The following is a 115343-nucleotide window of genomic DNA, read 5'->3' on the forward strand; positions in this document are numbered from 1 at the left end:
CCGAGCTATCCGAGCTATCCGAGCTATCCGAGCTATCCGAGCTATCCGAGCTATCCGAGCTATCCGAGCTATCCGAGCTATCCGAGCTATCCGAGTGCACTATAAAAGTGATACCTCACTTATTACTTTTTAAATTATTTATTTTGACGTAACGCCTAATGTTCATGAGATTCGCCTATTTGGATATTAGCATCTTCTAAAGTCAGTTCATCACGTTCACACGTTTGGTACATCCAATCGACAAATTTAACTTTAATACCATTAAAGGCGTACCAATCCTGATAATAAATAAGATTTGTTGCCATACACCAAGGGACATTTTCGGGTGGAATTCCTGATTTTTTATGAAGAGCTTGTGTTACAAATGCGATGCCTTCTTCACAACTATCAGAATGACAATAATTTTTATCTTTGGCAAAGATATAAAGTTCTCTTTTGCCTAAGTAATTGATGAATGGTGAAAAAGAAAAAATTGCAATTATAATGAGGGCAAGTATGATAAAAAGGCTGGTGATCCAATATTTTTTTTTCATGATTTTTTGGTTCTCTGCATCATAAAATGATGGTTGAAATGATAAAATTTTAGTTTTTTTTAAATATAACACGAAAAGTAACTTTAGGCATTTTGTTTATGCATGAATATTATTCCATTGGTGAGCTTACACGTGAATTTAATCTCACAGCGCGTACACTTCGTTACTATGAAGATCAAGGTCTTTTGGTTCCATTTCGGCGTGGGCGGACGCGTCTTTATACACATATGGATCGACGACGCTTGCAACAAATATTAAGAGCTAAAAGACTTAATTTTTCACTTCATGAAATTGCACAACTCCTGACATTATCAGACAAAGCACTTTATCAAGAGGATAAAGTTAAGACCATTCTCACTGAGATTAAACAAAAGCGTATGGATCTTATGCAAATGCGTCAAGATATTGATGAGTTATCCCATGATCTTGATCGCATCGAGGAAATTTGTTTTGAACGCTTGGCTGAGCTGGGTGTTAATCGATGAATAAATAAGATGCACGATGAAGCATAAGGTAAGGCTTGATCGGCATCATTTATTTCGATTGAGACGTCGGTATCATTTTATCCCAACATATATTCACGGTGTTGATTAAGCGCTTATCTGTTTGTTGAAGTTCTCCTTTAGCTAAAGGAAACAGCAGTTTATGCATTGTTAAACGATCAACAACACATGAGCAATATGATGCGCATAATTTTTTATCTGCTTGATGAGCACATTCTTGAACACATTGTTGATAAGTGATTTTACCAATAACATGCTGCGACGGAGGAAAAATGAGTGAAATCAAGAAAAGTATACCCATTAAAAAAGGCTGATGAACCAGATAGATAAAAAGTGTATGTTGCCCCAATTTTTCTAAAATATAACTTAACCAATTGGGTTTTATACCGCTTTGAAAGAAAGATAATATTTTGAATCGCGCACAAAGTTGAGCGATTGTAAGACCTGCAAGTCCTGCACAAAACCATGGAAAAAAAGGAACATAATCAAAGGAAGGGCGAGGATTTGTTGAAAGCCCCAACCAATAAAGACCAAACCAATTGAAAATATCAGATTTGGCATAAACAGCTATCAGGCAAACAGCTATTATGACTATTATATTAATAATAATAGGAAATCTCAGAAAAATAACACCAATTATGCTTGTGAGTACGATTTGGTGTAATATACCAAAATAGATAAAACCATTTGGCATGATGATATATGTCACAAAAGAGACTAAGACGGCAGCAAATAAAACGCGTAGCAACCGCTTTATAAATAATTTCCAGCGAATATAATTGCTATGTGCAAGATAAAGGCTAAAGCCTGTAATAAATAGAAACGAAAATGCCACAAGGCGTGCAAGATAATGAAACCCACCTTCGTTTGGTATTGTCTGCGCTATATAGGAAAAATAACTCAAATCCCAACTTAAATGATAAATCATCATTCCGATAAGCGCAATTCCTCGAAAAATATCGAGTTTTTTAAGTCTTTTTGTTATATTTTGTGACTGATCCATCGCGCATCCTTTTTTAGATGTTTACCATAGTTGTCATGATTTGCTATGAAGAGTTCGTGAAGCTTTTTATTTTTCTGTGGGTAGGGTTTATAAGTTGAAAAAAACTGAAACAATATTTGATGTTATTTCACAGCGTAAATCAATACGCGCATTTTTGCTCAAAGACGTTACACAAGAAACAATCAAAAAGATCTTTGAACAAGCATCAAGAGCACCGTCAGGTGCCAATATACAACCTTGGAATGTTATTATTTTACAAGGTCAAGCTTTAAAAGCAATAACAACAAAATTACATACATTGTCACTTACCGGCGTAAAACCAATGCGCGAATATCATTACTATCCTCAAAAATGGCGCGAACCATATATTTCAAGACGGCGAAAAGTGGGTTGGGATCTTTATAATAGTTTAGGAATCCAGAAAACAGATCGAGAAAAAATCAAATATCAGCAAGCTAAAAATTTTTTATTTTTTGGTGCGCCTATTGGGATCATCTTTACTATGGATAGAGATATGGAAATAGGCAGTTGGCTTGATCTTGGTATGTTTATACAGACAGTAGCATTAGCCGCGAAAGGTTTTGGCCTTGATACTTGTATTCAAGCTGCTTTTTCAGAATATCATGAACACATTTCTGTCGATTTAAAAATACCATCTCATCGCCAAATTATATGCGGTATGGCGCTTGGCTATGCAAAACAAAATGCTCCAGAAAATAATTTTTCAACGGAAAGGGTCACTATTGAAGAATTTGTAGAATTTATTGATTTTCTGCCGTGAAGAAACCGCAAACAATAGAAACCACAATTTTGGATCATGACACACTGAAGAAGCATTTATTATGAATATTGAAAGTGAACAGTTCTCTACGTTTAAATAGAATAAGTAGAATTTTTTTAAACGCGGTTATCAATAATAAAGAACAATGAATACAATCGTTAATCAAAGTAAATATAGTGAAAAATTATTTATTTTAAGGAGATTTTAGATCACAAAGAGTAGTTTTTAAACGAATAAAAACCTATATTAAAGCGCAGTTATATTTTTATTTTATACGGATAATTCATGTTTCTTTCAGTATTTGAACTCTTTAAAATTGGCATTGGACCTTCTAGCTCACACACCATGGGACCAATGACAGCTGCCAATATGTTTTTGGATGAAATTAACTCAGATAACTGGCCAAAGCCTGCAAATACGAAAGTGACAAAGATTAAAACTTACTTGCATGGTTCTTTAGCATATACAGGTGTGGGGCATGCAACGGATCGTGCTATCATTTTAGGACTTTTGGGACAAAAACCTGCAACAATAAATCCTGACGACATGGATCAAATGGTTGAACAAGTGAAATTACAAAAATTTGTGCAGCCAAAAGAGAATTTAAAATACTGGTTTGATCCTGAGAAAGATTTAATCTTTGAAAGAAGAAAAAAATTATCTGGTCATGCTAATGGTATGGCGTTTGAAGGATTGGATGATGATGATACTCTTCTATTAAGGCGCGTTTATTATTCGATCGGTGGAGGATTTGTTGTTACTGAAGATGAATTGAGAAGTGTTCATCATTCTCAAAAAAAAGAACCAATCGAAGTTCCATATCCTTTTAAAAGTGCAAAAGAAATGCTTGTAATGGCAAATAAGTCAGGCCAAACTATCGCGCAAATGAAACGGGCGAATGAAGAAATATATGTGTCACGACGTACGCTTGATGATGGTCTTGATGCTATCATCAACACAATGACACAATGTGTTGAGCGTGGTTTATCTTGTGACGGTGAATTGCCAGGAGGTCTCCATGTTAAACGTAGAGCAAAACGCCTTCATGATAAATTAGAAGAGGATTGGAAATCCAATCGAAACAATCCGCTTTTAGCCAATGATTGGCTTTCTGTTTTTGCAATGGCTGTTAATGAAGAAAATGCCGCTGGCGGAAGGGTCGTAACCGCGCCAACAAATGGTGCCGCAGGTGTCATACCTGCCGTTTTGCGCTATTATTTACGATTTAACGTTGGAGCAGACCAAACAGGACTTTATAATTTTTTATTAACGGCAGCTGCAATTGGGGGTGTTATTAAACATAATGCCTCAATTTCTGGTGCAGAAGTCGGTTGTCAAGGGGAGGTTGGATCCGCCTCATCTATGGCAGCTGCTGGATTAACAGCAGCTTTAGGTGGGACTTCAGAACAAATTGAAAATGCTGCTGAAATAGCATTAGAACATCATTTGGGTATGACCTGCGATCCTGTTGCGGGTCTTGTTCAAGTGCCTTGTATTGAACGAAATGCACTTGGTGCAGTGAAAGCCGTTACTGCTTCCTCTCTGGCTCTTCATGGGGATGGAACACATTTTGTTTCACTTGATGCGTGTATAGAAACAATGCGACAAACGGGACTGGATATGAGTGATAGATATAAAGAAACGAGTAAAGGTGGTTTAGCTGTTAATGTGACAGACTGCTAAAGATTATTATGGCATTAAATATTATAAAATTGTGTGTTGGCTGTTCCACTCTTGAAGAGTTGGAAAGCTTCATTGCTTTTCAACTGTCCCAGCAAAAAGATTCTTTAAAAGCTGAGCGCATTCATACAACAAGAATGGTTCCAAAGCGTATTGAAGAAATTCTTGATGGTGGATCGCTTTATTGGGTTATAAAAGGAAATATTCAATGCCGCCAAACATTTTTAGATATTCGTCCATTTACGGACCGGGACGGGATCCAAAGATGTGAGTTTGTTTTAGATCCAAAAGTAATACCAACTCATTGGCAATCTCGTCGAGCCTTTCAAGGATGGCGTTATTTAACTGTAAACGATGCACCAAAAGATGACGTTATGGGAGCAAACAAAAAATTGCCGCCACATCTTAGACGAGAACTTGCAGAATTAGGTTTGTTATAATAGATTTTTTATAGCTTAAAACTTTGTTGAACCAAAACGCAATTTAACAATTGAACTGCCTTGTCTAGTTGCCACTCTCAAATGGATGCGTACTGGATCCATTGCGATACGTTTGTTCCGTTGTGTTTGACATATAAACATTCCGACGAGGGCGCGGGTATTTAAGCCATTTGGTACATTTTTTAAATCGGCTAGTTTTGTTGCTGCATCTTGTAATGAACGTAGACTTAAAAGCGATTGTCTTTGTTCTAAGGATTTGTTTTTCAAATCAACATCTAACGCATACATTATAACAATTCCTCTTTTACGCAAAACTTATTTACAATTATTGTGATATCGCATAACAGTTAAATTTTGCTTTCTTTAACGCAGCACATGCATCATTGGCTGATTTTTTTGATTGAAACCCCGCAAAACGAGCGCGATAATAACGTTGCCCATCTTTATCGAAAATTTGCGTTTGGGGTTGAGCGCTTGAAAACGCTGTTTGCATCGTTGCTGTAGCATTGACGAGCATTGCATCTGCTTGTTCTTGATTAGGTAAAGATCCGATTTGTACAGCCCAACCTGAAAGGATAGCTGCTGCTTTTGCGGGAGTGGATGCTGTCACAATTGGATCTATATTTTCTTTCTTATTGGGTTGTTCTTGCACTGGTGTGGAAAGGACCTCGTTTTCAGGTTTTTGAATGATCGCTTGGTTGACGGCGTTAATTGCAGAACTCTCTTGGCGTTGTTGCCCTGCTAAAGCAGTTAAAATGACAGCATCATCATTATTTTGATTGTTGATGTTAGCTTTGGCAACAGGTATTGGTGCTTTGTGTCCTTCTGGTAAATTATAAAGTGTAGCAGCCAAAAGTGGGGCACGTGTTTTTGAACGGCTTGCCTTAGGCATATAAGTGCGTAATAATTCAGCCATATGTGCATCACGTAATGCAGAAGACCGCCCTCCCATTACGACCGCTACGATTGAACGCCCATTAAGCTGCATAGATGTTGCAAGGTTCGAACCTGACATACGCGTATAACCAGTTTTAATACCATCAACACCCTTCATGTTTTTAACCAGTCGATTGTGCCCATTTATAGTTTGCCCACGGAACTGAAAACTCGTTGTTTTGAATAATGTATAATGGTTTGGAAAATGTTCACGAAGTGCCATAGATAAAATGGCCATATCACGTGCGGTTGAATAATTCTGAACATCAGGCAAACCTGAGGCATTGGCAAAATTGGTATTCATCATTCCAAGGCGACGCGCTTTTGTTGTCATAATTTGCGCAAAACGCTGCTCTGAACCGCCAAGATATTCGCCAATAGCGGCAGCAACATCATTAGCCGATTTTGTTATAAGCGCTTTTGCAGCAGATTCTGCCGGTATTGTTTGACCTGGTTTAAATCCAATTTTTGTAGGTTGCCTGGCTGCTGCATAGGCAGAAACGGGTATGGGAGTGTTTGGATTAACGCGACCAGATTGCATTGCTTCAAACAACATATAAAGGGTCATCATTTTTGTCAGTGATGCTGGATAACGACGGGCGTTGGCATTGGCTTGGAAAAGAGTTTTACCTGTATTCGCATCAACAACAATTGCAGCATATTTATCAGCAAAAGTTCCATTAGGCGCTGCTTTTGCATAAGGAGCAAAAAAACTAAAAATTAAAATACTCATACATGTTAAAGTAAAAAATGATCGTGTATAATAAAATTTTGTACGCACTTTGAAACCCTTATATGCCAAGCAAAATAATACCGCCCAAGCCCTTTTGGATGCGGAATTTTGGTGAACTTAAAGAAATAGCGTTACCAATCCGTTTAAATTCAAATTTTTTTTCAAAAAAAATGATACGTATTTTATAAATTTATTGACCGCATTAATAATCATTTGAAAGCAAAAAAAAGGGTCTTAAAATTTTCATAAAAGGCATTACATTATAGCAAAGAGGAAATCGTAAAGTCATGAATGAAATGGCAAAATATAAAATAACTATGAATAAACAAAACGATCGATCGAATAAAGATGACGATCACAATGAATCTGGTGTTGCGACACGTTTGCGTCCAAAATTAAAAAAACCAGATCCATATCGTGTTCTTCTTTTAAATGATGATTATACGCCTATGGAATTTGTGATTTTTGTATTGGAGAAATTTTTTAAGAAAAATCGTGAAGACGCAACTCGCATCATGCTTAATGTTCATCAAAGCGGAGTCGGGGAATGCGGCATCTATTCTTATGAAGTTGCAGAAACAAAAGTGACGCAAGTTCTGGACTGCGCGCGACAAAACCAACATCCGCTTCAATGTGTGATGGAGAGAAAGTAGAATTAAATGCCATCATTTACACCAAGTCTTGAAATGAGCCTGCATAAAGCGTTAACAATTGCGAGTGAAGCTCATCATGAATATGCTACCTTGGAACATTTATTGCTGGCTTTGATAGATGATCCTGATGCTCATGCTGTTATGGTTGCATGTCACGTTGACATTAAAAAATTGCGTAGTCGACTAAATCAATATGTTCAATCTGAGCTTGATCAGCAAATTGGTGATGATGAAGATACAAAACCAACCACATCTTTTCAACGTGTGATTCAACGTGCAGTTATTCATGTCCAATCTGCTGGACGTGATGAAGTCTCTGGAGCAAATGTTTTAGTGGCAATCTTTGCTGAACGTGAAAGTTTCGCGGCTTATTTTCTTCAAGAACTCGGTATGACTCGCTATGATGCTGTGAGTTTCATCTCTCATGGTATGTCTTCAGACGTTTCGCAAGCCTCTCCTCTTGAGGATTTTGATGATAATTCAGATGACGGTCTTGTTTCATCGAGTAAAAATTTAAAAGCATTAGACACTTATTGTGTTAATTTGAATAAACGCGCGAGTGAGGGTAAAATTGATTTGTTGATTGGGCGTGACAAAGAAGTGTCGCGCACGATTCAAATATTATGCCGTAGAGCAAAAAATAATCCTTTACTTGTTGGTGATCCAGGTGTTGGTAAAACAGCTATTGCTGAAGGATTGGCAAAGCGCATCGTTGAACAAGATGTTCCTGAAGTTTTAAAAGGTGCCACAATATTTTCGTTGGATATGGGGGTTTTAATTGCAGGAACACGTTATCGTGGTGATTTTGAAGAACGCTTAAAAAAGGTTGTTGAAGAGCTGGAATCTTATTCTGGTGCAATTTTATTTATTGACGAAATACATACATTGATAGGTGCAGGAGCAACTTCAGGTGGCAGCATGGATGCGGCCAATCTTTTAAAGCCTGCATTATCTTCTGGCGCTATTCGTTGCATTGGCTCAACAACATATAAGGAATACCGTCAAATTTTTGAAAAAGATCGTGCTTTGGCACGACGCTTTCAAAAAATTGATGTCAATGAACCTTCATTGACAGATGCAATTGAGATTTTAAAAGGTTTGAAACCTTATTTTGAAGATTTTCATAAAATTAAATACACAGATGAGGCGATGAAAGTCGCAGCTGAATTATCATCAAGATACATGGCGGATCGCCGTTTGCCTGATAAGGCAATTGATGTTGTTGATGAAACGGGCGCCGCACAAATGTTGTTGCCAAAAGAAAAAAGAAAGAAAACAATTGGTGCGCGCGAAATTGAAGCAACGATTGCTATGATTGCTCGTATCCCTCCCAAAGTGGTTTCACGTGATGATCGTAAAACATTGGCTAATCTTGAAAAAGAATTACAGCGTGTAGTTTATGGACAAAATAAAGCCATTGAGGCATTAACCTCGTCGATTAAACTTGCGCGTGCTGGCTTAAGAGAACCAGATAAACCGATTGGAAGTTATCTATTTTCTGGACCGACAGGTGTTGGAAAAACTGAGGTTGCTAAGCAACTGGCATCATCACTTGGTGTTGAACTTTTGCGTTTTGATATGTCTGAATATATGGAAAGACATACGATATCGCGTTTAATCGGTGCGCCCCCTGGCTATGTTGGATTTGATCAAGGTGGATTGTTAACAGATGCTGTTGATCAAAATCCTCATGCTGTTGTTTTGCTTGATGAAATAGAAAAAGCACATCCTGATTTGTACAATATTCTTTTACAAGTTATGGATCATGGTAAATTGACAGACCATAATGGTAAGCAGATAGATTTTCGTAATGTCGTATTAATTATGACGACAAATGCGGGTGCTGCTGATATGGCTAAGGCAGCTATTGGATTTGGTAAGACAGAGCGTGAAGGTGATGATATTGATGCGATCAATCGTTTGTTCACACCAGAATTTCGAAATCGCCTTGATGCTATCATACCTTTTGGGGCTTTGCCTGAAACTGTAATTTATCAAGTTGTGCAAAAATTTATTTTGCAACTTGAAGCTCAATTGGCTGATCGTGAAATTACATTTGAGCTTTCTGATCCAGCAATTAAATTGCTTGCTGAAATGGGTTATGATGCGCGCTTGGGGGCTCGACCTCTTGGGCGTGTTATTCAAGAATATATTAAAAAACCGCTTGCAGAAGAAATATTATTTGGCAAATTGCGCAATGGTGGGACTGTTCGCGTCCTTCTTAATGCTAAAGATCATCTAAAACTTGCATTGGAAATTTTACCTGCAAATAGAGGTTCCAAATTAAGACACTCTAGAGAAAGTACAAAAAAAAAGACTAAAGGAAAAACATTGTCGGAGAGGTAAATAAGAATTAAAAAGATACTGATCCCAAAATTATAACTCTATTTATACAGCTATGGTGATCTATTTTAATAAAAGCATTAAGCCTATTTATGAATTTTTATAAATAGGCTTAAATATTAATAGGCGTTACAGATATTTGATTCTGAGATTTGACCATAATTTTAAAAACTATGATCGTAAAAATAACAATATTATAATGCCTCACGTATTTTTTGTGCAGCTTTTTCTAAATTTTCTGAAGTTTCCATTGTGTCATTATGGGCAAGCAATTTATCGCCTTCAAAGCGTGGCATAACATGAAAGTGCAGATGAAAGACTGTTTGACCTCCTGATTTTTCATTAAATTGTAAAATGGTGATTCCTTCAGCGTTAAAGGCTTTTTTGATGGCTTTTGCAATTTTTTGAACAATCTTAATTGTTGCTTCCAATATTTGTGGATCCGCATCAAGTATATTGCGTGAAGCCTTTTTAGGTACAACCAAAGTGTGACCTGTTGTCTGAGGCATAACATCCATAAAAGCGACAACATCATCATCTTCATAAACACGTATTGAAGGAATTTCATTACGCAGTAATTTGGCAAAAATATTATCTTGATCATAAGTTTGAGACATTGTTTTAGCCTGCTGTTGTTTATTAAAATCTTTTTTTACCATATTAACATAGTTAATCAAAAGGTGCTTTATAAACAAAAAAATATTTATTGTGACACGCAGGGTTGAAATCATAAAAAATCATCTGATCTGCAAATTCGTGTATGTCATCCCTTTGATCTTTAGCTGTTATTGGTGTAGCAAGAATTGAAAAATTAAGGTTTTATTTAGTAAACCGAACGAAGGATTGTTAATTTACGTTCTTTTATAAACAACAAATTCGATATTATGAGCAAGTATTGAAAAATGTTCCTCAATATCTTTTCTCATTGTTCTTATAGCATAAATTCCATGAGCAAGTGTTGAGTGCGGTACATGTATTTGTTGTAAAAGATGCATATCTTTTGACATGATCGCAGTGTTGTTTTTATAGAGTGCTAAAAGATTGTCATGGTTAAAATAATTGCAGAATCAAGTTCTTCATTGCCTTGAAGCCTAACCACAATAGGAACCTTTCCTGTTATAGTATCCAACAGTTGGTGCAAGGAGATTATCTGTTACTGGCCGTCTCCAAAACGTAGGGTCTGAATAGAATAAAAGAGCAAAACAATGATCCGATTTTGCTTCCATTAATCCACTCAAAGGAATTATTATAAAAAACAATGGGTATGTCATCGTGAGAGATTTGGACATCACATAAATGGGAAATCCATAAATCGCTGCAAGCTCAAATGCTTGCAACGTATTTCATAAATAGTTTTATTGTTATCATGTAGTCCACGATGCGATATGGGTTGATTAATCAACCAATCCATTCGCATGATTTAAACTTCTAAGATTGCTTCAATTTCAACAGGCACATCCATAGGAAGAGAGCAAACACCAACTGCAGAGCGTGCATGTTTTCCTGCATCACCTAAAATATTGACGAATAAATCCGATGCTCCATTCGCAACTTGTGGAATATCCGTAAAATTAGGATCCGTTGCAACAAATACGGTAATTTTTGTGACGCGTTTGATTTTATCAAGGCTACCCAAAGCGGATTTGGCTTGTGCGAGTATATTGATGGCGCATGCTTCTGCCGATTTTTTTGCTTTTTCAGCACTGACGGTTGACCCAACTTTACCAACAGCGACAGGTTTTCCTTTAGATAAAGGAATTTGTCCAGAAATAAAAAGCTGATTATTGCTGCGTATTACAGTTACATAATTAGCTACAGGCTGTGCAGCTTCAGGAATCGTAATTTGAAATTTTTCTAAACGGCTTTCAATTGTCTCAGACATTTTATCTCTCTTTTCGTTAAAAATACGTAATGATTAAGCGTGTTTATTGCGTCTTTTGTTACGAAAAAAAAGGACAAAAAGAAACATTCAAAAGAAAAATACTGGCATTATCCGCTTATATTGTGATAGTGCATGCAGAATTAAAAAAGGACAGTAAATATGAGCAGATTGATTTTAGCCCTGACATTTTGTGCTTTATCTCTCTGTTCTGTGCAGTCTAAAGACACGATCAAAATGGCGTCACATTTGGCAATTTATGATCTTCAATTGGATAGTGCCACAGAGCAATCAGGCATATCTGGTCTTACGGGGCGTATGGCTTATGCATTTCAAGATTCCGTTTGTGAAGGATATAAGACTCATTTTCGTTTTGTCACACGTATTGCTACGGATGATCTTCCTGATCGTTTAACAGATCAGGAAGTTGAAAATTATGAAGCCTTTAACGGTCAAGAGTTTCGTTTCCAAAGTAGGACCAAAATCGATCAAGAAATAACGAATGAAACAAATGGTGTTGCGACAATTAAACATGGTAAAATGATGGTAAAACTTACCAAGCCAGAGGAATCGGAACATTATTTGCAATCAGCAGATTTCCCAACAGTACAAACAAAAGAAGTTATTCGACGCGCAAAGGCAGGTGAGCATTTTTATCAAACCACTTTGTTTGATGGATCAGAAGAAGCTGACTCTTTAACTCAAGCAACTGTTTTTATAGGGCAAAAAAAAGAACCTGTGTCTGATCATGAAAGTGATGTTTTAGGGGAACTAGGTCAAGAAGAGTATTGGCCTGTAACAATTTCTTATTTTGATGATAAAGAACATCAAGATGGTTTACCCATTTATAGCACAAGTTTTAAACTTTATGAGAATGGTGTGACGCGTGATCTTGTGATGGATTATGGCACTTTTGTCGTAAGGGGAAAGTTGACGCGTTTTGAAATGATACGTGATAAAATACACCCCCCTCAAGATTTGCCAAAAAATAATTGTGTTAACGACTAATGTTTGAAGATCATATAGATTTAACCGTCCATTCTTACTGATATATGCTCATTTGAAATAAAAAAAAGTTTGTGAACAAAATGCTTGAGTTTGCGTCTATAATCTTTTAAACAGTAATTTATTCCACACACGGAAATTGGGTGGTTGCGGGAGAAATCCGTAACGATCCGCCGGTGGCAGTTACATCTGCCTCTTTTTCGTGGAGGTTCAACCGGAAAGGACAAAACAATGGCATTGCCAGATTTTTCTATGCGCCAACTTTTAGAAGCTGGTGTTCATTTTGGTCACCAAACACATCGTTGGAACCCAAAAATGGCGCCCTATATTTATGGGCAACGTAACAATATTCATATTATTGATCTTGCACAAACTGTACCACTTTTACACCAAGCGTTAAAAGTTGTGTCTGATACAGTTGCACGTGGCGGTCGCGTTTTATTTGTAGGTACCAAGCGTCAAGCTTCTGAAATTGTTGCAGATTCAGCCAATCGTTCAGCGCAATATTATGTCAATGCGCGTTGGTTGGGTGGTATGTTAACAAACTGGAAAACCATTTCTAACTCTATTCAACGTTTACGTAAAGTTGATGAAATTTTATCGGATGAAGCCGCCGGCTTCACCAAGAAGGAGCGGTTAAATCTTGATCGTGAGCGTGAAAAACTTGATCGTGCTCTTGGTGGTATTAAAGATATGGGATCTATTCCAGATTTAATTTTTGTGATTGATACCAATAAAGAAGCTATTGCTATCCAAGAAGCAAAGCGTCTTGGCATTCCAGTGGTTGCTGTCATTGATACCAATTGTGACCCTGATAATATTGATTATCCAATTCCAGGTAATGATGATGCATCACGTGCCATTTCTCTTTATTGTGATTTAATTGCACGTGCAGCTCTTGATGGTATTGCGCGTCAGCAAGGATCAATGGGTGTGGATTTGGGTGCGCAAGCTGAAGCTCCCGTAGAACCTGTTCTTGAAATGACTGCGGAATCCCATCCTGAAGCTGTAGCTTCAGTGCAAGAATAGAATGAAAAATGCAAAAATTAAGTTGATGCTGTTTTGAATGTGAAAGCGTCAACGAAAACGTGTAAAAGATGATTGGCGTGCCTAGGAATTTCCAGCACGCTTTCATCATTATTGAAATAAAGAGGCAAATTATGAGCATTACAGCAGCACAGGTTAAAGAATTACGTGAATTATCAGGCGCTGGCATGATGGATTGCAAGGCGGCATTGGCTGAGACAGATGGTGATATGGAGGCTGCTGTCGACTGGTTACGTAAAAAAGGTATGGCTAAGGCTGATAAAAAAGCAGGTCGTACCGCAGCTGAAGGTTTGATTGGTGTTGCTTCAAACGGAAATAAAGCCGTTTTGGTTGAGATAAATTCTGAAACAGATTTTGTCGCGCGTAATGATGCCTTTCAAGAAATTGTTAAAAATGTTGCTACTGCTGCTTTAAATACAGATGGATCTTTAGAAGCTGTAGCGGCTTCGCCATACCCAGGCAGTGCTAAAAATGTTGAAGAAACCATCAAAGATGCAATTGGCACAATTGGTGAAAATATGACTTTCCGTCGCTCTGCACAATTGTCGGTCGATAAAGGTGTTGTTGCAACTTATATTCACAATGGCGTAGCAGACGGTTTGGGTAAACTTGGTGTTATTGTAGGTATTGAAACCGACGGTGATAAAGATGCAGCTTCTGCTTTTGCGCGCCAAGTTGCTATGCATGTTGCAGCAACAAATCCATTAGCATTAACAGCTGAAGAGGTTGATTCTGATGCTGTTGAGCGTGAGAAAGCTATTTTTTCTGATCAAGCGCGCCAATCTGGAAAGCCTGAAAATATTATTGAAAAAATGGTTGAAGGTCGCATGCGCAAATTTTATGAAGAAGTTGTTTTGCTTTCCCAAGCATTTGTGATGAATCCTGACTTTACTGTTGAATCCGCATTAAAAGATGCTGAAAAATCTATAGGCGCGCCAGCGAAACTTATTGGCTTTGTTCGCTTTGCATTGGGCGAGGGGGTCGAAAAGGAAGAAACAGATTTTGCAGCTGAAGTTGCAGCGGCCGTAAAAGGCTAAAAATTATAAATTTATTCATTCATTATAGACCAGTTTTATCTTGCATATGTGGATGATTGAAAAAAAATCTTCTTTAAGAAGGGCATCGCGTGACAATGCGGTGCCCTTCGTGTATCGAATGCAAAAGTATTTTTGCTTTTGGAGATGATTGATGAATAAAACCCCACGATACAAACGTATTTTATTAAAAGCGTCTGGTGAAGCGCTTATGGGGGAGCAGAGTTTTGGTATTGACGTTTCAGTTGTAGATCGTATTGCAAGCGATATCGCTGAAGCTCGTGCCTTGGGTATTGAAGTTGGTGTTGTTATTGGTGGAGGAAATATTTTTCGCGGTGTTGCTGTGGCTTCTCACGGTGGTGATCGTGTAACAGGTGATCATATGGGCATGCTCGCGACAGCAATTAATTCTCTTGCTTTGCGTACGTCTCTTACCAAACTGGGTGTTGATGTGGTCGTACTATCCGCCATCGCAATGCCACAAATTAGTGAAAGTTTTTCACAACGTAAGGCGATTGGTTATATGAACCAAGGAAAAGTTGTTATTTTTGCAGGCGGTACTGGAAACCCTTTTTTTACAACTGATTCGGCAGCAGCATTGCGTGCGGCTGAAATTGATGCAGATGCGTTGTTTAAAGGAACGCAAGTTGATGGGATTTACTCTGCAGATCCCAAAAAGGATCCTGAGGCACAGCGCTTTGATCAATTGACACATGAAGAAGTTCTGCAACGCGGTCTTTCTGTTATGGATACAACTGCTGTTGCGTTAGCACGTGAAAATAATATTCCAATTATTGTTTATTCTATCCATGAAAAAGGTGGATTAATGAATGTCATAAAGGGCACGGGACGTTTCACAGTTGTCTCAGAATAAAATAAGTCATAATAAAGGTTTTAAGAGGAGTTTCCAGCATGAGTGAGGTTAAAAACATTGATGACCTTAAGCGTCGTATGGATGGTGCAATATCATCTTTTAAACATGAATTAACAGGTTTGCGGACGGGGAGGGCTTCTGCAAGTTTGTTGGAACCGCTGATAGTTGAGGCTTATGGCTCTGTCGTTCCAATCAACCAAGTTGCTAACATATCGGTTCCAGAAGCACGTATGTTGTCTGTGTCTGTTTGGGATAAATCGATGGTAGGTGCAGTTGAAAAAGCCATTCGTGAAGCTGGATTAGGATTAAATCCAATTACCGATGGGACGAATTTACGTGTTCCACTGCCAGAGCTTAATGAAGAGAGGCGTAAGGAACTGGTAAAAATCGCGCATCAATATGCTGAACAGGCGAAGGTCGCGGTACGCCATGTTCGTCGTGATGGAATGGACGTACTAAAAAAAGCTGAAAAAGAAAGTGAAATCAGTCAAGATGAAAGCCGCAGCATATCTGAAAAGATACAAAAGTTGACTGATGATACGATTGTTGAAATCGATAAAGTATTAGCAGTCAAAGAAACTGAAATTATGCAAGTTTAAATCGTAAAGTTAAGCGAGGTTTCATTTCATGTCTTGTCCACGCCATGTTGCTATAATTATGGATGGAAATGGACGTTGGGCGCGTGCGCGTGCTCTGCCTCGTTATGCAGGTCATAAAGCTGGTGTGAAAGCGCTTCATAAAATTGTTAGACATTCAGCCCATATTGGTTTGGAATGGCTTACGCTTTATGCTTTTTCTTCCGAAAATTGGTCTCGTCCAGTTGATGAAGTCAACTCTCTCATATCCTTGTTAAAATTATTTATTAAACAGGATTTGGCAGAGTTGCATTCCAATAACGTTCGCATTCATATTATTGGCAGTCGAGAAAATATGCCTCATGATATTATGTTATTGCTGCAAAAAGCTGAAACAATGACTGAGGATAATACCGGTCTTAAGCTTGTTATTGCCTTTAATTACGGTGGGCGTGATGAGTTGGTTCGTGCTGTAAAAAGGATTGCTACGTCTATTCAGTCTGGACAGATTGAAATTGATCAAATTTCTGAAAAAACAATTGCACAAAATCTTGATATTGTTCCTATGCCAGATCCTGATCTTATCATTCGAACAAGTGGCGAACAACGTTTGTCTAATTTTTTGTCGTGGCAGTCTGCTTATAGTGAATTATACTTTTCACCTTGCTTATGGCCAGATTTCAATGAAACAGCATTTGATTTAGCATTGTCTTGCTATGCTTCACGCGAGCGCAGATTTGGTGGATTATTAAATTCTGTTATTAAAAAAGAAGCTGTAAAATAATGTTTTTTAATCAAAGGAGCAACGATGTCTAATCTGGTTATGCGCAGCCTGACAGCAATCATTTTAGGAAGTATTGCTTTATGGTTGACATGGGTGGGTGGCGTCCCTTTTGCCTTTTTTTCATGGGTCATTGGTGGATTGGTTCTTTATGAATGGACGAATATAACATCAATAAAATGGAAAATATGGCAAAAACTATGTGTTCTATTATGCTATATTATAATCGGTATTTTTCTTTTTTTTGATTTTTCTGCACCTTTTGTTTTTGGGTTTATCATTCTTTGTGCCTTATTGCTTGGCATTACCTCAGTAAAAACGGCTGGATGGATCAGTGGCGGTTTTTTATATGCTTGTCTACCTGCTGTTTCTCTTGCGTATATAAGAGGAGATGAGCCTTTTGGATTTGGCGCAATCATTTTTCTCTTTGCAGTTGTCTGGGGAACAGATATTGCAGCTTATTTTAATGGACGAGCATTAGGTGGTCCAAAACTTGCACCGCGATTTTCACCAAATAAAACGTGGAGTGGGGCTGTAGGGGGTGCTTTGGTAGGTGTTGCAGGAGGAACTTTGGTTGCATATTTGGCGCTTGATACGAGTCCTGCAAATTTTTTTATCCCCTTACTCGCATTTATATTATCGATTATGTCGCAATGTGGTGATATTGCAGAATCTTGGGTTAAGAGATATTTTAGTGTTAAAGATTCGGGTACTTTTTTGCCTGGTCATGGTGGATTTATGGATCGCGTAGACGGATTGGTCTTTGCAGCAGTTATTCTTTATATTATTGGGGCAATCGTGTCTGATGTTAACGTTCCTTCCAATATGTTTAATATGATTTAATCACGGAGATTATTTTGGAAATTTCAAGTCTCATAAGTGATTTTGGGTGGCCTCTATATAGAGTTATAGCAATTATACTTGCCATTATGGCGATTATATTTGTTCATGAAATGGGACATTATTTGGTTGGTCGACTATGTGGTATTGGTGCATCAACATTTTCCTTAGGGTTTGGGCCTGAACTTTTTTCTTATACTGATAAAAGAGGTATGCGTTGGCGTTTGGCATTGGTGCCGCTTGGTGGATATGTAAAATTTATTGGTGATGAAGATGCAGCAAGTATGGAAACAAAAGCTGGTGCATCACATTTAAAAGGATCATTTGCTGCAGCCAATGCATGGAAACGAGCAGCAACAGTCTTTGCTGGTCCCTTTTTTAATGCACTTTTTACAGTGGCAATCCTTTCTTTCTTTTTCTTTTCTTATGGACGGATTGTCATTGAACCCGTGGTGGGTTCTCTTGTTGATGGCGCTCCTGCAAGTGCTTCTGGTTTAATGCCGGGAGACCGTTTTAAAGAAATTAACGGTAAACCCGTTGAGAGTTTTCAAGATCTTATTGCTTATGTTTCTTTTGAAGGTGACAAACCTGTTATATTTAAAATGGAGAGGAATGATCAATTTTTTAATGTTACAATACGTCCTGAGGTAACAATACGTGATGATGGTTTTGGTAATAAAGTTAGAGTTGGTATGATTGGTGTTGGAGCGCCAACGGATCCGAATAATCCAATGCGTATTGATCCTGCTTATCAAAAACAAATGCGTTATGGTTTTTTTACAGCAATTTCAGAAGCAACGGATCGTTCTGTATTTATTGTGACACAAACAGTAAAATTTATTGGCCGTCTTATCATAGGTCAGGAAGATCGTTGTCAATTAAGTGGACCCTCAAAAACTGCCAATATCGCATGGCAAGTTAGTGAAACAGGCTTTATGTCGCTTTTGAATTTTACTGCTTTTTTGTCGATTGGTATTGGCTTAATTAATCTTTTTCCAGTGCCACCATTAGATGGCGGACATCTTGTTTTTTATCTTATAGAAGGAATAATCGGTAGACCCGTGCCTAAACCAATACAGGAATTTATCTTTAAAATTGGTTTGCTTGCGGTACTCGCCTTTATGATATTTGCTATATCAAATGATTATTTATGTTGGTTTGGTGGATAAAGTTATGATAAACACCGCAATAATGATAAAAAAGCACATTTGATGGGGGATATTGTTAACCATATTTACGAAATGCCGTGACATAGATGCCACGATTGCTAAAGAAGTAAATAGTTTTTAACCGAAAGCCTTGCTTGTATAAAAAAACACGTTATTAGGGTAATATAAGCATTTTAGACATTATTTGTCTTGAGATAAAAGAAACAAGGGTAATAAAGCCAATGAAGGCCAATTCGAAATTTCTTAGCGCAGCATCCGCGCTAGCACTTACGGTGGCAATGAGTGTGCCTGCTGCGGTAGCAGTTTCAGTTGCAACAGTAAGTATTGCTAAAGCGGCTGTGGTGCGTTCTATTGATGTTCGCGGTATTCAGCGCGTTGACGCTCAGACGATTCGGGACAATATTGATATTCAGGTCGGAAAAAACTTTTCTAGTCGTGATATTGACGAATCTGTAAAACGTCTTTTTGCCATGGGTTTGTTTTCAGATGTGAAAATTAATCAATCTGGCAATCGACTCATTGTTTCTGTTAAAGAATATGAAGTCGTCAATCAAATTTTGTTTCAAGGAAATAAAAAAGTTAAAGATCCTGATCTTGAACGTGTGATCTCATTGAAGCCACGTGAAGCTTTTGATCCTGTAAAGCTTGCTTCAGATGAGCAAACAATTCGTGAAGCCTATCGTTACGTTGGGCGTAATGATACAGCTGTAACTGCTCAGACGATTGATTTAGGGCAAGGTCGCGTCAATGTTGTTTTCAAGATTGATGAGGGACAAAAAACAAAAATTGATGATATTACTTTTGAAGGTAATGAAGCTTTTGGAGATCGTCGTCTTCGTGATATTATTGCAACGAAACGTTCTGGCATATTGTCATGGTTGACTCGTGGTGATGTTTACAGTGAAGACCGATTGGCTGCTGATGAAGAAGCTCTTCGGCGTTTTTATTATAACCGTGGTTATGCCGACTTTCAGGTTGTTTCGGCAAATGCAGTTTTTGATGAAGCGAGCAATTCTTATAAAATCAACTTTGTTGTTGATGAGGGGCAACGTTATACATTAGGTGATGTTGAAGTTGATAGTACAGTAGAGGGTATCGATACTCAATCAATGCAAAACGCGCTTAAAACACATTCAGGTGATGTTTATAGTGCAAAGCGTATTGAAGATACTGTTTTGGCGCTTAATGATCGTGTGGCAGATTCGGGCTATGCGTTTGCTCGTGTTGAGCCGCGTGGTGATCGTGATTTTAACAATCATACAATTTCTATTGTTTATAATATTGATCAAGGTCCACGCGCTTATGTTGAACGTATTGAAATTCGTGGTAATGATAAAACGCGTGACTATGTTATTCGTCGCGAGATTGATCTAAATGAAGGTGATGCGTATAATCAAACGATGGTGCAACGCGCAAAACGTCGTTTGGAGGCTCTTGGTTTCTTTCAAACGGTCAATGTTTCTACTGCACCTGGTTTAGAACCTGATCAAGTTGTATTAATTGTTGATGTTGTAGAAAAATCTACGGGTGAGTTTTCAATTGGTGGTGGCTATACAACGGGTGGGGAATCGCCTGGTGCTTCTGTGGAAGCTTCGATAACAGAGCGCAATTTCCTTGGTCGTGGTCAATATTTCCGTATTGGGGTCGGTGCAGGTGAGGACGAAGCCCGTAATTATAACCTATCATTTACAGAACCATATTTTCTTGGATATCGCTTGTCGGCTGGATTTGATATTTTCCGACGTACATATCGTATGAATGGTGATTATGATGTGAAACAAACGGGTGGCTCGGTACGTTTTGGTGTTCCCATTACTGATCAATTAACAGGTAGTATCTCTTATAATTATATTCAGGAAGAATATGATCTTGATCATAGCGGGCGTTATAGACGTCTTGCTGAAGCCAATAATACGAAATATGAAGAAGAGCTTGCTAATCGTTATTCTGGTGCGATTATTGAGGCGGCGGACAAAAGCCCTTGGACGCGCTCATCCATTAGTTATGGTCTGACATACAATTCAATTGATGATATGCGCAATCCACATGAAGGTATTTTCATTCGTGGTATTCAAGAATATGCAGGTATTGGTGGTGATGCCAATTTTTTAAAAACATCAGGTAAAGCGATGTTGTACAAGACGGTTTCTGAACAATATGACATTGTTGGTCTTGTATCCATTGGTGGTGGTTATATTCATGAGATTGGAAATGACGGTGTTCGTATTTTTGATATGTTTAAAAACAATTCAGATATGATCCGTGGTTTTAAATATAATGGTATTGGTCCACAGCAAAAATCTAGTAATGGTGATCGTTACTTCCTTGGTGGGACAACGTACATGAATGCAACAGCTGAGCTGCAATTTCCAATGCCGGTTGTTCCTGAGAGTTTGGGTATGCGCGGTGCCGTATTTGCCGATACTGCAACGTTATATGGTAATACATATGATCCAATATATTCTTTTGAAAATCCTGTCACTGGTACAGGAAGTTCATGGCGCGCTTCAGCTGGTTTGAGTCTCATGTGGGCATCGCCTTTCGGTCCATTACGCTTTGATTATGCATGGCCGATTGCCAAAGAAGAGGGTGATCGTGTACAAAACTTTAATTTTGGTGTTTCTACCAAATTCTAATATTCATTTCTCCCGGTCGCATATGTGAGTCGGGAGAGAAAGTTGTTTTGATGGCGGAAGCAATATTTTTTACGCCGTCCCGGCAAATGACGGTCGGTGAAGCGGCTGAGTTAACAGGTGCCGCTATACGTACTCCTGAAATGGCTCATCATGTTATTCATAGTCTTGCATCATCTGATGATGCGCAAGCTGGGTCTCTTATATTTATAGAAAGTCGTAAATTTGCCAAAAGTCTTATTGGCAATTTGGCTGTCGCTGTATTGTGTCCGGAAGATGTTGTACCTAAGGTGCCAGAAGGTATGGCAATTTTAGTTACATCATCACCTCAACGTGATTTTTCTCTTGTTGGAAGAGTTCTTTTCCCAGCCTCTGCAAAGCCTGTTCCATGGACGGGTGAAGGTGGAATTTCAGAAAAAGCCTTCATTCATCCATCAGCAAGTATAGAAAATGGTGCTATTATTGAGGCAGGTGCTGTCATTGGCAAAAATGCAGAAATCGGATCGGGTAGTTTAATATCTGCAAACGCTGTTATTGGTGAAAATTGTCACATTGGTCGTGATAGTTATATCGCACCTTCTGTTTCTGTCCAATACAGTTTGCTTGGCAATCGAGTCTATCTTCATCCTGGTGTGCGCATTGGTCAGGATGGATTTGGTTTTGTTGGTGGACCAAATGGTGTCGAAAAAATTCCTCAGCTAGGACGTGTCATTATTCAAGATGATGTCGAAATTGGCGCGAATACAACAATTGATCGTGGGGCACTGAAAGATACAATTATTGGTGAGGGCACAAAAATTGATAATTTGGTACAAATTGCCCATAACGTTGTCATAGGTCGTTATAGTTTAATTGCCGCTCATTGTGGTATTGCAGGCAGCGCTTCTATTGGTGATTTTACTCAGCTTGGTGGTAACGTAGGACTTGCAGATCATGTTAAAGTTGGTTCTCGAGTGCAAATCGCGGCTGCCAGTGGCGTTATGAATGACGTTCCAGATGGAGAAAAATGGGGTGGGAGTCCAGCCCGTCCATTTAAACAGTGGTTTCGTGAAGTGGCTGCTTTACGGAGCATAAGCAAACCCAATAGGGGAAAATAATTTTATGACAAATTCCGTTGAACAAACAAATTTGAATGCTGTTGATATTGGTAAGCTACTCGCGCTTTTACCACATCGATATCCGTTTTTACTCATCGACCGTATTGTGGATATTGATAAAGATGAGTGTGCTACGGGAATCAAAAATGTGACATTTAATGAACCGCATTTTATGGGACATTTTCCAGAAAATCCTATTATGCCTGGTGTCTTAATTATTGAAGCAATGGCACAGACTGCGGGGGCAATATCTCTTTTGGCAGAAGGAGATGAAAAGCCAGGTGTTGTGTATCTCATGACAGTAGATGGAGCAAAATTTAGAAAACCAGTGATTCCTGGCGATCAATTGAAATTGCATGTTAAAAAAATAAAACAACGTGGTGGAATTAAAAGATTTTCCTGTATTGCTGAGGTCGATGGTCATCGTGTGGCTGAGGCGGAAGTTGCAGCGATGATTGCTGTTCCTGAAGAGTTATAAAATAGGGTTTGTATGTCTAACGTGAAAATTCACCCAACAGCTCTCGTTGAAGAAGGTGCTCAATTAGGACAAAATGTTGATATTGGTCCATTTTGTCATATTAGCGGTGCGGCAGTTATTGGTGATAATTGTCGCTTAATGAGCCATGTTGTTATAATGGGTGCAACCAGTCTCGGGGCTGATAGTATTGTCTATCCACATGCGATTCTTGGATGTGACCCACAAAATAATAAGCATAAAGGTGGACATACAACACTCGTTATCGGAAAAAATTGTATAATTCGTGAAGGAGTCACGATGCATCGTGGCTCTGACTCAAGTGCAAAAACAACTATTGTAGGTGATCATTGTGTGTTTTTAGCCTATGCTCACGTTGCACATGATTGTGTTTTGGGCAATCATGTTACATTTTCAAATAATGTTATGATCGGTGGTCATGTCACTATTGGTGATCATGTTATAATTGGTGGTGGTGGAGCCGTTCATCAATTTTGTCGCGTTGGGCATCATGCATTCGTTGGTGGGCTTGCTGCTTTAGTTGGAGATCTTATTCCTTATGGGAGTGCTATAGGCGTCCATGCTTATCTTGGTGGACTCAATATTATTGGTATGAAGCGGTCTGGCTTAAAACGTCAGGAAATACATGCTGTTCGACATGCAGTTAACATGCTTTTTGATCGAACAAAACCTGTTAGGGAGCGGGCAGTTGATGCACAAAATGCTTATTCTCAATCTGCTGCTGTTGCTGATATTATTTCTTTTATTCAAGAAGATCATAAACGTGCTTATTGTACTCCCAAACTGTTAGGTTTAGATGGATGAAATGACGAGCAATAAGACTGAATCATTTAATGCTCATAAAGTTTTATCACATCGTACTGCCATTATTGCTGGTAATGGGACTTTACCAATCGCTGTTGCTCAAGCTCTTTTTGAATCGGGTCACAATCCTTTTCTTATTCCTTTAAAAAACGAATCTGATCCTTGTCTTTATGCCTATGAACATTGTGAAATTTCAGTCGTTCAGCTTTCTAAACTTATTAAAACTTTAAAAAAAAAGAAAGTTAAAAATGTTGTTTTGGCGGGTGGTGTGAAAAGCCGTCCGAATTTTTACGAGTTGCGTCCTGATTGGATAACGCTGACTGCTTTGCCCGTATTAATGGGCGCTTTGGGTAGGGGGGATGATGCATTACTTAAAGCCTTTATAAATTTACTTGAAAAACACGGCTTTCATGTGGTCGGTGCTCATGAAATTGTTCCAGAAATTCTTGCACCATTTGGCTTTAATTTGACGGATAGGCGTGCCAGTAAAGAAGAATTTAAAGACATTCAACTGGCTCAAGACGCTGCTATTCTTTTGGGAAAACTTGATGTCGGACAAGGCGCTGTTGCTGTTCGTGGCCGTGTTGTGGCTCTAGAAGGTGCTGAAGGAACAGATCATATGCTACGACGCATTCAAGAAATGCGTTTGGAAAAACGGATCCCTTTAAAAGGGGGGGTTTTGGTTAAACTTGCCAAACCACAACAAGAAGAACGTGCAGATTTGCCAACAATAGGACCCAATACTATACAAAATGCTTTCAATTGTGGGTTATCCGGTGTTGCTGTTGAAGCAGAAAAAAGTTTTATTGTAGAATTGAAAGAAACAGTCAATAAAGCAAATGAATTCCATATGTTTATTGAGACTTTTGGAAAAAAAAGTGATGGCTGAGCGGGTATTGAAAATTGCTATTGTTGCCGGGGAAGAATCAGGAGACCTCTTGGCTGCTGATCTTATAGACAATCTTAAGAAAAAAACGAAATGTAAGATTGAGTTAATTGGTGTAGGGGGACATCATTTGCAAAAGTTAGGCTTAAAAAGTTTTTTTGATGCTGATGATATTGCGTTAATGGGATTGGGCTCCGTTTTAAAAAAAATACCACGTTTATTACGTCATATCTTTCAACTTTCTCATTATATTGCGCGTGAAAAACCTGATATTCTCATCATTGTTGATAGTCCTGATTTTACCCATCGAATTGCAAAAAAAGTACGAAAATTGGCACCTAATATTGCAATTGTAAAATATATTGCGCCTTCTGTCTGGGCTTGGCGTCCACACAGAGCAAAAAAGATGTGTGATTTTATCGATCATGTTCTTGTCATCTTGCCTTTTGAAGAACGCGTGATGAAAGAGTTGGATGGACCCCCTGCAACATATGTAGGACACCGCTTGTTAACACACCCTTTTTTAAAAAAAATCGAAAAGGAACGTCAAAATTTACAAAATGATCATAGTTTCAGTAAAACTGTTCTTGTGTTGCCGGGATCAAGACGGTCTGAAATACGCAACTTAATCCCTATTTTTGGGTCGTCTCTTGATATCTTAAAAACACGTCATCCGGATATTCATATCATTCTTCCTACACTGCCTCACCTTGAAAATGAAGTGAGAAACTTAACAAAAGATTGGTCATTTAATTTTAAAATTGTATTAGGAGATGAGGAAAAGTGGTGTGCTTTTTCAAAAGCACGCGTAGCGCTTGCTGCATCAGGTACTGTATCGCTAGAACTGGCACTTGCAAATATTCCGATGGTCTTAGGATATAAAGCGGATTTTTTTTCCAAAATATTTCTTATGCCAAAAATTAAAATTTGGAGTGCCGCACTTCCAAATATTATTTCAGATCAGCCGATTGTTCCTGAATATTTTAATGAGTTTTTGCGACCTGGCATGTTGGCTCGTCAAGTTGAACAACTTCTCAATGATGGTCCCTCACGCCAAGCTCAGCTTAATGGTTTTGAAAATATTTGTGCCATTATGAAGACACATGAATCTGCTGGTGAAATCGCTTCTCAAGCTGTCTTGCCTTATATTACAAATTTGAAATAAAGCATTTTATATCACTGTAAATGCATCTTTATTTTAAAATTTTAAATCAGTGAAGATCTTTTATTATACAAAATATGTCCCCTTGAATTTAGTTTCATTTAAGGAGACATATTTAATGTTTTCTTTAATCGATTGAATGATCTTGAAGATAACCACTTTTGCGTGCATCTGGCATAAGTAAGGCAGAAATAAAAGCAAGAACCATCACGGCTGTAACGTAATAATAAAACGTGCTTTCATAACCAATATCTTTTAGCCATAAGGCAATAGTTTCGGCTGAGCCGCCAAAGATTGCATTCGCAACGGCATAAGAAAGACCAACACCTAAAGCACGAACAGAAGCAGGAAACATTTCTGCTTTTACGATGCCACCAATTGAAGTGTACATGCAAGCAACACAAAGCATGGCGACAATACCAAAAAAAGCAACCCATATGCTTTGAGTGTTACCAATAAGAGTGAGCATTGGAATGGTGAGAAGAATAGATAAAACACTCCATATAAGAAGAGATGTTCTTGTTCCAATTTTATCAGCAAGTGAACCGAAAAGAGGTTGTAAGCACATAAAAATAAATAAAGCACCTGTCATCAATGTGGTCGCCGTGTGACTATTGAATCCTGTTGTAGTGATCAAAAATTTCTGCATATAAGTTGTATAAGTGTAAAAAGTCAAAGATCCACCAGCAGTAAAACCAACAACAAGCAAAAAGGCTTTTCCGTGGTTGCGTAAAAGGCTAAGAACACTACCAGCTTCTTTATTTTCTTTTGATGCAACAGATGCTGTTTCATGAAGAGAACTGCGTAAATATAGGGCTACAATTGCAGCAACGGCACCTATGGCAAAAGGAATACGCCAACCCCATGCGCGAAGTTGGTCTTCACTCAGCCATAAAGCGAGAAGAAATATAACCAGACTTGCAAGAAGTTGACCGCCAACCAGTGTGACATATTGAAATGAGCTGAAAAAACCACGACGCCCTTTTAATGCAACCTCACTCATATAAGTTGCAGTTGTTCCGTATTCTCCGCCGACAGATAAGCCTTGAAGCATGCGCACAATAAGTAATAATATACCGGCCATAATACCGATTGTCTCATATGTTGGTAAAATAGCGATAAGAAGTGAACCAAAACACATAAGCATGACTGAAATAAGCATTGAACGTTTGCGTCCATAGCGATCGGCAACCCGTCCAAAAATCCAGCCGCCAATTGGACGCATTAAAAAGCCAATAAAAAATACACCCGCAGCTTTTAAAAGCTCGGCGACCGTATCGCCATCAGAGGGGAAAAATTGTGATGCAAAATAGATTGATGTAAATGAATAGGCATAAAAGTCATACCATTCCACAAGATTGCCAGATGCACTTGAAACAATAGCTTTAACGCGTTTTCTTCTATCAAGTGCATCGTGAAGTGTATCGGTTCCCATATATTTTTCCTTTTTCAACTTACACGAATAAGTCCGTCTTACAAAAAGCTATCGATTGTGTCATCTGGTTTTAAAGTTATGCAATTAATTGTGTAATGTTTATTTATTGCTATTTTAACCTGAGACATTAGAGCATATCATTCAACTCATTAAATGAGTGACACTTATTCAGCAATCATTGCACATGTAAATTTTGGTATAACTATTTTATGAAAAATTATCTCGAGCTATTATCACATGTTTTAAAAAATGGTGTTGATCGTACTGATCGCACAGGTACGGGTACGCGTTCGATTTTTGGATATCAAATGCGATTTGATTTGTCTGAGGGATTTCCAGCCTTAACAACTAAAAAACTTCATTTAAGATCGATTATTTATGAGTTATTATGGTTTCTTCGCGGTGATACCAATATTGCATGGTTGAAAGAAAATGGCGTTTCTATTTGGGATGAATGGGCAGATGATAACGGGAATCTCGGTCCTGTTTATGGTTATCAATGGCGTTCTTGGCCCACACCTGATGGACGGCACATTGATCAAATATCTAAAGTAGTGGATATGATTGTTAAAACACCTAATTCGCGTCGTTTGATTGTATCTGCATGGAATCCTGCTCTTATAGATGATATGGCTTTGCCACCGTGTCACTGCTTATTTCAATTTTATGTGTGTGAAGGCACATTATCGTGCCAGCTTTATCAACGTTCAGGTGATATATTTTTAGGTGTCCCTTTTAATATCGCATCATATGCCTTGTTGACAATGATGGTTGCCCAAGTAACAGGTTTAAAAGCGGGTGAATTTGTTCATACATTTGGTGATGCTCATCTTTATTCCAATCATTTTGAACAAGCTAAAATCCAACTTTCGCGGCAGCCGACGACACTTCCTCAAATGAAGATTAACCCAGATGTGAAGGATTTATTTGCATTTAGGTTTGAAGATTTCGAGTTGCAAAATTATCACGCCGCTCCTCATATAAAAGCACCGGTTGCAGTATGAAGCCATCATTAGCTCTCATTGTTGCGGTTTCTAAAAATGGTGTTATCGGGCGTGATGGAACGATGCCGTGGAAACTTTCGACTGATCTTCAGCGATTTAAAAAAATAACTATGGCAAAACCAATTATTATGGGTAGAAAAACTTGGGATTCATTGGGTAGGCCTTTACCTGGACGTCTGAATATTGTTTTGTCCAAAGATCAAACATTTAAGCCTAATGGTGCAGTCGTTGTACACACATTGAATGAGGCTTATTCGTTGGGAAAAAAAGAAGCGTTAAGGGCAGGGCAATCTTCTGTTTTTGTTATTGGTGGCGGTGATATTTTTAAACAGTCACTTGAGATAGCCGATTACATCTATATGACAGAAATTTTAAGTGAAATTGAAGGCGACACTTTTTTCCCGTCATTTGATTCATCCAGATGGACAGAAATTCTAAGTGAAACAGTACCTAAAGGTGAAAAAGATAGCCATCCGACACGCTTTGTTATTTATCAACGGTAATAATTATAGAAATAATAAAAAAATGAGAGCTTTTCGTTGAAACTCATCGATTGCATGCCTATAACCATTTATGAGTAAAATTTGCGTGAATGATTTACATAGGACAAGAGGTGACTATGCCCTGGAGCAATCAAAATGGTAACGGCCCGTGGGGTGGCGACGGAAAAAACAATGGTGGCAGCCCATGGGGCGGCAATAGCAATAATAATCAAAATTCAAAAAATCCGTGGGGAAAAAAACCTTCTGGTTCTGGTGGTCAAGGTGGTAGTAGCGGTGGGAATGGTCCCGATTTTGATGATATTTTGCGCAAAAGCCAAGATAAATTAAAACAAGCTGGTGGAGGAGGTATTATTCTCGGTGTTATCCTTTTAGCTGTTTTATTCTGGTTGTTTCAGTCTTTTTATATTGTCCAGCAAAATGAAAGAGCAGTTGAATTGCGTTTTGGAGTTCCAAAAGAAGGCATTATCGGCGACGGGCTTCATTTTCGTTTATGGCCTATAGAAACCTATATGAAAGTACCAACCACAGAAAAAACTATTTCAATAGGCGGATTGCCAGGACAACCACAACAGGCTGACGGTTTGATGCTTTCTAGTGATCAAAATATTGTCTATGTTAATTTTTCTGTTTACTATCGAATTGAAAATCCAGGACAGTATCTTTTCAATGTTAATGATCAGGAAGGTACAATTCGCCAAGTTGCTGAAAGTGCAATGCGTGAGGTGATAGGCAGTCGTCCTGTTGATGATGTTTTGCGTGATAAAAAAGAAGAAGTGGCGAATGATGTGAAAAATATTATTCAATCAACCGTCAATAAGTATCAATTAGGCGTTGATTTAAGCCGTGTTTCTATTAGTGAAGCCGCACCGCCGACAAAAGTGGCCGCTGCTTTTAATTCCGTTCAACAGGCTGAACAAGAGCGTGGTCGGATGATTGAAGAGGGAAATCGTGTGCGTGCCACCAAACGTGGACAAGCTAATGGTGAAGCTTCCCGTACACGTGAAGTGGCAAAAGGTGAAAAAGCACAGATGGTTGAAGAAGCAACGGGTCGAGCTGAACGCTTCCAAGCAATTGCGCGAGAAGCCGCGATATCACCTGAAGCAACGCGTTATCGTATCTATATGGAAACTGTTGGTCACATTCTATCGTCACCGAATAAATTGGTATTAGAACAAAAAAATGGTGGTCCCGTTTCTTACTTGCCATTGAATGAATTAATACGTGGGCAGGGATCTCAACAAACAAAAAACAAGAGCACAACGATGTCAAGGGCTGGTCAACAGACTAGTTCAATCGTGACAGGAGGACAATAATTATGCAACACAATCGTTTATTTATTGTTCTTGGTATTATTGTTGTCTTGATTGTTGCTTTGTGGATGTCTTTATTTGTCGTTTATCCACGCCAACAGGTTGTCGTTAAGCGTTTCGGACAGATTGTTCGTGTTGAGCCAAGTCCAGGACTTTATTTTAAATTGCCCTTTATCGACCAAGCCATCGTGATTGATAATCGTTTATTGCGTTATGATGTTCCAACACAATCTGTTCAGGTGCGCGGTGGTCTTTATTATGAAGTGGACGCTTTTTTTATCTATCGTGTGACTGATCCAGAATTATTTTTGCAGCGTATTAGCTCAGGACGTCCGCAAATAGCCGCACAAGAAAACCTTGCACCTCGTTTTATTGATGCCTTACGTGCAGTTTATGGTAAGCGTGAATTTCAGGCAGCTTTATCTGATGAACGTGGTGCTATGATGGGCGAGGTTCAAAAACAGTTTTCTGTTGATGCGGGATCTTTGGGAATTACCATTCTTGATGTTCGCATTCGTAAAACGGACTTAACAGACGATTTATCTGAAGATGTCTATCGCCAAATGGCAGCTGAACGTGGTGCTGTTGCTGAAAACATAAGAGCACGTGGTCAACAAGAGCGCGATCGTATAATCGCGGAAGCCAATCGTGAATATGAAGAGATTGTTGCGATGGCGAAACGTGATGCTGAAATCACCAGAGGTGAAGGTCAGGCTGAAAGTATTCGTCTTCTTCTTGATGCACGAAAGGTTAATCCTTCGTTTTATGATTTTTGGTTAGCGATGGAAAATTATCATAATTTACAATCCACACCAATGATCGTGTCACCTGATGAAGATTTTTTCTATTATTTTCACAATCCTATGGCATTAAACCGACCTCATAATTCGATAGGTTCTCAAGAATAAGAAAGGTCGCCATAATCGTGTCTTATCTTTAAGATTGCGATTATGGCGGTTTTTTAAAACCAGTAAAAGAACGTCAACATGCTTAAGGCGTTTAAGCTGCAATTAAATTGCTGATACTATTTGAAATTTTTGTTTTGTTCATAGTAAGGACAATACTGTATTCATGATATATTGAACAAAAATAAGCATTTTTGTCATTGAAGTTACAGTGAAGTCTATAGACGCATTTAACTTTTTGACTCTTTCGTCATTGATTTTTGACATAAAATGATCTCATTAAATATTTATTGCTCTATTAACCGTTCGTTGATTGGATCAAATATGCTATTGAAACGCTTAATACTCTGTTTTGTCGCTGTAGTGTTTGTGCTTGGTCATTATGTTTCTGCTATCGCGCAAACGACTGACAAAAATTACAATAAAATAGGTCAAACTACGCCGCCTGTAGTTTCCGATTTAGCTTCTAAATTGCTTGATTCCGTGGTTAATATTTCAACATCACAGACAATCAACGGTACTGAACAAGGTGAAAATACCACACCACCAAATGTTCCAGATGGTTCAGCATTTGAAGAATATTTTAATGACTTTTTTAACAACGATAATGGCAATAACAATAATCAATATAGAAAAGTACAGTCTCTTGGCTCAGGTTTTGTTGTTGATGCAGAAAAAGGTCTTATTGTTACGAATAATCATGTGATTGTAGATGCAGATGATATTGAAGCAAATTTTACTGACGGTTCTAAATTATCAGCCAAACTTCTTGGTCGCGATACAAAAACAGATTTGGCCCTTTTACAAGTTGATGCCAAAGCTAAAAAATTAAAAGCTGTTGAATTTGGTGATTCTGAAAACGCACATATTGGTGATTGGGTTATGGCAATTGGCAATCCTTTTGGGTTAGGAGGGACTGTTACTGTTGGTATCATTTCGGCACGAAACCGTAATATTAGTGCGGGGCCTTATGATGATTTTATTCAAACAGATGCGGCAATCAACCGAGGGAATTCAGGTGGTCCGCTTTTTGACATGGAAGGCAAAGTTATTGGTATCAATACTGCGATTATTTCACCATCTGGCGGTTCAATTGGCATTGGATTTGCAATTCCTTCCGATATGGCAACAAATATTCTTAAACAATTGGAAGATTTTGGTGAAATTAAGCGCGGTTGGCTTGCTATACGTATTCAACCAGTGACGCAAGACATAGCGGATAGCTTGAATTTACCAAAAGCTGAAGGTGCCTTAGTTGCAGGCAAAATTGAAGACAAAAATGTGGATAATTCTCAATTAAAAGCAAAGGATGTCATTATTCGTTTTGCTGATCGCACTATTAAACAAGCACGTGATTTGCCAAGAATTGTTGCAGAAAGTCCTGTTGATAAAACTGTTCATGTCACCATCATACGCGATGGAAAAGAAAAAAAAATTCAAGTGAAACTTGGACAGTTGAAAGATGATGATATCACACATTTAGAAGACGATCCTTCTGATGAAAAAGATGAAAAACATGAAAAAACTTCTATCAGTTTTATGGGGATGACGATTGAAGCACTTAACGATGATATACGTAAAAGATTTGCAATTGAAAATGATGTTTCAGGTGCCGTTGTACTTTCTGTTCTACCAAATAGTGTTGCTGCTGAAAAACGCATCCAGCCAGGAAATGTCATTGTAGACATCAATCAAGAGGTTATCAAAACGCCAGAAGATGTTAAAAAACGTTTATCAGTATTGCGTGCTACAGGGCGCAAGAATGTTTTGTTGATGATTGCTGATAAGGATGCAAAGCTTCAGTTTGTCACAATGAGATTAGATTAAAAAGACGCTTTGTTTTGTGCAATTATGAAGACACTTTAAACACTGATCCCCCTAGATTTCAGTTGAATTGAACAACTTGATAAACGAATGTAAGATTTTAAAGTAAGTGATCGATCTTTGTCGACGAGTATCTATAAGAATAAAGCCATTAAAGATGTATTGAATTTGTTGCTTAATGCACAAAATCGCTTTTTCTATACCCTTGCAAATAAAGAAGTGCTGTCAAATCGCCATAATCAATACGGATAGAGGCTGCTTTTGCAACCATTGGTTTTGCATGTAGAGCCACACCTGATCCTGCTTTTTGCAACATGGCAAGATCATTTGCTCCATCGCCGACAGCCATAGTCTCTTTAACAGAGAGGCTGAGCTGTGCGCAAATTTTAAGCAATTGATCAAGTTTTGCTTGTTTTCCTAAGATTGGTTCGGCAACTTCACCTGTTAATTTTTCATGGTTTAAAATTAGCTTATTGGCGTGATGCTCATCAAATCCAAGTTGTTGAGCGATATGAGCTGTGAAAACTGTAAAACCTCCAGAGACAAGAGCTGTATATGCACCGTTTTTACGCATTGTTTTGAGGAGAGTATTTGCACCCGGCATCAGTGTAATACGATTATCAATAATATTTTTTATAACATTAAGGGATAAATCTTTTAAAAGTGATACACGATGTTTTAAAGCAACATCAAATGCAATATCACCATTCATAGCGCGTCGTGTTATCTCGGCAATTTCAGCACGCAATCCTACTTCTTCTGCCAGTTCATCAATGCATTCTTGTTGGATAATCGTTGAATCCATATCAGCGATAAGAAGTTTTTTACGTCTTGTATCTTGGATTTGTATCGCAATATCGACAGCTTCGTCTGAAAAAAAATGTCTTAATTTTTCATCAGTTTCCTGTGGGTTAATGCTATTATTTAAAGGGATGTCACAAGCAACACCATCACACAACCAATAAACATGGCTTGCATTTATCTGTTTGCAGGCTTTATCAACATAGTCTGATGTTAAAATAGGATTATCTGGATTGGTTATGAGTGTTGCAACAAGATTTTTACGATAAGGCATAAGGCGGTTCCAATGGTAGCAAAAGGTAATATCACTTTGATAGCGGGCCCAACAGCCAGCGGCAAGTCTGATTTTGCTTTGAAACTCGCTGAAAAGACAGATGCAATTATTATCAATGCAGATTCAATGCAAATATATGATGTGTTGCAAATTATCACAGCACGTCCTGCTTTAATCGATATGAAAAAAATACCACATTATCTTTATGGTTATATTCATCCATCTGTTGCTTATTCAACTGGTGAATGGATGCGTGATGTTAAAAACATTATGAAAAGCCAGTCGCATAGAGAAATAATTTTTGTTGGTGGCACAGGTCTTTATTTTAAAGCTTTACTTGAAGGAATTGCAGAAATTCCTCCCGTACCAGAAGATATTCGGCAAAAATGGCGTAAAATTGCGCAAGAAGAAAGCGAAGAGAGGCTTTTTGCGTTACTCTTAAGTCAAGATGCTCAAACCGCATCTCGCCTTAAACCACAAGATCGTCAACGTGTGACACGTGCTTTAGAAGTTTTTGAGGCAACAGGGCAATCCTTAAGTTATTGGCAAGATACAAAAACAATACCCATTATTGATAAGGATACGGCACAAAAATATCTTCTTTTTCCAGAACGCTCACTTGTTTATCAACGTATTGAACATAGATTTGATAAGATGGTCGCACGCGGTGCTCTAGAAGAAGTTCGCCAGCTTGCACAACTTAGCCTTAATCCTCAATTGCCAGCAATGAAAGCGATAGGAGTACCAGATCTTTTGGATGTGTTGCAAAATATGAAGCCCTTGGATGAGGCCATTAAAAATGCAAAAACACAAACACGTCGTTACGCCAAAAGGCAAATGACATGGTTTCGTCATCAATTTGATCAAAGTTGGAGTGTTCTTTAATATTTAGGATGATTCGATATTAATTCATGTTTTGTATTTATGCATCTGAACTATTAACACTTTTTATTATAGCAGATATCTATCAAGCAGATAATTTATGTGATTATATTATAGGTGATTTAACTCTTGAAATTTTTGCATTGACGAAAGCTAATCTGCGTAATAATATTTTAATTATGGAAAAAATGATTATTCTAGTGGTAGGCAGGCACATGGGGTGGATGGTTTAACCATCTGGCTTAGGTCTCCCATGTGCATGTAGGCTCCCTCGGGGGCCTTTTTTATTTTCGCTTTAATAAATTGAATGAGTTGTAAAAATGAAAGATCATCAAAAATCACAAGACAGTGCTGATGGAAAAACAATGTCAGGAGCTGAAATGGTTGTTCAGGCACTGATTGACCAAGGAGTTGAAAATATTTTTGGTTACCCAGGAGGTGCTGTCCTTCCAATTTTTGATGAAATTTATCAGCAAGAGTCTTTTCGCAATATCCTTGTGCGCCACGAGCAAGCAGCAGGTCATGCAGCAGAGGGCTATGCGCGATGTACTGGAAAAACAGGTGTGATGCTTGTGACTTCAGGTCCAGGTGCAACCAATGCGGTGACGCCCCTTCAAGATGCATTAATGGATTCTATTCCACTTGTGTGCATTTCAGGCCAAGTTCCAACAACTCTTATTGGAACAGACGGATTTCAAGAAGCCGATACAGTCGGTATTACACGTCCATGTACCAAGCATAATTGGTTGGTTAAAGACATCAATGATCTATCTCGCATTCTTCATGAGGCCTTTCATATTGCAAAAAGCGGTCGTCCAGGACCAGTTCTTGTTGATATTCCAAAAGATATACAATTTGCCAGTGGTGTTTATACTGCACCAAAGTCACTGCCTCGTACAAGTTATCAACCACAATTAGAAGGCAATAATCGCGCAATTGAATATGCAGTTTCATTGTTAGTGAAAGCGAAAAAGCCTGTTATTTATTCTGGTGGAGGCGTTATTTCATCAGGTGCAGATGCTGTTCGTTTGTTACGTGAATTGGTCGAAATTGGAAATTATCCGATTACCTCCACATTAATGGGGCTTGGTGCTTATCCTGCTTCTGGTAAAAATTGGCTTGGAATGCTTGGCATGCACGGTACTTACGAAGCTAATATGACAATGCATGATTGTGATGTAATGCTTGCGATAGGTGCCCGATTTGATGATCGTATTACGGGTCGTTTGGATGCTTTTGCTCCAAATGCAACAATTATTCATATTGATATAGATCCTTCATCTATTAATAAAATCGTCCGTGTTGACGTTCCTATCATTGGCGATGTTGCTCATGTCTTGGAAAATATGACACGGCATTTACGCGCAACGCAACAGGCATATGACAAGCAATCACGACAAGAGTGGTGGAAGGAAATAGATCATTGGCGCGCAAGAAAATCATTGGCTTATAAGCCAAATAAAGATGTGATTATGCCACAATATGCACTTGAGCGACTTTATGCGTTAACAAAAGATAAATCAGCATACATTACGACGGAAGTCGGACAACATCAAATGTGGACGGCGCAATATTATGGGTTTGATGAACCGCATCATTGGATGACATCTGGTGGTTTGGGAACTATGGGATATGGTTTTCCCTCAGCAATCGGTGTACAAATTGCAAAACCTGATGATCTTGTTATTTGTGTTGCTGGTGATGCTTCTATTCAAATGAATATTCAAGAAATGGCGACAGCTATACAGCATAACGCGCCTGTTAAAGTTTTTATTTTAAATAATCAATATATGGGTATGGTCCGCCAATGGCAACAATTGCTTCATGGAAATAGGCTATCACATTCTTATACGGAAGCGATGCCAGATTTTGTAAAATTGGCTGAGGCTTATGGAGCTTTAGGCATTATTTGTTCCAATCCTGAAGAGCTTGACGATAAAATTGAAGAAATGATTACAAGTGATAAGCCTGTTTTATTTGATTGTCGTGTTGCCCATCTGGCAAATTGTTTTCCAATGATTCCATCTGGTAGAGCGCATAATGATATGCTTTTGCCCGATGAAGCCAATGATGAGGCTGTAGCCAATGCGATTGATTCTAAAGGTCGTTCGCTTGTTTAAGGAGATATGCATATGAACGCTCAAAATATAAGCTTTGGCTCTGCTTATTTTATCGAGCCTGATAATGATCCAACTGAAACGCATATGCTTGCTGTGCTTGTGGATAATGAACCAGGCGTTCTTGCTCGCGTCATAGGTATGTTTTCAGGGCGGGGTTATAATATTGAAAGTCTGACTGTTGCTGAAACGGAGCATGAACAGCGCTTATCGCGCATTACAGTTGTGACCCGTGCAACGCCACAAGTCATTAATCAAATACGCCATCAATTGGAGCGTATTGTTCCTGTGCATAAAGTGGTTGATTTAACGGTTAGTGCAAAAGAACAAAATTATGGTAGCCCAGTTGAGCGTGAACTGGCTTTAATTAAAGTCGCAGGAGAGGGGGCAGACCGCATTGAAGCTTTGCGTTTGGCGGAAGCATTCCATGCGAAAGTGATTGATGCGACAGTAGAACATTTTATTTTTGAAATTACAGGAAAGACATCAAAGGTCGATCAATTTATCAATATTTTACGTCCCTTAGGTCTTATTGAAATATGCCGCACAGGGGTGTTGGCTATGAATAGGGGACCAGAAAGCTTAGCATAATATTGTATTAAGTTATTTTACAAAATTAAATGCTTTTTGAAAAAAATACTTTATGAAGAGTATGCGTATTCTTTTTTTAGTGTCTTAACTAGTTCTGTGGCAGGAAGAGATCGCGTAAAAGCCGCACCTTGACCCGCCCAATAAGCACCGTAACCAAAAAAAACTTTGCTCACGCCCACTTGATGCAATTGTTTGGCAATGTCATAGCTATAGGGATAAGGAGGAACGCTATCGTCATTTGCATCAATTGTAAAATTGGTGAATTCATTGCTGAGTGCTCTCGCTGGGCGCCCTGAAAAAGTTCGTGTCATCACTGTGTGATAGGCAGCATCACTAAATAAAGCATTACGATAGCCACAATCAGCTGAAGATTCAGGACAACCAATAAAAGCTGTACCCATTTGACCAGCTGCTGCACCCAATTTACAAACAGCACGAAGACTATAACCATCCATCAATCCACCAGCAGCGATAACAGGTATTGAAAGATTTTGAACAAGTTGATTGAGAAGAGGGATGAGACTAAGACAATCATCATGACTGTTTTCATTAAAAATGCCTCGATGACCACCCGCTTCATAACCTTGCGCGATAACACCATCAAAACCTGCAGCTTGAATCAATAATGCTTCTTTAAGCGTTGTTGCCGATGCAATAAGATAAATGCCCTTTTCTTTCATAGATTTTATGGATTTTTGTGTCGGTAAACCAAAATGAAAGCTTACTATTGCAGGTTTTTCTTCTATGATGAGCTTTAAAAGCGCATCGTTATTATAAAAACTTTCATAAATTTTTTTTAATTCGAGCGGGCTTTTACTATCATGTTTGTTAAAAAGAGGTTCAAGTTTTTTAAGCCATTTTTCTTCTTGATCTTTTGAAGGAGCAAAAGTGTGATGACAAAAAAAATTGAGATTAAATGGGCGAGAGGTTTTTGCTTTAAGGGCTTTAATTGTTTCATGTGCTTTTTCAACTGTTGATGCCCCAAGTCCTAAAGAACCAATAGCACCAGCATTGCAAACAGCTGCACTCAGTTTTGGTGTTGAAACACCCGCCATTGGTGCTTGTATGAGAGGAATTTCAAGATTAAAAGTTTCAAGAAAATTTTGAGTGCGCATAAGTTATTTCCTCAATCATTATTGAATTATTGTAGAGTATAACGCATTGGCCGTAAAAGACTTGCCCTTTTTAAACGAATCTTGTTTTGATTGCTTATGCATTTTTCACCTGAACAAGATAAAGCGTTAACCAGTGTTGCTTCTTGGCTAAAGGAGAGACGCTCGCCTGTTTTTAGATTGTTTGGATATGCAGGGACAGGTAAAACGACACTAGCAAGACACTTTGCAAAATCAATCGATGGATCCGTGCAATTTGCAGCTTTTACAGGTAAGGCTGCACAAGTCCTACGCTCAAAAGGTGCAACAAATGCACGTACAATTCATTCTTTGATTTATCGTCCAAGAGGTGAAGAAGAAGTCTCTGATGAAACAACGGGAAAAACTTCGCTTTCACCGACATTTTCCTTAAATAGACAAAGTCCAGTTGCCCAAGCAAAGCTTATAATTATTGATGAATGTTCTATGGTTGACGAACAATTAGGAAGCGACCTCATGAGTTTCGGTACACCAATACTTGTTCTTGGAGATCCTGGTCAATTGCCACCCATTTCAGGCGGTGGTTTTTTCACAGAACATGAGCCCGATTTTCTTTTAACTGAAATTCATCGCCAGGCGCGTGATAATCCGATCATTCGCTTAGCATTAGATGTTCGTGAGGGAAAAGAAATTCAATATGGTGATTATGGTCTGGCAAAAATAATTCGTCGCAGTGAGGTCAACCAAAATCTTGTTCTTGAGGCAGATCAAGTTTTATTAGGGATCAATAGAACACGTCGACTTTATAATAAACGTTTACGCGTATTAAAAGGATTTACTGCGATTTATCCTCAAGCAGGTGATAAGCTTGTTTGCCTTCGTAATGATCCGAGCAAAGGTTTGCTTAATGGCTCACTCTGGAAAGTGATGACATCTTCCAAGGAAACTGTAAAACCGGGGATAAATCTTCTTGTTAATCCAGAAGATGATCAAGGTGTTGCAAAAATTAAGCTGTTAAAAGCAGTTTTTGATGATCCTGAAGGTGAAATTTCTTGGCAATTAAAAAAACGCTATGATGATTTTGATTATGGATATGCCTTAACTGTTCATAAGGCCCAAGGATCTCAATGGGATAATGTTGTTTTGTTCGATGAAAGTTTTGCTTTTCGCGAGACACGAGAAAAATGGCTCTATACAGCAATAACACGCGCAGCAGAGCGTTTAACAATAGTTCGTTAAAGATGAATTATGTAATAAATACAAATTCATTGTTCCATAGTATGAACGTTAAACACTATAATGATCATTTATAAAAAATCTCATTGCCATTTATTTTCAAGGCTGAATAACAATAAAAGTATTAGTCGCAATAAAGCGTTGTGTATGAATATTTATCATGCACAACGCTTTATTGTATAGAGTAAATAAAAATTTACTTCCGTTCATCAATGCCGACATAAGAACGCGGAGCAGCACCTGTATAAAGTTGACGTGGACGTCCAATTTTTTGTGCAGGGTCTTCAATCATTTCTTTCCATTGTGCAACCCAGCCAACGCTCCGTGCGAGAGCAAAAAGAACCGTAAACATTTCCGTTGGGAAGCCCAAAGCTTTCAACGTAATGCCTGAATAAAAATCAACATTAGGATAAAGCTTCTTTTCAATAAAATATTCATCGTTGAGTGCAATATGCTCAAGTTCCATTGCAATATCTAGAAGTGGATCATCTTTAATGCCCAATTCGTTTAAAACTTCGTGGCAAGTTTGCTGCATAATCTTTGCCCGTGGATCGTAATTTTTATAAACACGGTGACCAAATCCCATCAAACGGAACGGATCATTTTTATCTTTTGCTTTTGCTACAAACTCAGGAATGTTTTCAACAGTACCAATTTCCTCAAGCATTTTGAGGCAAGCTTCATTTGCACCACCATGTGCTGGTCCCCATAAACAAGCGACACCCGCTGCTATACATGCAAAAGGATTGGCGCCTGATGAACCTGCAAGGCGAACTGTAGATGTTGATGCATTTTGTTCATGATCAGCGTGAAGAGTAAAAATTTTATCCATGGCACGAGCTAAAACAGGATTAACTTTATATTCTTCACATGGTACAGCAAAACACATATGCAAGAAGTTGGCTGCATATCCCAAATCATTGCGCGGATAAACAAAAGGTTGACCAATTGAATATTTATGCGCCATTGCAGCAAGCGTTGGTACTTTAGAAATCAACCGTATGGATGCAATGAGTCTTTGGCGAGGATCGGTGATATCGATCGAATCGTGGTAAAAAGCTGACATCGCACCAAGGCAAGCAACCATGACAGCCATGGGATGAGAATCTCTACGAAATCCTTGGAAAAACCTTGTAAATTGTTCATGCACCATTGTGTGTTGAAGAACGGTTTTATCGAATTCTTTTTTTTGTTTTTTTGTTGGCAATTCTCCGTTTAAAAGGAGATAGCAGCTTTCTAAAAAATCACCATTATCTGCTAATTCATCAATTGAATATCCTCTGTAAAGAAGAACACCTTTGTCACCATCAATATAGGTTATTTTTGATTCACACGATGCGGTTGATGTAAAACCAGGATCGTAGGTAAAGGTGCCTGTTTCTTTGTAAAGAGGAGCGATTTCTATCACATCCGGTCCAATGGTACCTTTTCTTACAGGAAGTTCAATATTTTTCCCTTCAACGGTAATATGGGCTTTATTATCAGACATGAGTTTTCCTTCCAGATATTTTGCCCCGATAATGACGAGGCACCATTTCAGCAGACAGTAAGAATGTTCTAATATTCTATTGTCAGTAATATGTATAAATTAACCCAAAAGACGATTGATGCAATCGTAAAAATGGCTCTACGACACAAGACACAAAAATCTGATCAGAAAAATAAAGTGCAAAAACGATCAGTCATGCCTCTTTTGCGGAATACTCTACTCAATTTTTCTTGTTTAAGCCAATGTTTGATTCAATAAATAAGAATACACTAATTAAATTTAAAAAGTCATTGTCTGTAAACGTCAATAAAACAAAGACACAATCATATTTTACTGATTTGATCACTTATGCGACCCAGTGATTCGTTTCGTCCAAGAACGACAAGAACATCAAATACACCTGGTGATATTGCGCGTCCTGTGAGTGCAGCCCGAAGTGGTTGAGCTATTTTTCCTAATTTTAAACCTGTTGCTTCTGCGTGCTCACGAATTATTGTATCAAGGGGTTGTTTGTTCCATTCTGAGCATTTTTCTAAAATCGGAAAGATATCTTTTAAGATTGCTTTCCCATCATCATTGAGTAGTGAAGCGGCTTGTTCATCAAATTGAAGGGGACGCTGTGCAAAAATAAAACTTGCACCATCAATCAGTTCGACCAAAGTTTTGGCTCTTTCTTTAAGCGCCGGCATTGCTTGTAAAAACTGTTTGCAATGCTGCTCATCTAGTTTTTCTTGTATTTGTGAACCATTTTGTAGCTTTGGTAAAATATCTAATGAGGCTTCGAATAAGGTTTGATCATCGGATAAACGTATATAATGTCCATTTATTGCTTCAAGTTTTTTGAAATCAAATCGTGCCGCACCTTTATTAATATTATCAATATCAAACCATTGAATCATTTCTTCTGTAGACATGATTTCATCATCACCATGGCTCCAACCAAGGCGAACAAGATAATTCCGTAAAGCAATAGGAAGATATCCCATATCTTTATAAGCTTCTACGCCAAGAGCACCATGGCGTTTTGATAGTTTAGCACCATCTGCTCCGTGAATCAGTGGAATATGTGCCATAATAGGAACATTCCAACTCATGGCATCAAAAATGACGGTTTGACGTGCGGCATTGGTTAAATGATCATCACCACGAATAATATGTGTGACTCCCATATCATGATCATCTACAACAACAGCATGCATATAGGTTGGAGAGCCGTCAGAACGCAAAATAATGAAATCATCAAGATCTTTATTTGCAAATTTCACGTCACCTTGTACGCGATCGCGAACAATGGTTGTTCCTTCCTGCGGTGTTTTTATTCGAATAACAGGTTTTATTCCTGTGGGAGCCTCCTTGGGGTCACGATCGCGCCAACGTCCATCATAACGAGGCGGGCGTCCTTCATTCCGTGCTTTTTCGCGCATTTCTTCCAATTCATCGGGAGATGCATAACAATAATATGCTTTTCCCTCTCTGACCAAGTGTTCAGCAATTTCTTTATGTCGTTCTATACGTGAAAATTGTGAAATTGGTGCGCCATCCCATTGAAGACCTAACCATTTAAGACCGTCTTTTATAGCATCAACTGCTGCCTGTGTTGATCGTTCGCGGTCTGTATCTTCAATACGAAGCAGCATTTTTCCGCCCATATGCTTTGCATAAAGCCAATTAAATAATGCGGTTCTTGCACCACCAATATGTAAAAAACCGGTTGGAGAAGGGGCAAAACGGGTAATAACAGGCGCAGACATTAAAACTCCAGTGAATAAAATCTAGTCAATTTAATTTTTTCGATTAATGATGTAGCATAGACTGCGGAGCATGCAATAGCCATGTCATTGGGAAAGGGGTGTTGTTTGACACCAAACTCTATTGGGAAATAAAAACGACAGACGATTTACTCCAAATAAAAGCCGCTCTGGCAATGAAGCACTTTATGTCATTGATGCGCCAGATTTTCGGACATATGCGGCTGCTCAATATTCTCAATTTTATATCTTATTATCTTTTCTAAAAAAAATATTTTCTGGCTTAAAAGCTTGTATGGAATTTGAAATAGCTCATGGTCTTATTTTTCTTCTTCTTCCAGTTTTCATGAGTATAGGGGCAATCACTTATTTTTATCTGACATTTGAACCCAATGGATGGAAAATTGTTGGTTGGCTGACTGTTTGTGCTGGTGTTGTTTATTTAACACGAAATAAAAGACCGATTTTTTATTTTTTTGCTTTTGTTTTTTTTATTCTTATTGGAGGGGTGTGTGCAAAAGTGGAAACATATCGTCTTCAAACTTCAATGCTTGGTGCTGATGTTTCTACTTATTTAACAGCTCGTATTGTATCCATAGAAACCTTGGATAGTGGTCGCACTCGCTTATTGTTGGATGTGATAGACACAAAACAACCCTTTTTGCGTTTTGGACCGCAACGTGTGCGTTTGTCTGCGCGTTCTATTCCAGACAATTTAAAACCCGGTGATGGTGTTCGTGGATTGGTAAGATTAAATTCTGTTTCTGGTCCTGTCCGTCCGGAAAGTTATGATTTTGGTTTTTATAATTACTTTCGTTTTATTGGTGCACAAGGTTTTTTTCTCAGTAAAATTGAGCAAGTAACGATTGAACCTCCAAAATCAGTTTGGCAAAAAGTTGCGGTCAAAATCGAACAATTACGCGTTCTCATGACAAACCGTATCGTATCAGCTATAGATGGAGGAGCAGGTAGTGTTTCAGCAGCTTTGATTACTGGACAACGTGGAGGTATTTCAGAGGCTACCAATCATGCTTTGCGTGTCTCTGGTCTTGCGCATATTTTATCGATATCGGGATTACATATGGCTATGGTTAGCGGTATGGTTTTGGTTATTGTTCGTTCCATTTTTTCTTGTTTTCCTATTTTTTCCTCACGTTATCCCACGAAAAAATATGCAGCATTTATTGCTTTATGTGTATCAGGATTTTATCTGGTTCTTTCTGGCGCAGATGTCGCCGCTCAACGCAGTTTTATCATGGTAGCAGTTATGCTCACTGCTGTTTTCTTCGATCGCACAGCAATAACTTTGAGAAATCTTTCTATTGCATTTTTCATCACACTTTTGCTTGTTCCTCATGAGATCTTAAGACCAAGTTTTCAAATGTCATTTTCAGCAACAGCAGCATTGGTTGCAGCTTTTAGCTGGTGGAGTAGGAGAGCTAAAAGACGTCGCGTCGTGCCACAATTTGTCGGTGTAAAAATAATAAGTATTCTATTTTTTCCTTTCGTTTCAACTGCGGTGGCTTCACTCGTTGCAGGTATGGCAAGTGGTCTTTATGCGTCTTATCATTTTGCGAATGCTGCACCGCTGGGTATTTTAAGCAATGCTTTAGCTTTTCCTATTATGTCATTAATTGTTATGCCGTTTGGGCTTCTTGCAGTAATTGTCATGCCACTAGGACTTGAATGGTTTCCACTTCAAGTGATGGGTTTTGGTGTCGATATTGTAGAAAAAATCGCTTATGAAGTAACAGATAAGTCTCCAGATATTAATCCAGGTGTTATTCCATCTGCTGCTTTAATGTTTCTGACACTTGGCCTTATTGTTCTTTTATTCTTTAAAACAAAATTACGATTATTTTCTATAATTTTCTTTATAATTGGCATTTCTATGTGTTTTTATCGAATTGCGCCTATTTTGCTCATATCAGAAGATGCACGCCTCATCGGTCTTTTGGAAAATAAAACACTTTATCTTAACCGTAAACGCCCTTCCAAATTCGTAACAAGCATATGGAAACGTTCTTACCGCGTAAATACTATTATTGGCCCAACATCAAAAGCATCTGCAACAGGTTTTGGTTTTTCATGTGAGGACAATGTTTGTTACGCTCAAAATAAAAAGGGCATTCGTATTGCTGTTGTCGATGCTAAAGATCAGACCTATATATCTTGTCCTAAGGCGAATATTATTATAATTTCAACGCCGACCTATTTAAATAATTGTCATGCTGCCGTAAAATATGTCATTCAACGAAATCAACTGGCATTATATGGCAGTATGGTCATAACAAGTAATGATCGTATTATCCAATCAGTGCCTAAGCTTAATCGTCCATGGAACAATTATCGTCTATATTCAAGAGCTGCACGAGGTTTATAATGGCATAATTTTCATATTTATGTTTGACGCTTTCTATATGACTCTTATCTAATGAATTTAGTTGGAGTGTGAATATTACTTCATAATATTTCGTTTTAAAATTCACATTTCAAAAAGTCGCTCAATCACTTTTGCGTAACAAGCATGTTGAATTCAGTCATTTTTTGGTTTTGTACACGTAGCTGATGTATTGAGACAGTATTGTAATCGAGCCAATTGTTATACGAAGATAAATTTTTATAACGTGAATGATGATATTGAAATTATTTTAAAAAAACATAAACATAACAACATCTTCCTAGTTTTTTTAACTATCAAAGTCGTAAAAATTGGAATGGTTAAGAACACAAAAATCAGAAATAATGTTTTTAAATTATGAATATGTTCATCATATTTGTAAAATGTGGAGACGTAAAAAGAGTAAATGATTGTCGATCATTTGTACAAAAATAAATATTATATATCTTGTTAAAGGTTCTGCACCGTCATTTCATTTCATGAAAGAATGGTGCATAGTAAGTTTAGATTACGATTTGAAAGTGCGAATTTGTTATGAAAGTCGTTATGGTAATGGGATCATAATTATGGATATAAACGACAATGAAGGCTGATGAATTAAAAAAAGCCGCAGCTGCTAAAGCGCTAGAATTTGTTCAAGATGGCATGATTTTGGGGATTGGTACGGGATCCACTGCTAATGAATTTATTAAATTATTAGCGCTTGCTGTCAAAGAGGGACTTAAAGTAACTGGTGTTGCAACTTCTTTGCGTTCTGAAGAGCTTTGTCGACAATTGGATATTCCAATGACAGATCTAGAAAAATGTCCAGAAATTGATTTAGATATTGATGGCGCTGATGAAATAGGTCCTCAAATGGCTCTTATCAAAGGGGGCGGAGGCGCACTTTTGCGTGAAAAAATTGTTGCGGCGGCATCGTCTTCTATGCTTGTTATTGCTGATGAAACAAAGCTTGTTTCGACAATGGGAGCATTTCCTTTGCCTATTGAAGTTAATAAATTTGGTCTTGGCGCCACGCGTAAAGCAATCGAAAGAGTGGCAGAACGCCATGGTCTTCCTTCTCATATAAGTTTAAGAATGATACATGGTGAGCCTTTTGTAACTGATGGTGGACATTTAATTCTTGATGCCTCTTTTGGCCGTATTTTAGAGCCAGAATTATTATCTCACGATTTATTCGTGATTCCGGGTGTTGTCGAACATGGTTTGTTTATTAAAATGGCATCAAACGCCGTTATTTCGATGGCTGACGGAAAGATAAAGGTTTTGGAGTCTTAAGGATATTAAATCTATTTAGAGCTGATTTTATAGCGCATGATATGCATAATGATGAACAGCCTATAAATCAAAATTATGGAGTAATGACTGAATGAATATTGTATTTTCTTTTCGCCGTCTTGCAAGCGTAGTTGGAACTGTTGCTGTTTTGAGTGCAGGGTTCAGTCCAGCTTATGCGCAAGAGATTAGCGATGCTCACCTTCAATCTGCAAGAAAGGCGATAGCAGCTATTCATGCTACAGATCAATTTGATGAATTTCTTCCAAGCACAGCCAGAGACTTAAAAGATGAATTAGAGCGCAAAGACCCTAATTTGTCGAATATGATCTCTGAAATTGTTGATGAACAGGCTTTGGCGCTTGTGAAAAGGCGTTCTGACCTAGAGGTTGAAGCCGCACGTGTTTACGCAAACCATTTTTCCCAAGCAGAACTCGATCAGATTGCAACGTTTTACGAGTCGGATACGGGTAAAAAATTGTTGAGTGAAGGACCATCAGCCGTGCGCGGCATTATTTCTGCTTTTGATGTTTGGAGCCAAGGCATAGCACAAGATTTAGCAACGAATGTTGGGCGTGAAATGGCACAAAGAATTGGAGGTCAAGCAGGTTCAAATGATGCGCCGACGCCACCTCAAAGTGCAGTGCCAACCGTACCAGCGCCTACTCAATAAACAAAGTATAATATTGAAAAGGTGGCTTGATGCCACCTTTTTTATTACTCTATTGACTGAGCTCTTAAATTTAAACATTAACAACCCAATATATTCTTTAAGAAAAGTATATTGAAAGGAATGTTGCGTGTCTACTTTTGACTTTGACTTATTCGTTATTGGTGGTGGTTCTGGTGGTGTCCGTGCTGCAAGACTTGCAGGGGCGCTTGGTAAGCGTGTTGCGATTGCTGAAGAACATCGTATGGGGGGGACTTGTGTCATTCGTGGATGTGTGCCTAAAAAGCTATTTGTTTATGCCTCTCATTTCTCTCAAGAATTGGATGATAGTAGAGAGTTTGGCTGGTCTTTTGATGATGTAAAATTTGATTGGAAAAAACTAATTTTTGCTAAAAATAATGAGATCGCTAGACTTGAAGGTCTTTATCGTAAAGGTTTAGACAATAATAATGTGCAAATCTTTGAAAGCCGTGCAGTTTTACTGGATGCGCATACATTGCAAATAACTCAAACGGGTGAAACAGTTACTGCAGATAAAATTCTTATTTCTACAGGTGGGCGGATTCCGATCCATTCCGAAATTGATGGCCATGAATTTTGTATCAATTCAAATCATGTTTTTGATTTATTAGAATTGCCAAAATCAATTGTGATCTCTGGTGGTGGGTATATAGGTGTGGAATTTGCTAATATTTTTCATGGTCTTGGTGTCAAAACAACACTTATTCATCGTGGTGACTTGATTTTGCGCAATTTTGATCATGATTTGCGGCAAGTGCTTCATGATGCCATGGTTGAAAAGGGTATTACTATTTTGAATAATATGACAATTTCTAAAGTCTCAAAACATGATGAAGGCTATGAAGTTTCCTTATCAAATAATCAGAAATTAGAAACTGGTGAAGTTCTTCTGGCTATGGGACGTGTCCCGAACACAAAAAGTTTGGGATTAGAAAAAGTGGGCGTTGAATGTGATAAAAACGGTGCAATCATTGTTGATGATTATATGAAAACCACAGCCAGTAATATATGGGCTGTGGGTGATGTAACCAATCGTATCCAATTAACTCCTGTGGCAATCCATGAGGCAATGTGTTTTATACAAACAGTATTTAAAAATAATCCGATCTCACCTGATCATGAACTTATTCCAACAGCAGTGTTTTCACAACCAGAAATTGGAACCGTTGGTCTTTCAGAAGAAGAGGCTATAAGTAAATATTCTCGCGTAGAAGTTTATCGTGCCTTCTTTCGCCCTATGCGTAATACGATTTCTGGTAGCACAGAAAAAATGTTAACCAAGCTTATTGTGGATGGGGAAAGTCGAATTGTTATAGGTGCTCATATTTTAGGTCCAGATGCAGGCGAAATGGCGCAACTGCTTGGTATTTCACTTAAAGGAAGACTAACAAAAGATGTTTTTGATGCCACAATGGCAGTTCATCCGACGGCCGCTGAAGAACTTGTGACGATGTATCAACCAAGCTATGTTATTGAAAATGGCAAAAAAATTGAACAATGAAACATTTCTTGATTGTTCATTAAAATTTTAGTTTAATGAATCTATTGAAAATAATTACGTTAAGAATCTCATTTTAAAATGTCTGTTACACTACTATAAATATGCAAAAAGGCATTTTTTACTTAAGTAAAGCGTGATTTTTTTTTAAACACGACGAAAATAATGCGTATAATATTAATAGTCAAATAATCAATGTCCTTCATTGGTCATGAATAAAGTGAGAGAATGATGAGTAAAACTTGGACACCTGAAAGTTGGAGATTAAAGCCTATTAAACAGGTGCCAACTTATCCCGATCAAGCGGTTCTTCATGATGTAGAATCGCGGTTACGGCGTTTTCCTCCTTTGGTTTTTGCTGGTGAAGCTCGTGCTTTAAAAGAAGAGCTTGCAGCAGTTGTAAAAGGTGATGCCTTTCTTCTTCAAGGGGGGGATTGCGCGGAAAGCTTCATGGAGCATGAAGCCGACAATATTCGTGATTTTTTTCGTGTTTTTTTGCAAATGGCGATTGCTTTAACCTTTGGGGCATCTAAACCTGTTGTCAAGGTGGGGCGCATTGCTGGACAGTTTGCAAAGCCTCGTTCTTCTGATTTTGAAGTACAAAATAATGTCGAGTTACCTTCTTACCGTGGTGATATTATTAACGGTATAGATTTTAATGAAGCATCACGTATTCCTGATCCGCAACGCATGGCAATGGTTTACCGTCAGTCTGCCGCAACTCTGAATTTATTACGTGCCTTTGCGCAAGGCGGTTATGCTAATCTTGAAAATGTTCATCAATGGATGGTTGGTTTTATTTCTAACTCACCGCAAGGAGAGCGTTATCATAAATTGGCAAAGCGCATTACTGAAACTATTGATTTTATGAAAGCCATTGGTATTAATGCAAAGAGTAATCCATCTTTACGTGAAACCTCTTTTTATACAAGTCATGAAGCGCTTTTGCTTGGATATGAAGAAGCATTAACACGCATTGATTCAACATCGGGTGACTGGTACGCAACCTCTGGTCATATGCTTTGGATTGGTGATAGGACGCGCCAACACGATCATGCTCACATTGAATATTGTCGTGGTATTAAAAATCCTATTGGTTTGAAATGTGGTCCTTCATCTAATCCTGATGATTTGTTGCGATTGATTGACATTTTAAATCCTGACAATGAAGCAGGCAGGCTGACACTGATTGCACGCTTTGGTTATGATAAAGTGAGTGATCATTTGCCTGCATTAATTCGTGCGGTTAAAAGGGAGGGGCGGCAAGTTGTTTGGTCTTGTGACCCTATGCACGGGAATACGATTACGGCCAATGGCTATAAAACGCGTCCATTTGAACGGGTTTTAAAAGAAGTGGAAACATTTTTTGAGGTCCATAACGCTGAAGGAACTTATCCTGGTGGTATCCATATTGAAATGACAGGAAAAGATGTGACTGAGTGTACAGGTGGTGCACATGCTATTTCACCAGAAGATCTCTCTAATCGCTATCATACGCATTGTGACCCACGTTTGAATGCTGATCAGGCTCTTGAACTGGCTTTTCTTGTAGCAGAATTATTAAAAAAGGGACGTGATACAACACGTATAAAATCGGTGGCATATGGTTGATAATATTTAAATTATATTTCAATTTTGGGAAATTAATTTTTAATGATTTTTCAAAAATTTTATTATTTTAAAAATTTTAAATGATCGGGTATGTCATAAAAATAAAAACAGAAAATATCACGCCTTATAATTATGTATATATTGTGTTTTGTATTTTGAATATTTTATAAATTTATAATGCGATCACGGTCTTGTTTTTATGAGTATTGGGAAAGTTTGAAGGATGTCATATATATGCACCTTGATTTGTATCACGTGCTATTTTGATATGATGCTATAGGAATGGCAACCAGTTTGCAAAAGAAGAAAATTCATTATAACCACTTTCATATTACTTTTGTTTTACCTGTAGTATAATAAATTTATTTCATCTTTTTTTCTGCTAATATTGAGAACAAATTTTCAAAAGAAATAGCTTGAGATCGATATAATGGCCTATCATGATATTAAAAATAAATTGAAGCTTGCAATTGCACAGTTAAATCCTACGGTTGGTGATGTTATTGGTAATTTAAAACAAGCGCACCATGCTCATCAAGAAGCAAGTGCAGATGGTGCAGATATTATTTTATTTACTGAACTTTTCATGAGTGGTTATCCTGCCCAAGATTTAATTTTAAAACCAAGTTTTATAAGGGCTTGTGAAAGTGCCATCCAAGAATTGGCTTTGTTAACCAAAAACGGTGCAGCAATCATAATAGGTACACCACTTTGCCGTAATAATAAGATTGTTAATGGTGTTGTCGTTATTGACCAAGGCGAAATTATTGGAGAATGTTTAAAATCCGATTTGCCAAATTATGGTGTTTTTGATGAAAAACGGGTCTTTTATCCTGCACAACAAAATAACCCTATTATCATTCGCGGTTTAAGTGTTGGGATACCTATTTGTGAAGATATTTGGAACAATAATGACGTGATTGTTGATTTTGTTAAAAAAGGAGCGCAATTTATTCTTGTCCCTAATGCCTCTCCTTATGAAACAGGAAAAATCGAACAGCGTTTTATTCTTGTAAAAAAACAACAAAAAATACCTGTTCCAGTAATATATGCCAATCAGTTTGGTGGACAAGATGAACTTGTTTTTGATGGCGGTTCTTTTGGTTTACAATCCGACGGCGCGGTTGCATTTCAATTAAAACATTTTGATTGTCATCTTGCTATAACGCAATGGACAAAAGATAAAGACTTATGGCGATGTACGGATCAACCATTTGAATCCTATTTGAAGGGGGAGGGTGCTGATTATCAAGCTTGTCTCGTTGGATTAAGAGATTATGTTACAAAAAATGGCTTTAAAGGTGTCCTTTTAGGATTATCTGGTGGGATAGATTCTGCATTATGTGCTGCAATGGCTGTTGATGCATTAGGAGCAGACAAGGTGCATGCTGTTATGCTTCCTTATCACTATACATCACAAGAATCATTAAAAGATGCACAAGAATGTGCGCGTCTTTTGGGATGTCGTTATGATATAATTCCTATATCTGAGCCCGTTGAAGGTTTTTTGAACGCACTTACCGATATTTTTCAAGGAACGCAACAAAATGTTACAGAAGAAAATTTACAAAGTCGAACTCGCGGCTCTCTTTTAATGGCGCTTTCAAATAAATTTGGATCTCTACTTTTGACGACAGGCAATAAATCAGAAATGGCCGTTGGCTATTCAACCCTTTATGGTGATATGAATGGAGGTTTTAATCCAATAAAAGATATTTACAAAATGCAAGTTTATGCACTGTCACATTGGCGTAATAACAACGTACCAATGAACAGTTTGGGACCTAGTGGCGAGGTTATTCCAAAAAATATTATTGAAAAAGCACCATCGGCTGAATTGCGTGAAAATCAGAAGGATGAAGATTCACTTCCTCCTTACTCTATTCTTGATGACATTCTTTGTTGCTTGGTTGAAGATGAGTTAAGTGTTAACGATATTGTAAAACGTGGACATACGATTCAAACAGTTGAACGCATTGAAAATCTTCTTTATTTAGCAGAATATAAACGCCGCCAATCGGCACCTGGTGTTAAAATAAGCCGTAAAATTTTTGGTCTTGACCGTCGATATCCTATCACCAATCGCTTTCGCGATAAGAATTGAGTAAATCTATATGACAAAAGTTCGTTTTGCCCCATCGCCCACTGGTTACATTCATATAGGCAATATCCGTATTGCACTTTACAACTGGCTATATGCAAAAGCCAATAATGGTCAATTTGTATTAAGATATGATGATACGGACGTTGAACGCTCAAAACAGGCTTATATTGATGCTATAGGTGTTGATCTAGAATGGCTTGGCATTAAGCCAGATGAAGTCTATTTTCAATCCAAACGTTTTGAGCGTTATAATGATATAGTTGAAGATTTAAAAAAGCGCGGTTTGCTTTATGCGTGTTATGAAACAGCCGAAGAACTTGATCGCCGTCGTAAAATTCGTCTTTCGCGTAAGCTTCCTCCAATTTATGGTCGCGAAGCGTTAAAATTAACAAATGACGAAATAGAAGCTTATAAGAAGGAGGGCCGTAAACCTCATTGGCGTTTTTTATTACCGAATTATAAGTCTGATCCTTTTCAAATGCAAAGAACAGAAATTCATTGGGATGATGCAGTAAGAGGGCGTCAAACCATTGATCTTGCTTCTATGTCTGATCCTGTTTTAATTAGAGAAGATGGAACCTATCTTTATACGCTTCCATCTGTCTTGGATGATATTGATATGGGCATAACCCATATTATCCGCGGTGCAGATCATGTCACTAATACAGGATTGCAAATTGCACTTTTTGACGCTTTAAATTCAGCAATACCGATATTTGGCCATATTAATCTTTTGACGACAATTTCGGGTGATGGTTTGTCTAAACGCAAAGGTGATTTGTCTGTTCGTTCATTAAGAGATGAAGGGTTTGAGCCTATGGCGCTTGAATCGCTTGCTGTTCTTATCGGTACGTCAGAAAATGTGCAGGCGTTTAATACACAAAAAGAATTACTGCAACATTTCGATCTTAATGCAACATCCAAGTCATCAGCAAAGTTTGATCCACAAGATCTCACGGGTCTTAATCGTCAGCTTGTTCAAATGATGACTTACAAGGATGTGGCTTCACGTTTGTCTGAACTTGGTATGGCAGGTAAGAAAGTCGAAAAATTTTGGAATGCGATTCGTGGCAATATTGACAAAGTTAATGATGCACAATTTTGGTGGGACATCATTCAAAATGATGATTTGATTGGATCTATACCCTCTGAAGATGTCGACTATGTACGCTATTCTGCGGCTTTCTTGCCAGAAGGCAAACTTAATGATGAAAGTTGGAAAGTTTGGACATCGCATTTAAAAGAAAAGACAGGACGTAAAGGCAAGTCCTTATTTCTGCCATTACGGCTTGCATTGACTGGTGTGAACCATGGTCCGGAAATGGCAAATTTATTACCACTTATAGGGTATGATAAAGTCGTCCAGCGGTTAAAACTGTAAAATTGTGAAGTCTTGTTAAAGCATGCTTATATGATTTTTGCTTTATTATAAAAATGTCTTATCAATGATAAAATTTAGTATATTGTACTTATCTTATTTGATAATATATAGTATAATTCAATGATTTATAATTTTTAAGTAATTTAATATTTGAAGAATGAAGACAAAAATAAAGAACGGTTTTAAAACTTGTTCTTCAATAAATATTTTTTTTGATGATAATTGAAATGTATGAAAATAAATTTTGCGCTCACTACATTATAAGTTTTTTAACATCAAAAACATTTTAGTGTTTGATTTTTAAAATCGGGTTTTTATGAGCATAAAAGCAGGGATATCATCCCCAAAACCAATGGGGGACGCTGGTTCTTTATCATGTTTAAAAAGTTGATGATTGTTATAATTGTCCTGCTTTTTTTGAACGCTAGATGAATTATCTCTATCGTTTCTTTTTATAAGGTCAGTCTTTTTTTGCTCATTGTTTTGTTCCAAAATAGAATCTTGAGTTTTCGTGGATTTTGTTTTTTTCTTCTCTTTTTTGTTTTGAGAGTTTTCTAATTCATCACTCTTACGATTGACAATTGTTGATAAATCGCCATCAAGCCATTCAATTTTTTCTTTGCTCATTTTTTCTATGGCATCAATATATTTTTGGTCTGACTTTGTTACAATGGTAAAAGCTTTGCCTAGTCTTCCAGCGCGCCCAGTACGACCAATGCGATGAACATAGTCTTCAGCATGAGTTGGAACATCATAATTAAAAACATGACTAACATCAGGAATGTCAAGACCACGAGCGGCAACATCAGAAGCAACTAGTAATTTTAATTTACCGTCTTTAAAGTTTGATAACATGGTCATTCTAGAACGTTGATCCATATCTCCATGTAATGCGCCTGCACTGAAATTATGTTTGATAAGTGAACGAAACAGTTCCGAAATATCTTTTTTTCTGTTGCAAAAGATAATAGCGTTTTTCAAATCATCGCCTTCTGTGTTTATCAGATCACGCAACACGGCTCGTTTATCCCATGGTTTGCTGCCAGATTTAACATTCTTTTGAGTAATTGTTTTGGCTGTTGAAGACGCTTTTGCAACTTCGATTCTTGTAGGAGCGTGTAAAAATTGATCCGTTAATTTGGTGATTTCTGGTGCCATCGTTGCTGAGAAAAAAAGCGTTTGGCGTGTAAATGGGATTAATTTACAAATTTTTTCAATATCTGGTATGAAGCCCATATCAAGCATGCGATCGGCTTCGTCGATAACGAGTATTTCAACGCCTGTTAATAGCAATTTTCCTCGTTCAAAATGATCCAATAGTCGTCCAGGTGTTGCGATTAAGACATCCGCGCCCCGTTCTAATTTACGCTCTTGTTCTTCGAATGACACCCCACCAATAAGCAACGCAACATTGATACGATGATTTTTACCGTATTTATCAAAATTTTCTTCAACTTGTGCAGCAAGTTCACGTGTTGGCTCCAAGATTAAAGTTCTTGGCATACGCGCACGAGCACGCCCTTTTTCTAACAAGGTTAGCATAGGTAATACAAAAGATGCTGTTTTTCCAGTACCCGTTTGCGCTATCCCTAAAACATCTTTTCTTTCAAGAACATGCGGTATTGCCCCAGCTTGAATGGGAGTGGGTTCTTCATATCCAGCGGATTTTACTGCGTTTACAACCTTTTCAGAAAGGCCTAAATCATCAAAACTGGTCAAAGGTGCTATCACTCTTTCTTTTATAACTAACACATTCCAATTCAAATTTAGCGGATATGTTAGTTTTTAATTGCACACCGTTTTCTTGAGTTACGTTGCTTGACTTCAAAAGTCAACTAAAAGCGGTGTTTATTGATTGATATTCAAGCGTTATTTTAATAACGGAACTGTTCTGCCAATATTCGTTCATCCCATGAATGGTTTGAATCAAATAAAATTGATGCTTTTAAATCAACTGCAGAAGAAATAATAACAGAATTTACAGATTTTACTTCAATATTGTCAGCGGCTGCATTAACAGGCCTTTTTTGTGTTTCAAGCATATCAAAACGTACAGTGACGGTATTGGGCAATAAAGCACCATGCCATCGACGTGGACGAAATGGACTGACCGGTGTGAGCGCCATGAGTGGCGCAATAAGCGGAAGTATAGGCCCTTGTGCGGAAAGATTATAAGCTGTTGATCCAGCAGGCGTTGCAACCATAACACCGTCGCAAATGAGCTCTTCAATCCGAACCTTATCATCAACAGTTATTTTTATTTTTGCTGCTTGATAAGACTGTCGAAAAAGAGATACTTCATTTATAGCGATCGCTTCAACATGTCCATCAGTACTTGATTCTGCAATCATTTTTAAGGGATGAATTTCTTCCTTATGAGCTTTGAAAACACGTTCTTCTAAATTATTTTCACAATATTCATTCATAAGAAAACCGACAGAACCACGGTTCATACCATAGATAGGTTTACCCAAACTCATAGATCCATGCAAAACATTTAACATGGTTCCATCGCCACCAAGTGCAATGATAACATCAGCCTCATTTATCGTTGCTTGTCCATAACGTTTTTTAAAAAATTTTAAAGATTGAAGCGCCTGAACAGTATCTGCGGCAACAAAATGAAACTTTTTCATAAAATTTTCCACATCTTCTAAATATTGTCGATAACAAATGATATACATACTAGAACGAGGATGTAATTTTCTAATAGCTCATATACTAAGTTTTTTTTCTTATATTTATAATAATTTTTAGAAAAAAAACTTAAATTTCAAAATTATGCCTCAATTAAACTATGAAATAACGATTTAGTTCGTTTATTCAATTGTAGCAATAAACTTTGAAAGAAGATATGAGGAAATTATGATTAAAAAAATTCTATTAAGTGGTGTTATGGTTTTGGCTCTTGGTCATGTTGCCTCAGCGCAACCTGCATTAAAGGGGTGTGCGGCTAAGCAAAAAGATATTCAAACACAATTGGATTATGCTCGTAAATATAATAACAAATATGAAATTTCTGGTTTAGAAAAAGCTTTAAAAGAAAATATGCGTCACTGTACTGATGCAAAATTAACTGAGAAGCGTCAAGAAAAAGTCGCAGAAAAAAGGCAAAAAGTTTTAAAAAGAGAAGCGGAATTGTCTGAAGCAAAAGCAAAAGGAAATCCTAAAAAAATTGAAAAAAAAATCAAAAAACTGAATGAAGCAAAAAGAGAATTGGATTCCGCTAAAGCAAATTTAGATAAATAAAACATTTTTAAAATTAAATTTATTTTGAAAACCGTATCTGAGTTTTCAGATGCGGTTTTTTTTAAGATCACGGTTTGAGCAAAGAAATAAATTTTTTTATTAAAATAATTATGGCAGTTGTTTTGTGGATTGATGCATTATCATTAATCAGATAGAAAGCAAAGACTGATTTTTTCTTCAGTCATACGCACCCGTAGCTCAGCTGGATAGAGCGCTGCCCTCCGAAGGCAGAGGTCACAGATTCGAATTCTGTCGGGTGCGCCAATTTTAATTCAAAAAATCAATATATTATAATAGTTGAATTTGCGGTTGTGCTTGTTCAAAAAAATGTAGCGGTTTTGTCGCAATCAAAGTCAAAAACAGTCTTAAAACCAGCGCTTTACCGATTGTAAGAGTTGTCTAACAGACGACTTTTTACTCTCTAAAATATCATTTGGAACGGTGATGTTTGTATGTGGTTTTTGGGATGATTCTTTATTGATTGATGAGACTGTATCAGCCTTGCTTCTGTTGGTATAAGGTCGTTGTTTGGCTTCAAAGGGCATCGTTTTGGTTAGCTTCTTCAAATCATCAATACGATGCGCATATAATTTGGAAAGTTCATCAACCGTTTTTATAATTACAAAATGCTCGCGTTTTAGAGCGAGAAAACTGTTAGCTTTATCACCATTTTGCTGTCTTAAATCACCTTTTTTAAAGGGTTTTAAGTGCGTTTATCCAATACCACCAATTTTCCGATTCATCATAATAAGCATACCAGAGTGGTATTCTGAAAAGACTTTCAAACATTAAAGCTCGTCTCAATTCCTTGTCATAATTCAAGGTATAAATCTGACGGTCTTCATAAAATTTTTGATTTTTAGCGTCGATGGCAATTAATCCGCTGCCCAAAAGAATTCGCTCATTAAACAGTAAAAAACGAAACCTTGAACAATTAGAGTCTCCACAAAATACCATACAAGACGATGGAGAGGCTTTTTAATTGCGCAGACAGAATTTATGATATGTATTGGCGATTTAGGAATAGAAGTTGGCTCACTTTGGTTTGAAGCCAATAGCGCGCGTCAGCACAGCACATATCAATATAGCCAATCTTGGTTGAATAATCCACGATGCTTTGCTATCGCTCCTTCGATAGCTTTATTGGAAAATCGCTTTTTCTTTAAAGCTGATGATGAGGTGAGTTCGCCTTTACCGCCACCGCTTGCAGATGCTTCGCCTGATTCTTGGGGGGGGCAAAATATTATTCGCGGGCAAGCAAGAGCGCTGTTACTTATTATTGAAAGTTCAGAAAGACAATCAAAGTTACCGAATATTCATAAAAAAGGACCTGTTTTCTTTTCTGGTTCCTTCTTTCAGTAGGAATTTGGAACCAGATGCTGTAAGATTTAATGAAAGTGGGGTTTATTCAGGTAGTCTTGTCGCTAGAACGATTATGAATCTTATGAAAAAATAGACTTATTATTTTAATAATTAAAATATATAATGTTCTATGTGTACGGATGAGAAAGTAATGGCTTTTTATAGTGTTGCTCTTGTTATTCATGTGGTCGCCGCAACTTTGTTTTTTGGGAACATTATGGTTACTGGTGTTTGGAAAGTATTTATTGATAAAAGTAAAGATATTGAAAAGATTCGTATTGGCATCAGATTAGTGATTTTAACAGATTATATTTTTACATTTTGCGGGGCGGTTTTACTTGCTTTGACAGGGGCGTACCTTGTGTATTATTTGCAGTTAGATCGGTTTGGAGAAAAATGGCTTTTGGTTGGCACAAGTTCTTTTATTCTTTCTGGTTTAATATGGGTTCTTTTCCTTGTGCCTAATCAATATAAGCAGAAAAAACTCATTGAGAACGTTGACCAATTCAGTAAAATTGCGAAAGAATTTAACACATTGGCGCAAAAATGGTATTTTTGGGGAACGCTCTCTAATATATTTGCTTTATGCGCCCTTGTATCAATGATAATTCGTTTTTAGCTGTCGTGCAAAAGCAATACAATATATTAAAAAAGTCAGAAAATATACTAGAGCAGAATAAGATTTAATGAAGATTATGATGTCTTATCACTCAAGTAATATTACAGAGAACGAAACTCGTAATTGGTTGGTTGAAAAAATTGCCGAAAAATTTAATATTCTAGTTTCCGATGTGGTTGTTGATAAATTTTTAGTGATTTTGGGCTTGATTCAACAGAAACATTTGTACTTATCGGCGAATTGGATATGAACTCTCTCCAACAGCGATGTGGTATCATCCGACGATAGATAAACTTTCTAAATATATTGTCGATTTTGTTAAAGAAAATATTGAACAACAAGAATAGTTTTTATTTTTTATAAAAAAGCATCTTCACAATTAAGCCGTCATCATTTTAATAATGATAAAATAAATATTACATTATTTTATAAATGTCGTTCTATCTCAATTGAAAAAAACGTTTTTAAAGAAATGAGATTGTGATGAAGGTCATTATGTGGCAAAAGTGCTTTGAAATTCAGTTATTTGAAATGGAATTATGATCTTGTTGATTGAACTATCGACCGTTGGCGTATTTTTTGCTGGCGCCTTATCTTTTCTTTCTCCCTGTGTCTTGCCTCTCGTACCGCCTTATCTATGTTATATGGCAGGCGTCAGCGTTGAAGATTTTCGTGGTGGAAATATTGAAAAAAAAGCACCCGTAAGGTTTACTTTATTTATTGCAGCACTGGCTTTTGCTCTTGGTTTTACCACAGTTTTTGTCGCTCTTGGTGCCAGCGCGAGCACTATTGGACGTTTCATCGGTTATTATCGTGATTGGCTAGCAATGGCTGCTGGCTTTATTATTATTATTTTTGGACTTAATTTTTTAGGTGTTTTTAAATTAGGGTTTTTATCTCGTGAAGCGCGATTTCAAACACGTTCAACACCGGCAGGACCCATTGGCGCTTATATCATTGGTCTTGCATTTGCATTTGGGTGGACACCATGTATTGGACCTATTTTAGGACCAATTATTACACTTGCAGGCACAAAAGAATCTGTTGGAGAGGGCGCTTTTCTTTTAGCGGTCTACTCAATGGGGCTCGCTATTCCATTTATTTTAGCGGCTCTTTTTTCTGGATCTTTTATGGCTTTTTTAAACCGCTTTAAAGTGCATTTAGGAAAAGTTGAAAAAATTATTGGTGTTTTTCTTATAATAGCAGGTATTCTTTTTTTGACAGGATATATGCAAAACTTTTCATTTTGGTTGCTTGAAAAATATCCGACTTTAAGTCAAATCGAAGGATTGAATTGGGAAGATGTCAAACAGTTTTTTGGTCTTTCATCGTCATGAATAAGAAAAATATGATAAAACGTCGTTGCCTTTCTATTATACTTGCTGCAGGCGAGGGGACACGCATGAAGTCTTCCTTGCCCAAAGTGCTTCATAAAATTGCAGGGCTCCCTATGGTGTGTCATGTTGTACAACAAGTTCAATCTGCTGGAACAGATATTCTTGCAATTATTGTTGGACGAGGATTTGAAAGCGTTCAAAAAGCAATTTATGACTTTGCACCTCATGCGTCTTTTTTTATGCAGGAAGAACGCCGTGGCACGGCACATGCTGTATTAAGTGCTAAAACTTTGCTTGAAAACACCCCTAATAACAAAATGCCTGACGATGTTTTGATTGTATTTGGTGATACGCCTTTAATAGAGGCAGACGCTTTAGGCCGCGCACGCAATGCATTAGCTGACGGCGTTGATGTTGTGGTCATGGGATTTCGTACATCAAAACCAGAAGGTTATGGGCGTTTAATTGAAAAAGACGGAACGCTGATTGCAATTGTCGAAGAAAAAGAAGCAACACAAGACCAAAGGCAGATAAATTTTTGCAATGGTGGTGTGATGGCAATGAATGGGAAATACGCATTATCTTTGATTGAAAAAATTGATAATCATAATGCAAAGCAAGAATTTTATTTAACAGATATTGTGGCCATTGCTGTTCAACAAAAGTTAAAGGTTCAAGCTATCGAAGTCCCGTTTGAAAATGTTCTTGGTGTCAATAATCATACGGAGCTTGCGCAAGCTGATGCGCTTTGGCAAAAACGTAAAGCGCAGATGTTAATGCATGAAGGTGTTCGTCTTTTAAAGCCTGATAGTGTGTATTTTTCTTATGATACAGTTATAGACGCGGATGTTACAATTGAACCCAATGTTTTTTTTGGTCCAGGTGTAAAGATAAAAAAGGGTACGACTATTCATAGCTTTAGCTATCTGGAAGATGCTATCATTGATGAAAATGTGACAGTGGGTCCGTTTGCGCGCATCCGACCAGGGTCACATCTTGAAGAAAAATCTAAGGTTGGCAATTTTTGTGAAATTAAACAATCAAGGATTGGTAAGGAAGCTAAAGTCAATCATTTAACTTATATTGGTGATGCAAAAGTTGGTGACTATGCTAATATTGGGGCTGGAACAGTCACATGTAATTATGACGGCTTTAATAAATGGGAAACGATCATTGGTAAAAATGCCTTTATCGGATCAAATTCTTCCTTAGTCGCTCCGATTGAGATTGGTCAAAATGCTTATGTTGCATCTGGCAGTGTTATTACAAAATTAGTACCCGATAACAGTGTTGCATTTGGACGTTCGTATCAAGTTAATAAAGAAGGACGCGCAACATCTTTACGTGAGCATTTTGCTGCAGTTAAAGCTTTGCGTAAAAATCAAACTGAGCGAAAAGATTGAGGAAGTCTTTGTAAAATAATTCGGTAAAATTTACCAAAATTTTGCTATCATGTGCATGATACTTATATAGGATATTTAAGAGCTATATATTTATTATCGATTGTTAAAATAAATATTTTATCGTTTTGGAGTTGTTATATGTGTGGAATTATCGGTATTCTTGGAAAGCAAGCCGTAGCCCCTCTTATTATTGATGGTTTGAAACGACTTGAATATCGTGGATATGATTCAGCAGGTGTTGCAACTCTTCATAATGGCGTATTGAAGCGCTTGCGTGCGGAAGGAAAACTTGTCAATTTAGAAAATAAACTGCATGAATCACCGCTTGAAGGATTAACAGGAATTGGTCATACCCGTTGGGCAAGTCATGGCGCGCCTGTAGAGCGTAATGCACATCCTCATATGACAGATCAAGTTGCTGTTGTGCATAATGGTATTATTGAAAATTTTGCCGAATTGCGTGAAGAGTTAAGTGCAGATGGTTATGTGTTTGAAACAGAAACAGATACAGAAGCATTTGCAAAACTTCTCACCCGTTCTTTAAAAGAAGGTCTGGCACCACAAGAGGCAATGTCAACAAACCTTAAAAAATTACGAGGTGCCTTTGCAGTCGCATGTATTTTTAAAGGTTATGATGATTTGATCATTGCGGCCCGTTCTGGCCCACCTTTAGCCATTGGATATGGTGATGGTGAAATGTTTGTAGGCTCAGATGCTATTGCTCTTGCACCATTTACCAATCGCATAAGCTATATGGAAGATGGTGATTGGGTGGTTATGACGCGTAATAGTGTCATCATATATGATTATGAAGATCGCTTGGTAGAACGCGAAATGACAATATCATCAGGCAATACTTTTTTAGTATCTAAAGGCAATCATCGCCATTTTATGCATAAGGAAATGTGGGAACAGCCTGAGGTGATTGCGCATACATTGGCGCATTATCTCGATCTTTCACAAAAAAAAATTCTTAATCAAATTGTCTCCATCGATTGGAAAAATATCCATCGTTTAACCATGGCAAGTTGTGGTACCGCTTTTTATGCAACATTAGTTGCAAGATATTGGTTTGAATCTTTGGCAGGACTTGTCGTGGATAATGATGTCGCTTCAGAATTTCGTTATCGAGAGCCACCGTTATCTCCTGATACTTTATCGATGTTTATATCACAGTCGGGAGAAACAGCGGATACACTTGCCTGTTTGCGTTATTGCCAAAATAATGGGATCAAAACGGCTTCTGTTGTTAATGTTCAAGAGTCAACAATGGCGCGTGAAGCCGATTTTGTTTTTCCAACATTGGCAGGACCCGAAGTTGGTGTCGCATCCACCAAAGCATTTACGTGTCAATTGGCAACACTGGCTTCACTGGCTCTTCAAGCAGCAAAACAACGCGGACATTTAACGGATAAGGAAGAGAGTAAACTTGTTCAAGAATTAGCTGAAAGCCCGCGCATTATTTCGGATGTATTAAAGCTTGATGAACAGATTGAACATATTTGCCGTGATTTAATGAATGTCAAAAATATTCTTTATTTAGGGCGCGGTTCGTCATTTCCTATCGCTCTTGAAGGTGCATTAAAACTGAAAGAACTTTCCTATATCCATGCAGAGGGATATGCTGCTGGTGAATTGAAACATGGTCCTATTGCTTTAATCGATGAGACGATCCCTGTGATTGTTGTTGCGCCTTATGACAAATGGTTTGAAAAGACAGTGTCCAATATGCAAGAAGTTGCCGCACGAGGTGGTCGCATTATTATGATAACGAATCAAAAAGGGGCAAAAGCCACGGGTCTTGATAATATTAAAACCATTATTATGCCAGACGTGCCTGATAGTGTTTCACCGATTGCTTATACTATTCCTGTACAACTTATTGCTTATCATACAGCAACATTGTTAGGAACGGATGTTGATCAACCGCGTAATTTAGCTAAATCTGTGACGGTCGAATAATAGCAAGGATTCTTCTTCCATAGGGATTTTTTACGTAAAAACTCACCTTAAAATTTATCATTTCAACATAATAGTTTATAGAGTGACGTTATATCTATTTATCAATAACAACGCCAATAATCGGTCCTAACGGGTACCACCAATCGTAGCGTTGAAGTTCTGGAGCATATAGGCTTGATATTGAACCATCAAGATAAAGAGCATTAGGTGTTTGATGTTTATCGCGAAAGAAACGAGCTAATTCGTCAAAGTTTACTTTTTTTTCTGAATTTATAAAAACCACAGTTCCATCTTCTTTTACTCCGACACCATTGCGATATTCAAGATAAGGTGAATTAGGAATAAAACGAGGATGAATGACATTGTTAATGACAAGCATGGGTCCTGATTGCGTCGCTAATTCTGGCGTAATCTGACTTGTGATATATGTGGAGGTTTCCAAAATCCCCGCAGATTCATCTGCAATAAAAAACACACCATTAGGTTTCATATGAAAGTTTCCAGGGCCTTCTTTTGTTGAAATCTCATGGATTTTTTTACCATTTTCAATATAAAGACCAACTGCAGAAAAATCTTTATGATACATGCCTCCATTAACAGCAAAACCGAGTGTCTTTTGTTGTTTTTGAAGCATTTTTTCGACATGTCGAAAATATTTAAAGGGGCGATGATTTCGATCATTTAAAAATAGTGTAACTTCATGGTTTTTGGGATGCACTTCACAAACAATAAAAGCTTTATCTTCAAATGTTTCTCGTTGACAAAAAGATGGTTTCGTCACGGATAACTTATTATCATCACTTTCACTCATTTCAGACTGTATATTTATAACATGTGTTTTTGATTTTAAAATAAGCTTGAGAGCAAATAATCCTAAAAGGCCAAAAATGATAACAAAAAAAATAATAATGATGACTCTTGTCATAATGCATTATGTCCTTTTAAATTTTTAACCTGCGCGTAAAAGTTTTATCGCCTCGTTACGCTTAAACAAATAAAGCAATAATCTTAATGCTTGTCCGCGTTCTGATAAAAGATCTGGATCAGTTTCAAGAATAAGTTTTGCGTCTTTGCGTGCAATGGTTAGCAGATCTGAGTGAACTTCAAGATTCGCCATAGAAAAATTAGGAACACCAGATTGCTTTGTTCCCAATAATTCACCTTCTCCTCTTAGTCGTAAGTCTTCTTCTGCTATAACAAATCCATCTTGTGTTTCACGCATGATATTGAGACGTGCTTGTGCTGTTTTGCCAAGTGGTGATTTATAAAGCAAAATACATGATGAATCTTTGTCACTGCGCCCAACTCTACCACGCAATTGGTGTAATTGGGATAAACCAAATCTTTCAGCATGTTCAATGATGATAATTGAAGCATCTGGAACATCAACGCCAACTTCTATCACTGTGGTTGAAACAAGCAGTCGAATTATCCCTTTTTTAAAGGAGTCCATAGCAATGTCTTTTTCATTTCCGCTCATTTTTCCATGGATGAGACCTATTTGAGAGCCAAATCTCTCTTTTAAAATAATGTATCTGTCTTGTGCTGATATTAAATCAAGATTTTCAGACTCTTCAACAAGAGGGCATATCCAATAAATTTTTTCGCCCCTTTTTAAAGCATTCAAGATACGTTGCAGTAATTCTTCCAATCTTTCGATAGGAAGAGTTGCTGTCTTAATAAGTTTACGGCCTATAGGTTTTTCTGTTAGCTTTGAAACATCCATATCTCCAAAGGCAGTTAACACAAGCGTTCTTGGAATAGGCGTTGCTGTCATAACCAGAAAATCTGGCAAGTATCCTTTAGCAGATAATTGTAAACGTTGGTGAACACCAAAACGATGTTGTTCGTCAATGATCGCTAGAGCAAGATCGTGATAGATGACATTATTTTGAATAAGAGCATGAGTTCCAATAATGATAGAAGTTTTGCCTGTTTCAATATCCGTTAAAATCGCTTCTCGTATTTTACCTTTTTCTCGTCCCGTGAGTAAGACGGTTTGTAATCCTAATTTTTCAGCTAAGGGTGCTATGGTTGAATAATGTTGTCGCGCAAGCACTTCAGTGGGCGCCATTATTGCCGATTGCCGTTCATTTTCTGCAATTTGTGCCATTGCCATTAAAGCAACAATTGTTTTTCCTGAGCCGACGTCGCCTTGCAAAAGCCGCAACATACGTTGTGGTGATGCTAAATCTTTTGCAATTTCTTTACAAGCATCTTCCTGACCTTTGGTTAATCTAAAGGGAAGACTCTTTTTTAATTGTTCTGTAAATGTTTTTTTAAGCTTATGTGAACGTCCACCCTTTTGTTTTGTCTTTAAGCGTACCATTCCAAGCGCTAATTGTCCTGCAAGCAATTCATCATAGGCTAATCGCTTATAAGATGGACTTGTTTTTTCAAGATCAAATGGGTCAATCGGTTTATGTAAACGTCTTAAAGAAACATCAAATGAAGGAAAATCCATTTGAATTTTTAAATTTTTATCTAACCATTCTGGTAAAAGAGGTAGGCGTTCCAATGCATAAAGCATTGTACGATTTATAATTTTTCCAGAAAGCCCGGCAGTGGAAGGATAAATTGGCTCAATGATTGGCATCAATTCACTTTGTGAGGCAAGCACAATATAATCGGGGTGAACCATAGATGCTTTGCCGTTAAACCAATCGACTTTTCCTGAAATGATGACTTTTTCGCCTATCGGTAATTGCTTTTCTAACCAAGAACGTTGAGCATGAAAGAAAACAAGACTTATTTCACCCGTATGATCAAACGCTGTGACACGATAAGGAATGTGCGGGCGTTGATTTGAAGGGGGCGTATGGTGTCCAACAGTGATTTCAAATGTTGACACAGATCCACTTTCGCTAAAAGCGATACCTGGTCTATGACGCCGATCTATGACACCTGTTGGCATAAGTTGAAGCAGATCAATAAGTCTGACGTCTTCTTTTGTAAGTTCTATATTGAGTAATTTAGAAAATGATGCTGATACCTTTGGTCCAATACCCTGAAGTGAGCGTATGGACGCAAATAACGGGTCGAGCAAAGAAGGTCTCATTGTATTATCCTTAATACCTTTAATTGCTCATAAAAAATAATCGTTTCCAACATCATTTATTGTCATAAATTTGGTTTATGAGGTTATGGCGAAAGCGCAAATATTTTATTAAATAATTATCTTAAGATATAAATAAAGTATTTTTTATAAGGATAAAAGTCTTCAATTCTTCATTGTTAGTTTTTCAATTTATTATGACATGTTTCATCGTGATCCATAGTTAAAATATTTTGTTACGTAATCTCATTATCGCAGTGCGAATAAAATTTAATCTTTGTTAAGCTTAATGAAAAGGTTTAAAAAATATTCTTGCAAATGGAACATATATAGAACATAACAAAAACATAACATGAAAGGAAGTTAAATGTCTGAACTTTTATACGATCTGCTCTCATTTGTTTCTATCAGTTTGTTTGTTGCAACAATTGGCATATGGCTAACAGTTTTTTAAAAAAATAAAATTTTAACATTGCAGAATTCCATGAATATTTTGTGTTAAAAAAGATCAGTAAAAAAATGATTCTTTTGCATTAAGCAGGAAATGAAAAACAATTTTTAAAGACTTTGGTATTGAGCAATGAAAAAGGTTCCATGTGACAGAAATCGTCGATCTTCAATTGGCTAATAATAGTCGACCTCGTTTTATTCATTTGAGGGTTCATTCTGCCTATTCATTGTTAGAAGGGGCTCTTAAAGTAAAAGATATTGTTAATCATGCGGTGAATGATTGCGAACCCGCAATCGCAATGACTGATACTAATAATTTGTTTGGTGCATTAGAATTTTCACAAATATGTTTTGCTCATGGTTTGCAGCCAATAATTGGGTGCCAATTGGCGATTGATTTCGATGATGTGGGACAAGACCCGCGTATTGAAAAATGGCGCTATCCATCCGACTTTACATCCATAGTTCTGCTTGCTGCTGACGAACAGGGGTATGATAATCTGGTGCGGCTTGTCAGTCGTGCTTATCTGGACAAAAGAGAAACTGATCCTGCGAATGTCCATATTGATAAACTTTTGGAAGAAAGTGCTGGTATTATTGCTCTGACAGGGGGAGAAAATGGTCCAATTAATAGGGCATTATCTGAAGACAAATTAGAACGTGCGCTTACAAGGCTGGAACTGTTAAAAACAGCTTTTGATGACAGGCTCTATATTGAGTTACAAAGACAAGGCAATTATGATCGCGCGCTTGAAGCACAATTGGTGGATTTGGCTTATCGCCATAATTTGCCTTTGGTTGCAACCAATGAAGCTTTTTTCAAAAATAAAGAAGGATATGAATCTCACGATGCTCTTATGGCTGTTGCCGAAGGGCAAATCGTATCTAATCCTGAAAGGCGACGCGTAACACCTGACAATTATTTGAAAACCCAAGATGAAATGATTGCCCTATTTTCTGACATTCCTGAGGCTTTAGGTAACAGTGTGGAAATAGCTTTACGTTGTCATTCTTATGCTAAAACACGAAAACCTATTCTGCCGCGGTTTACAGGACAGTCTAAAGATCCTGATGCAGCACTTCAAGCAGAAGCAGAAGAGTTAAAGAAACAGGCAAAAGAGGGGTTAAAAACACGACTTGAAACCGCAGGTCTTGCCGAAAATTATCGTATAGAAGATTATGAAAAACGTCTTGATTATGAACTTTCGATCATCACGCGAATGCAATTTCCGGGTTATTTTTTAATTGTTGCTGATTTTATTAAATGGGCGAAACAACATGATATTCCAGTTGGGCCGGGGCGTGGTTCTGGCGCAGGTTCTCTTGTCGCTTATGCCTTAACAATAACCGATGTTGATCCTCTTCGTTTTTCTTTACTTTTTGAACGTTTTCTTAATCCTGATCGCGTGTCAATGCCTGATTTTGATATTGATTTTTGTCAAGATCGGCGTGAAGAAGTTATACATTATGTGCAGAGTAAATATGGTCGTGAACAAGTTGCTCAAATTATAACTTTTGGTAAGTTGCAAGCACGAGCAGTTTTACGAGATGTCGGGCGTGTTTTAGAAATGCCTTATCGACAAGTTGATTATTTGACTAAACTCGTTCCAGCAACACCAGGTAGTAATGTTGAACTTGCAAAAGCAATTCGCGATGAACCAAAATTTGAAGAAGAAAAGCAAAAAGAACCTATTGTTGGTCGTTTACTTGATATTGCGCTCGAATTAGAGGGACTTTATCGTCATGCATCTACCCATGCTGCTGGCATTGTGATTGGTGATCGTCCTTTATCACAGCTTGTGCCAATGTATAGCGATCCACGTTCTGATATGCCTGTCACGCAATTTAATATGAAATATGTTGAGCAGGCGGGTTTGGTAAAATTTGACTTTTTGGGTTTAAAAACGTTGACTGTTCTTAAAACAGCTGTCGATTTTGTAAAACGAAAAGGCGTGATGATTGACCTTTCTCGTATTCCGCTTGATGATCCTCTTACTTATGAGATGATATCGCGTGGTGAAACGGTCGGTGTGTTTCAGGTGGAAAGTGCTGGAATGCGTAAGGCTCTTATCGGCATGAAGCCCGATCGTATTGAAGATATTATTGCACTTGTTGCTTTGTATCGTCCAGGTCCTATGGAAAACATACCAACTTATAATGCGCGCAAACATGGGGAAGAGGAAATTGCTTCAATTCATCCTAAAATTGACCATTTAGTTAAAGAAACACAAGGCGTTATTGTTTATCAAGAACAAGTTATGCAGATCGCGCAAGAACTTTCAGGATATTCTTTAGGGGAAGCTGATTTATTGCGCCGTGCCATGGGTAAAAAAATCCATGCGGAAATGGAAAAACAGCGCGCTCGTTTTGTTGATGGTGCGGTTGAAGGTGGTGTTCATAAAAATCAAGCCAATGCAATTTTTGATCTTCTTGCGAAATTTGCAGATTATGGATTTAATAAATCACATGCGGCGGCTTATGCCTTGGTATCCTATCAAACAGCATTTATGAAAGCGCATTATCCCGTGGAGTTTCTTGCCGCATCCATGAGTTATGATATGACTAATACTGACAAATTAAATGATTTTCGTCGTGAAGCGGCGCGATTGGGTATCGACATTATAGCGCCATCAGTACAAACTTCGCATCGTATTTTTGAAGTTGGAGAAAATAAAATTTTTTACTCTCTGGCTGCTATTAAAGGTGTTGGTGAGCCTGTTGTCGATCATATCGTACAGATGCGTGGCGATAAGCCTTTTAAGGATTTAGAAGATTTTTGTGAACGCATTGATCCACGCCTTGTGAATAAAAGAGCAATGGAAAGTCTGATCCATGCTGGGGCTTTTGACTGTTTTAATATTTCGCGTGAAGTGCTTATTTCTGGTCTTGAAACTATAAATGCTCGAGGTTTGCGTATCCTCGATAATAATCGTAGTGGTCAGACTGATATTTTTGCAATGAGTGGAGGGATTAAAGATCCTTTAATATTACCGCACGCAAAACCATGGTTGCCGGCAGAAAAATTGCATCGAGAATTTCAGGCAATTGGATTTTACTTGTCTGCACATCCACTTGATGAATATCAAGAGGTTCTTGATAAAATGCGGGTACAAAACTGGAATAATTTTTCCAATGCCGTGCGTAAAGGTGCAAGTGCAGGACGTTTGGCTGGAACTGTTAATGTAAAACAAATAAGAAAAACAAAATCTGGAAAAAAAATGGGTATTATCCAGTTTTCTGATTCAACAGGTCAATATGAAGCCATTATGTTTTCAGAAAGTCTGTATTCATTTGGTGATATGTTAGAGCCGGGGCAATCTGTTGTTATAACTGTTGCTGCAGAAAATCGTCCAGAAGGTATAAGCTTGCGTATACAAACCGTACATTCTTTAGAACGAGAGTCAGAGCGTATCCACAAAAAAATGCGTATTTTTATCCGTTCGGCACAAATTATTGATCAAATTCAAAGCGCACTGGAACAAGGCGGTGATGGTGAAATTGGCTTAATAGTTATTCAAAACGATGGTGAACGTGAAGTTGAAATTGAATTGCCGCAAAAATATCGTGTCAGCCCACAAATTGCTGGAGCAATGAAAGCTTTAAGTGGTATTGTTGAGGTGGAATTGGTTTAAATTCCATATCTAGCGTAACGATATGAGAGATTCTACTGTCGGAAAAAATAAAAAGATAAAATCCATGAGTATGAATTTAGATAAATTTTAGGACTTCCTGATTTTATTAAAGTATTATAAAAAATAAAAAAACTCTGAGGAAGAAAGCGGTGAGCGAATGAACGATTTTGTTGTTCTTTCCGACAAAATAGATTGAAAGTTTTTTATGTTCTTTGGATATAGAAAATTTTCTTGCTTAACTTTGTCAAAATTTTTTTGAAAATAGTCATATTCACAGCAGTTCCTGTTTTCGTTCAAGCATGCATTTCCTCCTCCCATATTGATAAAAAATGAATTTTGAGCCTAAATATTCGTAGCAATCAATCCTTTTTGTATATCTTCTTTGAGATCAGGAAAATCTTCAATGCCAATTTGAAGCCGCAAAACCGGTCCTGAATATTTGCTTTTTGATACGGTGCGATCATCAAGATTTACCTGAATTGCCAGACTTTCATATCCACCCCATGAATAGCCGAGACCGAAAATTTTCAAAGCATTTAAAAAGGCATGTGCTTCTTCTTCTCCTCCCTTTCTTAATACAATTGAAAAGATTGCTGATGCACCAGAAAAATCGCGTTTCCATAAAGTATGTCCTTCATGGCTTTCAAGAGCAGGGTGAAGGACTTGCGATATTTGTGGCTGCGATTCAAGCCATCGCGCAAGTTTGTGTGCGGTTTGACTTTGATGTGCTAGTCTAATGCCCATAGTACGCATGGAACGTAATGCTGTATAAGCATCATCGCCAGCAACACTCATACCAAGTACCATATGTGTATAGTCAATAATATGGGCAGCACGATCATTACCTGAAATAAAGCCCATTAGAATATCAGCGTGACCCGTTGGATATTTTGTTGCCGCTTGTATTGAAATATCCACACCATGTTCCAAAGGTTTAAAAAAAAGGGGGGTCGCCCATGTGTTATCGATCATAACAAGTGCATTATACTGATGTGCTATTTTTGATATAGCAGGAATGTCTTGGATTTCAAAAGTGTTTGATCCTGGAGACTCCGTAAAAACGACTTTGGTGTTTTCTTTCATAAGCGCTTCAATATTGGCGCCAATAAGAGGATCGTAATATTCTACTTCAATATTAAATTTTTTGAGCATATTATCAGCAAAACGACGTGTTGGAGCATATACAGAATCGACAATTAAAACATGATCACCGCTCTTTAATGCTCCTAAAAGTGGAGTCGTAATGGCTGCAAGACCTGATGGCACAAGAACGGTTTTAACAGAGCCTTCTAATGCATCGACTGCGTGACATAACGCATCAGTCGTTGGGGTGCCATGTGTACCATAAGTATAAGTTTGATTTTCTGTTTTTAGAGTTATAGCGTCAGGAAATAAAACTGTTGAAGCTCGAACAATAGGTGGATTAACAAATCCAAAAAAATCATTTGGATGATTGCCGCTATGGGCTAAACTTGTATTGACCCCTAATGTTTTTTTCTCGTTTTTAGAAATCATAAGACCCTTCCCAAAACTTTATAAGATGTTTTTATAATAAAATTCCTATATTTAGGTATTGGTCAAGAAAAAAGTTTCTTTTTTTTAAAGTACATAAAATGGTGGAGACTTGACCCTAGGCCAATAATGTTTTTCACTATATTTCTAAGATAAGGTCTATCCATGTGTGAGGAGAGGGTAAATGAGAATTAAATCATATATTACGGCAGTAAGTGTATCTTTGACAGCCATCATGGGAACATTTTCAGCCTTTGCTGGCACTTTGGATGATGTGAAATCTCGGGGATATGTTCAGTGTGGTGTAAGTTCTGGTTTGGTTGGTTTTAGTATTCCAGATGAAAAAGGAGAATGGACTGGCTTTGATGTCGACTATTGCCGTGCGGTTTCAGCTGCGATTTTTGGTGACGGTGCAAAGGTGAAATTCGTCCCGTTAAGTTCAAAAGAGCGATTTACAGCTTTGCAATCAGGTGAAATTGACGTGTTGATCCGAAATACAACATGGACAATGGGACGTGAAACCTCCTTAGGTCTCGATTTTGTTGGTATAAATTATTATGATGGCCAAGGTTTTATGATTAATGGTAAAAACCTCGATAATATCACATCAGCACTACAACTTTCAGGCGCATCGATCTGTGTTCAGTCGGGTACGTCTACAGAGCTTACACTTGCAGATTATTTTAGACAAAACAAAATGGACTATACGCCCGTTGTTTTTGATAAATTTAGCGAGGTTAATCAAGCCTATGACTCTGGACGTTGCGATGTTTATACGACCGATCAATCATCGCTTTATGGCTTAAGATTACAATTGCAAAATCCTAATGATCACGTTGTTTTACCGCAAATTATTTCGAAAGAACCTTTTGGACCAGCGGTTAGACAAGGTGATCCACAATGGGCTGATGTGGTTCGTTGGACACATAATGCGCTTTTAAATGCTGAAGAATATGGAATTACGAAAGCAAATGTTGATACAATGCTGCAATCACACAATCCTGATATAAAACGTCTATTGGGAGTGGAAGAGGGAAATACTATCGGTAAAGATATAGGTCTGGAAAATGATTGGGCTGTGAAGATTATCCGTTCTGTTGGAAATTATGGTGAAATTTTTGAACGCAATATAGGTCAAAACACCCCTTTGAAAATATCCCGTGGTATTAACGCACTATGGTCCAAAGGTGGTTTGCAATATGGTCTTCCTATTCGTTAACTCTGATATTAGATCGTAAATATTGAAAATGAGTGCGCCTATAAATAAGACAAAATACACTAAAAGAGCAGGGTGGACTGCACTTTTCAATGCACATATGGTAATGTCTATTCTTTTGCAAATTCTCGTTCTTATTGTGCTTTTTTTTGCGATACATTGGATTACACATAATACAATAACCAATTTAAAAGCATCTGGTATTGCTTCTGGTTTTGAGTTTTTGGATAAGCGTGCAGGATTTAATCAACCCTCAAGTATCATTCAATATGATGATAATGCAACAAATGGAAAAGTTATTTTCGCAAGCATTGTTAATCTGATGTTTATTGCGGTTTTGTGTCTTATTACTGCGACAATTTTAGGTCTGATCATTGGTGTTGCTCGCTTGTCTAAAAATTGGCTGATTGCCAAATTGGCATTATGCTATGTAGAATTTTTTAGAAATATTCCTCCGCTTGTTTTGCTGTTTTTTTGGTCTATCGGTGTTATGCAGATCCTTCCATCAGCACGTCAAAGCTTAATATGGGGTGGCATAATCATTAATATACGTGGGTTTTACTTTCCTCAACCTATTTGGGAAAGATCAATGAGTGTCGCTATTGGGCTCACAGTTTTTGCTTTGATGATAGCCTTGTGTCTTTTTCTTTGGATGAAATATAAACAGCGTGATGGAGAGAGAACAAAAATTAATGGTTGGATTTGTATTTTTATAGCAATCGCCCTTCCAGTGATAAGTTTTAGTATTTTTGGGCGACCAAAGGCTTGGGATATACCGGTTTTACAAGGATTTAATTATAAAGGTGGTTTTTATGTATCGCCTGAATTCGTTGCTCTTTATCTGGCGCTTTCAATCTATACAGCAGCACTTATTGCCGAAACCATTCGTGCTGGTTTGCAAGGTGTAGATCGCGGAGTAAAAGAAGCGGGAATGTCACTTGGGCTTTCCAATCGTTTAATTATGCGGTTGATTACTCTTCCTTTAGCAATGCGCATTATTATACCTCCATTATCTAGCCAATATATGAATTTAATTAAAAATACTTCGTTGGGTGCTGCCGTTGGTTATTCCGAACTGATGATGGTATCTAGCACTATTATTGAAAAAACGGGGCAATCAATTGAACTTGCTGTGATATGGATTGTGGTATATTTAGGTTTAAGTCTTTTCGTTTCAATTCTTATGAATGTCTTCAATAAATATATGGCAGTTTTGGAGCGATAATGATGGAAGAACGCTTTACGAGATCCCACATAATTGCCAGTGAACAACCACTGATACAAGAACGCGGTGTATGGCTTTGGTTGAGAATAAATTTATTTGCCACACCCTTAAGTGCCGTCTTAACAATTTTATTTAGCTGTTTGGTTGTTTCTATTCTGTTTCCACTCATGAACTGGATGTTGATTGATGCTGTATGGACAGGAAGTGACCGTAAAGTTTGTGCAACAATTGCCCAAGGTGGTATTCAGCCAAATGAGTGGCGTGGTGCGTGTTGGGCTTTTGTAAAAGCAAATTTTGGTCAATTTATTTACGGTCGATATCCAGAGAGTGAACGTTGGCGTGTCAATAGTATGGCAATAATTCTTATTTTAATAAATATTCCTCTTCTTATACCATCATGTCCTTATAAAATTATCAATGCACTTATATCACTGTTTATCGTTCCTTTTATTGGTTATTTTTTATTGATTGGTGGACATTTTGGACTAACACGTGTTGATACACAATTATGGGGAGGGTTGCTTGTAACGCTAACAATTGCATATACAAGTATTACTATATCACTTCCTTTGGGGAGTCTTTTCGCTTTAGGACGTCGTTCTCGCCTACCGGTCATACGATTTTTGTCTATCATATATATTGAAATAATTCGTGGTATACCACTCGTTGCCGTTTTGTTTGTGGCCAGTGTGATGTTTCCCTTATTTTTGCCACAGGGCATGACGTTTGATAAGCTACTTCGCGCTCTTATTGGTGTTGCTTTATTTACTTCTGCCTATATTGCTGAGGTTATCAGAGGTGGTTTGCAAGCAATACCGCGTGGACAATACGAAGCTGCACATTCTTTAGGACTTGGCTATTTTAAAACAATGTTTTTAATTGTTTTACCGCAAGCTTACGCTTTGGTTATACCGGGGTTGATCAATGTTTTAATAGGCATGTTTAAAGAAACGAGTTTGGTCTATATTATAGGGATGTTCGATCTTTTAGGTGTGGTTCGTCAAGCCATTCAGCAAGCACAATGGAGTACACCTCAAACGCCTGCGACGGGAATGATATTTGTTGGTCTTATATTTTGGATATTTTGCTTTTTTATGTCAAGATATGCTCATTTTGTTGAGAAAACTTTGAACGCTTCAAAAAATTTTGACACGAAAGTTTAGGATAAAACCATCATGAGCGAAATATCACTATCAGAATATGAAGTTAGTATGAAAAATGTCAACAAATGGTTTAGTAAAACACATGTTTTGCGTGACATTAATTTTTACGTTAAATCTCAAGAAAAGGTTATAATTGCAGGTCCATCTGGCTCAGGAAAGTCCACATTAATTCGTTGTATCAATGGCTTAGAGCCAGTTCAGCAAGGCGAAATTATAGTATGTGGAACGCATCTTACACAAAGATTTGGTCGATTGGAAAAAATACGTCAAAATGTTGGTATGGTTTTTCAGCATTTTAATCTTTTTCCGCATCTTACCGTGCTCGAAAATTGTACACTTGCACCAATTTGGGTGAAGCATATATCTCGCAAAGTCGCTAATGAGCAAGCAATGCATTTTTTAGAACGTGTTAAAATTCCTGATCAAGCGAATAAATATCCAGGACAATTATCTGGTGGGCAACAACAGCGTGTTGCAATTGCGCGTTCTTTATGTATGAAACCTCGCGTCATGTTATTTGATGAACCAACATCTTCTTTAGATCCAGAAATGATAAAAGAAGTATTGGATACAATGAGTGATTTGGCACAAAGTGGTATGACCATGATTTGTGTGACACATGAAATGGGATTTGCAAGAGAAATTGCTGATTATATTGTTTTTATGGATGAAGGGCAGATATTAGAAGTTGCTAAACCTGGTGAGTTTTTTAATCATCCCCAACATGAAAGAACAAAAGATTTTTTAAAACAGATCTTATAATTTAAGAAATAAATTTATTTAAATATTTTTTGGCATGTGCAATGGCGTCATATCCGTAAAGCCAATCAAGATCAGACATCATTTTTTCGGAAGAGGTCAATTTCATCACAAAATTTCGGGCAATAGCCATTGGTCCTTTGACGTGATAAGTAAATTGATTAAAATTACCACGTTTTTTGACGGATAAAAGACGTTTTTTGCGTAAAAAACGATAATGAAAAAGCGCTTCATTAATATCAGACTGAGAGGCTAAGCATTCTGCCAAAACTGCACTATCTTCAATGGCCATGGCAGCACCTTGTGCTGCAAAAGGTAATAGTGCGTGTGATGCATCACCTACGAATACCTGTCCTGATTGACCAATAAAATGATGATTTTGCATGTCATAAAGTGGCCAATATGTCCAATGACCAGTTGTTTGAATTAATGTATGAATATCACTGTGCCAATTTTTAAATGACTTTAATAAATCAATGCTTTTCCCTTGATGATTCCAAATTTTATCAGAATGGTTTCCTTTGGTAATTGCAACAAAATTTATTTCTTTTCCCGATCTTATGGGATAGGCGACAAGATGACTGTTTGGCCTCATCCATGCATGTATAGTTTGACGAGGTGTAAAATGATATTGAATATTGAAGGGAATCAGCTCAAATTTTATTGTTGAACGCCAAGCAATAAATTCGCTAAATTGGGCAGTTTCATTTGAATAAACATTTTGTCGAGTTTGAGACCAAACACCGTCACAACCGATTATCAGTGGGCTGGTTGAATAGATTTTTTTCCCATCAATAATGGTTCCAATTTTCGTCAAACCATTATCTTGTTTTATCATCTCAAAAAGGTTTTCACCTAATTTTACTTCAATAAAAGGATTGTTTTTAACAGCCTGGTAAAGAATATTTTGTAAGTCAGAACGATGTATCGTAAGATAAGGGGAATTCCATCTCCTTTGCGCTGTCTCTTTTATATCGATCTGAACACATGTTTTAAGAGACTTTCCATCACTGAGCTGCAAGCAATGCGGTTGTACTCCAGCATTAAATAGTTGGTCTTCCAAGCCCCAAAGTTTCAAAATCCTAGTGGCATTGCTTGCCAATTGTATGCCAGCCCCAACCTCATCCAAATATTTTCGGTTTTCAAGAATAACACTTTTAATACCTTTATGAGCAAGTGAAAGTGCAGTACTTAAACCTGCAATACCTGCCCCTATGATAATGGGGTGCTGATAAGATCTTATATTTATTTGCATAATATTGATGATTATGCGCTTTTATCCTTTACATAATTACAGCCTGAAGGGATTGTTTCTTTTTCCAATAATTCAGTGTTATAACGGTACAGTGTTGAACAATAAGAACAAATTTTTTCATTTTCTGCACCCATATCGATAAAAATATGCGGGTGATCAAATGGAGCACTCGCACCCACACACATAAATTCTTTGACGCCGATTTCTATCACCTTATATCCAATGTCATTTTGGAAATGCGGAATGTGATGATCTGCCATTATGCTCACTCCATATAATCATTATTCATAGTCTATATTAAGGCATATTGATGCCAATTCTTAATATACACATTGTTTGTAATCTCTGCCCTAGACTAGCAAAACAAATTCACGTGTAACATAATATATTATAGTGAGCTTTTAAACAGAATTTCACTGAAGTAAAGTGGGCTTAACCATATTAATAAAGAAACAAGATTTGAATAGATGAACAGTTAGAAATTTTATGATATATAAACTTTATCTCTAAAGGTTATGATATTTTATATGTGCATTTTGTTTAAAAAACTGACTGATAAATAAAATTTAATTGGATCGTAATGGATAAAGATTATGGCGGTAAGAACCAAACACCCAACAACAAATACGTCAAATCTAACCAAACTTACGATGACAAGTCCTGAACGTTTTGTAAATCGCGAATTTTCTTGGTTGCAATTTAATAATCGTGTTTTGATGGAAGCGGCTAACTCTAAACATCCACTTTTGGAACGATTGCGATTTTTATCAATCTCAGCAGCAAATCTTGATGAGTTTTTTATGGTTCGTATTGCAGGGCTTGCAGGTCAAGTTCGTGCTGGCATTATGACATTGAGCGCTGATGGAAGAACACCGCAAGAACAATTGGATTTTGTTTTGGCTGAAGTTGCACGCCTACAATCTAATCAACAAAAAGAATTGCGTGTTTTACAAGCAGAATTATTAAAAGAAAAAATTGCAATTATTCGTCCTGATCGTTTAAGCACTACTGATAAAGAATGGTTAGAAAACCATTTTTTAGAAGTCATTTTTCCAGTGCTAACGCCCTTATCAATTGATCCGGCACATCCATTTCCTTTTATTCCAAATCTTGGATTTTCGATCGCTTTGCATCTTCAAAAACGAAGTGATCGTCAACCCATGACAGCCTTATTGCGTTTACCAACTACATTGGAACGTTTCATTTTATTGCCTGAAGAGGGAGAAAGCTATCGTTTCGTACGTCTTGAAGATACTGTTAGCCTTTTTATAAGCCGATTATTTCCAGGTTATGAAGTAAATGGCGCAGGGACATTTCGTATTATTAGAGATAGTGATATTGAGGTAGAAGAAGAGGCAGAAGATTTGGTGCGGCTATTTGAAAGTGCTTTAAAAAGACGCCGTCGTGGACAGGTTATTCGGATCGAATTTGATTCAGAAATGCCTGACAGTTTAAGAGAATTTGTCGTTAGTGAACTGGCTGTTCCTGAAAATCGTATCAGTGTTTTAGATGGATTTTTGGCACTGAATATGATCTCACAAATTATTTCTATACCACGTGAAGATCTTAAATTTGTTCCTTATAATCCTCGCTTTCCAGAAAGAATACGCGAGCATGCAGGTGACTGCTTTGCAGCCATTCGTGAAAAGGATATTGTTGTTCATCATCCTTATGAATCCTTTGATGTTGTAGTTCAGTTTTTGCGTCAAGCCGCAGCTGATCCAGATGTGGTTGCCATAAAACAAACGCTTTATCGTACATCAAATGACAGCCCTATTGTTCGCGCTTTAATCGATGCCGCCGAAGCAGGGAAGTCAGTCACTGCTCTTGTGGAATTAAAGGCGCGTTTTGATGAAGAAGCCAATATACGCTGGGCGCGTAATTTGGAAAGAGCAGGTGTGCAGGTTGTTTTTGGCTTTATTGAATTAAAAACACATGCAAAAATGTCTTTAATTGTAAGACGTGAAGACAATCGTTTGCGTTCTTATGTTCACCTTGGAACTGGAAATTATCACCCCATAACGGCGAAAATTTATACGGATTTATCTTTTTTTACGACAGATGACCATATCGGCCATGATGTTCAGCTGATTTTTAATTATATAACAGGCTACGCTCAACCTAACGAATCCATGGAATTAGCCTTTTCACCTTTAACTTTGCGTTCTCGTATTTTAAGGCATATTGAAGATGAAATAAAAAATGCAATTGAAGGAAAAAAAGCTGCAATATGGATGAAAATTAATTCACTTGTTGATCCGCAAATTATTGATGCACTCTACCGTGCAGGGCAGGCGGGTGTTGAGGTTGATTTGGTTGTGAGAGGAATTTGTTGTTTGCGTCCAGGAATTCCTGGTTTTTCAGAAAATATTCGTGCAAAATCAATTGTTGGGCGGTTTTTGGAACATAGCCGTATTTTTTGTTTCGGTAATGGGGAGGATTTGCCAAGTGAAAACGCTATTGTATATTTTAGCTCTGCGGATATGATGACCCGTAATCTTGATCGTCGCGTTGAAACTTTGGTACCTGTTTATAATAAAACTGTTCATGAGCAAGTTTTATCACAAATTATGTTAGCAAATATGATTGATAATCAGCAAAGTTTTGAGATATTAAGTGATGGAACTTCAAAACGTATCATGCCAATTAAAGGTGAAAAGCCCTTCAATGCGCAAAAATATTTTATGACTAACCCAAGTCTTTCAGGGCGTGGAAAATCCTTACGGTCTTCTGCACCAAGATTAATTGCCATTAGACGTCAACAAAGTGATATGAATAAAGACATAATTCATGACTAAAGTAATAGCTCAAGGACGTCTGAAAGGGCGCAAACCGATTGCAGTTATTGATATCGGCTCCAATTCCGTTCGCCTTGTTGTCTATGAAGGTTTGGTTCGTGCGCCGACAGTATTATTTAATGAAAAAATACTTTGTGGATTAGGCAAAGGGCTTGCAAATACAGGGCGTTTGGAAGATCAATCTGTTGATATGGCACTACGTACACTTAAGAGATTTAGAGCTGTTTGTGATCAAATTGGTGTTGAATCTCTTCATACTTTAGCCACTGCCGCAGCAAGAGAGGCTGAAAACGGTTCTTCCTTCATTGAAGAAGCCAGTAGAATTTTAAAAAATGAAATATGTGTGTTGACTGGTAAGGAAGAAGCAGAATTTTCGTCTTATGGTGTTCTTTCTTATTTTTTTAAACCTAATGGATTGGTTGGTGATCTCGGTGGTGGAAGCCTTGAATTGGTCAACCTATCTCTTGATAAAATGGATGGCGGTGTAACATTGCCTCTTGGTGGACTGCGCCTTCATGATCTTTCTGCTGGCAATCTTTCAGATGCATCGAAGATTGTTCAAAAATATTTACAGCAGTCTCATATTTTAGAAAAAAATTATAATCGTCATTTTTATGCTGTTGGCGGGACATGGCGGAATTTAGCAAAATTGCATATGTTATCAATGCATTATCCACTTCCTGTCATGCACGCTTATGAAGTGACAGCTGAAAGTTTACATGATTTTCTCAATATAATCATGAAGGGTGAAATTGATACGATAACAGGAATAGAGTCAATTTCAAAAAATCGCCGACATTTGCTTTCTTATGGCGCCATTATTATGAACGAAATCATTCACACAATGGCTCCAGAAAAGATTATCTTTTCAGGAGCAGGTGTTCGTGAAGGTTTTCTTTATTCCCGACTTCCAAAAAATATTCGCAAACAAGATCCACTTCTTGCTGCATGTGAAGAAATGGCCACTTTACGTGCGCGTTCACCGAAACAAGCATATGAATTAATTGCGTTTACTAACAATGCTTTTGAAGTTTTTGGAGTTATAGAAACTGAAAATCAAAAAAGATATCGCGAAGCTGCGTGCTTACTTGCTGATATTGGTTGGCGTTTTCACCCAGACTATCGGGGCGATCAATCAGCGTTACAAATTGCTTACGGTCCTTATCCTGGTATGTCACATCACGGACGACTTTTTACCGCTTTATCAGTTTTTTTTAAAAATGAAGGTCTTTTTGAAGATCAATACGCGCCTGATTTTATAAAACTTGCCTCGCAAGAGACAATTGAACGGGCACGATTTTTAGGTGGCATAATGCGTGTTGCTAATTTATTTTCTGCCTCAACTGCTGGTATTTTACCTGATTTGCGATGGGAGCGAAAAAAGAAAGCTATTGTTTTGAATATACCAAAATGTCATGAAAATCTTGTGGCAGAGCGACCTATAGGGCGCTTAAAACAACTTACAAAAATTACAGATATAGCTTTAAAATATCAGATTATTGACTAATTTTTTATTTGTTTGTCATAATAAGCATTACTTCATAAAATCATGGTGTGAAGAAATTTTCTATTTCTTTGATTTTGCTTAATGATCGTATCTTTAACAAAAGAAATGATTATATAATATGTAAGTAAATTTTTATATTAGAAAAATATTATTCATTATTGAAATGTTTTAATGCAATTTTACCGTCATCAAAATAAAACCCTATACGGCCAGCCAGCATATCTTCAGCCTTTTTTCCAAACATCTCATAACGCCATCCCTGCATGGCAGAGATTGTGCTATATTTTTGATGTTTGGCTATCTTTTCAATATCATCACTTGTCGCAATGATGCGCGCAGCAATTTTATTTTCTTCTGCAATTATTTTTAATAAAACACGTAAAAGATCAATGGCAGCAGCAACACTTTCACTTAAAGGCACATGTTTAATAATTTGAGGCAATTGCGCTGTATCTGTTAACATACCTTCATTGACGGCTTCTAATAGTGAGTGAGCTGAGCTGCTACGTTCCCATCCTTTAGTAATGGTTCGAAGTTTTGCTAAACTTGCTTCATCTTTTGGTTGTTGTGTAGCTATTTCAATCAATGCCTCATCTTTTAATACACGTCCTCTTGGTATATTACGCATTTTTGCTTCACGCTCCCGCCATGCAGCTATTTTTTGTAATACGGCAAGTTCACGTGATTTTCGTAAACGTCCTTTTACTTTTTTCCATGCTTCATCTTCAGGAAGATCATATGTTTTAGGTGTTTTTAAAACCGACATTTCTTCATTTAACCAGTCACTTCTCCCTTTTTTTTCAAGTTCTTCATTCAGTACACGATACACTTGGCGTAAATAAGTGACATCTGCCAACGCATAAGATAATTGGTTTTCAGAAAGCGGACGAGCACTCCAGTCTGTGAAACGTGAAGTCTTATCAATCGTATCACCTGTAATACGATTGACGATTTGGTCATATGAAATGGTTTCCCCATAGCCACAAATTGCGGCGGCAATTTGCGTATCGAAAAGAGGGGTTGGTATGAGTCCAGCCATTTTATAAATAATTTCTATATCTTGGCGCGCTGAATGAAATACCTTGACAACTTGTGTGTCACTGATGAGCGTAAAAAAAGATGAAAGATCAATATTTTCAGATAATGGGTCAATTAATACACTTAATTCATCACTTGAAATCTGGATGAGACAAAGTTCAGGCCAAAATGTTGTTTCGCGTATGAATTCTGTATCAACAGTCACAAATTGGGATTGCCGTAAAATTGCTATCGCTGTGTTTAAATCATCTGTTTGTGTAATCAATTTCATAGTATAGCATATAACTGAAATTTAAGCGTTTGTCTTTTGGTATTTTTTCATGCACAGTCTCGTCAATATCTTGACAAATCTGCTTTAAAATGCGTTTTTGCGTTAAGTTTTAAAGCGTATAAACGCACCAATAACAAAAAGGCAAAATCATGCATCGTTATCGCAGCCATAACTGCGCCGCTCTTCGTAAGAGCGATGTTGGAAATAGTGTTCGTCTTTCAGGGTGGGTGCACCGTGTGCGTGACCACGGTGGTATTCTTTTTATTGATCTGCGGGATCATTTTGGCATAACTCAAATTGTTGCTGATCCTGATTCTCCTGCTTTTAAACAAGCAGAGGTTGTTCGTGGTGAATGGGTCATCCGTGTTGATGGAGAAGTTCGCGCACGCTCAAACGAGACAGTGAATGCTAGTTTGCCAACAGGTGAGGTGGAAATTTTTGCACAAGACATTGAGATTTTATCAAAAGCTGATGAATTGCCTTTACCCGTTTTTGGTGAACCGGACTATCCAGAAGACATTCGATTGAAATATCGTTTTTTAGATTTGCGTCGTGAAACATTGCATCATAATATTATGAAACGGACTGAGATTGTCGCCTCTATTCGTCGCAGAATGCAAGAAAAATCATTCACAGAATTTACAACACCGATTTTAACAGCTTCATCGCCTGAGGGGGCGCGTGATTTTCTTGTGCCTAGTCGCATTCATGCAAATAAGTTTTATGCTCTACCACAAGCACCACAACAATATAAGCAATTGCTTATGATGTCGGGATTTGACAAATATTTTCAAATTGCGCCTTGTTTTCGTGATGAGGATCCAAGAGCTGATCGTCTTCCTGGTGAATTTTACCAACTTGATATTGAAATGAGTTTTGTTGAACAAGATGAAATTCTTGAAACAATGGAACCTATCATTCGCGGAATTTTTGAAGAGTTTGCAGATGGAAAACCGGTTAATCAGATATTGCCCCGTATTCCCTATGATGAAGCTATGCGTAAATATGGTTCAGATAAACCTGATTTGCGAAATCCTATCGTTATGGAAAATGTATCAGAGCATTTTCGTGATTCAGGTTTTAAGGTTTTCGCCAATATTTTAGCTAATGATGAAAAGGCTGAAGTTTGGGCGATACCCGCTAAAACAGGCGGAAGTCGCGCTTTTTGTGATCGTATGAATTCATGGGCGCAAGGAGAAGGTCAGCCGGGTCTTGGTTATATTTTCTGGCGCAAAGAAAATAATACTTTAGAGGGAGCTGGACCGATAGCAAAAAATATTGGCTCTGAGCGCGTTGAATCAATTCGTGCACAACTTGACTTAAATGATGGTGATGCCTGCTTCTTTGTGGCAGGTCATCCATCTAAATTTGTATCATTTGCGGGTGCAGCACGTGCGCGTGCTGGAGAAGAATTGAATTTGTTTAATCGTGACCAATTTGCTTTGGCTTGGATTGTTGATTTTCCTTTTTATGAATGGAACGAGGACGAAAAAAGAATTGAGTTTTCTCATAATCCGTTTTCTATGCCGCAAGGTGGAAAGGATGCGCTTGATAATCAAGATCCTTTGACAGTTAAAGCCTTCCAATTTGATATTGTCTGTAATGGGTTTGAAATTGGTTCTGGGGGTATACGTAATCATCTTCCAGAAGCAATGGTTCGTGCTTTTGAAATTGCTGGTCTCAACAGGGATGTTGTTGAAGAGCGTTTTGGTGGTCTTTATCGTGCGTTTCATTATGGAGCACCACCTCATGGCGGAATGGCTGCAGGAATTGATCGTATCGTGATGCTTCTTTTAGGAGTTAAAAATTTAAGAGAAATTTCTCTCTTCCCAATGAACCAACAAGCTGTTGATTTGTTGATGGGTGCTCCATCAGAAGTCTCGTCAGCACAATTGAGAGATTTACATATTCGTCTTGCACCTAGTGTTAAAGAAACATAATTCATAAACAAGTTAGTCATATTAGTTAAAAGCACATTTTGAATGTGCTTTTAATTGTATCTGATGCTAAGAATAAAATTGATAGATATTTAATTATTAAAGGAACAATATAAAATTCTTACGATTTTGATAGCGATGTCAGTGTAAGAAATGTTTTAGTTCCAATTTTTACATAAAAGTGATGCATTTTAAACCATTCAAAACTGACTTTTTTAAAAAAAAATCATAACTATGAAATGAATGATCCTTCATGATATTTAATAAAAATATACAAAGGATCATTTGAATTTAAAGACAGTTTAAAACTATTTGCATTGATCAATAAAAAACTCGCTAATTGTAATAGCGAGTTTTTTATAATTATCATATCATAATGTGTATTATTTATTTGCTTCAATGGTGATATTGAGAACATCAACAAGCTTTGCAGGTTCTGTTGCAGCTAAAGTAGAAATAAGCGCTGAGGTTACAGGTGTTTCTGGCTTTGCGCTTACGATAAGTGATTGCGGGTTATCTAAATATTTGCCTAATTGTTCTGTTGTATTTTTTACAAATTCTGGATGTTGAATTTGTGTTGCTATTAAAGGCAAAAACATTTTAATTTGTGCAACAAAATCAGAGCGGCTCATACCCTTATCTTTTGCTTGACCGTCTAGAATACGCCCAGTTAATGAGTCATCATGATATGCAATCTGTAATTCTTTGATTTCAATTTGTTGTAAAAAACCAATTTGAGCGAGCATAAGAGCGTTTTCATCAACATTCTTGTTGAAAACGCTTTTTTGTAAGGTCAAAGCATCTTTTATAAGTTCCTTGGTAAAGCCATTAATATGAAATGTTAGGTTCAATGCGCCCATATCATCTAATGTCAGAAGTAATTTGTCGTTATTGACTTCACCTGTGTTTAAGTTGGTGTTTATGTTCCAATCTAACGCACCAGAAAATTGAGTATAGCCCAGTGTTTTAAGAAAATTTATGGTAGGTTCACTTGTGTTTTCTTCAAAAGGATAATCATATTTTTGAATATTAAAGGCAGTATTAAGTACGGATTGATCATTTTGTAGTGTATTGACAACATTAATACCTTGAATTGTCGCTACTGGCTTTAAATTTTCAGTTGCCTTAAATTCGCCAATAGTAAAACGACCAACAGGCATGAGATCTAATATGATGTTGGTATTTTCTTCTGATGTAAGATAGATATTTTCTAGCGTTATTTCTTTAATATCTATCGTTGTATCGCCATTATTATTTTTGAGTAAAGGGATGTAAACTTTTTCAGTTTTATAGTTTTTTTCATCATCTTCACTAACATTTTCAAATTTGAGAGTGTCTATATCAAAGATGGGATATGTATTTTTATCTAAGTTTAATTTTACATTTTTTAAAATAATGTCATTGCCATCAGAAGTGGTTTCATCATAAGTCAAGGAAATGGAAGAAGACTCTAATTCATGTTGTAAACGTTTTGTGAATTCTTCTGGATCAACAGACCAAGCTTTCGAAACAAAACCAATTGCAATAATTATAAACGTTGTCAGTTTAAGAACTATTTTTAAATGTTTAAACATATTTTATCCCATGATACTGAAAATAAAGATTTATAGATCATTAACAATTTCTGTATTTGATCGCAAGTAGGTCTGAAGTGTTGAAGATGGCTTGCGGGCGAATCGCCAAGTTGCTAACGTTTTTTTATGTCTGATAAAGTGATTCGTAGTTCCGAAAATGAGCATATAGAAACGGTTGATTTGCGTTCTGCATTGCAAGAGCGTTATTTGGCTTATGCCTTGTCAACCATTATGCATCGGGCATTGCCTGATGTGCGTGATGGTTTGAAACCTGTTCATAGACGTATTATTCATGCTATGAGACTTTTAAAGCTCAACCCCGATCAATCATATGCAAAATGCGCCCGTATTGTTGGGGATGTGATGGGTAAATTTCACCCGCATGGTGATACGTCTATTTATGATGCTCTTGTCCGTCTTGCTCAAGATTTTGCTGTACGTTATCCGCTGGTTGATGGACAGGGTAATTTTGGCAATATTGACGGTGATAATGCAGCTGCTATGCGTTATACTGAAGCACGTATGACAGAAGTATCAACACTTCTTCTTGACGGTATTTCAGAAAATGCTATCGACTTTCGTCCAACTTATAATGAGGAAGATGAAGAGCCGTCAGTTTTACCTGGTGCCTTTCCTAATTTATTGGCAAATGGATCGTCTGGCATTGCCGTTGGAATGGCAACATCAATCCCTCCACATAATGTTGCCGAACTCTGTGATGCAGCCATTCATTTGATTTCTCAGCCAGAGGCTAGTCATTCCGATCTTTTAAAATTTGTTTTAGGTCCTGATTTTCCAACAGGTGGTGTTTTGGTTGAACCAAAAACAAGTATCGAAAATGCTTATGAAACGGGAAGAGGTGCTTTTCGCTTGCGCGCGCGCTGGCATAAGGAAGAGGGAGGCCGCGGTGCATATATTATTGTCGTAACAGAAATCCCTTATCAAATTCAAAAATCTCGTTTAATTGAAAAAACAGCAGAGCTTTTATTAGCGCGGCGTCTTCCAATGCTTGATGATATTCGTGATGAATCCGCACAAGATATACGAATTGTTTTAGAACCTAAGAATAGAAGCGTTGATCCAGAACTTTTGATGGAATCGCTTTTTAAATTAACGGATTTTGAGGTTCGCGTACCGCTAAACTTAAATGTTCTCACATTAGGCAAGGTGCCCAATGTTTTATCATTGAAAGAAACACTGAAACAATGGCTCGCTCATCGCCAAGAAGTTTTAACGCGTCGTGCCCAACATCGTTTGGATAATATCGCGCATCGTTTGGAGATTTTGGGTGGTTATTTAATTGCTTATCTTAACTTGGATGAAGTTATACGTATTATTCGAGAGGAAGAGGAGCCCAAAAAAAGTCTTATAAGTCATTTTGAATTAAGTGAAATTCAAGCGGAAGCCATTTTAAATATGCGATTGCGTTCTTTAAGAAAACTTGAAGAATTTGAAATCCGAAAAGAATTTGAAGGCTTAAAAGAAGAAGCAAAAGACTTACATGCTTTATTGGCGTCTCAAGTTAAGCAGTGGAAAGCTATAGCGCAAGAAATTGGTGAGGTAAGAAAAAAATACTCTCCAGATAGTTTTTTAGGAAAAAGACGCACGACCTTTGAAGATGCGCCTACGCATAATTTTGAAGAAATTCATCAGGCGATGATTGAAAAAGAGCCTGTAACCATCATTATATCGGAAAAAGGTTGGATGCGCGCACTTAAAGGGCATATAAGTGACCATTCTAATTTTTCTTTTAAAGAGGGTGATCGTTTAAAATTTGCTTTTCCAGCTTATACAACTGATAAAATTGTTGTTATGAGTACAGGGGGAAAATTTTTTACACTTGGTGCTCATATTCTTCCAGGGGGGCGTGGACATGGGGAACCAATACGTATCCTTGTCGAAATGGATAATGATCAGGATATATTGACAGCTTTTGTTCATGATCCAAAACAAAAAAGATTATTGGCATCACATTTAGGGAATGGATTTATTATTCCTGAAAGCGATCTTATTGCGACGACGCGCAAAGGTAAGCAGATTATGAATGTAAAATTTCCTGATGAAGCTTTTATTTGTGTTCCTGTGAGCGGCGATCATGTTGCCATTGTTGGAGAAAATAGAAAGATGCTTGTTTTCCCGATAGAGCAAATTCCTGAAATGACACGTGGCAAAGGGGTCAGATTGCAGCGCTATAAAGATGGGGGCGTGAGTGATATTACGACGTTTAATATAGAAGATGGCTTGACGTGGAAAGATACAGCAGAACGTATATTTATACGCCAATCAAATGATCTTATCGAATGGAGTGGTCATCGTGCTGCAGCAGGTCGTATGGTTCCAAAAGGATTTCCACGTTCAGGTAAATTTTCTGTATAATTGAAAATTTTCACCGTTTATTGATGTTGACACTTAGAAGTAAATTTTTTGGACTAAAAATATTTTAACATATATTTATAATTGCATATGGTATTATGATACCTCACAATTAAATCATTGTTTCATTTCATTATTTTTGTGTTGACCATAAATTAAGAAAACTATAAGAAGCAATCTCTGTGTTGAAAACATGGTGCCACTTATACTGTGGTATGTATTGCATAAATAATATCTGTTCAATCATAAAATGAGGATCAGACGTTAATTTTTAAGTGACATTAAGCAACAAAAAAAGCTTTCGTTTGTCGAAAGATATTTATTAAAGGACATCTTCTATGGCAACTTTTTCTCAAAAGCCTGCTGAAGTAGTAAAGAAATGGATCATTATTGATGCCGAAGATCTTGTATTAGGTCGTCTTGCTACATTCGTCGCAAATCGTTTGCGTGGCAAACACAAATCAACATTCACACCTCATGTTGATGATGGTGATAATGTTATCGTTATAAATGCCGAAAAAGTGGCATTAACGGGTAAAAAATACACAGACAAAAAATATTATTGGCATACGGGTTATCCCGGTGGCATAAAAGAACGCACTGTTCGCCAAATTATTGAAGGTCGTTTTCCTGAGCGTGTCGTCGAAAAGGCTATTGAGAGAATGATTCCTCGCGGTCCTCTTGGTCGTCGTCAAATGAAAAATTTGCGTGTTTATGCCGGTTCACAACATCCGCATGAAGCACAGCAGCCCGAAACAATAGATGTCGGCGCACTTAATAGTAAAAACAAAAGGATTGCTTAATCATGACTGAGATCAATTCTCTCGCCGAACTCGGTGCTGCAACCAATCATGTTGAAAGTTCTGAAATTTCTGCACCTGTACATGTACAAAAATTAGATTCTCACGGACGTGCTTATGCTACAGGGAAACGTAAAGATGCCGTAGCGCGTGTATGGGTGAAACCTGGAACAGGTAAAATCGTTGTTAATAATAAAGATTTTGACAAATATTTTGCCCGTCCTGTGCTTCAAATGATTTTACGTCAACCTATTGTCGCATCCAATCGGGATGGACAATTTGATATTATAGCCACTGTTGCAGGTGGTGGTCTTTCTGGACAGGCAGGGGCCGTTCGTCATGGTATATCGAAGGCCTTAACTTATTACGAGCCGAGTTTACGTGCTATTTTGAAAAAGGGTGGTTTTCTTACGCGTGACAGTCGTGTGGTCGAGCGTAAAAAATATGGTAAAGCTAAAGCACGCCGTTCATTCCAATTTTCTAAACGCTAATAAATCACAAACAATTAAACCCCGCAAATGCGGGGTTTATAATATTATTAAAATTTCTTTTTTTTGAATACCGTTCCATTGCCCTAATAAAATCATTATATTTGTTTTATTTTTTTAAAAAAATATTTTTTCAACATGATCCTATATGTTCATCTAAGAAGCGTTTGATCATTTCAATGAAGATTGGAACTGAAATTGGTTTTGACATATAATCTTCGCAACCGCTTGCACGTATGCGTTCTTCATCTCCCTTCATGGCAAAAGCTGTAACAGCAACAACGGGTATATGACGCAATTCACTATCGGCTTTTAATTGTTTGATAATATCAATACCAGAAACTTCAGGCAATTGTATATCCATCAATATGAGGCTAGGTGATGATTTACGTGCCAAATCGAGAGCTTCTAGCCCACTGCGTGTTTCAACGGTTTCATAACCACTTGCTTCAACAAGGTCACGAAAAAGCTTCATATTAAGCTCATTATCTTCGACAATCATGACTTTTTTTGACATAAAGAAACTCCGCTCTTTTCGTATCATTGTTTAAAGAGTAAACTAAACTTCGTTACCAGTTGACTAAAATAAGATGAAAAAAGACATTTTAAATAAAGAAGATGCACAAGAACTTGCAACACTTGCTCTTTTGTTCATTGCGAATGATTCTGAACTTTTGCAAAGATTTTTAAATATAACAGGTATTGCTGCAAATGATATTCGTAAAGCTGCATCAACCGTTGGTTTTCATGCTGGGGTATTACAATTTATCGCAGCACATGAGCCGACATTATTAGAGTTTGCAAAAAAAAAGTCTTTTTCACCAAATCTTATTGAAAAAGCACTTTTATTTTTACCTGGTGGTGAAAAAATCGAATGGAATTAAGCACCTTTAATCAATCTGAACATGGTTTTTGTCGTGATTGTCTGACACAACAAAAGTCTCATGACAAACGGTGTTATCGCTGCGGATCGCCACGATTGTTGAGGCATGAAGAGCTTTATAACTTATCACTTGCACATATTGATTGTGATGCGTTTTATGCTTCTATAGAAAAACGCGACGATCCCAGTCTTCGTCATCAGCCTCTTATTATTGGTGGGGGGACACGAGGTGTGGTTTCAACGGCTTGCTATATAGCACGAATAAAAGGTGTTCGTTCAGCTATGCCTATGTTTAAGGCATTGCAGCTTTGTCCAAATGCCGTTGTCATTCCACCAAATATGGATAAGTACCGACGGGTTAGCCATGAAATACAAAATCTTATGTTAGAGCTAACGCCACTTGTTGAACCTATTTCTATTGATGAAGCTTTTCTCGATTTAACTGGTACAGAAAAATTGCATAAAGCACCAAGTGCCTATGTGTTGGCGAATTTGGTACAGCGTATTGAAAAAAAAATAGGAATCACTGTTTCAGTGGGACTTTCTTATTGTAAACTTTTAGCAAAAGTGGCTTCAGATTTAGATAAACCAAAAGGATTTTCAGTTATTGGTAGAAAAGAAGCCAAGTCGTTTCTTGCGCAACGTCCTGTCACAACAATTTGGGGAATTGGAAAAAAAACAGCTCAAAATCTTGCGAATGATGGCATTGTAACGGTCGGTCAATTGCAGCAAATAGAATTATCGACACTTTTATTGCATTATGGACAACTTGGGCAACGTCTTTATTCACTCTCGCGAGGTATTGATGAACGAAAAGTGATTCCTAAACATGATTCCAAAAGTGTTTCTGCAGAAACCACATTCCAACAAGATTTTAATAAACGTGAAGATTTGGTTCCGATTTTAAGAAAACTAGCTGAAAAAGTCTCGTTTCGATTAAAACAAAATCACCTTATTGGGCACACTATTGTGCTTAAATTGAAAACACAAAACTTTCAAAGTCGCACTCGCAATCGACAATTAAAAGAACCCACTCAACTTGCAGACCAAATCTTTAAAATAGGTTTAGAGCTTTTGGAAAAAGAATTAAATGGAAGTGCGTTTCGTTTGATTGGTATAGGTGTACATCAGTTGAAGGACTTTTCTCATGTTGAGATGTTAGAATCTTTAATTGATGATAATGACGTAAAAAAACGTGCAGCAGCCGAATCTGCTATGGATATTATACGTCATAAATTTGGCAACACATTCATTGAAACTGGCTATACTTTTAACAATAAGAATAAAAATATTTAGTTTTCTAACATTAAAAAAGTGGCGATCCCGACAGGATTCGAACCTGTGACCTACGGCTTAGAAGGCCGTTGCTCTATCCAGCTGAGCTACGGGACCATACTATTGTTATTGACGAAAGCAAAAATTAATGTGTCCAAGGCTGTTGACGGTCGCTACGAAAATTATCTGAATAAGAAACTCTTTTGCGTGTTGCCTCATGAGGTTCTTCAATTTTAAAAGGAATCCCATTTCTAGTGGCAAAACTAACAGCTTCCTGCTGTGTTTTAAATTCAATTCTTATTTGACTTTTCGTATCTGCCGATGAAGTGTAGCCCATAAGCGGTTCAATCATCTTCGCTTCACTAGGTTCGAATTGCAAAATCCAATAACCTGTTTTTGCTTTTCCAGATTGCATAGCAGTTTTAGCTGGACTGAAAATACGTGCAACCATGATTTTTTCCCTTCAGATCATGCTTTGATCAACAATTATACTGATATGTATGTTGTCGCATCATCTTAGCATCAAATCAAGACATGGTCGGAGCGATAGGATTCGAACCTACGACCCCCTGATCCCAAATCAGGTGCGCTACCAGACTGCGCTACGCTCCGACATTATATCTTTGACGCACTTCCTTAAATTTTTCCTTACAGAAGTGCAAGGGCTAAATCTAAATTTTATTCAACATGAACCAAATTCTTTTCTTTGATAACTTATTTCAAATACTTTTACGTTAAATTTTGCATGTAATAGGAAGGATATATCATGGCAACGAAACGTCAAAATCAAAGAAAACGGCATAAAAAGCAAAATAAGTTCGTAACTTTCATTGGATATAATGCATTTTTATTTATAGTGATTCTTGGTTTTATTGGTTGGTATGATCATTCTCCGACGAGCAAAGGGACAGATACGTTATTCGCTAAAGCGCAATTTGGTACTATTGCTATACCCAATACAAAACCCTCTTATAAATCGACAAATAAACGATTAATCATTTTACCCGATTCACTCTATAGCGTTTCAGGCACTTCAAAAAAAGCTGTTGTCACTATGGATCATCAGAAAGACAAATCTGAATCAATTCCTTATATATCTGATACGCATTTACCTCCAAAGGGTCAGTTTGGTGTAAATAATGCTGCCAATAAAATTTTTGCAAAAGAAAATATCAAAATTTTTGCTTCTCCAAATAAAGACTCAAAATTTATTGCTATTTTAAAAAAGGGGCAAGAAATGCGCTCTTATGAGCAACAAAATGGTTGGCACCGTGTCGTGGTTCCCTCAACTGATATTATAGGATGGGCCCAAAAAGAGAATTTAACGAAGTTTGTTCATTCAAGACCGCAATCATATGATTTTCTCTCAACGGGTTCTATTTTGAAACGTTAAGATTAAATTCAATAGAATATTAAATGAAGTCGACTTATTTTAATGATGGATAATGAGTTGTTTCATTAAGAACTTCAGAAATAATTGATTTAGTTACTTTGCTTTTTCTCTGAAGAGCGATCTGATCAATAGAGCGAATAGACTTTTTTAATGAAAAAAGAGAACGTTCACAACGACGAATAAGATATTCGATAACAGCAGAATCAATAGCTATTTGGCGATCTGCAAATAATTTAAATGCGACCTTTTGCAACAATTCATCATCTGGGTAATTAATCTTCGCTAATGTTACGGATTTTAAACGACTTATCAGATCCTGAAGTTGAATGGTCCATGATGAAGGTCCAGTTGTGGCTGTCAACATTAATGTCGCATTTGTTGGTGATGAATTTGCTTGCTTAAGCAAATTGAATAAATGAAACAAACCAACTTCATCGATCGTTTGACAATCAATATCCTCTATAAGAAGAGGACGTGCACTATCAAAAGATGAAATAGCATCAGTAATCGTTTCATTGGTCATTATATGTGCATGTGCCAAATTCGCCCAAACATGCGCAAAATAACTTTTTCCAGAGCCAGCAGGGCCAATGAGTACAGCAATAGGACTTGGCCACTGAGGCCAATTTTTTATAAGTTCATAAGCTGCTATATTACTTTTTGTTACAATCAAATTTGCTTCAGAAAATTCTGTAGAATTTGAGAATTCAAAAGGCAATTGTTCTAAAAATGCATTCATGCATCGGAACCTGACTTTTTATTTTGTAAATAAAGTGGTGAAGCTAAATAAGTATGAAGTGCGAATCGAACCAGAACACCAATCGCAGCTGCCGCTGGAACCGCAATCAGCATTCCTGTAAATCCGAATAAGGAAGCAAATGCAAACAATGCAAACATCAACCAAACAGGATGAAGACCGACGGAGGAGCCAACAAGTTTTGGTTGTAAAATATACCCTTCAATGAATTGACCAACCAAAAATATTGCTATGACGATGATAAGAGAAATCCAATTATCAGGATAAAATTGAACCCATGCAACACCAACAGATAATACAAGTCCTGTCATTGTACCAACATAGGGTATAAAACTAATCAAACCAACAAATAGACCAATTAAAAGTCCAAAATTTAAGCCTGATAGGGTTAAGCCTACAGCATAATAAGCACCTAAAATCAAACATACTGTCCCTTGTCCACGAATAAACCCTGCAACAGCTCGATCCATCTCATGGAAAATACCTCGCACAGTTCCCAAATGATCACGAGGAATCCATGAATCAATTGTATCAACCATACGTTCCCAATCCAGTAGCATATAAAAAGCAACGACAGGGGCAACTACAAATAAGCTTATTAAATTAACAAGAGATTTTCCAGAATTAAGGACAGAATTTAACACCGATTTTAGTAATTCGGAGCTTTGTCCTAACATTGCTTGTATGTTTGATTGAATTTCAGATGAGTCACTGCCAAGGTATTTTTTTATCCACTCAAAACTATGCTCAGCAAAAAAATTCTGAATACGGTTTACATAAATTGGCAAACCTTCACGAATAAATTGTTGTAATTGAGAGCTAATGATTGGAATTAAAGTTGTGAGTGTGACAACAATAACCAGTATAATAAAGATTGTGATTAATATCGTTCCCCAAACACGAGATATGCCAAATTTTTCAAAGAGTTCAACAATAGGATTGAGAAAATAAGCGAGAGCGATTCCAACCACAAAGGGAAGTAAAACCGAACTGAACACAAACATAAATATGATAAAAAAAGTTAATGTTAAAAGCCAAAAAAACGCTTGTTTTTTCACACTTCCTTGAAATGGTACACTTGCATAAGCAGGAACACGTTTAGTCCCTTTTTTAGAAGACTGTTTCATTGTTTTTCTACTTTTATTGTGTGATTGCTCTTGAGCGTTATTTACAGTATTCATTTTATTCATTTGTATCCACGCATTTCATTTTCAATACAAATATGCAACTTCATGGCTTTTGGTCAAGAAAACAATCGTTTATATCGTTAAAACAGAGTTGATAAAACTTGCGAGCTTGCCTCTATCATGGCATTGCGTTGTGACTATTTATCGAATTACCCAAGGACAAGTTTCATGAGTGACAATAAAGACGTCGAAAATCATCTTACCTATGCCGATGCTGGTGTCAATATCGATGCTGGCAACCTTATGGTCGAAAAAATAAAGCCTTATGTTCGTTCAACAAGACGTAACGGTGCAGATGGTGAAATTGGCGGATTTGGTGGGCTTTTTGATTTAAAAAGTGCAGGTTTTAAAGATCCAATCCTTGTTGCAGCAAATGATGGTGTCGGAACAAAACTTAAAATAGCTATTGAAGCAGGCATACACGATAGTGTTGGCATTGATTTGGTTGCGATGTGTGTCAATGATCTTATCGTGCAAGGCGCTGAGCCTCTTTTCTTTCTAGATTATTTTGCAACAGCAAAACTGGATGCAGAACAAGGCGCTTGTGTTGTTTCAGGCATTGCTGAAGGGTGCCGACAGGCCGGTGCAGCACTCATTGGTGGTGAAACAGCGGAAATGCCAGGCATGTATGCAAAAGATGATTACGACCTTGCAGGTTTTGCCGTCGGCGCTGCAGAACGCGGACATCTCCTTCCCAAATCTACATTAAAAGAAGGCGATATTGTTCTTGGGCTTTCGTCATCAGGCGTTCATTCAAATGGATTTTCTTTGGTTCGCCATATAGTGAAATTAAGTGGATTAACATGGCGCGATCCAGCGCCTTTTGATGATCAAAAAACATTGGGTCAAGTATTGCTGACGCCTACTCGTATATATGTGCGCTCTCTTCTTTCCGTCATAAAAAATTTAGGTACGATTAAAGCATTAGCGCATATCACAGGTGGAGGTTTTACAGAAAATATTCCAAGGGTAGTGCCTGAAGATTTAAGTGTAGAGATCAATCTTGAGGCGATCGAATTATTGCCTATTTTTTCATGGCTCGCAAAACAAGGGAATATTTGTGAAAAAGAAATGCTTAGAACATTCAATTGCGGGGTCGGTATGGTGGCCATTATTGATGCACAAGATAAAGAAACCACGTTATCTGCTTTAAAACAACAAGGTGAAAATGTCGTAGTTTTGGGGTGTGTTACAGAGAAGAAAAGTGATCCTGTTTTATATAAGGGGCAATTGAAACTATGAAAAAAAGAGTCGTCATTTTTATTTCTGGAAGCGGCTCCAACATGGAATCCCTTATAAAAGAGTCTCGCGCAGATGGTTTCCCAGCAGAAATTGTCGCTGTTATCAGTGATAATTCAAACGCAAAGGGTAATGAAAAAGCTATAAACTTAAATGTTCCTCTTCATATTATTGAAAGAGAAAAATTTTCGAATAAAGAGAGTTTTGAAGTCTCTATTTTAGAGATGTTAAGTCAATATGAACCCGACATCCTCTGTCTAGCTGGTTTTATGCGTTTGATTTCTAAGCGCATTATAATGCCGTTTGACGGACGAATATTAAATATTCATCCATCTCTTTTGCCATTATTTAAAGGACTTGATACCCATCAAAAGGCACTAGATGCCGGGGTAAAATTAAGCGGTTGTACGGTACATTTAGTGACAGAAGGAATGGATGAAGGGCGTATTTTAGCGCAAGCGGCAGTACCCGTTTTGAAAGATGATACACCACAAAGTTTAGCTCAACGTGTTCTTCATGCTGAGCATATTCTTTATCCAGCAGCTTTAAAAGCTTTTATTGAAGAAAAACAAACAGAACAACCCTATGCTATGGAGCATAATATAATTATGTCCTTATCATAGGTGAAATAAACCTCGATAGCTCTTTTAATGGCTTCATAAAACATGCTTATTTTTAACATATCCTTTTCTCTAATTTATAATCTTCATAATAAACAAATAGTCATTTGAATTGATAATTTATGTTAAATTTATTTGAAATAGTCATCATTTATTTCGTTTGAGGTCAAATCTCATTGATTTACGTACTATTTTTAAAATCAATATAAATTCACGAATTTTAAAGAAAATGACGTTAGTCTTCACATCATTTAATCATTAAGGTGTTGTGATTGTGCATAAATTTAAAACTATTTTTCTTGTCGGAAGCAGTGTCATTGTTGGTGGTTGTATTTCTGATTCGATGCCTTCTCTTCAAACGGATAAAACATCGCCTTCTTATGAAACAACGGGCAGTATTCAGCCAAATGCGACATTAGCACAGACAAAAAACACGCAGTATAATGCTTGGCAGAAGGCTTATAATGCTTATGATAAAAAAGCTTCAGCATATTGGGATGACGTAGCAGCAAAAAGACGTTTAAGAAATAAAAAACGCGCTGCAGGTCAGGCTATTGCACTTTCAGATTATGTTTTATCGCAACCGCCCCAATATGATGGGCCAGCAAAACCATTGACAAATAAACCAGTAACGCGACCAAAAACCAGTATACCAGGAACACAAGACTTTATGGCAGCTTCAAAGAAAATATACGGTTTTACACCTGAGCGGCCAACAGATGAAGCTGAATTTATGCGCGCTTATGCAGAAGCAGCACAAAGAGTTGGTTTGACACGAAACCAGCTTGTTTCAATTTATGCCTTTGAAACAGGTGGCGATGGCACACACGATCTGCAGTCAGGTATGATTAAAGGCCGTGCCAATGCTAGACCACTGTCGACGGCAATTGGTTATAACCAACTTGTCGCTACAGCAAGTGTCAGTCTTATGTGGGAATATGGAAATGATATTGCCAAAGAGTTAAAAGCACGTGCTGCTCAAAAAAATGGTGCAAATAAAAAAAGACTCTTATCGAAAGCTGCGGTCGTTGATACAATGATAAAGCAGGCAAAAACCGTACCGCATAAATGGTCAGAACAAGCAAAACTTGCTAAGACAGAAGCTGGATTAGGCATGCATGCTATGACAATGGACAAAGATGTTGGTCCCTTGTTACAAATTCATAAACTTCAAACATCGTTGATGTTTTTGAAAAGAAAAGGAGTAACGCGTCAATTAAGTGGTGCGGAACTAGAAATGCTTAATTTAACAGGTGATGGCAACGGTTATGATATGGTCACAATGCCTGAAAATTTTCGCAATCAAGTACCAACATCGAATTTCTTTTTGCGTCTTGGTTATGAACGCAATCCTGTCGCACGACGTAATAATACAGTGGCACAATTAATCAAAGCAACTGAAGATAAAATGCAAATTAATATGAAAAAAGATGGTGCTCAGCTACTAAATAGAGTTTTCTATTCTAATAATCTGGTTCAAAACTGATAACAGTGATTTTAGTTATTTAACAGGTTATTTTAAAGCCAAATAAGCATAATTTTTGTGATAAGAAAGACAATCTACACTATGACATATCTATAGAAAGATATTTTAATGTCTTAGCTTCTTTTTTTAAGTCTATGATAATCTTAATTTCTAAAAAAGAGGAGATCGATATGTCAGCTTTAAAACAGAAAATTGAAACATTGGCTGTTCATGCTGGAACATCTGTTGATCCGACCACAGGTGCACGCGTTACACCAATTTATCAAACAACTGCTTATGTATTTGATGATGTTGATCAAGCGGCCAACCGTTTTGCACTTCAAGAGCCTGGTAATATTTATACAAGAATCACAAATCCAACACAGGCTGTTTTAGAAGAAAAAATAGCAGCACTCGAAGGTGGTACAGCCGCTCTTGCCACAGCTTCAGGTCATGCAGCGCAATTTTTAACATTTCATACATTAATGGAAAGTGGCGATAATTTTATTTCTGCGCGACAACTTTATGGTGGATCTATTAATCAATTTGGTCATGCTTTTTCTTCTTTTAATTGGCAAGTAAGATGGGCTAATGTTGATGATCCACAATCTTTTGAAAATCTTATAGATGAGCGTACGCGAGGGATCTTTATTGAAAGTTTTGCCAATCCTGGTGGCATACTTGTTGATATTGAGAAAATTTCAATAATAGCCCATGATCATAAATTACCTTTAATTGTGGATAATACACTTGCAACCCCTTATTTACTTCGACCGATTGAATATGGTGCTGATATTGTCCTTCATTCTTTAACAAAATTTATTGGTGGCCATGGAAACTCTATGGGTGGTTTGCTCATTGATGGAGGTACTTTTGATTGGGCACAAACGGCTCACTATAAAAAAATAACACAACCACTTCCAGATTATGCGGGTGTTGTTCTTTATCAAGAAATGGGAAATATTGCTTTTGCAACGGCTGCACGCGTCTTGGGAATGCGTGATTTCGGCCCAACAATTTCACCTTTTAATGCTTTTTTACTTTTAACAGGTGCAGAAACATTGCCTTTGAGAATGCAAAAACAGTGTGAAAATGCATTGGCAGTTGCAAAATTTTTAGAAAAACATGAAAAAATTTCATGGGTCAATTATGCAGGATTAACAAGTAATCCCTATCATTCTTTACAACAAAAATATGCTCCAAAGGGAGCTGGTGCCGTTTTTACCTTTGGTTTAAAAGGTGGCTATACACAAGGCGTAAAATTTGTCCAAAGTCTTCAGCTTTTTTCTCTTTTAGCAAATATAGGCGATACTCGCTCATTGGTCATTCATCCAGCTTCAACCACACATCGTCAATTGACGGATGATCAAAAAATAGCTGCTGGAGTAGGACCTGAAGTGGTGCGCTTATCCATTGGTATTGAAAATGAGGCAGATATCCTTCAAGATATAAAACAAGCTTTGGATTCATTATAATTTTATTAAATGCATTGACCTTAATTAAGATCATTATTTGGTGTAAAGGTTAAATGGATCTCATAAATATATTCAGATGATAATGAACAATAAAAAGAAATATTTTTTAGATGTATGTCAATCGGCTTTAGGACAAGCATGGTTTGATAAATTAGATACTATTGGTGCTAACCAAGCGCTTTCAATGGCTCAAAAATATAATATTCCTCTTGTCCTTGCACGCATTTTGACAGCTCGTAATATTGATGAAAACAATGTTTTACAATATTTGGAACCTACAATTAAAAATCTCATGCCAAATCCATTGAACTTTAAAGACATGGATAAAGCAGCATTAAGAATATCTGACGCCATTAAAAAAAGAGAAACAATTGCAATATTTGGTGATTATGATGTTGATGGTGCATGTTCAGCTGCAATTTTGAGCCGCTTTTTTTCTTTTTTTGGATTAGAGAGTCGAATTTATATTCCAGATCGTATTGTTGAAGGTTATGGACCCAATCCAAGTGCCATGAAAATGTTAATAGAGGAGGGGGCTCAACTCATCATCACGGTAGATTGCGGTGCAAATAGTCTAGAAGCTATAAAAGCCGCACGGGAAGCAGGTGGTGATGTGGTCATTTTAGATCATCATCAAATGGATGATATTCACAATGAGGCTGTTGCTCTTGTTAATCCTAATCGTCCAGATGATGTATCAGCACATGGACATCTTTGTGCTGCTGGTGTGGTTTTTATCACGATAGCTTGGATTAATAAACTTTTACGAGAAACAAAACAATTTAAAGTTTTGCCTGATATATTAGAATATTTAGATATGGTTGCTTTAGCAACAATTTGTGATGTAGTGCCGTTGCAAGGCGTTAATCGTGCTTTTGTAACAAAAGGCCTTCAAGTTGCACGTAAATTGAACAATTATGGTTTTGCAGCACTTGCACAGGTTTCACATTTGGCAGAACCGTTAAATAACTTCCATCTAGGGTTTCTTTTCGGTCCAAGGATTAATGCTGGTGGAAGAATAGGGGATCCAGCGCTTGGTGCAAAATTATTGACATCGTCTTCTAAAGAAATTGCTTATTCTCTGGCCGAAACACTCAATAGGCTTAATCAAGAGCGACAAAATATGGAAGCAGACCAACTTGTACAAGCTGAGTCCGATGTCGCTGCAATGACATTAGAAAATCAAAATACAAGACTGATCATTGTGAACCATAAAGATTGGCATCCTGGAATTATAGGAATTATGGCCGCACGTTTAAAAGAACGTTATCATTGTCCTGTTTTTGTTATTGCATCAAAACCTGATGGAACAGCGGTCGGATCAGGTCGTTCTATAGAAGGAGTTGATCTTGGACAATTGGTAAGAGAAGCCGTACAAGCCAAACTTTTAGTAAAAGGTGGTGGTCATGCAATGGCTGCTGGCATAACAATTAAGGAAGAAAAAATTTCCGATTTTCGTTCATGGTTAGAAAAAAAAATTTCAGATCGTGTTGGCGCATTACAAATGAAAAAGTGTCTTGAGATTGATGGTATTATTTCAGCTTCCGGTGTTACAAAAGAATTTGTTGAAACAATTCAACAAGCAGGACCATTTGGGTCAGGAAATACTACACCAATATTTGCTCTTCCATCTCATAAATTGATTTCTTTACAAGTCGTTGGGAATGGGCATTTAAAAATGATTTTTTCTAATGTAGAAGGAAAAAAAATAAACGGAATCGCCTTTCGTGCACTTCAAACACCACTTGGCGATTTTTTACAAAATAATATCAATCAAACCCTCCACTGTGCAGGCACTTTAACTTTAAATTATTGGAGAGGATCTGTGTTTCCTCAAATCCGAATCGTGGATGTAGCAAGCCCTTATTAAAAAAGAGTGTACATTATAGAATATTACAGGCTTTTAAGTTGATGAATGGCAAAGTGATAATGAAAAAACAAAATGCGCATTCAAAATGATTAAGCATAAAATTGATGCAATTGTATAATCTTCAAAAATATTCAAAAATCTGATATTGGGTTAAATATCTAATTCATTTGCAAAAGCCGCATTTTCTTGAATAAACCGAAAACGTGCTTCGGGTTTTGTCCCCATTAAATCATCAACAGTATCTTTAGTTTTCTTATCTTCAAGACTATCAATATCTACACGCAAAATTGTGCGTTTTTTAGGATCCATTGTGGTTTCTTTTAATTGATCTGCGCGCATTTCGCCCAATCCTTTGAAACGCCCAATTTCAATTTTACCACGACCTGTAAATTCTGTCTTTAAAAGTTCATCCTTATGAGCATCATTTCTCGCATAAGCGACATGCCCACCTTGCGCAATGCGATATAATGGTGGAACAGCAAGATATAAATGTCCTTCACGAATGAGTTCCGGCATTTCCTGATAAAAAAATGTGATGAGAAGTGAAGCAATATGCGCGCCATCAACATCAGCATCTGTCATGATGATAATGCGTTCATAGCGCAAATCCTCTTGTTTGTATTTACTGCGTGTTCCACAACCTAATGCTTGAATAAGATCGGCAATTGTTTGGTTGGCAACAAGTTTATCACGTCCAGAACTTGCGACATTTAATATCTTTCCACGTAATGGCAAAATGGCCTGTGTTGCCCGATTGCGTGCTTGTTTGGCAGAGCCACCAGCCGAATCCCCTTCGACGATAAATATTTCTGCACCAGCTGCCGCATTTTGTGTACAATCTGCAAGTTTTCCCGGTAGTCGTAATTTTCGAATTGCAGACTTTCGATTGACTTCTTTTTCTTGGCGACGTTTGAGCCGTTCTTCAGCGCGCTCAACAACCCAATCAAGCAGTTTATTTGCTTCTTGAGGCGAATTGGCTAACCAATGATCAAAAGGATCGCGAATGGCGTTTTCGACAATACGTTGGGCTTCAAGCGTGGCTAAACGATCTTTGGTTTGACCGACAAATTCAGGTTCTCGAATGAAAACTGACAACATGGCTGCAGCGGATATCATAACATCATCACTTGTGATGAGAGACGCACGTTTGTTTCCTATCAACTCGCCATATGCTTTTAAGCCACGAAGCAGCGCATGTCTTAATCCAGCTTCATGCGTTCCGCCTTCCCCTGTAGGAATTGTGTTACAATAAGAGTCTACAAAGCCATCCCCACCAAACCAAGCAACCGACCATTCTAAAGAACCATGACCGCCTCGTTGATCTGTTTTACCTGCAAAAATATCGTTGGTTACTCTGTAATCATTGCCTAAAGATGAGGAAAGATAGTCTTTTAAACCACCAGGAAAATGAAACATGGCTTTTTCTGGAGTGTTTTTGTTATTTTCTAAATAACTTGGATCACAGCTCCAGCGAATTTCAACACCTCCAAAAAGATAAGCTTTAGATCGTGCCATTTTATAAATTTTTTCTGGATCAAAAGACGCTTTTGACCCAAAAATTTCTGGATCTGGATGAAAACGCACACGTGTTCCACGTCTGTTTTGCACTTCTCCTAAATCTTCTAAAGCTGTTTGAGGAATTCCTCGAGAGTATTTTTGGCGATAAAGACGACGCTTTCGTGCGACTTCTACTTCCATTTGATCTGATAAAGCATTGACAACAGAAATTCCAACCCCATGAAGTCCGCCCGAAGTTTCATAAGCTTTTCCATCAAACTTACCACCAGAATGAAGTTCTGTCATAATAACTTCAAGCGTGGATTTTGTGGGCATTTGTGGATGATTTTCTACAGGAATACCACGACCATTATCTGTAACGGTTAAAAAACCCTCACGATCAAGTGATACATCAATGAAATTGGCATAACCTGCAACGGCTTCATCCATGGCATTATCAATAACTTCAGCAAAAAGGTGATGTAAGGCTTTTGTATCTGTTCCGCCAATATACATACCTGGTCTTAAACGAACAGGTTCCAAACCTTCTAAGACCCTGATAGATGTTGCATCATAACCGCTTTCATCAAAAGCAGTATTTTCAGACTTTTTAGAAATTGATAACATTTCGTTTTGTTTTATAGATTTTTGAAAAGTTTTTTTTCCATCATTATCATTGATAGATGTTGTTTCATCTATAACACCAAATAGATCGTTGCTTTTATTGCTCATGAAAATTTTTAACTGCTTAATAGTTTATTGAAAAAAGAAAAAGAATCACATCACCCTTATATAAGGATTCAATAATAGCAGCAATGTTCGTGATCCGTTCACGATAGCTTTTCTTTCTCAAAAATTTATGTAAAAAGTTTTGTAAAGAATATTTCGGGAATTCCTATGAACAAAATTGATATTATATGTCCAGTTTTTAATGAAGCTAATACAGTTTTGCTTTTTTTAGAACGTATTTCTTTAATTTTTAAAGAACTATCTATGGAACCAACAATTATATTTGTTGATGATGGTTCCAAAGACAAAAGTTGGAATTTCATTAAACAAGCGTCATCTTCCATATGTCATATCAGAAGTCTCAAACTTTCTAGAAATTTTGGAAAAGAATCCGCTATAGCAGCGGGACTTTCTGTGAGTGAAGGTGATGCCGTTATTACGATTGATTGCGATTTACAACATCCTCCGGAATTGATGAAAACGATGCTTACTTACTGGAGAGATGGTGCAGATATTGTTTGTGCACGTAAACAAGAGCGTCAAAGTGAATCATTATTTGATCGTATTACTGCAAATAGTTTTTATCGTCTTTTTAACTGGATTACAGAAAATGATATTAAAGGCTCGAGTGATTTTATATTAATGGATCGTAAAGTGGTCACGGCTTTAAAATCATTACCCGAAAAACTCTTTTTTTATCGCGGCGTTGTGCATTGGCTTGGATATAAACACGTCAGTATTGCCTTTAAACCAGAAGAACGCATTGCTGGTAAAAGTGGTTGGTCATTTTGGAAAAAAATAAAATTGGCGGTTGATTCATTAACGGGTTTTTCTGCTAAACCCTTAATACTTATTTGGTTTTTAACAGCGTTTTTTATTTTCTTTGCTGTATTTGTTGCGGGAGATGCTCTTATCTCAAAGTTTTTAGGAAAATCGGTGAGTGGATTTTCTACACTCATATTGGTAATGTTAACAACAGGAACGGCTATATTATCTTCATTATGTCTTTTAACTATTTATATTCGACAGATTTTTTATGAAGTAAAAAATAGGCCACGTTTTTTTATTAGCGAAGATATCCTTCATCAAAGAGCTAAAAAATATCGTCGAGATGAGGAGGAAAAGTGACGTTACATTGTCTTTTTCACGCCGATGATTTTGCTTTAAATACTCTGTGTTCAAATGGCATTATATCGGGTTTATCTGCAAAAAGATTGCATTCAACCAGTATATTAATAGGTGGTGCTGATCAATCTAATTTTGATAAACTAAAAGCTGCAGAACCACTTTTTATTCATGTTCATCTCAATTTGCTAGAAGGCAAAGCTTTAACGGATGGTGGTGCAGATATTGGCTTAACTACACAAGACGGCTTTTTTTGTCTCACCATGTTTCAACTTATCTCAAAATTAAGAACAGATTTTCGAAAAAAACATATTAAAAAATGGATAGAGAATGAATTTTTTTGTCAAATAGAGACAGTATATAAACATTTTCCATCATATAAAATTCGTCTTGATGGTCATTTGCATATTCATATATTACCAGAATTGCGTTCTATTATGATAAATATCGCACAAAAATTACCAATAGATTATATTCGTATCCCTCACGAATATAGTTATCGTAATTCAGCAAACATTACGAATACACTTAAAGGTAATTTTAGGCGTAAGGTTTTAAGCTTTTGGGCGAAAGGGCTTTATAGACGGTTACATTCTTATGATGTGAAGACTTCAGATTATTTTTTAGGAAGTACAGCCAGTTGTCATTTAACATTAAAGGATATTGATCGTGGGCTTGAGAAAATAAGAAAAAAGGCAGCTGGTCGTAATGTGGTTGTGGAGATAATGACACATCCTATTGGCATTGGTGAAAATAATCCTGATTTTTATAAAGACAGTCATTATCATTTTGCGCATAATACAAAAGCGCGTCATCATGAATTGGATATGCTTTTATCAGACGAACTTATTTCTATTCTAAAAAAAAATGATGGTGTTTTGTATTCATAGTATTTTGGTTTTTTCATTTTTTAAAAAAAATGTAGTGATTCATTAGGTAATTCGCAAAAAGCCCGAGGAAAGAGCCGACAGCAACCGCAAAAAACAAAACTTCTGGTCTTTCCTCTGAAAATTGCTTTATAACAAACAAACTACTTACATAATTTATGCTTCCACCAATAGAGGCGAGCGCGATATAGCTTATCCATCCTGAAAACTTTTTCAAGCGCGCATTGCGTCCTGCAAACGATATATGAGAGTTAAATATCCATGTAAAAGTTGCAGCAACTATAAAAGATAAAGCACGTGAGAACCAAATATTAAAACCAATATAAGTTAGAAACCACAGTGATAAAAAATCAATGATAAAGGCTATCGATCCAGCACATGAAAACCAAAATAATGCACGATGGCGTTGATAAATAATTTTTAAATTTTTAAAATAAATTCTCATCATTAAAAATCATCACAAATGAGATAAATATTCGCTTTTACATAAAGGCTGTTTCCCAAGCCAAATAAATAGTTTATTATTTAGTGGGTAAATTTTAAAAAATCTTCGGGAAATTTCTGGTTGTATGTTTTCATCACATAGATATTTAACAGTTTTATAAACGTTTATATGTCTTTCAGCCCATATAACATTATTAAATCCATATTCCTTCAGACGTAACCATAATGTCCAATCGGCATTACGAGGCAAAAGATGGCTAATAAGATGCATTTTTTCAGAGATATCACTCACAAATGGTGCTGTATTAAAACTTCCTAAAATATAGCTTGATTTTTCCGCAGGATAATTTTCAAGTGCATTTGCGAGTTGTTCCACTACATAACGATCGTGAATATTTTGATTGCGTATAGCATTATTTATAATATAACTAAAAACCAATGGGTAAAGCAGCGCAATTGAAACACAAAACCATGTAAGTTTTGTTGAAGCTACTTCCCTTATATCATCAAAAGCCTTTGTTTGCTGTAAACGTGTTAAAAAACGCATGAGTAAAAATAATAAGGCGACTGAGAAAAAAATGGCGGCTGCCATCATACGTGGTGATATACGTTCGTTCCCAACGATTCCATATAGCATACCTAATGATAACGGTAATAAAAGAATAAGACCAAATGATAAAAGGGCAGCGCGAATAAGCGCATGACTAAAATGCGTGTCTTTATAAAATCTCAATTGTATTTCGATAAGCCCAATAATAAATATAAGACCATAAATAAATTTTCCAGTTGTAGAGAGAAAACCAAAATATCTTGAATAAACATTTTCCAGCATAATGGAATAATGAGATAAAATATTATTTTTAGCGAAAAAGATTAAAGTCGCTTTAGTTTCAGCATCTTTTATAATGAATAATTTCATAATGACATAATAAAGTAACATACTTATGAATGAAATTATCATACCTTTAAATAAGAAGGTAAATATTGTTCTTAAGCGATCCCCTTTGTAAATATAATAGCTCGTTTCAATAATGATCAATATAATAAAAACATTGATAAAACTTTGATAAAATCCCATTGCTAAAAAATTAAAAAACACGGCTCGTAATTTTGACGTTTTAAAATATGCCCAACCGAAAAGACTGCATGCCAGTCCCGCAGACATAATAAGACAGTCAAAACGGTATAGTAATGAAGATAAAAAAAAGGGATTAAAAATAAATGTAATGAGTAAAATAGCGGTTAAAGTATTGAAAGGAATTTCTCTATATTTTAAAGCGTAACATGTTGAAAAAACAACAAGACAAAGTGATATTATTAAAAAAAAGGGGGATGAATCAGGTAACCATTGCCAGTCAGCTGATATAAAATACGCAAAAATATCAGCAAAAGGTCGACCAAATGGTGTCCAACCTGGGTATCGATCGATGATACGGAAATAGTCATCACGGTAATAATCATTCTGGAGAATGAGTGGCAAATAAAATATAAGACATGCGAGCGTTGCTGTAATTAAAAATTTTTGATAATTAGTTTTTTGCTCAATCATGTTTAACTCTTAATAAATGATTTCTGTGGCGCCAAATATTTTTTCAAAAGCAATTTTCAAAGCAGTATCAAGATTGTGAAGAGTTACTGGAAGTCCTAAGTCTACTAGGCTTGTTACTCCATAATCAGCAAGGCCACATGGTACAATGCCGTTATAATGATTTAAGTTTGGTTCAACATTAATTGATATTCCATGAAAACTTACCCATTTGCGAAGGCGTATGCCAATTGCGGCAATTTTATCTTCTGTAAAAACATCTAATTTCGATGAAGGTCGATCTGTACGCACAACCCAAACGCCCACTCTATCTTCACGTCGTTCGCCTTTAATATTAAATTGTGCAAGTGTTTGAATAATCCATTCTTCTAAAGCACTGACAAAGGCGCGCACATCTTGTTTTCTTTTTTTTAGGTCGAGCATGATGTAAACAACGCGTTGTCCGGGACCGTGATATGTAAACTCTCCGCCGCGCCCTGCCTCAAAAACAGGAAAACGGTCAGGCAACAATAAATCTTGTCTCTGTGCACTTGTTCCTGCTGTGTAAAGAGGCGGATGCTCTAAAAGCCATATACGTTCACGAGCGTTACCTTTCGCAATTTCTTCGACATACTGTGTCATGAAAGAAAGCGCTTCTGGATAGTCAATAAGCTTATCACTTACCAACCATTCAACTGGTGGTGCAGTCAATGATGTCTTAAAATCTTGATTTAAATATTCACGATTGTGTTTTACATTTTGTCTTGTCATTTATCTCGTAAAATTTTCTAAATAAAGAACTTGTTGATTGAAAGAGAGTTTAACTCACTTATATAAAACATTTTTGATTTATCGTTTAATATCTACTTATAACTATTCTAATGGACTTCTTATCCAGATACAATTCCTAAAATAACATTGAATTTTGCTATATCGTATGTTCACATTTGAATTTTAAAAAACGTCACGCTTAGAGTCGATAATATTATTATAGAATCTTTCTTAAACAAATTTCTTTATGAACATGCGAATCATTTTCGCAGGCTTTGGTTATTCACTATTTAATAAAAATGGATGATTCAGATTAATTATTGACAAAAAACAGTGCAAAATTGCTATTATAATTAAGGGCTATAAATTTTAAAAAATAATATTTTGTTTTTAAATTTACACTTAAATATCTTTTACTGCTATATCCGTATGTCGTTTTAATAAGGAAAATAAAAATAATGTTTTAATGGTGGGCGATGAGAGACTCGAACTCCCGACATCCTCGGTGTAAACGAGGCGCTCTACCAGCTGAGCTAATCGCCCTTGTACAGAATTTTACTGTAAGGTGAGCCTCATGTATTCAAAACTGATCCTAAGTGCAAGCAAAAGATGCACAAAAATAATTTTTTTTTTAAAAAAAGGATTAAAACACCAAAAAAGTTACGTTTTTTAAAAGAAAAAATTTTTTTTTTATAAAAAGACATTGATGTCGCTTGACAGAAACAAACGAACACCTTAAACGACCGCTCACACCAGTCAAATAACTGGTTTTAAGAAAAGTGCGCGGGTGTAGCTCAGTTGGTTAGAGTGCCGGCCTGTCACGCCGGAGGTCGCGGGTTCGAGTCCCGTCACTCGCGCCATTTTTCGTAAAGCTCTTTTATAAAACGAATTTATTTAAAATTTTTTTCTACTAAATTGTTTATGTTATTTTGTTGAAAGAATAAAATAAAGATTTTGCAAAATAAAGATTTTGCATTATTTTACCAATTTGAAAAAACATATTCTATATCTTTCTAAAATTTTTTTATGAGTTTTATTCCAACTATAGCGCCATCCTGACTATTATCGCTATCATTGTGCGTTTAAATAAAATTTATTTTATGTGGATTTATTGTTTTATGAATGTAATTTATTAACTCGTTGATTATAAAATGCTAAATGACTTTATTAATTTTATTTTTTAATCCTAACATCTGTGTCTTCACTATCTTTTTTATAATTTTTCTAAACAGAAGTGTCTCTTGCCTATTGCGTAACGGCTTTTGGTGGAGTAACTCTCTCATTACAAGATTTGTCGCACGGCAAGCTCTTTAAGCTGCACGGCGGGATTAACACTTTTTTGGCAGATTCGATTTTGTAACATTATTCATCGATTTTGTTGGAAGTGTTGATTGCAAACCTTTAAAAAGGTAAAAATGGATTATGACTGATCTTTTACATTCTTATTTGCCCATTATAATTTTTATTGCAATTTCTGCAATTATATCGGGTGTTTTGTTGGTTATGCCTTATATTGTGGCGTATCGTGCACCTGATCCTGAAAAGCTATCAGCATATGAATGTGGCTTTAATTCATTCGATGACGCGCGCATGAAATTTGATATACGATTTTATTTGGTGTCCATTTTATTTATCATATTCGATCTTGAAGTTGCATTTTTGTTTCCGTGGGCCGTTTCATTTGGTGAAATTGGCTGGTTTGGTTTTTGGTCTATGATGGTGTTTTTAGCGGTTTTGACTGTTGGTTTTATATATGAATGGAAAAAAGGAGCGCTAGAATGGGATTGATTCAAAGTAGTTCGCCCTTGGTTTCTGCAAAACCAAAAGGAATTGTTGATCCAAATACAGGTGAATTGATTGGTTCGAATGATACTTTCTTTAAAGATATTAATGCAGAATTATCTGATAAAGGTTTTCTTGTAACATCTGCTGATGCTCTCATTACTTGGGCGCGGACTGGATCGCTTATGTGGATGAGTTTTGGACTTGCCTGTTGTGCGATTGAAATGATGCAATGTTCAATGCCTCATTATGATAATGAACGTTTTGGTTATGCTCCACGTGCTTCACCTAGGCAATCTGATGTTATGATGGTCGCTGGTACATTAACCAATAAAATGGCTCCCGCTTTGCGTAAAGTTTATGACCAAATGCCTGAACCGCGTTATGTCATTTCAATGGGTTCATGTGCAAATGGTGGTGGATATTACCATTATTCCTATTCAGTTGTTCGTGGCTGTGATCGCATTGTCCCTGTAGATATTTATATTCCTGGATGCCCTCCTACTGCAGAAGCATTGCTTTATGGCGTTTTATTGTTGCAGAAAAAGATCCGTAGAACCGGCTCAATTGAACGTTGAACGAGAGGTGTGGAATGAGTGTCGATGCATTGAAGGAGCTAAGCTCATATCTCAATGAGCAGTTATGTGATAAAATTGAGTCTTTGGATATAGCGTTTGATGAATTGAATGTTTGTGCGAAGTTGGATTCAATCGAAAATGTGTTGATGTTTTTAAGAGATGATTCTCAATGTCAGTTTATAAGTTTGACTGATATAAGTGGTGTTGATTATCCACAGCGCGATAAAAGATTTGTGGTGTCATATCAGCTTTTGTCTCCGCGTCTTAATTTAAGAATACGTGTAAAAGTTTTGACTGATGAGGCGACACCAATTGCATCCGCATGTTCTGTTTATCCGGGTGCTGAGTGGTATGAGCGTGAAGCTTATGATATGTATGGCATATTGTTTACGGGACATCCTGATTTGCGTCGTATTTTAACGGATTACGGATTTGAAGGCTATCCTTTGCGTAAAGATTTTCCTGTAACTGGTTTTGTAGAATGCCGCTATGATAATGAAGCTAAGCGTGTTGTTTATGAGCCTGTTGTTTTGCGCCAAGAAATGAGAAGTTTTGATTTTCTTTCTCCTTGGGAGGGAACTGAATATATCTTGCCGGGTGATGAGAAAGCGGAAGGTGCAAAATGAATTTTCTTCTCTCTCATAATTTATTGAATAAAACGGTTCGTTTCATTGAGAGCGTAAAATTTTATAAAAATAAAAAAATTGGGTTGGTTAACACAACTCAATATAAAGTAAAGGGGATTTGATCGTGGCTGAGGTCAATGTCCGTAATTTTAATATAAATTTTGGTCCGCAACATCCTGCAGCACATGGCGTTTTGCGCATGGTGATTGAGCTTGATGGAGAGGTTGTAGAGCGTGTTGATCCTCATATTGGCTTGCTTCATCGTGGAACAGAAAAATTAATGGAAACTAAAACATATTTACAGGCGACTCCTTATCTTGATCGTCTTGATTATGTTGCGCCAATGAATCAAGAACATGCTTTTGTTTTGGCTATTGAAAAATTGCTTGGCGTTGAAGTGCCAAAACGGGGGCAATTAATTCGTGTTTTGTTTTCTGAAATAGGGCGAATTTTAAATCATTTGTTGAATGTGACTACGCAAGCAATGGACGTTGGTGCTCTGACCCCGCCTTTGTGGGGGTTTGAGCAACGTGAAAAACTTATGATTTTTTATGAACGTGCTTGTGGTGCGCGTCTTCACGCTAATTATTTTCGACCTGGTGGTGTTCATCAAGATTTACCAGAAAAACTTGTCCAAGATATTGGTGATTTTATTGATCCTTTTTTGGTTGCTCTTTCAAACTTAGATGCATTGGTGACACCAAACCGTATTTTTAAACAGCGTAACGCTGACATTGGTGTTGTAACAGCGAAAGAGGCTTGGGCGCGTGGCTTTTCTGGTGTTATGATTCGTGGTGCAGGAGTGCCTTGGGATTTGCGTAAAAGCCAACCCTATGAATGTTATGCTGAGATGGATTTTGATATTCCTGTTGGTAAAAACAGCGACTGTTATGATCGTTATCTGATCCGTATGGAAGAAATGCGTCAATCGGCAAAAATCATGCGTCAATGCGTGGATCGGTTATTAGGTGGTGAAAAAACGGGTCCTGTTTCTTCGTTGGATCATAAAATTACGCCTCCCAAAAGAAGTGAAATGAAAAATTCTATGGAATCGCTTATTCATCATTTTAAACTTTACACTGAAGGATTTCATACGCCCGAAGGTGAGGTTTATGCTGCTGTTGAGGCGCCTAAAGGTGAATTTGGTGTATATCTTGTATCAGATGGTACGAATAAACCTTATCGTGTAAAATTGCGTGCACCTGGTTTTGCTCATTTGCAAGCGATGGATTTTTTATCGCGTGGACATATGCTTGCAGATGCAACAGCAATCTTAGGTTCATTGGATATTGTTTTTGGAGAGGTTGATCGCTGATGTCTGTGCGTCGTCTTGCTGATGAAGCCCTGCAACCTGCTGGATTTTCTTTTAATAAAGAAAATCAAGTTTGGGCTAAAAAAATAATTGCTCAATACCCTGAAGGTCGACAGCAATCTGCAGTTATACCTTTGTTGATGCGAGCTCAAGAACAAGATGGTTGGGTAACAAGAGCAGCAATTGAATATGTTGCTGATCTTTTATCCATGGCTTATATTCGCGTTATGGAAGTTGCAACTTTTTACACTCAATTTCAGTTGAAGCCTGTAGGTACGAAAGCCCATATTCAAGTTTGTGGTACTACGCCTTGTATGTTGCGTGGTGCGGGTGACCTTATTGAAGTTTGTCAAAAAAAGATTCATCATGATCCTCATCATACCAATCGGGATGGAACGCTATCTTGGGAAGAGGTGGAGTGTTTAGGGGCATGTGTTAATGCTCCTATGGTGATGATCTTTAAAGATACTTATGAAGATTTAACGCCAGAGCGCCTTGCTGAGATTATTGATCAATTTGAAAAAGGAGAGGGGGATTCAGTTCCCGTAGGGCCCCAAAACAGCCGTAAAACGTCTGAACCAATTACAGGATTGACATCTCTTATTAATGATCATGCTCATGATGTATCAAAGGTTAAGTCATCTTCGAAAAGCGCTCAGCGAGAAAAAAAAGCCTCTCCAACAGATGAGGCATCAAAAGACAAAACTACTCTTGTTGGTTCTCCAGCAATAAAAAAGCCTGATGAAAAACGGGCATCGAATAAAGACACGAAAAAGAAATAATATGTAACATACGCGCGAATGCGTAAAAAGAAGAGGAAAAGGTGAGGCATATGCTGGCTGATAAAGATCGCATATTCA

The 115343-nt window shown here is 37.3% G+C and carries 96 protein-coding genes, 5 tRNA genes and 2 pseudogenes (1 of these 103 running past the window's edge); 72 read left to right on the top strand and 31 right to left on the bottom strand.

What is annotated here, in order from left to right; genetic code table 11:
- Positions 1–155: 155 nt before the first annotated feature.
- A complete protein-coding gene (locus tag ME5_RS05890) occupies positions 156–605 on the bottom strand; it encodes a hypothetical protein (RefSeq protein ID WP_245256499.1) in 450 nt (149 codons plus the stop codon).
- 26 nt (positions 606–631) lie between these two features.
- Between ME5_RS05890 and ME5_RS05895 the strand changes: the two genes are divergently transcribed.
- Positions 632–1018: a MerR family transcriptional regulator gene (locus ME5_RS05895; RefSeq protein WP_008039306.1), complete on the top strand. Its 387-nt coding sequence runs from the start codon at positions 632–634 to the stop codon at positions 1016–1018.
- A gap of 49 nt (positions 1019–1067) precedes the next feature.
- On the opposite strand, the gene ME5_RS05900 is transcribed toward ME5_RS05895, so the two are convergent.
- Positions 1068–2039 (bottom strand): acetyltransferase domain-containing protein, encoded by a 972-nt coding sequence (locus ME5_RS05900; protein ID WP_008039307.1) that lies wholly within the window; start codon positions 2037–2039, stop codon positions 1068–1070.
- A gap of 94 nt (positions 2040–2133) precedes the next feature.
- Here ME5_RS05900 and ME5_RS05905 point away from each other — a divergent pair, with 94 nt between their 5' ends.
- The 3 genes from ME5_RS05905 to ME5_RS05915 all read left to right on the top strand — a co-directional run bounded on the left by ME5_RS05905 (position 2134) and on the right by ME5_RS05915 (position 4940).
- On the top strand, positions 2134–2820 hold the full coding sequence (locus ME5_RS05905; protein ID WP_008039309.1) for a nitroreductase: 687 nt from the start codon (positions 2134–2136) through the stop codon (positions 2818–2820).
- 285 nt (positions 2821–3105) lie between these two features.
- Entirely contained in the window at positions 3106–4503 is a 1398-nt protein-coding gene (locus tag ME5_RS05910; protein WP_008039311.1) for an L-serine ammonia-lyase, read from the top strand.
- 8 nt (positions 4504–4511) lie between these two features.
- Positions 4512–4940 (top strand): DUF1489 family protein, encoded by a 429-nt coding sequence (locus tag ME5_RS05915; RefSeq protein ID WP_008039312.1) that lies wholly within the window; start codon positions 4512–4514, stop codon positions 4938–4940.
- 15 nt (positions 4941–4955) lie between these two features.
- Here ME5_RS05915 and ME5_RS05920 read toward each other — a convergent pair whose 3' ends face one another.
- Together ME5_RS05920 and ME5_RS05925 are read right to left on the bottom strand one after the other, a co-directional pair.
- Complete coding sequence (locus tag ME5_RS05920) at positions 4956–5228, bottom strand: hypothetical protein (protein ID WP_008039315.1); 273 nt, start codon at positions 5226–5228, stop codon at positions 4956–4958.
- Positions 5229–5265: 37 nt separating this feature from the next.
- Positions 5266–6609, bottom strand: coding sequence for an SPOR domain-containing protein (locus ME5_RS05925; RefSeq protein WP_051016516.1), 1344 nt, complete (start codon positions 6607–6609; stop codon positions 5266–5268).
- Between the two features lie 317 nt (positions 6610–6926).
- On the opposite strand from ME5_RS05925, the gene clpS reads away from it, so the two are divergent.
- Together clpS and clpA are read left to right on the top strand one after the other, a co-directional pair.
- The gene (clpS, locus tag ME5_RS05930; protein ID WP_035000379.1) at positions 6927–7262 is read left to right on the top strand and encodes an ATP-dependent Clp protease adapter ClpS; all 336 of its coding nucleotides are present in this window, start codon (positions 6927–6929) and stop codon (positions 7260–7262) included.
- Between the two features lie 6 nt (positions 7263–7268).
- On the top strand, positions 7269–9608 hold the full coding sequence (clpA, locus tag ME5_RS05935) for an ATP-dependent Clp protease ATP-binding subunit ClpA (protein ID WP_008039323.1): 2340 nt from the start codon (positions 7269–7271) through the stop codon (positions 9606–9608).
- A 191-nt stretch (positions 9609–9799) separates the two neighbouring features.
- On the opposite strand, the gene ME5_RS05940 is transcribed toward clpA, so the two are convergent.
- Both ME5_RS05940 and ME5_RS05945 read right to left on the bottom strand, forming a co-directional pair.
- Positions 9800–10222: an HIT family protein gene (locus tag ME5_RS05940; RefSeq protein WP_008039330.1), complete on the bottom strand. Its 423-nt coding sequence runs from the start codon at positions 10220–10222 to the stop codon at positions 9800–9802.
- A gap of 803 nt (positions 10223–11025) precedes the next feature.
- On the bottom strand, positions 11026–11487 hold the full coding sequence (locus tag ME5_RS05945) for a RidA family protein (protein WP_008039332.1): 462 nt from the start codon (positions 11485–11487) through the stop codon (positions 11026–11028).
- 159 nt (positions 11488–11646) lie between these two features.
- Here ME5_RS05945 and ME5_RS05950 point away from each other — a divergent pair, with 159 nt between their 5' ends.
- The 14 genes from ME5_RS05950 to lpxB all read left to right on the top strand — a co-directional run bounded on the left by ME5_RS05950 (position 11647) and on the right by lpxB (position 25890).
- Entirely contained in the window at positions 11647–12492 is an 846-nt protein-coding gene (locus ME5_RS05950; RefSeq protein ID WP_008039337.1) for an EipB family protein, read from the top strand.
- Between the two features lie 228 nt (positions 12493–12720).
- The gene (gene rpsB / locus ME5_RS05955; RefSeq protein ID WP_008039338.1) at positions 12721–13518 is read left to right on the top strand and encodes a 30S ribosomal protein S2; all 798 of its coding nucleotides are present in this window, start codon (positions 12721–12723) and stop codon (positions 13516–13518) included.
- A gap of 131 nt (positions 13519–13649) precedes the next feature.
- Positions 13650–14573 (top strand): translation elongation factor Ts, encoded by a 924-nt coding sequence (tsf, locus tag ME5_RS05960; protein WP_008039340.1) that lies wholly within the window; start codon positions 13650–13652, stop codon positions 14571–14573.
- 151 nt (positions 14574–14724) lie between these two features.
- Positions 14725–15444 (top strand): UMP kinase, encoded by a 720-nt coding sequence (gene pyrH, locus ME5_RS05965; RefSeq protein ID WP_008039341.1) that lies wholly within the window; start codon positions 14725–14727, stop codon positions 15442–15444.
- Between the two features lie 38 nt (positions 15445–15482).
- Positions 15483–16043, top strand: a complete 561-nt coding sequence (gene frr / locus ME5_RS05970) for a ribosome recycling factor (RefSeq protein ID WP_008039343.1) — start codon at positions 15483–15485, stop codon at positions 16041–16043.
- A gap of 28 nt (positions 16044–16071) precedes the next feature.
- The gene (locus ME5_RS05975; protein WP_008039345.1) at positions 16072–16803 is read left to right on the top strand and encodes an isoprenyl transferase; all 732 of its coding nucleotides are present in this window, start codon (positions 16072–16074) and stop codon (positions 16801–16803) included.
- A 24-nt stretch (positions 16804–16827) separates the two neighbouring features.
- A complete protein-coding gene (locus ME5_RS05980; protein WP_008039347.1) occupies positions 16828–17643 on the top strand; it encodes a phosphatidate cytidylyltransferase in 816 nt (271 codons plus the stop codon).
- Positions 17644–17657: 14 nt separating this feature from the next.
- A complete protein-coding gene (gene rseP / locus ME5_RS05985; RefSeq protein ID WP_008039349.1) occupies positions 17658–18809 on the top strand; it encodes an RIP metalloprotease RseP in 1152 nt (383 codons plus the stop codon).
- A 221-nt stretch (positions 18810–19030) separates the two neighbouring features.
- Entirely contained in the window at positions 19031–21445 is a 2415-nt protein-coding gene (gene bamA / locus ME5_RS05990) for an outer membrane protein assembly factor BamA (protein WP_008039351.1), read from the top strand.
- A gap of 50 nt (positions 21446–21495) precedes the next feature.
- The gene (gene lpxD, locus ME5_RS05995) at positions 21496–22539 is read left to right on the top strand and encodes a UDP-3-O-(3-hydroxymyristoyl)glucosamine N-acyltransferase (RefSeq protein ID WP_008039352.1); all 1044 of its coding nucleotides are present in this window, start codon (positions 21496–21498) and stop codon (positions 22537–22539) included.
- A gap of 4 nt (positions 22540–22543) precedes the next feature.
- Complete coding sequence (gene fabZ, locus ME5_RS06000; protein WP_008039354.1) at positions 22544–23017, top strand: 3-hydroxyacyl-ACP dehydratase FabZ; 474 nt, start codon at positions 22544–22546, stop codon at positions 23015–23017.
- Between the two features lie 12 nt (positions 23018–23029).
- Positions 23030–23839 (top strand): acyl-ACP--UDP-N-acetylglucosamine O-acyltransferase, encoded by an 810-nt coding sequence (gene lpxA / locus ME5_RS06005; RefSeq protein WP_008039355.1) that lies wholly within the window; start codon positions 23030–23032, stop codon positions 23837–23839.
- Entirely contained in the window at positions 23832–24728 is an 897-nt protein-coding gene (locus ME5_RS06010) for an LpxI family protein (protein WP_008039357.1), read from the top strand. The genes lpxA and ME5_RS06010 overlap by 8 nt, the downstream gene beginning before the upstream one ends.
- A complete protein-coding gene (gene lpxB, locus ME5_RS06015) occupies positions 24721–25890 on the top strand; it encodes a lipid-A-disaccharide synthase (protein ID WP_008039359.1) in 1170 nt (389 codons plus the stop codon). Before ME5_RS06010 ends, lpxB begins: the two co-directional genes overlap by 8 nt.
- A gap of 124 nt (positions 25891–26014) precedes the next feature.
- Here lpxB and ME5_RS06020 read toward each other — a convergent pair whose 3' ends face one another.
- Positions 26015–27322: an MFS family transporter gene (locus ME5_RS06020; protein WP_008039361.1), complete on the bottom strand. Its 1308-nt coding sequence runs from the start codon at positions 27320–27322 to the stop codon at positions 26015–26017.
- 209 nt (positions 27323–27531) lie between these two features.
- Here ME5_RS06020 and ME5_RS06025 point away from each other — a divergent pair, with 209 nt between their 5' ends.
- The 5 genes from ME5_RS06025 (at position 27532) to ME5_RS06045 (ending at position 32871) form a co-directional block, all read left to right on the top strand.
- Entirely contained in the window at positions 27532–28326 is a 795-nt protein-coding gene (locus ME5_RS06025) for a thymidylate synthase (RefSeq protein WP_008039363.1), read from the top strand.
- Positions 28323–28829 carry a dihydrofolate reductase gene (locus tag ME5_RS06030; protein WP_008039364.1) on the top strand — a complete coding sequence of 169 codons (507 nt, stop codon included), beginning with the start codon at positions 28323–28325 and terminating at the stop codon, positions 28827–28829. The genes ME5_RS06025 and ME5_RS06030 overlap by 4 nt, the downstream gene beginning before the upstream one ends.
- Positions 28830–28945: 116 nt before the next feature.
- Complete coding sequence (hflK, locus tag ME5_RS06035; protein ID WP_008039370.1) at positions 28946–30142, top strand: FtsH protease activity modulator HflK; 1197 nt, start codon at positions 28946–28948, stop codon at positions 30140–30142.
- 2 nt (positions 30143–30144) lie between these two features.
- Complete coding sequence (gene hflC, locus ME5_RS06040; protein WP_008039371.1) at positions 30145–31047, top strand: protease modulator HflC; 903 nt, start codon at positions 30145–30147, stop codon at positions 31045–31047.
- Between the two features lie 321 nt (positions 31048–31368).
- Positions 31369–32871, top strand: a complete 1503-nt coding sequence (locus tag ME5_RS06045) for a Do family serine endopeptidase (protein WP_008039373.1) — start codon at positions 31369–31371, stop codon at positions 32869–32871.
- Between the two features lie 172 nt (positions 32872–33043).
- On the opposite strand, the gene serB is transcribed toward ME5_RS06045, so the two are convergent.
- Positions 33044–33943 (bottom strand): phosphoserine phosphatase SerB, encoded by a 900-nt coding sequence (serB, locus tag ME5_RS06050; protein WP_008039375.1) that lies wholly within the window; start codon positions 33941–33943, stop codon positions 33044–33046.
- 12 nt (positions 33944–33955) lie between these two features.
- Here serB and miaA point away from each other — a divergent pair, with 12 nt between their 5' ends.
- The 4 genes from miaA (at position 33956) to ilvN (ending at position 37533) form a co-directional block, all read left to right on the top strand.
- Positions 33956–34828 (top strand): tRNA (adenosine(37)-N6)-dimethylallyltransferase MiaA, encoded by an 873-nt coding sequence (gene miaA / locus ME5_RS06055; protein WP_008039376.1) that lies wholly within the window; start codon positions 33956–33958, stop codon positions 34826–34828.
- Between the two features lie 26 nt (positions 34829–34854).
- Positions 34855–35058, top strand: a complete 204-nt coding sequence (locus ME5_RS06060; protein ID WP_008039378.1) for a hypothetical protein — start codon at positions 34855–34857, stop codon at positions 35056–35058.
- Between the two features lie 87 nt (positions 35059–35145).
- Positions 35146–36945, top strand: coding sequence for an acetolactate synthase 3 large subunit (locus ME5_RS06065; RefSeq protein WP_008039379.1), 1800 nt, complete (start codon positions 35146–35148; stop codon positions 36943–36945).
- A gap of 12 nt (positions 36946–36957) precedes the next feature.
- Positions 36958–37533, top strand: coding sequence for an acetolactate synthase small subunit (gene ilvN, locus ME5_RS06070; RefSeq protein WP_008039380.1), 576 nt, complete (start codon positions 36958–36960; stop codon positions 37531–37533).
- 50 nt (positions 37534–37583) lie between these two features.
- Here the strand turns inward: ilvN and ME5_RS06075 are convergent, their stop codons facing one another.
- On the bottom strand, positions 37584–38648 hold the full coding sequence (locus ME5_RS06075) for an NAD(P)H-dependent flavin oxidoreductase (RefSeq protein ID WP_008039381.1): 1065 nt from the start codon (positions 38646–38648) through the stop codon (positions 37584–37586).
- 96 nt (positions 38649–38744) lie between these two features.
- Here ME5_RS06075 and ME5_RS06080 point away from each other — a divergent pair, with 96 nt between their 5' ends.
- Positions 38745–39863: an ATP-dependent DNA helicase gene (locus ME5_RS06080; protein WP_008039382.1), complete on the top strand. Its 1119-nt coding sequence runs from the start codon at positions 38745–38747 to the stop codon at positions 39861–39863.
- 193 nt (positions 39864–40056) lie between these two features.
- Here ME5_RS06080 and gltA read toward each other — a convergent pair whose 3' ends face one another.
- Both gltA and gltX (ME5_RS06090) read right to left on the bottom strand, forming a co-directional pair.
- Positions 40057–41349, bottom strand: coding sequence for a citrate synthase (gene gltA / locus ME5_RS06085; RefSeq protein ID WP_008039383.1), 1293 nt, complete (start codon positions 41347–41349; stop codon positions 40057–40059).
- A 323-nt stretch (positions 41350–41672) separates the two neighbouring features.
- Positions 41673–43100, bottom strand: a complete 1428-nt coding sequence (gene gltX, locus ME5_RS06090; protein ID WP_008039384.1) for a glutamate--tRNA ligase — start codon at positions 43098–43100, stop codon at positions 41673–41675.
- A gap of 121 nt (positions 43101–43221) precedes the next feature.
- Here gltX (ME5_RS06090) and ME5_RS06095 point away from each other — a divergent pair, with 121 nt between their 5' ends.
- The 7 genes from ME5_RS06095 to gltX (ME5_RS06125) all read left to right on the top strand — a co-directional run bounded on the left by ME5_RS06095 (position 43222) and on the right by gltX (ME5_RS06125) (position 54058).
- A complete protein-coding gene (locus tag ME5_RS06095; RefSeq protein ID WP_008039385.1) occupies positions 43222–45480 on the top strand; it encodes a ComEC/Rec2 family competence protein in 2259 nt (752 codons plus the stop codon).
- Between the two features lie 600 nt (positions 45481–46080).
- Positions 46081–46776 (top strand): ribose-5-phosphate isomerase RpiA, encoded by a 696-nt coding sequence (gene rpiA, locus ME5_RS06100; RefSeq protein WP_008039392.1) that lies wholly within the window; start codon positions 46081–46083, stop codon positions 46774–46776.
- A 91-nt stretch (positions 46777–46867) separates the two neighbouring features.
- Complete coding sequence (locus tag ME5_RS06105) at positions 46868–47446, top strand: DUF2059 domain-containing protein (RefSeq protein ID WP_008039393.1); 579 nt, start codon at positions 46868–46870, stop codon at positions 47444–47446.
- Between the two features lie 127 nt (positions 47447–47573).
- The gene (gene gor, locus ME5_RS06110) at positions 47574–48965 is read left to right on the top strand and encodes a glutathione-disulfide reductase (protein WP_008039395.1); all 1392 of its coding nucleotides are present in this window, start codon (positions 47574–47576) and stop codon (positions 48963–48965) included.
- Positions 48966–49193: 228 nt separating this feature from the next.
- The gene (locus ME5_RS06115; protein WP_008039397.1) at positions 49194–50573 is read left to right on the top strand and encodes a class II 3-deoxy-7-phosphoheptulonate synthase; all 1380 of its coding nucleotides are present in this window, start codon (positions 49194–49196) and stop codon (positions 50571–50573) included.
- Between the two features lie 430 nt (positions 50574–51003).
- Positions 51004–52677 carry an NAD+ synthase gene (locus ME5_RS06120; RefSeq protein ID WP_008039398.1) on the top strand — a complete coding sequence of 558 codons (1674 nt, stop codon included), beginning with the start codon at positions 51004–51006 and terminating at the stop codon, positions 52675–52677.
- Positions 52678–52687: 10 nt separating this feature from the next.
- Positions 52688–54058, top strand: coding sequence for a glutamate--tRNA ligase (gltX, locus tag ME5_RS06125; protein ID WP_008039400.1), 1371 nt, complete (start codon positions 52688–52690; stop codon positions 54056–54058).
- A 512-nt stretch (positions 54059–54570) separates the two neighbouring features.
- Here the strand turns inward: gltX (ME5_RS06125) and ME5_RS06130 are convergent.
- Positions 54571–55777, bottom strand: a pseudogene (locus tag ME5_RS06130) (DEAD/DEAH box helicase); the annotation flags it as partial.
- A gap of 155 nt (positions 55778–55932) precedes the next feature.
- Positions 55933–56706, bottom strand: coding sequence for an NAD kinase (locus tag ME5_RS06135; protein ID WP_425338816.1), 774 nt, complete (start codon positions 56704–56706; stop codon positions 55933–55935).
- Between the two features lie 217 nt (positions 56707–56923).
- On the opposite strand from ME5_RS06135, the gene ME5_RS06140 reads away from it, so the two are divergent.
- The 7 genes from ME5_RS06140 to glmS all read left to right on the top strand — a co-directional run bounded on the left by ME5_RS06140 (position 56924) and on the right by glmS (position 63990).
- Positions 56924–57307: a DUF1090 domain-containing protein gene (locus tag ME5_RS06140; RefSeq protein ID WP_008039410.1), complete on the top strand. Its 384-nt coding sequence runs from the start codon at positions 56924–56926 to the stop codon at positions 57305–57307.
- Between the two features lie 187 nt (positions 57308–57494).
- Positions 57495–57571, top strand: a tRNA-Arg gene (locus ME5_RS06145).
- A gap of 735 nt (positions 57572–58306) precedes the next feature.
- Complete coding sequence (locus ME5_RS06155) at positions 58307–58669, top strand: hypothetical protein (protein ID WP_008039412.1); 363 nt, start codon at positions 58307–58309, stop codon at positions 58667–58669.
- A 151-nt stretch (positions 58670–58820) separates the two neighbouring features.
- Positions 58821–59288, top strand: a complete 468-nt coding sequence (locus ME5_RS06160; RefSeq protein WP_008039414.1) for a DUF2269 family protein — start codon at positions 58821–58823, stop codon at positions 59286–59288.
- A 545-nt stretch (positions 59289–59833) separates the two neighbouring features.
- Positions 59834–60625: a cytochrome c biogenesis CcdA family protein gene (locus tag ME5_RS06170; protein ID WP_196793518.1), complete on the top strand. Its 792-nt coding sequence runs from the start codon at positions 59834–59836 to the stop codon at positions 60623–60625.
- An 11-nt stretch (positions 60626–60636) separates the two neighbouring features.
- Positions 60637–62028 carry a bifunctional UDP-N-acetylglucosamine diphosphorylase/glucosamine-1-phosphate N-acetyltransferase GlmU gene (gene glmU / locus ME5_RS06175; RefSeq protein WP_196793549.1) on the top strand — a complete coding sequence of 464 codons (1392 nt, stop codon included), beginning with the start codon at positions 60637–60639 and terminating at the stop codon, positions 62026–62028.
- A gap of 138 nt (positions 62029–62166) precedes the next feature.
- The gene (gene glmS, locus ME5_RS06180) at positions 62167–63990 is read left to right on the top strand and encodes a glutamine--fructose-6-phosphate transaminase (isomerizing) (RefSeq protein WP_008039418.1); all 1824 of its coding nucleotides are present in this window, start codon (positions 62167–62169) and stop codon (positions 63988–63990) included.
- A gap of 94 nt (positions 63991–64084) precedes the next feature.
- Here glmS and ME5_RS06185 read toward each other — a convergent pair whose 3' ends face one another.
- Together ME5_RS06185 and recG are read right to left on the bottom strand one after the other, a co-directional pair.
- On the bottom strand, positions 64085–64915 hold the full coding sequence (locus tag ME5_RS06185; RefSeq protein ID WP_008039419.1) for a phosphodiester glycosidase family protein: 831 nt from the start codon (positions 64913–64915) through the stop codon (positions 64085–64087).
- A 24-nt stretch (positions 64916–64939) separates the two neighbouring features.
- Positions 64940–67048, bottom strand: a complete 2109-nt coding sequence (gene recG, locus ME5_RS06190) for an ATP-dependent DNA helicase RecG (protein WP_008039420.1) — start codon at positions 67046–67048, stop codon at positions 64940–64942.
- Between the two features lie 593 nt (positions 67049–67641).
- Here recG and dnaE point away from each other — a divergent pair.
- Complete coding sequence (gene dnaE, locus ME5_RS06195) at positions 67642–71127, top strand: DNA polymerase III subunit alpha (protein WP_008039421.1); 3486 nt, start codon at positions 67642–67644, stop codon at positions 71125–71127.
- A 342-nt stretch (positions 71128–71469) separates the two neighbouring features.
- Here the strand turns inward: dnaE and ME5_RS06200 are convergent, their stop codons facing one another.
- Positions 71470–72639 carry a cystathionine beta-lyase gene (locus ME5_RS06200; protein WP_196793548.1) on the bottom strand — a complete coding sequence of 390 codons (1170 nt, stop codon included), beginning with the start codon at positions 72637–72639 and terminating at the stop codon, positions 71470–71472.
- Between the two features lie 235 nt (positions 72640–72874).
- Between ME5_RS06200 and ME5_RS06205 the strand changes: the two genes are divergently transcribed.
- The 4 genes from ME5_RS06205 to ME5_RS06220 are packed head-to-tail and all read left to right on the top strand — an operon-like array spanning position 72875 to position 77005.
- Positions 72875–73858 (top strand): amino acid ABC transporter substrate-binding protein, encoded by a 984-nt coding sequence (locus ME5_RS06205; RefSeq protein ID WP_196793547.1) that lies wholly within the window; start codon positions 72875–72877, stop codon positions 73856–73858.
- 28 nt (positions 73859–73886) lie between these two features.
- A complete protein-coding gene (locus tag ME5_RS06210) occupies positions 73887–75080 on the top strand; it encodes an amino acid ABC transporter permease (protein WP_008039425.1) in 1194 nt (397 codons plus the stop codon).
- Complete coding sequence (locus ME5_RS06215; RefSeq protein ID WP_008039426.1) at positions 75080–76243, top strand: amino acid ABC transporter permease; 1164 nt, start codon at positions 75080–75082, stop codon at positions 76241–76243. Before ME5_RS06210 ends, ME5_RS06215 begins: the two co-directional genes overlap by 1 nt.
- A 12-nt stretch (positions 76244–76255) precedes the next feature.
- On the top strand, positions 76256–77005 hold the full coding sequence (locus ME5_RS06220; protein ID WP_008039427.1) for an amino acid ABC transporter ATP-binding protein: 750 nt from the start codon (positions 76256–76258) through the stop codon (positions 77003–77005).
- A gap of 1 nt (position 77006) precedes the next feature.
- Here the strand turns inward: ME5_RS06220 and ME5_RS06225 are convergent, their stop codons facing one another.
- On the bottom strand, positions 77007–78257 hold the full coding sequence (locus ME5_RS06225; RefSeq protein WP_008039429.1) for an FAD-dependent monooxygenase: 1251 nt from the start codon (positions 78255–78257) through the stop codon (positions 77007–77009).
- Between the two features lie 11 nt (positions 78258–78268).
- Positions 78269–78517, bottom strand: coding sequence for a zinc-finger domain-containing protein (locus tag ME5_RS06230; RefSeq protein ID WP_008039430.1), 249 nt, complete (start codon positions 78515–78517; stop codon positions 78269–78271).
- A 333-nt stretch (positions 78518–78850) separates the two neighbouring features.
- Here ME5_RS06230 and ME5_RS06235 point away from each other — a divergent pair, with 333 nt between their 5' ends.
- A complete protein-coding gene (locus tag ME5_RS06235) occupies positions 78851–81055 on the top strand; it encodes an RNA degradosome polyphosphate kinase (protein WP_008039431.1) in 2205 nt (734 codons plus the stop codon).
- The gene (locus ME5_RS06240) at positions 81048–82562 is read left to right on the top strand and encodes a Ppx/GppA phosphatase family protein (protein ID WP_008039432.1); all 1515 of its coding nucleotides are present in this window, start codon (positions 81048–81050) and stop codon (positions 82560–82562) included. Before ME5_RS06235 ends, ME5_RS06240 begins: the two co-directional genes overlap by 8 nt.
- A 148-nt stretch (positions 82563–82710) precedes the next feature.
- Here ME5_RS06240 and rnd read toward each other — a convergent pair whose 3' ends face one another.
- On the bottom strand, positions 82711–83871 hold the full coding sequence (gene rnd / locus ME5_RS06245) for a ribonuclease D (RefSeq protein ID WP_008039433.1): 1161 nt from the start codon (positions 83869–83871) through the stop codon (positions 82711–82713).
- A gap of 149 nt (positions 83872–84020) precedes the next feature.
- On the opposite strand from rnd, the gene aspS reads away from it, so the two are divergent.
- Positions 84021–85811 (top strand): aspartate--tRNA ligase, encoded by a 1791-nt coding sequence (aspS, locus tag ME5_RS06250; RefSeq protein WP_008039440.1) that lies wholly within the window; start codon positions 84021–84023, stop codon positions 85809–85811.
- 380 nt (positions 85812–86191) lie between these two features.
- Here the strand turns inward: aspS and ME5_RS06255 are convergent, their stop codons facing one another.
- Positions 86192–87382, bottom strand: a complete 1191-nt coding sequence (locus ME5_RS06255) for a hypothetical protein (protein ID WP_008039442.1) — start codon at positions 87380–87382, stop codon at positions 86192–86194.
- Positions 87383–87508: 126 nt separating this feature from the next.
- Here ME5_RS06255 and parC point away from each other — a divergent pair, with 126 nt between their 5' ends.
- The 3 genes from parC to rpsI all read left to right on the top strand — a co-directional run bounded on the left by parC (position 87509) and on the right by rpsI (position 91046).
- A complete protein-coding gene (gene parC / locus ME5_RS06260; RefSeq protein ID WP_008039443.1) occupies positions 87509–89758 on the top strand; it encodes a DNA topoisomerase IV subunit A in 2250 nt (749 codons plus the stop codon).
- Positions 89759–90093: 335 nt separating this feature from the next.
- Positions 90094–90558, top strand: a complete 465-nt coding sequence (gene rplM, locus ME5_RS06265) for a 50S ribosomal protein L13 (protein WP_008039445.1) — start codon at positions 90094–90096, stop codon at positions 90556–90558.
- Positions 90558–91046 (top strand): 30S ribosomal protein S9, encoded by a 489-nt coding sequence (gene rpsI, locus ME5_RS06270; protein WP_196793546.1) that lies wholly within the window; start codon positions 90558–90560, stop codon positions 91044–91046. Before rplM ends, rpsI begins: the two co-directional genes overlap by 1 nt.
- Before the next feature lie 130 nt (positions 91047–91176).
- Here rpsI and ME5_RS06275 read toward each other — a convergent pair whose 3' ends face one another.
- Entirely contained in the window at positions 91177–91560 is a 384-nt protein-coding gene (locus ME5_RS06275) for a response regulator (protein ID WP_008039449.1), read from the bottom strand.
- Positions 91561–91633: 73 nt separating this feature from the next.
- Here ME5_RS06275 and ME5_RS06280 point away from each other — a divergent pair, with 73 nt between their 5' ends.
- Both ME5_RS06280 and ME5_RS06285 read left to right on the top strand, forming a co-directional pair.
- Positions 91634–91927 carry a DUF3572 domain-containing protein gene (locus ME5_RS06280; protein WP_008039451.1) on the top strand — a complete coding sequence of 98 codons (294 nt, stop codon included), beginning with the start codon at positions 91634–91636 and terminating at the stop codon, positions 91925–91927.
- Positions 91918–93222, top strand: coding sequence for a DNA polymerase IV (locus ME5_RS06285; RefSeq protein ID WP_008039453.1), 1305 nt, complete (start codon positions 91918–91920; stop codon positions 93220–93222). The genes ME5_RS06280 and ME5_RS06285 overlap by 10 nt, the downstream gene beginning before the upstream one ends.
- A 19-nt stretch (positions 93223–93241) precedes the next feature.
- On the opposite strand, the gene ME5_RS06290 is transcribed toward ME5_RS06285, so the two are convergent.
- The 3 genes from ME5_RS06290 to ME5_RS06300 form a co-directional block, all read right to left on the bottom strand.
- Positions 93242–93318 (bottom strand) — tRNA-Arg (locus ME5_RS06290).
- 28 nt (positions 93319–93346) lie between these two features.
- Positions 93347–93652, bottom strand: a complete 306-nt coding sequence (locus tag ME5_RS06295) for an ETC complex I subunit (RefSeq protein WP_008039455.1) — start codon at positions 93650–93652, stop codon at positions 93347–93349.
- A gap of 84 nt (positions 93653–93736) precedes the next feature.
- A tRNA-Pro gene (locus ME5_RS06300) sits at positions 93737–93813 on the bottom strand.
- A 154-nt stretch (positions 93814–93967) separates the two neighbouring features.
- Here ME5_RS06300 and ME5_RS06305 point away from each other — a divergent pair.
- Entirely contained in the window at positions 93968–94594 is a 627-nt protein-coding gene (locus ME5_RS06305; RefSeq protein ID WP_008039457.1) for an SH3 domain-containing protein, read from the top strand.
- Positions 94595–94628: 34 nt separating this feature from the next.
- Here ME5_RS06305 and ME5_RS06310 read toward each other — a convergent pair whose 3' ends face one another.
- Positions 94629–95333: an HdaA/DnaA family protein gene (locus ME5_RS06310; protein ID WP_008039460.1), complete on the bottom strand. Its 705-nt coding sequence runs from the start codon at positions 95331–95333 to the stop codon at positions 94629–94631.
- A complete protein-coding gene (locus ME5_RS06315; RefSeq protein WP_008039462.1) occupies positions 95330–96541 on the bottom strand; it encodes an AI-2E family transporter in 1212 nt (403 codons plus the stop codon). Before ME5_RS06315 ends, ME5_RS06310 begins: the two co-directional genes overlap by 4 nt.
- Before the next feature lie 165 nt (positions 96542–96706).
- Between ME5_RS06315 and purM the strand changes: the two genes are divergently transcribed.
- The 5 genes from purM to recJ all read left to right on the top strand — a co-directional run bounded on the left by purM (position 96707) and on the right by recJ (position 103207).
- Positions 96707–97780 (top strand): phosphoribosylformylglycinamidine cyclo-ligase, encoded by a 1074-nt coding sequence (gene purM, locus ME5_RS06320; protein ID WP_008039464.1) that lies wholly within the window; start codon positions 96707–96709, stop codon positions 97778–97780.
- Positions 97777–98400, top strand: a complete 624-nt coding sequence (purN, locus tag ME5_RS06325) for a phosphoribosylglycinamide formyltransferase (RefSeq protein WP_051016462.1) — start codon at positions 97777–97779, stop codon at positions 98398–98400. Before purM ends, purN begins: the two co-directional genes overlap by 4 nt.
- A gap of 271 nt (positions 98401–98671) precedes the next feature.
- On the top strand, positions 98672–99883 hold the full coding sequence (locus ME5_RS06330) for a hypothetical protein (protein ID WP_008039466.1): 1212 nt from the start codon (positions 98672–98674) through the stop codon (positions 99881–99883).
- Between the two features lie 170 nt (positions 99884–100053).
- Positions 100054–101337, top strand: coding sequence for an O-acetylhomoserine aminocarboxypropyltransferase (locus ME5_RS06335; protein WP_008039467.1), 1284 nt, complete (start codon positions 100054–100056; stop codon positions 101335–101337).
- A gap of 82 nt (positions 101338–101419) precedes the next feature.
- Positions 101420–103207 carry a single-stranded-DNA-specific exonuclease RecJ gene (recJ, locus tag ME5_RS06340; RefSeq protein ID WP_008039468.1) on the top strand — a complete coding sequence of 596 codons (1788 nt, stop codon included), beginning with the start codon at positions 101420–101422 and terminating at the stop codon, positions 103205–103207.
- Positions 103208–103357: 150 nt separating this feature from the next.
- Here the strand turns inward: recJ and parE are convergent.
- Positions 103358–105280, bottom strand: a pseudogene (gene parE, locus ME5_RS06345) (DNA topoisomerase IV subunit B); the annotation flags it as partial.
- Positions 105281–105601: 321 nt separating this feature from the next.
- Here parE and ME5_RS06350 point away from each other — a divergent pair.
- Complete coding sequence (locus ME5_RS06350) at positions 105602–106561, top strand: glycosyltransferase family 2 protein (RefSeq protein WP_008039470.1); 960 nt, start codon at positions 105602–105604, stop codon at positions 106559–106561.
- The gene (locus ME5_RS06355; protein ID WP_008039471.1) at positions 106558–107448 is read left to right on the top strand and encodes a ChbG/HpnK family deacetylase; all 891 of its coding nucleotides are present in this window, start codon (positions 106558–106560) and stop codon (positions 107446–107448) included. Before ME5_RS06350 ends, ME5_RS06355 begins: the two co-directional genes overlap by 4 nt.
- 13 nt (positions 107449–107461) lie before the next feature.
- Here ME5_RS06355 and ME5_RS06360 read toward each other — a convergent pair whose 3' ends face one another.
- The 4 genes from ME5_RS06360 to ME5_RS06375 all read right to left on the bottom strand — a co-directional run bounded on the left by ME5_RS06360 (position 107462) and on the right by ME5_RS06375 (position 110728).
- Positions 107462–107893 carry a GtrA family protein gene (locus ME5_RS06360; protein WP_008039472.1) on the bottom strand — a complete coding sequence of 144 codons (432 nt, stop codon included), beginning with the start codon at positions 107891–107893 and terminating at the stop codon, positions 107462–107464.
- A gap of 9 nt (positions 107894–107902) precedes the next feature.
- Complete coding sequence (locus tag ME5_RS06365; RefSeq protein ID WP_008039473.1) at positions 107903–109438, bottom strand: glucosyltransferase domain-containing protein; 1536 nt, start codon at positions 109436–109438, stop codon at positions 107903–107905.
- A 9-nt stretch (positions 109439–109447) separates the two neighbouring features.
- Complete coding sequence (gene lipB / locus ME5_RS06370; RefSeq protein WP_008039474.1) at positions 109448–110185, bottom strand: lipoyl(octanoyl) transferase LipB; 738 nt, start codon at positions 110183–110185, stop codon at positions 109448–109450.
- A gap of 467 nt (positions 110186–110652) precedes the next feature.
- A tRNA-Val gene (locus ME5_RS06375) sits at positions 110653–110728 on the bottom strand.
- Between the two features lie 240 nt (positions 110729–110968).
- Between ME5_RS06375 and ME5_RS06380 the strand changes: the two genes are divergently transcribed.
- The 7 genes from ME5_RS06380 to nuoF all read left to right on the top strand — a co-directional run.
- Positions 110969–111045, top strand: a tRNA-Asp gene (locus ME5_RS06380).
- Positions 111046–111607: 562 nt separating this feature from the next.
- Positions 111608–111973 carry an NADH-quinone oxidoreductase subunit A gene (locus tag ME5_RS06385; protein WP_008039475.1) on the top strand — a complete coding sequence of 122 codons (366 nt, stop codon included), beginning with the start codon at positions 111608–111610 and terminating at the stop codon, positions 111971–111973.
- Positions 111964–112545, top strand: coding sequence for a NuoB/complex I 20 kDa subunit family protein (locus ME5_RS06390; RefSeq protein WP_008039476.1), 582 nt, complete (start codon positions 111964–111966; stop codon positions 112543–112545). Before ME5_RS06385 ends, ME5_RS06390 begins: the two co-directional genes overlap by 10 nt.
- Positions 112546–112559: 14 nt before the next feature.
- Positions 112560–113171 (top strand): NADH-quinone oxidoreductase subunit C, encoded by a 612-nt coding sequence (locus tag ME5_RS06395; RefSeq protein ID WP_008039477.1) that lies wholly within the window; start codon positions 112560–112562, stop codon positions 113169–113171.
- A 124-nt stretch (positions 113172–113295) separates the two neighbouring features.
- Complete coding sequence (locus tag ME5_RS06400; protein WP_008039485.1) at positions 113296–114486, top strand: NADH-quinone oxidoreductase subunit D; 1191 nt, start codon at positions 113296–113298, stop codon at positions 114484–114486.
- Positions 114486–115265 carry an NADH-quinone oxidoreductase subunit NuoE gene (gene nuoE, locus ME5_RS06405; RefSeq protein ID WP_008039486.1) on the top strand — a complete coding sequence of 260 codons (780 nt, stop codon included), beginning with the start codon at positions 114486–114488 and terminating at the stop codon, positions 115263–115265. The genes ME5_RS06400 and nuoE overlap by 1 nt, the downstream gene beginning before the upstream one ends.
- Positions 115266–115315: 50 nt before the next feature.
- Positions 115316–115343 carry the 5' end (the start) of an NADH-quinone oxidoreductase subunit NuoF gene (gene nuoF, locus ME5_RS06410; protein WP_008039487.1) on the top strand. The gene runs 1280 nt beyond the window's last position, so the window shows 28 of its 1308 coding nt (coding positions 1–28); it begins with the start codon at positions 115316–115318; its stop codon lies beyond the right edge, outside the window.

The sequence above is a fragment of the Bartonella tamiae Th239 genome, from assembly GCF_000278275.1.
GTDB classification, from domain to species: domain Bacteria; phylum Pseudomonadota; class Alphaproteobacteria; order Rhizobiales; family Rhizobiaceae; genus Bartonella; species Bartonella tamiae.

Bases quoted from the DNA above. Each gene is read 5' to 3' on its own strand.
- ME5_RS06235 (WP_008039431.1), top strand. From the start codon at position 78,851: ATGGCGGTAAGAACCAAACACCCAACAACAAATACGTCAAATCTAACC.
- ME5_RS06335 (WP_008039467.1), top strand. From the start codon at position 100,054: ATGTCAGCTTTAAAACAGAAAATTGAAACATTGGCTGTTCATGCTGGA.
- ME5_RS06185 (WP_008039419.1), bottom strand. From the start codon at position 64,915: ATGACAAGAGTCATCATTATTATTTTTTTTGTTATCATTTTTGGCCTT.
- ME5_RS06060 (WP_008039378.1), top strand. From the start codon at position 34,855: ATGTTTTGTATTTATGCATCTGAACTATTAACACTTTTTATTATAGCA.
- fabZ (WP_008039354.1), top strand. From the start codon at position 22,544: ATGACAAATTCCGTTGAACAAACAAATTTGAATGCTGTTGATATTGGT.
- ME5_RS06120 (WP_008039398.1), top strand. From the start codon at position 51,004: ATGGCCTATCATGATATTAAAAATAAATTGAAGCTTGCAATTGCACAG.
- bamA (WP_008039351.1), top strand. From the start codon at position 19,031: ATGAAGGCCAATTCGAAATTTCTTAGCGCAGCATCCGCGCTAGCACTT.
- ME5_RS06280 (WP_008039451.1), top strand. From the start codon at position 91,634: ATGAAAAAAGACATTTTAAATAAAGAAGATGCACAAGAACTTGCAACA.
- pyrH (WP_008039341.1), top strand. From the start codon at position 14,725: ATGAATAAAACCCCACGATACAAACGTATTTTATTAAAAGCGTCTGGT.
- ilvN (WP_008039380.1), top strand. From the start codon at position 36,958: ATGAACGCTCAAAATATAAGCTTTGGCTCTGCTTATTTTATCGAGCCT.
- ME5_RS06350 (WP_008039470.1), top strand. From the start codon at position 105,602: ATGAACAAAATTGATATTATATGTCCAGTTTTTAATGAAGCTAATACA.
- clpA (WP_008039323.1), top strand. From the start codon at position 7,269: ATGCCATCATTTACACCAAGTCTTGAAATGAGCCTGCATAAAGCGTTA.
- ME5_RS06385 (WP_008039475.1), top strand. From the start codon at position 111,608: ATGACTGATCTTTTACATTCTTATTTGCCCATTATAATTTTTATTGCA.
- gltX (WP_008039400.1), top strand. From the start codon at position 52,688: ATGACAAAAGTTCGTTTTGCCCCATCGCCCACTGGTTACATTCATATA.
- ME5_RS06105 (WP_008039393.1), top strand. From the start codon at position 46,868: ATGAATATTGTATTTTCTTTTCGCCGTCTTGCAAGCGTAGTTGGAACT.
- purN (WP_051016462.1), top strand. From the start codon at position 97,777: ATGAAAAAAAGAGTCGTCATTTTTATTTCTGGAAGCGGCTCCAACATG.
- ME5_RS06275 (WP_008039449.1), bottom strand. From the start codon at position 91,560: ATGTCAAAAAAAGTCATGATTGTCGAAGATAATGAGCTTAATATGAAG.
- gltA (WP_008039383.1), bottom strand. From the start codon at position 41,349: ATGTCTGATAATAAAGCCCATATTACCGTTGAAGGGAAAAATATTGAA.
- ME5_RS06230 (WP_008039430.1), bottom strand. From the start codon at position 78,517: ATGGCAGATCATCACATTCCGCATTTCCAAAATGACATTGGATATAAG.
- rpsB (WP_008039338.1), top strand. From the start codon at position 12,721: ATGGCATTGCCAGATTTTTCTATGCGCCAACTTTTAGAAGCTGGTGTT.
- frr (WP_008039343.1), top strand. From the start codon at position 15,483: ATGAGTGAGGTTAAAAACATTGATGACCTTAAGCGTCGTATGGATGGT.
- ME5_RS06065 (WP_008039379.1), top strand. From the start codon at position 35,146: ATGAAAGATCATCAAAAATCACAAGACAGTGCTGATGGAAAAACAATG.
- hflK (WP_008039370.1), top strand. From the start codon at position 28,946: ATGCCCTGGAGCAATCAAAATGGTAACGGCCCGTGGGGTGGCGACGGA.
- ME5_RS06075 (WP_008039381.1), bottom strand. From the start codon at position 38,648: ATGCGCACTCAAAATTTTCTTGAAACTTTTAATCTTGAAATTCCTCTC.
- ME5_RS06140 (WP_008039410.1), top strand. From the start codon at position 56,924: ATGATTAAAAAAATTCTATTAAGTGGTGTTATGGTTTTGGCTCTTGGT.
- ME5_RS05980 (WP_008039347.1), top strand. From the start codon at position 16,828: ATGTCTAATCTGGTTATGCGCAGCCTGACAGCAATCATTTTAGGAAGT.
- ME5_RS06115 (WP_008039397.1), top strand. From the start codon at position 49,194: ATGAGTAAAACTTGGACACCTGAAAGTTGGAGATTAAAGCCTATTAAA.
- ME5_RS06045 (WP_008039373.1), top strand. From the start codon at position 31,369: ATGCTATTGAAACGCTTAATACTCTGTTTTGTCGCTGTAGTGTTTGTG.
- ME5_RS06010 (WP_008039357.1), top strand. From the start codon at position 23,832: ATGGATGAAATGACGAGCAATAAGACTGAATCATTTAATGCTCATAAA.
- serB (WP_008039375.1), bottom strand. From the start codon at position 33,943: ATGCCTTATCGTAAAAATCTTGTTGCAACACTCATAACCAATCCAGAT.
- hflC (WP_008039371.1), top strand. From the start codon at position 30,145: ATGCAACACAATCGTTTATTTATTGTTCTTGGTATTATTGTTGTCTTG.
- ME5_RS05900 (WP_008039307.1), bottom strand. From the start codon at position 2,039: ATGGATCAGTCACAAAATATAACAAAAAGACTTAAAAAACTCGATATT.
- ME5_RS05915 (WP_008039312.1), top strand. From the start codon at position 4,512: ATGGCATTAAATATTATAAAATTGTGTGTTGGCTGTTCCACTCTTGAA.
- recJ (WP_008039468.1), top strand. From the start codon at position 101,420: ATGAACAATAAAAAGAAATATTTTTTAGATGTATGTCAATCGGCTTTA.
- ME5_RS06155 (WP_008039412.1), top strand. From the start codon at position 58,307: ATGATATGTATTGGCGATTTAGGAATAGAAGTTGGCTCACTTTGGTTT.
- lpxD (WP_008039352.1), top strand. From the start codon at position 21,496: ATGGCGGAAGCAATATTTTTTACGCCGTCCCGGCAAATGACGGTCGGT.
- ME5_RS06240 (WP_008039432.1), top strand. From the start codon at position 81,048: ATGACTAAAGTAATAGCTCAAGGACGTCTGAAAGGGCGCAAACCGATT.
- lpxB (WP_008039359.1), top strand. From the start codon at position 24,721: ATGGCTGAGCGGGTATTGAAAATTGCTATTGTTGCCGGGGAAGAATCA.
- ME5_RS05920 (WP_008039315.1), bottom strand. From the start codon at position 5,228: ATGTATGCGTTAGATGTTGATTTGAAAAACAAATCCTTAGAACAAAGA.
- ME5_RS05910 (WP_008039311.1), top strand. From the start codon at position 3,106: ATGTTTCTTTCAGTATTTGAACTCTTTAAAATTGGCATTGGACCTTCT.
- ME5_RS06205 (WP_196793547.1), top strand. From the start codon at position 72,875: ATGGGAACATTTTCAGCCTTTGCTGGCACTTTGGATGATGTGAAATCT.
- ME5_RS06215 (WP_008039426.1), top strand. From the start codon at position 75,080: ATGATGGAAGAACGCTTTACGAGATCCCACATAATTGCCAGTGAACAA.
- ME5_RS05895 (WP_008039306.1), top strand. From the start codon at position 632: ATGCATGAATATTATTCCATTGGTGAGCTTACACGTGAATTTAATCTC.
- rpiA (WP_008039392.1), top strand. From the start codon at position 46,081: ATGAAGGCTGATGAATTAAAAAAAGCCGCAGCTGCTAAAGCGCTAGAA.
- rplM (WP_008039445.1), top strand. From the start codon at position 90,094: ATGGCAACTTTTTCTCAAAAGCCTGCTGAAGTAGTAAAGAAATGGATC.
- parC (WP_008039443.1), top strand. From the start codon at position 87,509: ATGTCTGATAAAGTGATTCGTAGTTCCGAAAATGAGCATATAGAAACG.
- glmS (WP_008039418.1), top strand. From the start codon at position 62,167: ATGTGTGGAATTATCGGTATTCTTGGAAAGCAAGCCGTAGCCCCTCTT.
- ME5_RS06295 (WP_008039455.1), bottom strand. From the start codon at position 93,652: ATGGTTGCACGTATTTTCAGTCCAGCTAAAACTGCTATGCAATCTGGA.
- rnd (WP_008039433.1), bottom strand. From the start codon at position 83,871: ATGAAATTGATTACACAAACAGATGATTTAAACACAGCGATAGCAATT.
- ME5_RS06160 (WP_008039414.1), top strand. From the start codon at position 58,821: ATGGCTTTTTATAGTGTTGCTCTTGTTATTCATGTGGTCGCCGCAACT.
- ME5_RS06310 (WP_008039460.1), bottom strand. From the start codon at position 95,333: ATGAATGCATTTTTAGAACAATTGCCTTTTGAATTCTCAAATTCTACA.
- ME5_RS06220 (WP_008039427.1), top strand. From the start codon at position 76,256: ATGAGCGAAATATCACTATCAGAATATGAAGTTAGTATGAAAAATGTC.
- purM (WP_008039464.1), top strand. From the start codon at position 96,707: ATGAGTGACAATAAAGACGTCGAAAATCATCTTACCTATGCCGATGCT.
- ME5_RS05975 (WP_008039345.1), top strand. From the start codon at position 16,072: ATGTCTTGTCCACGCCATGTTGCTATAATTATGGATGGAAATGGACGT.
- ME5_RS06285 (WP_008039453.1), top strand. From the start codon at position 91,918: ATGGAATTAAGCACCTTTAATCAATCTGAACATGGTTTTTGTCGTGAT.
- miaA (WP_008039376.1), top strand. From the start codon at position 33,956: ATGGTAGCAAAAGGTAATATCACTTTGATAGCGGGCCCAACAGCCAGC.
- lpxA (WP_008039355.1), top strand. From the start codon at position 23,030: ATGTCTAACGTGAAAATTCACCCAACAGCTCTCGTTGAAGAAGGTGCT.
- ME5_RS05945 (WP_008039332.1), bottom strand. From the start codon at position 11,487: ATGTCTGAGACAATTGAAAGCCGTTTAGAAAAATTTCAAATTACGATT.
- ME5_RS06030 (WP_008039364.1), top strand. From the start codon at position 28,323: ATGAAGCCATCATTAGCTCTCATTGTTGCGGTTTCTAAAAATGGTGTT.
- gltX (WP_008039384.1), bottom strand. From the start codon at position 43,100: ATGTCTGCGCCTGTTATTACCCGTTTTGCCCCTTCTCCAACCGGTTTT.
- ME5_RS06225 (WP_008039429.1), bottom strand. From the start codon at position 78,257: ATGCAAATAAATATAAGATCTTATCAGCACCCCATTATCATAGGGGCA.
- recG (WP_008039420.1), bottom strand. From the start codon at position 67,048: ATGAGACCTTCTTTGCTCGACCCGTTATTTGCGTCCATACGCTCACTT.
- ME5_RS06080 (WP_008039382.1), top strand. From the start codon at position 38,745: ATGCATTTTTCACCTGAACAAGATAAAGCGTTAACCAGTGTTGCTTCT.
- ME5_RS06025 (WP_008039363.1), top strand. From the start codon at position 27,532: ATGAAAAATTATCTCGAGCTATTATCACATGTTTTAAAAAATGGTGTT.
- ME5_RS06255 (WP_008039442.1), bottom strand. From the start codon at position 87,382: ATGTTTAAACATTTAAAAATAGTTCTTAAACTGACAACGTTTATAATT.
- tsf (WP_008039340.1), top strand. From the start codon at position 13,650: ATGAGCATTACAGCAGCACAGGTTAAAGAATTACGTGAATTATCAGGC.
- ME5_RS06395 (WP_008039477.1), top strand. From the start codon at position 112,560: ATGAGTGTCGATGCATTGAAGGAGCTAAGCTCATATCTCAATGAGCAG.
- ME5_RS06360 (WP_008039472.1), bottom strand. From the start codon at position 107,893: ATGATGAGAATTTATTTTAAAAATTTAAAAATTATTTATCAACGCCAT.
- ME5_RS05940 (WP_008039330.1), bottom strand. From the start codon at position 10,222: ATGTCTCAAACTTATGATCAAGATAATATTTTTGCCAAATTACTGCGT.
- lipB (WP_008039474.1), bottom strand. From the start codon at position 110,185: ATGACAAGACAAAATGTAAAACACAATCGTGAATATTTAAATCAAGAT.
- ME5_RS05950 (WP_008039337.1), top strand. From the start codon at position 11,647: ATGAGCAGATTGATTTTAGCCCTGACATTTTGTGCTTTATCTCTCTGT.
- glmU (WP_196793549.1), top strand. From the start codon at position 60,637: ATGATAAAACGTCGTTGCCTTTCTATTATACTTGCTGCAGGCGAGGGG.
- aspS (WP_008039440.1), top strand. From the start codon at position 84,021: ATGCATCGTTATCGCAGCCATAACTGCGCCGCTCTTCGTAAGAGCGAT.
- ME5_RS06305 (WP_008039457.1), top strand. From the start codon at position 93,968: ATGGCAACGAAACGTCAAAATCAAAGAAAACGGCATAAAAAGCAAAAT.
- ME5_RS06315 (WP_008039462.1), bottom strand. From the start codon at position 96,541: ATGAATAAAATGAATACTGTAAATAACGCTCAAGAGCAATCACACAAT.
- nuoE (WP_008039486.1), top strand. From the start codon at position 114,486: ATGTCTGTGCGTCGTCTTGCTGATGAAGCCCTGCAACCTGCTGGATTT.
- clpS (WP_035000379.1), top strand. From the start codon at position 6,927: ATGAATAAACAAAACGATCGATCGAATAAAGATGACGATCACAATGAA.
- ME5_RS06390 (WP_008039476.1), top strand. From the start codon at position 111,964: ATGGGATTGATTCAAAGTAGTTCGCCCTTGGTTTCTGCAAAACCAAAA.
- ME5_RS05925 (WP_051016516.1), bottom strand. From the start codon at position 6,609: ATGAGTATTTTAATTTTTAGTTTTTTTGCTCCTTATGCAAAAGCAGCG.
- ME5_RS06020 (WP_008039361.1), bottom strand. From the start codon at position 27,322: ATGGGAACCGATACACTTCACGATGCACTTGATAGAAGAAAACGCGTT.
- ME5_RS06210 (WP_008039425.1), top strand. From the start codon at position 73,887: ATGAGTGCGCCTATAAATAAGACAAAATACACTAAAAGAGCAGGGTGG.
- ME5_RS06365 (WP_008039473.1), bottom strand. From the start codon at position 109,438: ATGATTGAGCAAAAAACTAATTATCAAAAATTTTTAATTACAGCAACG.